The organism is Nonomuraea sp. NPDC059023 (assembly GCF_042740095.1).
In the GTDB taxonomy this organism is placed as follows: Bacteria; Actinomycetota; Actinomycetes; order Streptosporangiales; family Streptosporangiaceae; genus Nonomuraea.
The window spans coordinates 507,256-620,363 of sequence record NZ_JBHYIO010000001.1 but is presented as its reverse complement, the minus strand read 5'-3'; the positions used below and the strand labels follow the sequence as shown (position 1 = coordinate 620,363).

At 70.0% G+C, this 113,108-nt stretch carries 102 protein-coding genes, 1 pseudogene and 1 riboswitch (2 of these 104 only partly in view); of the genes and pseudogenes, 45 read left to right on the top strand and 58 right to left on the bottom strand.

Features of this window, described 5'->3' with window-relative positions:
• Together ACFWYW_RS02860 and ACFWYW_RS02855 are read right to left on the bottom strand one after the other, a co-directional pair.
• Positions 1–438 carry the 5' portion of an ABC transporter permease gene (locus ACFWYW_RS02860; protein WP_379620312.1) on the bottom strand. It extends 333 nt beyond the left edge of the window, so 438 of the gene's 771 nt are visible here — the first part of the coding sequence; its start codon is at positions 436–438; the stop codon falls past the left edge of the window.
• Positions 435–1,391: an ABC transporter substrate-binding protein gene (locus tag ACFWYW_RS02855; RefSeq protein ID WP_379620310.1), complete on the bottom strand. Its 957-nt coding sequence runs from the start codon at positions 1,389–1,391 to the stop codon at positions 435–437. The genes ACFWYW_RS02860 and ACFWYW_RS02855 overlap by 4 nt, the downstream gene beginning before the upstream one ends.
• Positions 1,392–1,602: 211 nt before the next feature.
• Between ACFWYW_RS02855 and ACFWYW_RS02850 the strand changes: the two genes are divergently transcribed.
• On the top strand, positions 1,603–2,379 hold the full coding sequence (locus tag ACFWYW_RS02850; protein ID WP_379620308.1) for an ABC transporter ATP-binding protein: 777 nt from the start codon (positions 1,603–1,605) through the stop codon (positions 2,377–2,379).
• 454 nt (positions 2,380–2,833) lie between these two features.
• Here the strand turns inward: ACFWYW_RS02850 and ACFWYW_RS02845 are convergent, their stop codons facing one another.
• The 6 genes from ACFWYW_RS02845 to ACFWYW_RS02820 form a co-directional block, all read right to left on the bottom strand.
• A complete protein-coding gene (locus ACFWYW_RS02845) occupies positions 2,834–3,409 on the bottom strand; it encodes an ATP/GTP-binding protein (protein WP_184965600.1) in 576 nt (191 codons plus the stop codon).
• A complete protein-coding gene (locus ACFWYW_RS02840) occupies positions 3,390–3,794 on the bottom strand; it encodes a DUF742 domain-containing protein (protein ID WP_214641576.1) in 405 nt (134 codons plus the stop codon). Before ACFWYW_RS02840 ends, ACFWYW_RS02845 begins: the two co-directional genes overlap by 20 nt.
• 20 nt (positions 3,795–3,814) lie before the next feature.
• Entirely contained in the window at positions 3,815–4,237 is a 423-nt protein-coding gene (locus tag ACFWYW_RS02835) for a roadblock/LC7 domain-containing protein (protein WP_157250067.1), read from the bottom strand.
• Positions 4,234–7,923 (bottom strand): nitrate- and nitrite sensing domain-containing protein, encoded by a 3,690-nt coding sequence (locus ACFWYW_RS02830; protein WP_379620304.1) that lies wholly within the window; start codon positions 7,921–7,923, stop codon positions 4,234–4,236. The genes ACFWYW_RS02835 and ACFWYW_RS02830 overlap by 4 nt, the downstream gene beginning before the upstream one ends.
• A gap of 261 nt (positions 7,924–8,184) precedes the next feature.
• Positions 8,185–9,600 carry an aminobutyraldehyde dehydrogenase gene (locus ACFWYW_RS02825; RefSeq protein ID WP_379620461.1) on the bottom strand — a complete coding sequence of 472 codons (1,416 nt, stop codon included), beginning with the start codon at positions 9,598–9,600 and terminating at the stop codon, positions 8,185–8,187.
• A 39-nt stretch (positions 9,601–9,639) separates the two neighbouring features.
• Positions 9,640–10,914: a glycosyltransferase gene (locus tag ACFWYW_RS02820; protein ID WP_379620302.1), complete on the bottom strand. Its 1,275-nt coding sequence runs from the start codon at positions 10,912–10,914 to the stop codon at positions 9,640–9,642.
• 120 nt (positions 10,915–11,034) lie between these two features.
• On the opposite strand from ACFWYW_RS02820, the gene ACFWYW_RS02815 reads away from it, so the two are divergent.
• The gene (locus tag ACFWYW_RS02815) at positions 11,035–11,640 is read left to right on the top strand and encodes a TetR/AcrR family transcriptional regulator (protein ID WP_379620300.1); all 606 of its coding nucleotides are present in this window, start codon (positions 11,035–11,037) and stop codon (positions 11,638–11,640) included.
• Here the strand turns inward: ACFWYW_RS02815 and ACFWYW_RS02810 are convergent.
• The 4 genes from ACFWYW_RS02810 to ACFWYW_RS02795 are packed head-to-tail and all read right to left on the bottom strand — an operon-like array spanning position 11,634 to position 15,421.
• A complete protein-coding gene (locus ACFWYW_RS02810; RefSeq protein WP_379620298.1) occupies positions 11,634–12,674 on the bottom strand; it encodes an ABC transporter ATP-binding protein in 1,041 nt (346 codons plus the stop codon). The genes ACFWYW_RS02815 and ACFWYW_RS02810 overlap by 7 nt on opposite strands.
• A complete protein-coding gene (locus ACFWYW_RS02805) occupies positions 12,661–13,440 on the bottom strand; it encodes an ABC transporter permease (RefSeq protein ID WP_379620296.1) in 780 nt (259 codons plus the stop codon). The genes ACFWYW_RS02810 and ACFWYW_RS02805 overlap by 14 nt, the downstream gene beginning before the upstream one ends.
• Positions 13,433–14,287, bottom strand: coding sequence for an ABC transporter permease (locus ACFWYW_RS02800; RefSeq protein ID WP_379620294.1), 855 nt, complete (start codon positions 14,285–14,287; stop codon positions 13,433–13,435). The genes ACFWYW_RS02805 and ACFWYW_RS02800 overlap by 8 nt, the downstream gene beginning before the upstream one ends.
• Before the next feature lie 6 nt (positions 14,288–14,293).
• The gene (locus ACFWYW_RS02795; protein WP_379620292.1) at positions 14,294–15,421 is read right to left on the bottom strand and encodes a spermidine/putrescine ABC transporter substrate-binding protein; all 1,128 of its coding nucleotides are present in this window, start codon (positions 15,419–15,421) and stop codon (positions 14,294–14,296) included.
• A 175-nt stretch (positions 15,422–15,596) separates the two neighbouring features.
• On the opposite strand from ACFWYW_RS02795, the gene ACFWYW_RS02790 reads away from it, so the two are divergent.
• The gene (locus ACFWYW_RS02790; RefSeq protein WP_379620290.1) at positions 15,597–16,676 is read left to right on the top strand and encodes a phosphotransferase; all 1,080 of its coding nucleotides are present in this window, start codon (positions 15,597–15,599) and stop codon (positions 16,674–16,676) included.
• The gene (locus ACFWYW_RS02785) at positions 16,673–17,626 is read left to right on the top strand and encodes an SIS domain-containing protein (RefSeq protein ID WP_379620288.1); all 954 of its coding nucleotides are present in this window, start codon (positions 16,673–16,675) and stop codon (positions 17,624–17,626) included. Before ACFWYW_RS02790 ends, ACFWYW_RS02785 begins: the two co-directional genes overlap by 4 nt.
• A 70-nt stretch (positions 17,627–17,696) precedes the next feature.
• Here ACFWYW_RS02785 and ACFWYW_RS02780 read toward each other — a convergent pair whose 3' ends face one another.
• The 6 genes from ACFWYW_RS02780 to ACFWYW_RS02755 all read right to left on the bottom strand — a co-directional run bounded on the left by ACFWYW_RS02780 (position 17,697) and on the right by ACFWYW_RS02755 (position 24,750).
• Positions 17,697–18,170, bottom strand: a complete 474-nt coding sequence (locus ACFWYW_RS02780) for a nucleoside deaminase (protein WP_379620286.1) — start codon at positions 18,168–18,170, stop codon at positions 17,697–17,699.
• Between the two features lie 24 nt (positions 18,171–18,194).
• Positions 18,195–19,823 carry a choline dehydrogenase gene (gene betA, locus ACFWYW_RS02775; RefSeq protein WP_379620284.1) on the bottom strand — a complete coding sequence of 543 codons (1,629 nt, stop codon included), beginning with the start codon at positions 19,821–19,823 and terminating at the stop codon, positions 18,195–18,197.
• Positions 19,820–20,755: an ABC transporter substrate-binding protein gene (locus ACFWYW_RS02770; protein ID WP_379620282.1), complete on the bottom strand. Its 936-nt coding sequence runs from the start codon at positions 20,753–20,755 to the stop codon at positions 19,820–19,822. Before ACFWYW_RS02770 ends, betA begins: the two co-directional genes overlap by 4 nt.
• A 49-nt stretch (positions 20,756–20,804) precedes the next feature.
• On the bottom strand, positions 20,805–21,716 hold the full coding sequence (locus ACFWYW_RS02765) for an ABC transporter substrate-binding protein (protein ID WP_379620280.1): 912 nt from the start codon (positions 21,714–21,716) through the stop codon (positions 20,805–20,807).
• 65 nt (positions 21,717–21,781) lie between these two features.
• Complete coding sequence (locus ACFWYW_RS02760) at positions 21,782–23,695, bottom strand: ABC transporter permease (protein ID WP_379620278.1); 1,914 nt, start codon at positions 23,693–23,695, stop codon at positions 21,782–21,784.
• On the bottom strand, positions 23,692–24,750 hold the full coding sequence (locus ACFWYW_RS02755; RefSeq protein ID WP_379620276.1) for a glycine betaine/L-proline ABC transporter ATP-binding protein: 1,059 nt from the start codon (positions 24,748–24,750) through the stop codon (positions 23,692–23,694). Before ACFWYW_RS02755 ends, ACFWYW_RS02760 begins: the two co-directional genes overlap by 4 nt.
• A gap of 437 nt (positions 24,751–25,187) precedes the next feature.
• Between ACFWYW_RS02755 and ACFWYW_RS02750 the strand changes: the two genes are divergently transcribed.
• The 5 genes from ACFWYW_RS02750 to ACFWYW_RS02730 all read left to right on the top strand — a co-directional run bounded on the left by ACFWYW_RS02750 (position 25,188) and on the right by ACFWYW_RS02730 (position 30,098).
• The gene (locus ACFWYW_RS02750) at positions 25,188–27,950 is read left to right on the top strand and encodes a nitrate- and nitrite sensing domain-containing protein (RefSeq protein WP_379620274.1); all 2,763 of its coding nucleotides are present in this window, start codon (positions 25,188–25,190) and stop codon (positions 27,948–27,950) included.
• Between the two features lie 5 nt (positions 27,951–27,955).
• Positions 27,956–28,369 carry a roadblock/LC7 domain-containing protein gene (locus ACFWYW_RS02745; RefSeq protein WP_379620459.1) on the top strand — a complete coding sequence of 138 codons (414 nt, stop codon included), beginning with the start codon at positions 27,956–27,958 and terminating at the stop codon, positions 28,367–28,369.
• A 66-nt stretch (positions 28,370–28,435) separates the two neighbouring features.
• Complete coding sequence (locus tag ACFWYW_RS02740) at positions 28,436–28,750, top strand: DUF742 domain-containing protein (RefSeq protein WP_221340875.1); 315 nt, start codon at positions 28,436–28,438, stop codon at positions 28,748–28,750.
• Positions 28,731–29,300, top strand: coding sequence for an ATP/GTP-binding protein (locus ACFWYW_RS02735; RefSeq protein WP_379620272.1), 570 nt, complete (start codon positions 28,731–28,733; stop codon positions 29,298–29,300). The genes ACFWYW_RS02740 and ACFWYW_RS02735 overlap by 20 nt, the downstream gene beginning before the upstream one ends.
• A 33-nt stretch (positions 29,301–29,333) precedes the next feature.
• On the top strand, positions 29,334–30,098 hold the full coding sequence (locus tag ACFWYW_RS02730) for a TetR/AcrR family transcriptional regulator C-terminal domain-containing protein (protein ID WP_379620270.1): 765 nt from the start codon (positions 29,334–29,336) through the stop codon (positions 30,096–30,098).
• A 92-nt stretch (positions 30,099–30,190) separates the two neighbouring features.
• On the opposite strand, the gene ACFWYW_RS02725 is transcribed toward ACFWYW_RS02730, so the two are convergent.
• The 7 genes from ACFWYW_RS02725 to ACFWYW_RS02695 all read right to left on the bottom strand — a co-directional run bounded on the left by ACFWYW_RS02725 (position 30,191) and on the right by ACFWYW_RS02695 (position 38,850).
• Entirely contained in the window at positions 30,191–30,721 is a 531-nt protein-coding gene (locus tag ACFWYW_RS02725; RefSeq protein ID WP_379620268.1) for an ATP/GTP-binding protein, read from the bottom strand.
• A gap of 43 nt (positions 30,722–30,764) precedes the next feature.
• Entirely contained in the window at positions 30,765–31,121 is a 357-nt protein-coding gene (locus ACFWYW_RS02720; protein ID WP_184965629.1) for a DUF742 domain-containing protein, read from the bottom strand.
• A gap of 26 nt (positions 31,122–31,147) precedes the next feature.
• The gene (locus ACFWYW_RS02715) at positions 31,148–31,570 is read right to left on the bottom strand and encodes a roadblock/LC7 domain-containing protein (protein WP_184965631.1); all 423 of its coding nucleotides are present in this window, start codon (positions 31,568–31,570) and stop codon (positions 31,148–31,150) included.
• A gap of 28 nt (positions 31,571–31,598) precedes the next feature.
• Positions 31,599–34,688: a nitrate- and nitrite sensing domain-containing protein gene (locus tag ACFWYW_RS02710; protein WP_379620265.1), complete on the bottom strand. Its 3,090-nt coding sequence runs from the start codon at positions 34,686–34,688 to the stop codon at positions 31,599–31,601.
• A 222-nt stretch (positions 34,689–34,910) separates the two neighbouring features.
• Entirely contained in the window at positions 34,911–37,136 is a 2,226-nt protein-coding gene (locus tag ACFWYW_RS02705) for a [protein-PII] uridylyltransferase (protein ID WP_379640888.1), read from the bottom strand.
• A 26-nt stretch (positions 37,137–37,162) separates the two neighbouring features.
• On the bottom strand, positions 37,163–37,501 hold the full coding sequence (locus ACFWYW_RS02700) for a P-II family nitrogen regulator (RefSeq protein ID WP_157250041.1): 339 nt from the start codon (positions 37,499–37,501) through the stop codon (positions 37,163–37,165).
• A complete protein-coding gene (locus ACFWYW_RS02695; RefSeq protein WP_379609297.1) occupies positions 37,498–38,850 on the bottom strand; it encodes an ammonium transporter in 1,353 nt (450 codons plus the stop codon). The genes ACFWYW_RS02700 and ACFWYW_RS02695 overlap by 4 nt, the downstream gene beginning before the upstream one ends.
• Positions 38,851–39,381: 531 nt before the next feature.
• Between ACFWYW_RS02695 and ACFWYW_RS02690 the strand changes: the two genes are divergently transcribed.
• Both ACFWYW_RS02690 and ACFWYW_RS02685 read left to right on the top strand, forming a co-directional pair.
• Positions 39,382–40,764 (top strand): glycosyltransferase family 2 protein, encoded by a 1,383-nt coding sequence (locus ACFWYW_RS02690; RefSeq protein WP_379609296.1) that lies wholly within the window; start codon positions 39,382–39,384, stop codon positions 40,762–40,764.
• Positions 40,765–40,864: 100 nt separating this feature from the next.
• Positions 40,865–42,766 (top strand): acyltransferase family protein, encoded by a 1,902-nt coding sequence (locus ACFWYW_RS02685; RefSeq protein WP_379609294.1) that lies wholly within the window; start codon positions 40,865–40,867, stop codon positions 42,764–42,766.
• Between the two features lie 34 nt (positions 42,767–42,800).
• Here the strand turns inward: ACFWYW_RS02685 and ACFWYW_RS02680 are convergent.
• A pseudogene (locus tag ACFWYW_RS02680) lies at positions 42,801–43,990 on the bottom strand (RNA-guided endonuclease InsQ/TnpB family protein); the annotation flags it as partial.
• A 107-nt stretch (positions 43,991–44,097) separates the two neighbouring features.
• On the opposite strand from ACFWYW_RS02680, the gene ACFWYW_RS02675 reads away from it, so the two are divergent.
• Together ACFWYW_RS02675 and ACFWYW_RS02670 are read left to right on the top strand one after the other, a co-directional pair.
• Complete coding sequence (locus ACFWYW_RS02675; protein ID WP_379609292.1) at positions 44,098–44,877, top strand: family 16 glycosylhydrolase; 780 nt, start codon at positions 44,098–44,100, stop codon at positions 44,875–44,877.
• A gap of 21 nt (positions 44,878–44,898) precedes the next feature.
• Positions 44,899–45,828, top strand: coding sequence for an ABC transporter substrate-binding protein (locus ACFWYW_RS02670; protein WP_379609290.1), 930 nt, complete (start codon positions 44,899–44,901; stop codon positions 45,826–45,828).
• On the opposite strand, the gene ACFWYW_RS02665 is transcribed toward ACFWYW_RS02670, so the two are convergent.
• Positions 45,812–46,591, bottom strand: coding sequence for an MOSC domain-containing protein (locus ACFWYW_RS02665; RefSeq protein WP_379609289.1), 780 nt, complete (start codon positions 46,589–46,591; stop codon positions 45,812–45,814). The two genes, ACFWYW_RS02670 and ACFWYW_RS02665, sit on opposite strands and share 17 nt — an antisense overlap.
• The gene (locus ACFWYW_RS02660) at positions 46,588–47,211 is read right to left on the bottom strand and encodes a CGNR zinc finger domain-containing protein (protein ID WP_379609288.1); all 624 of its coding nucleotides are present in this window, start codon (positions 47,209–47,211) and stop codon (positions 46,588–46,590) included. The genes ACFWYW_RS02665 and ACFWYW_RS02660 overlap by 4 nt, the downstream gene beginning before the upstream one ends.
• A gap of 55 nt (positions 47,212–47,266) precedes the next feature.
• On the opposite strand from ACFWYW_RS02660, the gene ACFWYW_RS02655 reads away from it, so the two are divergent.
• Positions 47,267–47,635, top strand: a complete 369-nt coding sequence (locus tag ACFWYW_RS02655; RefSeq protein ID WP_379609287.1) for a nuclear transport factor 2 family protein — start codon at positions 47,267–47,269, stop codon at positions 47,633–47,635.
• On the opposite strand, the gene ACFWYW_RS02650 is transcribed toward ACFWYW_RS02655, so the two are convergent.
• Both ACFWYW_RS02650 and ACFWYW_RS02645 read right to left on the bottom strand, forming a co-directional pair.
• Complete coding sequence (locus tag ACFWYW_RS02650; RefSeq protein WP_379609286.1) at positions 47,616–48,101, bottom strand: methyltransferase family protein; 486 nt, start codon at positions 48,099–48,101, stop codon at positions 47,616–47,618. The genes ACFWYW_RS02655 and ACFWYW_RS02650 overlap by 20 nt on opposite strands.
• Positions 48,102–48,106: 5 nt before the next feature.
• On the bottom strand, positions 48,107–48,898 hold the full coding sequence (locus ACFWYW_RS02645) for an alpha/beta fold hydrolase (protein ID WP_379609285.1): 792 nt from the start codon (positions 48,896–48,898) through the stop codon (positions 48,107–48,109).
• 73 nt (positions 48,899–48,971) lie between these two features.
• Between ACFWYW_RS02645 and ACFWYW_RS02640 the strand changes: the two genes are divergently transcribed.
• Positions 48,972–49,538, top strand: coding sequence for a TetR/AcrR family transcriptional regulator (locus ACFWYW_RS02640; RefSeq protein ID WP_379609284.1), 567 nt, complete (start codon positions 48,972–48,974; stop codon positions 49,536–49,538).
• Positions 49,539–49,766: 228 nt separating this feature from the next.
• Here ACFWYW_RS02640 and ACFWYW_RS02635 read toward each other — a convergent pair whose 3' ends face one another.
• Positions 49,767–50,393 (bottom strand): dihydrofolate reductase family protein, encoded by a 627-nt coding sequence (locus tag ACFWYW_RS02635; protein ID WP_379609283.1) that lies wholly within the window; start codon positions 50,391–50,393, stop codon positions 49,767–49,769.
• Positions 50,394–50,608: 215 nt separating this feature from the next.
• Here ACFWYW_RS02635 and ACFWYW_RS02630 point away from each other — a divergent pair, with 215 nt between their 5' ends.
• Both ACFWYW_RS02630 and ACFWYW_RS02625 read left to right on the top strand, forming a co-directional pair.
• Positions 50,609–51,241, top strand: a complete 633-nt coding sequence (locus ACFWYW_RS02630) for a TetR/AcrR family transcriptional regulator (protein ID WP_379609282.1) — start codon at positions 50,609–50,611, stop codon at positions 51,239–51,241.
• A complete protein-coding gene (locus ACFWYW_RS02625) occupies positions 51,238–51,678 on the top strand; it encodes a Dabb family protein (RefSeq protein WP_379609281.1) in 441 nt (146 codons plus the stop codon). Before ACFWYW_RS02630 ends, ACFWYW_RS02625 begins: the two co-directional genes overlap by 4 nt.
• Here the strand turns inward: ACFWYW_RS02625 and ACFWYW_RS02620 are convergent.
• The gene (locus ACFWYW_RS02620) at positions 51,668–52,291 is read right to left on the bottom strand and encodes a TetR/AcrR family transcriptional regulator (protein WP_379609280.1); all 624 of its coding nucleotides are present in this window, start codon (positions 52,289–52,291) and stop codon (positions 51,668–51,670) included. The two genes, ACFWYW_RS02625 and ACFWYW_RS02620, sit on opposite strands and share 11 nt — an antisense overlap.
• 150 nt (positions 52,292–52,441) lie before the next feature.
• Here ACFWYW_RS02620 and ACFWYW_RS02615 point away from each other — a divergent pair, with 150 nt between their 5' ends.
• Both ACFWYW_RS02615 and ACFWYW_RS02610 read left to right on the top strand, forming a co-directional pair.
• Positions 52,442–53,071 (top strand): MSMEG_1061 family FMN-dependent PPOX-type flavoprotein, encoded by a 630-nt coding sequence (locus ACFWYW_RS02615; protein WP_379609278.1) that lies wholly within the window; start codon positions 52,442–52,444, stop codon positions 53,069–53,071.
• Positions 53,072–53,095: 24 nt separating this feature from the next.
• Positions 53,096–54,004, top strand: coding sequence for a PDR/VanB family oxidoreductase (locus tag ACFWYW_RS02610; protein WP_379609277.1), 909 nt, complete (start codon positions 53,096–53,098; stop codon positions 54,002–54,004).
• Here ACFWYW_RS02610 and ACFWYW_RS02605 read toward each other — a convergent pair.
• The 4 genes from ACFWYW_RS02605 to ACFWYW_RS02590 all read right to left on the bottom strand — a co-directional run bounded on the left by ACFWYW_RS02605 (position 53,978) and on the right by ACFWYW_RS02590 (position 56,378).
• Positions 53,978–54,325, bottom strand: coding sequence for a hypothetical protein (locus ACFWYW_RS02605; protein ID WP_379609276.1), 348 nt, complete (start codon positions 54,323–54,325; stop codon positions 53,978–53,980). The two genes, ACFWYW_RS02610 and ACFWYW_RS02605, sit on opposite strands and share 27 nt — an antisense overlap.
• Before the next feature lie 40 nt (positions 54,326–54,365).
• Positions 54,366–55,202 (bottom strand): hypothetical protein, encoded by an 837-nt coding sequence (locus ACFWYW_RS02600; protein ID WP_379609275.1) that lies wholly within the window; start codon positions 55,200–55,202, stop codon positions 54,366–54,368.
• Between the two features lie 66 nt (positions 55,203–55,268).
• Positions 55,269–55,670, bottom strand: coding sequence for a hypothetical protein (locus ACFWYW_RS02595; protein ID WP_379609274.1), 402 nt, complete (start codon positions 55,668–55,670; stop codon positions 55,269–55,271).
• A gap of 135 nt (positions 55,671–55,805) precedes the next feature.
• Positions 55,806–56,378, bottom strand: a complete 573-nt coding sequence (locus tag ACFWYW_RS02590) for a TetR/AcrR family transcriptional regulator (protein ID WP_379609273.1) — start codon at positions 56,376–56,378, stop codon at positions 55,806–55,808.
• An 84-nt stretch (positions 56,379–56,462) separates the two neighbouring features.
• Between ACFWYW_RS02590 and ACFWYW_RS02585 the strand changes: the two genes are divergently transcribed.
• Together ACFWYW_RS02585 and ACFWYW_RS02580 are read left to right on the top strand one after the other, a co-directional pair.
• Entirely contained in the window at positions 56,463–57,416 is a 954-nt protein-coding gene (locus ACFWYW_RS02585) for an NADP-dependent oxidoreductase (RefSeq protein WP_379609272.1), read from the top strand.
• Positions 57,417–57,755: 339 nt separating this feature from the next.
• Positions 57,756–58,163 (top strand): PASTA domain-containing protein, encoded by a 408-nt coding sequence (locus tag ACFWYW_RS02580; protein WP_379609271.1) that lies wholly within the window; start codon positions 57,756–57,758, stop codon positions 58,161–58,163.
• A 607-nt stretch (positions 58,164–58,770) separates the two neighbouring features.
• On the opposite strand, the gene ACFWYW_RS02575 is transcribed toward ACFWYW_RS02580, so the two are convergent.
• Complete coding sequence (locus tag ACFWYW_RS02575) at positions 58,771–58,980, bottom strand: hypothetical protein (RefSeq protein WP_379609269.1); 210 nt, start codon at positions 58,978–58,980, stop codon at positions 58,771–58,773.
• Positions 58,981–59,371: 391 nt separating this feature from the next.
• Here ACFWYW_RS02575 and ACFWYW_RS02570 point away from each other — a divergent pair, with 391 nt between their 5' ends.
• The 4 genes from ACFWYW_RS02570 to ltrA all read left to right on the top strand — a co-directional run bounded on the left by ACFWYW_RS02570 (position 59,372) and on the right by ltrA (position 65,004).
• On the top strand, positions 59,372–60,790 hold the full coding sequence (locus ACFWYW_RS02570) for an alpha-L-fucosidase (RefSeq protein WP_379609268.1): 1,419 nt from the start codon (positions 59,372–59,374) through the stop codon (positions 60,788–60,790).
• The gene (locus tag ACFWYW_RS02565; RefSeq protein WP_379609267.1) at positions 60,787–62,187 is read left to right on the top strand and encodes an alpha-L-fucosidase; all 1,401 of its coding nucleotides are present in this window, start codon (positions 60,787–60,789) and stop codon (positions 62,185–62,187) included. The genes ACFWYW_RS02570 and ACFWYW_RS02565 overlap by 4 nt, the downstream gene beginning before the upstream one ends.
• 66 nt (positions 62,188–62,253) lie before the next feature.
• Positions 62,254–62,562 (top strand): hypothetical protein, encoded by a 309-nt coding sequence (locus ACFWYW_RS02560; protein WP_379609266.1) that lies wholly within the window; start codon positions 62,254–62,256, stop codon positions 62,560–62,562.
• Positions 62,563–63,249: 687 nt separating this feature from the next.
• On the top strand, positions 63,250–65,004 hold the full coding sequence (ltrA, locus tag ACFWYW_RS02555; RefSeq protein WP_379609265.1) for a group II intron reverse transcriptase/maturase: 1,755 nt from the start codon (positions 63,250–63,252) through the stop codon (positions 65,002–65,004).
• A gap of 502 nt (positions 65,005–65,506) precedes the next feature.
• Here the strand turns inward: ltrA and ACFWYW_RS02550 are convergent.
• The 5 genes from ACFWYW_RS02550 to ACFWYW_RS02530 all read right to left on the bottom strand — a co-directional run bounded on the left by ACFWYW_RS02550 (position 65,507) and on the right by ACFWYW_RS02530 (position 70,856).
• Positions 65,507–66,436: an RNA polymerase sigma factor RpoD/SigA gene (locus tag ACFWYW_RS02550; protein ID WP_379609264.1), complete on the bottom strand. Its 930-nt coding sequence runs from the start codon at positions 66,434–66,436 to the stop codon at positions 65,507–65,509.
• Between the two features lie 109 nt (positions 66,437–66,545).
• The gene (gene hutI / locus ACFWYW_RS02545) at positions 66,546–67,676 is read right to left on the bottom strand and encodes an imidazolonepropionase (protein WP_379609263.1); all 1,131 of its coding nucleotides are present in this window, start codon (positions 67,674–67,676) and stop codon (positions 66,546–66,548) included.
• Positions 67,673–68,998, bottom strand: a complete 1,326-nt coding sequence (locus tag ACFWYW_RS02540) for a formimidoylglutamate deiminase (RefSeq protein WP_379609262.1) — start codon at positions 68,996–68,998, stop codon at positions 67,673–67,675. Before ACFWYW_RS02540 ends, hutI begins: the two co-directional genes overlap by 4 nt.
• Positions 68,989–70,143, bottom strand: coding sequence for an allantoate amidohydrolase (locus ACFWYW_RS02535; protein WP_379609261.1), 1,155 nt, complete (start codon positions 70,141–70,143; stop codon positions 68,989–68,991). Before ACFWYW_RS02535 ends, ACFWYW_RS02540 begins: the two co-directional genes overlap by 10 nt.
• Positions 70,144–70,169: 26 nt before the next feature.
• Positions 70,170–70,856, bottom strand: a complete 687-nt coding sequence (locus tag ACFWYW_RS02530; RefSeq protein ID WP_379609260.1) for an SDR family oxidoreductase — start codon at positions 70,854–70,856, stop codon at positions 70,170–70,172.
• 55 nt (positions 70,857–70,911) lie between these two features.
• Between ACFWYW_RS02530 and ACFWYW_RS02525 the strand changes: the two genes are divergently transcribed.
• Genes ACFWYW_RS02525 through ACFWYW_RS02515 form a run of 3 tightly spaced genes read left to right on the top strand, consistent with a single transcriptional unit; the run spans position 70,912 to position 73,150 of the window.
• Positions 70,912–71,442: a PadR family transcriptional regulator gene (locus ACFWYW_RS02525; RefSeq protein WP_379609259.1), complete on the top strand. Its 531-nt coding sequence runs from the start codon at positions 70,912–70,914 to the stop codon at positions 71,440–71,442.
• 8 nt (positions 71,443–71,450) lie between these two features.
• Positions 71,451–72,404, top strand: coding sequence for an ATP-binding cassette domain-containing protein (locus ACFWYW_RS02520; protein ID WP_379609258.1), 954 nt, complete (start codon positions 71,451–71,453; stop codon positions 72,402–72,404).
• The gene (locus ACFWYW_RS02515) at positions 72,401–73,150 is read left to right on the top strand and encodes an ABC transporter permease (protein WP_379609257.1); all 750 of its coding nucleotides are present in this window, start codon (positions 72,401–72,403) and stop codon (positions 73,148–73,150) included. The genes ACFWYW_RS02520 and ACFWYW_RS02515 overlap by 4 nt, the downstream gene beginning before the upstream one ends.
• Here ACFWYW_RS02515 and ACFWYW_RS02510 read toward each other — a convergent pair whose 3' ends face one another.
• The 4 genes from ACFWYW_RS02510 to ACFWYW_RS02495 form a co-directional block, all read right to left on the bottom strand.
• Positions 73,151–73,966 (bottom strand): MurR/RpiR family transcriptional regulator, encoded by an 816-nt coding sequence (locus tag ACFWYW_RS02510; RefSeq protein WP_379609256.1) that lies wholly within the window; start codon positions 73,964–73,966, stop codon positions 73,151–73,153.
• A 244-nt stretch (positions 73,967–74,210) separates the two neighbouring features.
• Positions 74,211–75,860, bottom strand: a complete 1,650-nt coding sequence (gene hutU, locus ACFWYW_RS02505; RefSeq protein ID WP_379609255.1) for a urocanate hydratase — start codon at positions 75,858–75,860, stop codon at positions 74,211–74,213.
• 62 nt (positions 75,861–75,922) lie between these two features.
• A complete protein-coding gene (locus tag ACFWYW_RS02500; protein ID WP_379609254.1) occupies positions 75,923–76,348 on the bottom strand; it encodes a hypothetical protein in 426 nt (141 codons plus the stop codon).
• A 46-nt stretch (positions 76,349–76,394) separates the two neighbouring features.
• Complete coding sequence (locus ACFWYW_RS02495) at positions 76,395–78,128, bottom strand: ABC transporter ATP-binding protein (RefSeq protein ID WP_379609253.1); 1,734 nt, start codon at positions 78,126–78,128, stop codon at positions 76,395–76,397.
• 189 nt (positions 78,129–78,317) lie between these two features.
• On the opposite strand from ACFWYW_RS02495, the gene ACFWYW_RS02490 reads away from it, so the two are divergent.
• From ACFWYW_RS02490 to ACFWYW_RS02480, 3 genes are all read left to right on the top strand, one after another.
• Positions 78,318–79,691 (top strand): DUF4331 domain-containing protein, encoded by a 1,374-nt coding sequence (locus ACFWYW_RS02490; RefSeq protein ID WP_379609252.1) that lies wholly within the window; start codon positions 78,318–78,320, stop codon positions 79,689–79,691.
• 143 nt (positions 79,692–79,834) lie between these two features.
• Complete coding sequence (locus ACFWYW_RS02485; protein ID WP_379609251.1) at positions 79,835–81,043, top strand: tetratricopeptide repeat protein; 1,209 nt, start codon at positions 79,835–79,837, stop codon at positions 81,041–81,043.
• A gap of 2 nt (positions 81,044–81,045) precedes the next feature.
• The gene (locus ACFWYW_RS02480) at positions 81,046–82,578 is read left to right on the top strand and encodes a High-affinity nickel-transporter (RefSeq protein WP_379609356.1); all 1,533 of its coding nucleotides are present in this window, start codon (positions 81,046–81,048) and stop codon (positions 82,576–82,578) included.
• Between the two features lie 25 nt (positions 82,579–82,603).
• Here ACFWYW_RS02480 and ACFWYW_RS02475 read toward each other — a convergent pair whose 3' ends face one another.
• Positions 82,604–83,188, bottom strand: coding sequence for a TetR/AcrR family transcriptional regulator (locus tag ACFWYW_RS02475; RefSeq protein ID WP_379609250.1), 585 nt, complete (start codon positions 83,186–83,188; stop codon positions 82,604–82,606).
• 74 nt (positions 83,189–83,262) lie between these two features.
• Between ACFWYW_RS02475 and ACFWYW_RS02470 the strand changes: the two genes are divergently transcribed.
• Together ACFWYW_RS02470 and ACFWYW_RS02465 are read left to right on the top strand one after the other, a co-directional pair.
• Complete coding sequence (locus ACFWYW_RS02470; RefSeq protein ID WP_379609355.1) at positions 83,263–83,952, top strand: ATP-binding cassette domain-containing protein; 690 nt, start codon at positions 83,263–83,265, stop codon at positions 83,950–83,952.
• Positions 83,946–84,818: a virginiamycin B lyase gene (locus ACFWYW_RS02465; RefSeq protein ID WP_379609249.1), complete on the top strand. Its 873-nt coding sequence runs from the start codon at positions 83,946–83,948 to the stop codon at positions 84,816–84,818. The genes ACFWYW_RS02470 and ACFWYW_RS02465 overlap by 7 nt, the downstream gene beginning before the upstream one ends.
• Here ACFWYW_RS02465 and ACFWYW_RS02460 read toward each other — a convergent pair.
• Positions 84,815–87,100, bottom strand: a complete 2,286-nt coding sequence (locus ACFWYW_RS02460) for a hypothetical protein (RefSeq protein ID WP_379609248.1) — start codon at positions 87,098–87,100, stop codon at positions 84,815–84,817. The genes ACFWYW_RS02465 and ACFWYW_RS02460 overlap by 4 nt on opposite strands.
• Before the next feature lie 139 nt (positions 87,101–87,239).
• On the opposite strand from ACFWYW_RS02460, the gene ACFWYW_RS02455 reads away from it, so the two are divergent.
• Genes ACFWYW_RS02455 through ACFWYW_RS02425 form a run of 7 tightly spaced genes read left to right on the top strand, consistent with a single transcriptional unit; the run spans position 87,240 to position 95,079 of the window.
• Positions 87,240–88,607: an ABC transporter substrate-binding protein gene (locus tag ACFWYW_RS02455; RefSeq protein ID WP_379609247.1), complete on the top strand. Its 1,368-nt coding sequence runs from the start codon at positions 87,240–87,242 to the stop codon at positions 88,605–88,607.
• The gene (locus ACFWYW_RS02450) at positions 88,604–89,470 is read left to right on the top strand and encodes a carbohydrate ABC transporter permease (protein ID WP_379609246.1); all 867 of its coding nucleotides are present in this window, start codon (positions 88,604–88,606) and stop codon (positions 89,468–89,470) included. Before ACFWYW_RS02455 ends, ACFWYW_RS02450 begins: the two co-directional genes overlap by 4 nt.
• Positions 89,467–90,306, top strand: a complete 840-nt coding sequence (locus ACFWYW_RS02445) for a carbohydrate ABC transporter permease (RefSeq protein ID WP_379609245.1) — start codon at positions 89,467–89,469, stop codon at positions 90,304–90,306. Before ACFWYW_RS02450 ends, ACFWYW_RS02445 begins: the two co-directional genes overlap by 4 nt.
• Positions 90,303–91,130 carry an NAD-dependent epimerase/dehydratase family protein gene (locus ACFWYW_RS02440; RefSeq protein WP_379609244.1) on the top strand — a complete coding sequence of 276 codons (828 nt, stop codon included), beginning with the start codon at positions 90,303–90,305 and terminating at the stop codon, positions 91,128–91,130. The genes ACFWYW_RS02445 and ACFWYW_RS02440 overlap by 4 nt, the downstream gene beginning before the upstream one ends.
• Positions 91,127–92,383, top strand: a complete 1,257-nt coding sequence (locus ACFWYW_RS02435) for an enolase C-terminal domain-like protein (protein ID WP_379609243.1) — start codon at positions 91,127–91,129, stop codon at positions 92,381–92,383. The genes ACFWYW_RS02440 and ACFWYW_RS02435 overlap by 4 nt, the downstream gene beginning before the upstream one ends.
• A 25-nt stretch (positions 92,384–92,408) precedes the next feature.
• Positions 92,409–93,434, top strand: coding sequence for a LacI family DNA-binding transcriptional regulator (locus ACFWYW_RS02430; RefSeq protein ID WP_379609241.1), 1,026 nt, complete (start codon positions 92,409–92,411; stop codon positions 93,432–93,434).
• Between the two features lie 31 nt (positions 93,435–93,465).
• Positions 93,466–95,079: an FAD-dependent oxidoreductase gene (locus ACFWYW_RS02425; RefSeq protein ID WP_379609240.1), complete on the top strand. Its 1,614-nt coding sequence runs from the start codon at positions 93,466–93,468 to the stop codon at positions 95,077–95,079.
• Positions 95,080–95,085: 6 nt separating this feature from the next.
• Here ACFWYW_RS02425 and ACFWYW_RS02420 read toward each other — a convergent pair whose 3' ends face one another.
• From ACFWYW_RS02420 to ACFWYW_RS02385, 8 genes are all read right to left on the bottom strand, one after another.
• Positions 95,086–95,841 (bottom strand): hypothetical protein, encoded by a 756-nt coding sequence (locus tag ACFWYW_RS02420; protein WP_379609238.1) that lies wholly within the window; start codon positions 95,839–95,841, stop codon positions 95,086–95,088.
• 27 nt (positions 95,842–95,868) lie between these two features.
• Positions 95,869–96,465 carry a hypothetical protein gene (locus tag ACFWYW_RS02415; protein WP_379609237.1) on the bottom strand — a complete coding sequence of 199 codons (597 nt, stop codon included), beginning with the start codon at positions 96,463–96,465 and terminating at the stop codon, positions 95,869–95,871.
• Between the two features lie 142 nt (positions 96,466–96,607).
• Positions 96,608–98,686 carry a right-handed parallel beta-helix repeat-containing protein gene (locus tag ACFWYW_RS02410; protein ID WP_379609236.1) on the bottom strand — a complete coding sequence of 693 codons (2,079 nt, stop codon included), beginning with the start codon at positions 98,684–98,686 and terminating at the stop codon, positions 96,608–96,610.
• A gap of 24 nt (positions 98,687–98,710) precedes the next feature.
• On the bottom strand, positions 98,711–99,694 hold the full coding sequence (locus ACFWYW_RS02405; protein WP_379609235.1) for a hydroxyacid dehydrogenase: 984 nt from the start codon (positions 99,692–99,694) through the stop codon (positions 98,711–98,713).
• A gap of 20 nt (positions 99,695–99,714) precedes the next feature.
• On the bottom strand, positions 99,715–100,548 hold the full coding sequence (locus tag ACFWYW_RS02400; RefSeq protein WP_379609234.1) for a carbohydrate ABC transporter permease: 834 nt from the start codon (positions 100,546–100,548) through the stop codon (positions 99,715–99,717).
• Complete coding sequence (locus tag ACFWYW_RS02395) at positions 100,545–101,417, bottom strand: carbohydrate ABC transporter permease (RefSeq protein WP_379609233.1); 873 nt, start codon at positions 101,415–101,417, stop codon at positions 100,545–100,547. Before ACFWYW_RS02395 ends, ACFWYW_RS02400 begins: the two co-directional genes overlap by 4 nt.
• Before the next feature lie 377 nt (positions 101,418–101,794).
• Positions 101,795–103,108 carry an ABC transporter substrate-binding protein gene (locus tag ACFWYW_RS02390; protein ID WP_379609232.1) on the bottom strand — a complete coding sequence of 438 codons (1,314 nt, stop codon included), beginning with the start codon at positions 103,106–103,108 and terminating at the stop codon, positions 101,795–101,797.
• A 725-nt stretch (positions 103,109–103,833) separates the two neighbouring features.
• Positions 103,834–104,904, bottom strand: coding sequence for a substrate-binding domain-containing protein (locus tag ACFWYW_RS02385; RefSeq protein WP_379609231.1), 1,071 nt, complete (start codon positions 104,902–104,904; stop codon positions 103,834–103,836).
• Between the two features lie 95 nt (positions 104,905–104,999).
• Here ACFWYW_RS02385 and ACFWYW_RS02380 point away from each other — a divergent pair, with 95 nt between their 5' ends.
• Positions 105,000–106,799: a DUF2264 domain-containing protein gene (locus tag ACFWYW_RS02380; RefSeq protein WP_379609230.1), complete on the top strand. Its 1,800-nt coding sequence runs from the start codon at positions 105,000–105,002 to the stop codon at positions 106,797–106,799.
• Between the two features lie 59 nt (positions 106,800–106,858).
• Here ACFWYW_RS02380 and ACFWYW_RS02375 read toward each other — a convergent pair whose 3' ends face one another.
• The gene (locus ACFWYW_RS02375; RefSeq protein WP_379609229.1) at positions 106,859–107,722 is read right to left on the bottom strand and encodes a bifunctional 5,10-methylenetetrahydrofolate dehydrogenase/5,10-methenyltetrahydrofolate cyclohydrolase; all 864 of its coding nucleotides are present in this window, start codon (positions 107,720–107,722) and stop codon (positions 106,859–106,861) included.
• Between the two features lie 14 nt (positions 107,723–107,736).
• Positions 107,737–107,820, bottom strand: a riboswitch (ZMP/ZTP riboswitch).
• Between the two features lie 14 nt (positions 107,821–107,834).
• Positions 107,835–108,539, bottom strand: a complete 705-nt coding sequence (locus ACFWYW_RS02370; RefSeq protein ID WP_379609354.1) for a FadR/GntR family transcriptional regulator — start codon at positions 108,537–108,539, stop codon at positions 107,835–107,837.
• Positions 108,540–108,664: 125 nt separating this feature from the next.
• On the opposite strand from ACFWYW_RS02370, the gene ACFWYW_RS02365 reads away from it, so the two are divergent.
• The 4 genes from ACFWYW_RS02365 to ACFWYW_RS02350 all read left to right on the top strand — a co-directional run.
• A complete protein-coding gene (locus ACFWYW_RS02365; protein ID WP_379609228.1) occupies positions 108,665–110,023 on the top strand; it encodes a glutamine synthetase family protein in 1,359 nt (452 codons plus the stop codon).
• Between the two features lie 9 nt (positions 110,024–110,032).
• Positions 110,033–111,376 (top strand): aldehyde dehydrogenase family protein, encoded by a 1,344-nt coding sequence (locus ACFWYW_RS02360; protein ID WP_379609227.1) that lies wholly within the window; start codon positions 110,033–110,035, stop codon positions 111,374–111,376.
• Positions 111,377–111,378: 2 nt separating this feature from the next.
• The gene (locus tag ACFWYW_RS02355) at positions 111,379–112,143 is read left to right on the top strand and encodes a 3-oxoacyl-ACP reductase (RefSeq protein ID WP_379609353.1); all 765 of its coding nucleotides are present in this window, start codon (positions 111,379–111,381) and stop codon (positions 112,141–112,143) included.
• A gap of 574 nt (positions 112,144–112,717) precedes the next feature.
• Positions 112,718–113,108, top strand: partial view of a gamma-glutamyl-gamma-aminobutyrate hydrolase family protein gene (locus tag ACFWYW_RS02350; protein WP_379609226.1) — the 5' portion only. It continues 317 nt past the right edge of the window; the window shows 391 of its 708 coding nt (coding positions 1–391); the start codon lies at positions 112,718–112,720; the stop codon falls past the right edge of the window.

The following is a 113,108-nucleotide window of genomic DNA, read 5'->3' as shown; positions in this document are numbered from 1 at the left end:
GGGGTCGACCTCGCGCATGCCGTACAGCGTGTTGATGAGGATGGGCCACACGGCGGCGTACACGATCACCGAGGCCTTCATCGCGACGTCCACGGGGATGAGCAGGATCGCCAGCGGGATGATCGCCACCGACGGGATGGGACGCATGAACTCCAGCAGCGGGCGGGTCGCCCGCTCGGCGGCGGGCAGCGCGCCGAGCGCCACGCCCGCGGGCACCGCGACGGCCACGGCGGCCAGCAGGCCGAGCGCCCAGTTGAGCAGGGTGGCGGCGACGCCCGCCAGGAACGCGGGGTCGGCCAGGAGCAGCGCGGCCTCGATCAGCACGGCCGAGGGCGGCGGGAACACCACGCCCTCGGCCAGCCAGAAGCGCACGACCAGCTCGGCCACGAGCAGGAACGCGGCGACGCCCGCCGCGCCCCGCACGGCACGCACGCTCATCCGGTGGGGCTGACCAGGAGCGTCTTGACGTCCAGAGGCTGCTTGAGATAGCCGAACTCCAGCATCAGGTCGGCCACCCGCTGCAACCTGGCCGCGTCGAGGTCGGTCGGGAAACTGCCCAGCGTGATCTTCGTGACCGCGGTCTTGTCGATCTTCGAGTACGAGGGGATGACCGCCTCGACGACCTTGCGGTCACCGGCGGCCAGCTTCTGCGCCTTGCCGATCGCGCGCTGGAAGGCGGCGAGCGTCTTGGGGTTCTTCGCGACCCACTCGCCGGTGGCCATCCAGGCGGCGATCGGCAGGTCGGCCGTCGGCCCCGTCATGGTGTCGGCGAGGACGCGCAGGCCCGGCTGGACCTGCGTGGCGGTGATGAACGGCTCGGTCAGCCATGCCGCGTCGGCCTGCCCGGCGGCCAGCGCGTTGCCCATGTCGGGGAAGGGCTTCTCGATGAACTTCACCTCGCCCGGCGCCACGCCCGCGCTCTTCAGCGTCGAGGTGACGGCCAGCGTGCCGATGTTGTTGAGGGTGTTGACCAGGATGGTCTTGCCCTTGAGGTCGGCGACCGCCTGGATCGGGGAGTCCTTGGCCACCATGAGGTCGAAGGTGTTCGGGGCGGCGCCGTAGAGGTCGCCGACCACCTTCACCTTCTCGCCCCTGCTCGCGGCCAGGAACGTGGAGACGTAGTTGGTGTGGGAGACGTCGAGGGCGCCGCTCTTGATCTGCGGCAGCGCGACGGCGCCGCCCTGGATCGTGATCGGCTCGACGGTGAGGCCCTCTTCCTTGAAGAAGCCCTTGGACTGGGCGATGTAGAGGGCGGCCGCGTCGGGGATGGGCAGCGCGCCCACCTTGATGACGGGCTTCTCCAGCCCGCCGGTGGACGCCTGCTCGGCACCGCCGCACGCGGTCAGCGCCAGGGTGGTGGCGAGCAGGAGGGCGGGGATCGTACGTCTCATGGTGCGCGCTCCGGGGGGTGGGGAGGGCCTGCCGCAAGAGACGATATTTCATGACGCGCGGCTTTTCTGACACCTTTTCGACGAGTGAAATCCCCAATCCGGACTCAAAGGCACAAAGCAACGTGAATTCTGGTCAATGCCAGCTATGGCCTCACAATTCGGGCCTCCGCTAGAGTCAGGGGGTCACTCGCGCCCCTCAAGGAACCCAGCCTTGCTCGAGATATCCAACCTCAGCCACACCTACGGCAGCGGCCCCAGCGCCCACCACGCCATCGAAGGCCTCTCCCTGAGCGTCGCCGACGGCGAACTGCTGTGCATCGTCGGCCCCTCCGGCGCCGGCAAGTCCACACTGCTGCGCAGCATCGCCGGCCTCCTCACGCCCACCGGCGGCGAGATCAAGGTCGACGGGCAGGTGGTCACCCACACACCCGACAACCTGGCCGTCGTCTTCCAGGACTACAGCCGCTCGTTGTTCCCGTGGATGTCCGTGGCCGACAACGTCGCCCTGCCACTGCGCCGCAAGAACATGGACAAGAAGGCGCGCAGAGACGCCGCGCAGGAGGCGCTGGAGTCAGTCGGACTGGGGGACGCGGGCAAGAAATACCCGTTCCAGCTGTCCGGCGGCATGCAACAGCGGGTGGCCATCGCCCGCGCCCTCGCCTACCGTCCGACGCTCATGCTCATGGACGAGCCCTTCGGCTCCGTCGACGCCCAGACCCGCGAGGACCTCGAAGACCTCGTCCTCCAGGTACGCGGCCACCACCAGATGACCATCGTGCTCATCACCCACGACATCGACGAGAGCGTGTACGTCGGGGACCGCGTGGTCGTCCTGTCCAAGGCGCCGGCCAACGTGGTCGGCGACCTGCCGGTGGAGCTGCCGTCCCCTCGCGACCAGATCACCACCCGCGAACACCCCGACTTCGTCCACCTCCGCGCCGAGGTGGGCCGCCTGGTCCGCGGCCTGGACTCCAAAACTCCTGCCTGAACTGTCTCCACACGTTTTATGGGTTACGGCAAGCCGCCCCACCCCCACCCGCCGCACGTGGCCGGTGACCTTCCAGGGGAACGCTCCTCCGCCTCCCCGGCCGGCCACCGCGACGTGCGCGCGTAGACCCCCTGAGCGGGAAAACCACCGCACACCCAGGGGCTCACCTCGTGGACCCCAGGCAGCACGCTGCGAGACGTCACCCGGCCACGCCTGGGGGTTCACGCCGGCAAGGGAGCGGTTCCCAACCACAGCCCCCGGTGGGTTTCGGGCCCTTGCTCCCGGTGGGTTTTCGGGCCCGTGTTCCCGGGGTGGGTTCTCGGACTCGTGAGCCCCTGTGGGTTCCCGGGTCCGTGCCCCGGTGGGTTCTGGGGCGGTGTCCTGGGGTGGGTTCTGGGCCGGGGCTGCGGGGGGTTGTTGGCCGGGCTTGGTTGGCTCGGCCAACGTTCTGCGGCTATGCCGGGGCGATCTGGCGGGTCAGGGCGTGTTCGACCAGCGTGATCAGGGTGGACTTGACCGACTCCCTGTTGCGGGCGTCGAGGCGGACGATCGGGGTGCCGTCGCCGACCGTCAGTGCCTCGCGCAGTTCCCGCTCATCGTGCAAGAAGGCCCCGTCCCAGCCGTTCACACCGACCACGAACGGCAGCTTGGCCTCTTCGAAGTAGTCGATGGCCGGGAAGCTGTCGGCCAGGCGGCGCGTGTCCACGAGGACCACCGCGCCGATGGCGCCGCGTACCAGGTCGTCCCACATGAACCAGAACCGGTGCTGACCCGGCGTCCCGAACAGGTACAGGATCAGGTCGCGGTCCAGCGACACCCGGCCGAAGTCCATCGCCACCGTGGTCGTGGTCTTGTTGGGAGTGAGCGACACGTCGTCGACGCCGGCCGACGCGTCGGTCATGACGGCCTCCGTGGTGAGCGGCAGGATCTCAGAGACCGCTCCCACGAACGTCGTCTTGCCCACGCCGAAGCCTCCAGCCACGACGATCTTCGTCGAGGTGAGGCCGGCGCTAGAGCCTGCGAAGTCCACTGAGTACCCTTTCGAGCAAGTTGAGGTCCGGCTTCCCCGCGTCCAGCGCAGGCTGGTGCACGCGGATCAGGCCTTCCGACGCCATGTCGGCGATCAGCACCCGGACCACCCCGAGAGGTTGCCGTAAAAGGGCGGAGATCTCCGCAACCGACCGAACATTTCGTGTCAGCTGGATGATCGCCTGATACTCCGGACTCAAGAGGGAAATATCTTGGTATTCCGACGTCACGGAGGAAACCAGCGCCTCCATGGCAAACTTCATCCGCGGAGCGGTCCGCCCCCCGGTCACGGCATAGGGCCGTACCAGAGAGCTCGGCTTCTGCGGACGGGGCGCCGACGGATGCGGCGGAGTGCTATCACCAGCCCAACCCTGACCTGACACCATGATCTCCTGTCACCGCCCGGCTAGCGGGGGCGGGCCGCCTGCAGCTCCGCCCGTACGGCGGGCGTCAGCACCTGACCGGCCCGCTCCACGAGGAGCGTCATCTGGTAGGCCACCAGGCCCATGTCGCAGTCGGGCGAGGCGAGCACCGCCAGACACGATCCATCACTGATCGACATGATCATCAAAAGGCCGCGTTGCATCTCGATCACCGTCTGGGTGACCATGCCGCCCTCGAAGACGCGGGCCGCGCCCTGGGTCAAGCTGATCACACCGGAGGCGACCGCGGCGAGCTGGTCGGCCCGGTCCTTGGGGAACCCCTCGGAGAAGGCCAGCGGCAGACCGTCCGACGACACGACAACGGTGTGCGCCACACCGGGCACGTTGTTGACGAAATCGGTGATCAGCCAGCTGATGCCACGCGCTCCCTGGCTCAGTTCTCTCATTCCTTCTCCTTCAGATCCTCACGGCCCTGCCGTACACCCTGCTGGAAGCTGGAGAGCCTGCTGCGCAGGCGCTCGGGTGAGATCGGCGGTGCCGGTGACGTCAATGGGGGCTCGGCGGAGCCCGCCGTGCCCGGCACCAGGTTGGCCTTGGGCACGCGCCGCGGCAGGCCCGAGGCGGTGGTACCGCCCCTGGCGGGCTCGGCGGCGGCCTGCGCGGCCTGGAAACCGCTGTCGGCCGGGGAGGTCCAGGAAGCGCCGGCGCCGGACTGTCCCGGCCTGCGCTGCGGCAGCCCGGACTTGCCGACGCCACCCGCCTGCCCGGACGCGGCAGCACCCGCACCGCCGGCACCCGCACCGGGCCCACCGGCACCCGGACCACCGGCGCCGGGACCACCCGCGCCAGGACCCGCATGACCGGAACCCGCACCCGCGTAGCCGGAACCCGCGTGACCGGAACCCGCGTTGCCGGGGCCTCCATAGCCGGAACCGGCGTTGCCGGAGCCCGGCTGACCGGGGCCGCCGTGGCCGGAGCCGCCATAGCCTGCGCCACCGTGGCCGGAGCCGCCGTGGCCGGAGCCAGGGGCGCCCGCGCCCGCGTAGTCCTGGCCAGGGGCTCCTGAACCCGCGTAGTCCTGGCCGGGTCCGCCGGGGTAGTCGGAGGAGCCGCCGGGGCCCGGGTAGCCGGGCTGGCCGCCTGAGTCCCCGTGGCCGCCCTGACCGGCTCCCGCGTAACCGCCCTGGGAGTCCGCGTGGCCGCCGGGGCCTGCGCCCTGGCCGTAGCCCTGGCTCTGGCCGTAACCGGAGACCGGCGGGGGGCCGTCGGCCGAGATGACCGGGTGGGGCATGGTCGGGGGCGAGTCGGCCTCGAAGGAGTCGTAGGCGGGGCTGTTGCCGACCGCGCCGAACGCGCCCGTCCCCGGACCGTTGAAGCCGTCGGAGGAGGAACCCTGAGCGCCGGCGTACCCGCCCTGTCCCACCGGTCCGAACGCGCCGGTCGAAGGACCGGGCAGCTCGGGATCGGCGGGCGGCTCCTGGGCCTTCAGCGGGTCGGGCTCGGGCCGACGGAACCAGTCGGAGCCCACCGACGAGAAGATCGGCAGGAAGTCCTCGCCCTCGGACTCCATGGGCGAGCTGTCGACCACGGGCAGCGGACCGGTGAGGTCCTGCGAGGCGTAGTCGGTGTTGTAGGGCGTGAACAGCCCGTTGCCCGAGCCGTTGCCGTTGGGGGCCGAGGAGGCGACCGACGGCCAGTTCGACTCTTCGCCGAAGGACGGCCACCGCTGGTCGACCTCAAGCGGCGGCGGCTCCTCCGCGAAGGAGGGCCAGCGCTGGTCGGCCGGGAGCGGCGGCGGCTGCTCGGCGAACGACGGCCAGCTCGCCTCGGGCGACTGCTCGGCGAAAGGCGACTCACCGGCGAAGGGGGACTGGCCGTCAAAGGGCTGGCCGTCGAAGGACTGACCGGCGAACGGCTGGCCGGCCGAAGGCTGCTGGTCGGCGAAGGGCTGTTGCTCACCGAAGCGGGGCTGGTCGGCGAAGGGCGGCTGTTCACCGAAGGCGGCGGGCGCCTGGTCGCCGGGCGCGTCCGCGTAAGGCGGCTGACCGGGCTGGGACGACTCCTCGCCGTACGGGTTCCAGCCGCCCGTGTCCGGCACCGGCATCGAACCCGGCCACTGGGTGTCGGCCAGCGACTCGTGGGCGCGTACCTCGGGAGTGTCGGGGTTGGCGTACGGCGGCGAGCCCAGCATGGCCGGGTCGAAGGTGGTGAAGCTGTCGTACTGCCCGCGCTGCTGCGGCACCATGCCGTTGGCGGCGGCGACCAGCATGTCGGGCAGCATGACCAGCGCGCTGAGCCCGCCGGTCTCCCGCATGCGTAGCTGGACCCGGATGCCGTGGCGCAGGGCCAGGCGGCCGACCACGAACAGGCCCATGCGCCGGGACACGGACACGTCCACGACGGGCGGGTTGGCCAGGCGCCAGTTGGCCTCGGCCAGTTCGTCGCCGCTCATGCCGATGCCCAGGTCGCTGATGGTGACGACGAAGCCGCCGTCGGCGGCCGCGCTGGTGACGCTGACCCGGCTCTCGCGCGGCGAGAAGGAGATCGCGTTCTCGATCAGCTCGGCGAGCAGGTGGACGGCGTCGGTGACGGCCGGGCCGACGATCTGGATGTCGGACGGGATCTGGATCTGGACCCGCTCGTAGTTCTCGACCTCCGACAGCGAGGCGCGGGCGATGTCGACCAGCGGGACGGGCTCGCTCCACTTGCGCGCGGCCTCCTGGCCGGCGAGGACCAGGAGGTTCTCGCTGTTGCGGCGCATGCGGGTGGCCAGGTGGTCGAGGCGGAAGAGGTTGGCGAGCCGGTTCTCGTCCTCCTCGCCCTGCTCCAGGCCTTCGATGAGCTGCAGCTGGCGTTCGACGAGCGTCTGCGAGCGGCGCGAGAGGTTGACGAACATGGAGTTGACGTTGGCGCGCAGCTTGGCCTCGTCGCCGGCCAGCCGGATCGCCTCGCGGTGGACCTCGTCGAAGGCCCGTGCCACTTCCCCGATCTCGTCCCGGGTGTTGACGCCGACGGAGGGGACCTCCGGCGTGGCGGCGCCGTCTCCGGACTCGCGCAGCACGCGGACGGTCTCCGGCAGCCTGGTCGTGGCCACCTGGAGCGCCTCGGCGCGCAGCCGGCGCAGCGGGCGTACCAGCGAACCGGCCACGCGGGTGGTGATCACCAGGACGAGGAGCAGCAGCACGAGGATGAGCGCGCCGGAGATGATGGCGTTGCGCTGCTCGGCGTCGCTCAGCTCGCGGGTCTTGGTCACGACGGCCGTGGCGAGCGAGTCTTCCACCTTGCGCATGGCGTTGACGGTCAGCGTGGTGCTGTCGTACCAGAAGAGCAGCTCACGGCGCGGGGTGGCGGTGATGTCGAGGTCGCGGATCTCCTTGTACTCACGCAGCTGGGCCAGGGCGCGCTGGCGCATGGCGTCGGCGCGGTCGATGGCCGGGCCCTTGAGCGTGTCGGTGTACAGGGAGGTGTACTTGGCCTGGGCCTCCTGCTCGAAGGTGGCCAGTTCTGCCTGCTGGGCGTTCCAGGAGCCGAGGAAGTCCGACAGGTCGTCGTAGTCCAGCTTCCGCTCGACCAGCGCGACGGTCAGGATGCCCTGCTGGCGGGCGACCTGCTCCTTGCCGCGCTGGAGAGCGCCGAGGGCGGCCACGTCCTTGATCAGGCTGTCGTCGTCGCCCACCTGGCCGAGCTCGTCCTGGAGGTTCTCCAGGACGTCGATCATCGTCGAGTAGGTGCGGATCGCGGCTCGGGGCGGGACGCTCTCGCCCAGGATCGACTCGCGCAGGCCGTCGAGGCCGATGAGCCAGCGGCGCATGCTCTCGACTTCCTGCCGCACGCGCGGCGCGTGCGCGTCGTCGATGGCGGCCGTGCTGTCGAGCACCTTGGTCTTGGCGCCGTCCACGACGGCGCGCTGCGTGCGCAGTTGCGCCATCCGGCTGGGCCGCCGCTGGTCGGCGATGTACCAGGCGGTGAGCGTGCGCTCCTTGGCCATCTCGTGGGAGAGCGCGCCGATGCGCTGGACCAGCTCGGCGACCTGGGTGAGCCGCCGGTACTCGGCGCTGGTGCCGATCGCGTTGGCAAGCTGAATACCGGCCAGGAGCACACCGACGATGGTGGGGATGAGGATCAGGGCCACCAACCTAGAGCGCACACGCCAGTTAGCCAGCCGGAACCGTCCGCCTGTGTACTCCCCTGGCGTCGCGTGCCTGGGGTTTTCCGTCCTCACTGACTCTCGCTACCTCTCGCGCTACGTGCTCGAAAAATCTGACACGCGTGCGGCGCATGGGATTCCGCGGGCGTGGGTAATTGGAACACAACCCGTACCAGATCGGCCAACCGTGCATTTCCCATCAAACGCGACCAAACGTGTCATTTCGGTCGGTTTCGCCTTCAGCTTTCAGGCCGGCCGGAAAGAGTCCCGCTCGGCCGGGGCAGCGTGTTTGATCATCAGGTGACGGGTCACCGAGTACTCCTGAACGGCCTCCTGGCTCATGTCCTTGCCGAATCCGCTGCCCTTGACGCCGCCGTGCGGGGCCTCGCTGGCGATCGGAAGATGGTCGTTTACCCAGGTCACACCCACGTCCAGGCGATGCGACACCCTCATGGCCCGCGCCACGTCCCGCGACCAGACCGATGAGGCCAGGCCGTAGCGGGTGTCGTTGGCCAGCCGTACCGCATCGTCCTCGTGATCGAACGGAAGCACCACAAGGACCGGACCGAAAAGTTCACCTTGCACGATTTCACTGTCCTGCGCCACGCCGGTGACGAGCGTCGGCGGGTAGTAGAACCCGGGGCCGTCGATCGGCGTCCCGCCGTGCACCACCCGGGCGCCCGCCCGCTCGACGAAGCCGTGCACCCGCTCGCGATGGGCCGCCGAGACCAGCGGGCCGATGTCCGTGGCCGCGTCCCAGGGGTCGCCTACGGTGATCTTGGCGAGGGTCGCCCGAAGAGCCTCGACCGTGTCGTCGAAGACCGTCCTGGCGACGTAGACGCGCGTGGCGGCGGTGCAGTCCTGGCCGGTGTTGTAGGTGGCGCCCATGGCCACGCCGCGCGCCGCCTCCTCCAGGTCGGCGTCCTCGAACACCAGAGCCGGGGCCTTGCCGCCGAGCTCCAGGTGGACCCGCTTGAGCGTGCGGGCCGCGCCGGTCATGACCGCGCGGCCGGTCTCGGTGGAGCCCGTCACGCTGACCATGTCCACGCCGGGGTCGGTCACCAGCGCCTCGCCCACGGCCCCGTCGCCGAGCACCACCTGCACGAGCCCCTCGGGCGCGCCGGCCCGCGCGAACAGCTCCGCCAGCCGCAGCGTGGAACGAGGGGTCTGCGGCGCGGGCTTGATGACGACCGCGTTTCCAGCCGCGACCGCAGGCCCCACCTTCCATACGGCCATGATGAACGGAAAGTTCCACGGCGCGATCGACCCGACCACCCCGACGGGGCGGCGCAGCAGCACCGAGGTGTACCCGGCGCTGAGCACACCGGCTCCGGTGCCGTCCAGCGAGCGCGCGGCCCCGGCGAAGAAACGCAGGTTGTCGACGGCGAACGGCAGCTCGCCGTCGCGGAAGACCGCGGCCGGCTTGCCCGTCTCCTCGACCTCCAGCCTGGTCAGCTCCTCGGCGTCGGCCTCCACGAGGTCGGCCAGGCGCAGCAGCAGCCGCGCCCGCTCGGCCGGAGTGGTCTGCGACCACTCCTCGAAAGCCCGCCGGGCCTTGCGTACGGCTACCGCCACCTCCCCCACCGGAGTGTCGGGAAGATCGGCGAAGGGCTGCCCGGTGGCCGGGTTGATCAGTTGGCGCATGGGGTTCTTTCCTTGGATGACCCGGTACGGCCCGGCGGTGCGGGCCGTACCGGCGGATTACTTCAGGCCGAGCTGCTCGATGAGGTCGGCGGCCTTGCGCAGGCCGTCGCGCTCGCGGATCTCCTCGCCGGTGGCGGCCAGCTCGGCACGCAGTTCGGCGTCGCCGAGCAGGCGCTCCAGGGCGCCCTTCAGCTCCTCGTCGGTGAAGGTGTAGGTCGACAGCCGCACGCCGTAGCCGAGCTCGTCCACGCGCTGGGCGTTGTCGTACTGGTCCCAGAACAGCGGCAGCAGGATCATCGGCTTGCCGAAGTGCAGGGCCTCGACGGTGGTGTTGTTGCCGCCGTGGGTGATCACCAGGTCGCAGAGCGGGATGATCTTCGTCTGGGGCAGGAACTCCGCACCGTACATGTTGTCGGCCAGCTTGATCTCCTCGTGCAGCGGGCCCTTGGAGACGATGAACTGGTGCGGGGTGGTGGCCAGCACGTCGATCACCCGCTGCATGAGCTCCACGTCGGAGGAGCCGAGCGAGCCCAGCGAGAAGTAGACCAGCGCGCCGTCCCCCCTCTCGAAGGGCAGCTCGAAGGCCTCCTCGGTCTCGCGCACGGAGGAGTCGAGCCGGTGCCACGACGGGCCCAGCGGGCGGGCGTTGGTGTAGTCGAGCACCTCGGGGTACACGTAGAGGTTCAGGTCGCCCTCGTGGATGAAGTCGAGGTCGGGCAGCGGGCTCGTGCCCTGCTCGACGCACCAGGCGTTGAAGGCGGTCCAGATCTCGCGGTGGGTGCGCTCGTACTCGGCGCGGAAGGCGTCCCAGCCGGCGCGGTCGTCGGCGGGCAGGCCGGAGAAGACCGGCGCGATGTTCTCGCCGCGCACCTCCAGCGGGTTGCACGACACGATGCGCGCGAACTTCTTGCCCGCGGTCAGCAGCGCCGGGAAGGTGATCACGTTGTCCTCGACGATGACATCGGGGTTCACGCGCTCGATGATGGCCTTGAGCTGCGGCTCGCAGTACTTGGCACCCTCGATGAGGGAGTCCCAGATCGGCTTGGTGACGGTCGCGAGCTGCTCCAGGGTGGTCTTGCGGTACTCCGGCGCGGTCTCGCGGATGAAGTCCTTCCAGAACTGGCCGGGGTCCTGCTCCTCGGCGTCCTCTGCCGGGGGAGCCAGGTCGACCAGGTCCTCCTCGAAGCCGAGCGCTTCGAGCTTGCCCTTCCAGGACGCCTCGGCCGCGAAGACGACCCGGTGTCCGCGGCGGCGCAGGATGTCGCCGATGCCGATGCTGTTGTTCGTCGGCCCGTACGCGCTCTCGGGCATGAACAGGATGGTGAGAGCCATGTGGTCACTCCGGGGGGAACGTCAATCTGAACGGGAATTCAAATGCTGATCTAGCGTAAAGGTCAACTTCGCGGCACTATGGTGACGGATTTGCTGAACTGTGGTGCATCGGGGGTGGGCGTGGCCCAGCGCAAGAGTCGCACGGATCGCCGTATCGATCTGATCGAGGCGGCGCGACGAGCCATCATCCGGCATGGCGTCGACGGAGTGCAGCTCTCGCACGTGGCCGAGGAGGCCGGTCTGACCTCCGGTGCCGTGCTCTATCACTACCCCGACCTCAACGAGCTGCTCGTCGAGGCCCAGCACGCGGGCATGGAGCGCTTCTACGAGCAGCGCCTGCGGCAGATCGCCGCCGTCATGGACCCGGTGGAGAAGCTGGTCATGACGATCCGCTCCGGGCTGCCCACCGGGCCGCTCGACCCGGACGTGCGCCTGCTCAACGAGCTCGGCGGGGCCGCGGGCCGCAACCGGATGTACGGCGTGCTGCTCACCTCGCTCTACGACCGCCAGGTGTCGATGTACCAGTCGATCCTGGACACCGGGGCCGCGCTCGGCGTGTTCACGCTGAGCGCGGACGCGCTGACGATCTCGCGCAACCTGGTGGCTCTGGAGGACGCCTACGGCTACCGCATCACCGCCAGGCACCCGGTGATCGGCCCGGCGGAGGCGGTGGAGCTGATCCTCTCCTACGCGCGCGCGGCGACCGGCAACGACCTCGCTCATTGAACCGCCGGGAGCAGGACCGCGTCCCGCTCCCCCCACTGCAGCCCGACCTCGGCGCCGGGCTTCACCGCGCTGGCGCCCTGCACGGCCACGAGCACGGGCTTGACCTGGCCGGGCACCTCGACGGAGATGTGCGAGACGCCGCCGTAGAAGCTGACGTCGAGGACGCTGCCCTTCAGCGGGCCGTCCTCGGTCAGTTCCAGCTTCTCCGGCCGTACGGCCAGCAGCGCCGCCGCCCCTTCCGGCACCTGGTCGACGGCCGTGCCGCGCAGGGTGCCGAAGTTCTCGGTGCGCAGGGTGCCGTCGGCGCCGGCCGTACCGGCGAAGAGGTTGTTGGCGCCGACGAAGTCGGCCACGAAGCGGGAGCGGGGCCGCTCGTAGAGCTCGACGGGGCGGTCCACCTGGCGCACGCGGCCGGTGTCGAAGACCGCGATGCGGTCGGCCAGTGACATGGCCTCCTCCTGGTCGTGGGTGACGACCACGAAGGTGATGCCGACCTCGTGCTGCAGCCGCTTGAGCTCCAGCTGCATGTCCGCGCGGACCTTCTTGTCCAGGGCCGACAGGGGCTCGTCGAGCAGGAGCAGCCGGGGGCGCTTGACGATGGCCCTGGCCAGGGCGACGCGCTGGCGCTGGCCACCGGACAGCTGCTGCGGCTTCCTGTTCGCCTGGGCGGACAGGCCGACGGTCTCCAGCACCTCGCCGACGCGCTTCTTGACCTCGCCGCGGGGCAGTTTCTCGCGCTCCAGGCCGTAGGCGACGTTCTTGGCGACGCTCATGTGCGGGAACAGCGCGTAGGACTGGAACATGAGGTTGATCGGCCGCTTGTTGGGCGCCAGCGTGAGCAGGTCGGCGCCGTCGAGCGAGACCGAGCCGCCGTCGGGCGTCTCGAAGCCGGCCAGGATGCGCAGGAGCGTCGTCTTGCCGCAGCCCGAGGGGCCGAGCAGCGCGAAGAACTCGCCCTGGCCGATCTCCAGCGAGACCCCGTCGAGCGCGGTGACCTCGCCGAACCGGCGCGTGATGCCGTCAATCTTGAGCACGGGACTCCCCGATCTTCGTCAGCCGCTGCCCCGCGATCACCGCGGTGAAGCTCACCAGCAGGAGGATCGAGGCCAGGGCGTTGATCTCCGGGGTCACCCCGAATCGGATCATTGAGTAGATGATGATCGGCAGCGTCGGGTCGGCGTTGCCGATCGTGAAGAAGGCGATGACGAACTCGTCGAGCGAGAGCGTGAACGCCAGCAGCGCCCCTGCGATGATGCCGGGCGTGAGCTGCGGCAGCGTGACCTTCACGAAGGTGGTCACCGGGCCCGCGCCCAGGTCGCGGCTGGCCTCTTCCAGCGAGGTGTCGGCGCCCGTGAGCCTGGTGCGCACGACCGCCGCCACGAACGCCGTCGAGAACACCGCGTGCGCCAGGATCACCGAGTGGTGGCCGAGCGTCTGGTTGAGCGTGATGAACAACATCAGCAGCCCGATCCCGAGCACCAGGTCAGGCAGAACGGCCGGCATCAGGGCCACCGCGTCCAAGATCTTGGAGCGCGTGTAGCGGGCCAGGCCGACGGCCAGCAGGGTACCGAGGACCGTGGCGATCGCGGTCGAGCTCACCGCCACGATCAGCGTGTTGACCAGGCCCGAGATGACCCGTTCGTCGGCGAGCAACTCGCCGTACCACTTCAGGCTGAAGCCCTCGTAGGTGTAGGCCGACTCACCGGAGTTGAACGACATCGCGACCAGGACCGCGATCGGCAGGTAGAGGAAGACGATCGTCGCCCAGAACGGGACGGAGAGGAGCTTCGGCCTACGCACGGCGGGCCGCCCAGGACTGCACCATGAGCAGCACGATCAGAACGGCGATCAGCGCGAGTGTCAGCGTGGCGCCGAAGGGCTCGTCGCGCGCCTGCAGGAACTGCGTCCTGATCAGGTTGCCGACCATGATGGACTTGCCGCCGCCGAGCAGGTCGGGGATGACGAAGTTGCCGAAGCTCGGCACGAACACGAACAGGCACCCGGTCAGCACACCCGGGATCGTCAGCGGCAGGGTCACCTTGCGGAAGGTGGTGAAGGCGGAGGCGCCCAGGTTGGCCGAGGCCTCGCGCAGCTGCGGGTCGAGCCTCTCGATCGCCGCGTACAGCGGCAGCACCATCAGCGGAATGTAGGAGTAGAGCAGGCCGACGACGATCGCGCCGTCCTTGTAGAGCAGCTCCAGCTTGGTGCCGAGCACCGAGTTCACGATGCCGGGACCGCTCAGCAAGATGATCCACGCGTAGATGCGGATGATGAAGTTCGTCCAGAACGGCAGCACGATGGCCACCAGCGCGATGGTCTTCCAGTTGCGGGGCAGCTGCGCGATGAAGTACGCCGTGGGGTAGCCGATCAGCAGCGCGAGCAGCGTGGTGATCCCGGCGATCTTCAGCGAGTTGCCGAGCACGCTCAGGTACAGCGGGTCGATCAGCCGGGTGAAGTTCTCGGTGGTGAACTCGTAGACGATGCCGCCGAACCGGCCCCGCCGGAAGAACGCGGCGCTCAGCACCAGCGCCAGCGGCACCAGCAGCAGCACGATCAGGTAGGTCAGTCCCGGCGACAGGAAAGCGAACGCCGCGAAACGGCGCCCCCGTGCAGGGGACGCCGGCCGGGTCTTGGTCTGGCTCGTCACGTCGGCTTACTGCGCCTGGACCTCGGTCGACAGGCGGGTGTACTTCGTCGACGCCTCGCCCAGGTCACGAATGGACTCGCCGTTGAGCAGCTCGGCGGGCTTGATGCCCAGCAGCGAGCCCTCGGGCACCTTGACGGCGTCCATGGCGGCCTTGTTCGGGACCTTGTAGTTGATGTTCTCGGCGGCCCAGCCGTGGATCTTCGGGTCCAGGATGTAGTTGATCAGGGCGTGCGCGGCCTCCTTGTTCTTGGAGGACTTCATGATCACCATGGTGTCCACCCAGAGGTCGCTGCCCTCCTTCGGGACCACGAACTTGATGTTCTTCTTCGGGTCGGTGGTCGGGCACCAGCCGTCCCACGCCTCGACCATCACGGCCGCGCCGGACTTGAGCTTGTCGCCGAACGTGGTGTCGTCGTACTGGAGCAGGTTCGGCTTGGCGGCGACGAGCAGTTCCTTGGCCTTGGCGATCTCGTCGTCCTTGTCGGTGTTGACCGAGTAGCCGAGCGCCTTGAGGGCGGGCAGGGCCAGCCAGCGCTCGGTGGTCATCATCGTGACCTTCTTCTGCGCCCAGGCCGGCGGCTTGAGGATGTCGTTCCAGCTGGTGGGCTCGGCCTTCACCAGGTCGGAGCGGTAGCAGATGCCCGTGGTGCCCCAGGTGTAGGGCACGGAGTACTTGTTGCCCTTGTCGTAGGACAGCTGGGTGGCCTCGGGGTAGAGGTTGCTCAGGTTCGGGATCAGCTCGGGGTGGATCGGCTCCAGAAGCCCCTGCTCCCACAGTGCCTGCGCGTACTGGCCCGACACGAACGCCACGTCGATGCCGCTGTCACCGGGGACGGTCAGCTTCTTCATGGCCGTCTCGTTGGTGTCGTGCAGGTTGATCTTGACGTTGGAGACCTTGAGGTCCTGCTTGACCTTGTCGGGTAGCTCCTTGGGCGTGTAACCGTCCCAGACCGTGACCTCGAGCGACTGCTTGGACAGGTCGGCGTTGGCGTTGAGCTGGGCCGCACTGGCGCTGGGCGCGGCCTGTGCGCCGGTGCTGGTCGACTCACCACCGCCGCACGCTGCAGCGGCGAGCGCGAGGCCGGCAACCGCGACGGCGGCCGGAAGACGACGGGTGAACCGGGTACGGAACACGGTCGCTACTCCTTCAGGAATTCGGGGAAGAGGTCGCGCAACCATCCAGGCACGCCAGACCAGGAGAGGAGTGTTGCAGTAGAAATCAACATGAGCAAGACTTTTCCGGACATTGCCACCTGGAAGTTTGGTCTGCCTGTTGAACTCGGATTCAATATGGGAGCGGTTGCTCTCTGTGGGTGAGAATCCCCTTACCGAACGGGATCACGGCCTCACCGCCGCGCTCCTCGCCGCGCTGGCGTCGCAGCCGCCGGCGCCGTTCGCCGTGCGCCGCTTCCAGCCGCTGCCCACTCTGTCGTACGGCGAAGCTGATCAGGGCACCGGGGTGGCGCTTGAACGCGGCTTCGGCGAGCACGTGGACATGACCAACCACTCGGTCGTCGTGGCCGAATCGGTGGTCGTCAAATGGCTCACGCCGCCCGTTCCGCTCCCCCACCCGACGCCCGAGATCTTCGCCCACCTCGTTGACGCCGGCTTCAACGAAACAGCTCCTCCTTACGCGGCTCTGACACGCTCCGACGGGAAGTCGGAGCTCCTGCTCGCCCTGGTCACGGGCTACCTTCCGGACGCCACGGACGGGTGGGAGTGGTGCGTGGACGCCTGCCGTTCAGCCGACATCTCCTTCGCGACGCCGCTCGGCCACCTGGCCGCCAACCTTCACACCGCGCTGTCCACCCTTCCCCCGCCCGCAGACCCGGATCCCGGGCTGCTGACGCGGGCGCTGGACGCCCTGGAAGAGGCGCTGGCCGTGACCGGCGGGACGGACGGCGCGTGGCTGGCCGCCCGAGCCGGCAGGATGCGCGCGGAACTGGCCCCGCTCGGCGCCCCGGCTGCCGGGCCGAGGATCAGGATCCACGGCGACCTGCACGTGGGCCAGATCCTGCGCTGGCGCGACGGCTACGCGGTCATCGACTTCGACGGCAACCCCACGGTGGCGGACGCGGCGCCGTACCAGCCGCCGGCCAGGGACCTCGCGCAACTGACCACGAGCCTGGAGCACGTCGCCCAGGTGGCGATCAGACGCCGCGGCACCGCGCCCGCCGAGGCCGCCGAGTGGGTACGGCGAGCGAAGCGCGAGATGCTGGCCGCCTACACCGGCGCCTGCGACCTGCTCGACCCCGCCCTGATCCGGCCGTTCGAGGTCGAGCAGGAGTGCCGCGAGCTGATCTACGCCGCCCGCCACCTGCCCCGCTGGCGCTACGCCCCGATGGGCGTGCTGCGCACCTGGTACGACGAGAAAGAGGACCCCGCGTGAACCCCGAGCTGTTCCTGGCCGACCTGGAGGCCAAGCCCGAGGCCCTGGCCAAGCTGGCTGAGTCGCTGTCGGATGACCCGTTCGCGGCGATCCCCGGCGACGTCGATCGCGTGGTGTTCCTGGGCATGGGCAGCTCCCGCTACGCCGCGGGCGTGGCGGCGCTGCGGCTGCGGGCGGCCGGGGTGAACGCGGTGGCCGAGTACGCCTCCGCGCGGGCCTCGTTCCCGGCGGCGCGCGGCACGCTCGTGGTGCCGATCTCGGCGACCGGAGGCAGCAGGGAGACCCTGGACGCCGTCGCCCGTTACCGGGGCGGGCAGGCGTTCGTCGCCGCGCTCACCAACGACCCCGGCTCGGCGGTGGCCGAGGGCGCCGACGCGGTCGTGGACATGCTGGCGGGCGAGGAGCGGGGCGGGGTGGCCTGCCGTACCTTCCAGCACACGCTCGCGCTCCTGCTCGCCCTGGAGGCGCGGCTGAGCCGCGGCCACCGCGGCGTGGCCGGGACGGTGTGGCAGGCGGCCGAGGCCACCGCGGACCTGCTGGACCGGCGCGAGGAGTGGCTGCCGCGCGCCATCGAGCTCCTGGACGGCCCGCACGGCGTCTACACGATCGCCCCCGCCGAGCACCTGTCGTCGGCGGAGCAGTCGGCGCTGATGTTCCGCGAGGGGCCGCGCCGCGCGGCCGACGCGTGCGAGACCGGCGACTGGTCGCACGTGGACGTGTACCTGACCAAGACCCTCGACTACCGCGCCATCCTCTTCCCCGGCTCCGCCTACGACGCGCAGGCGATGGAGTGGGTGGAGCAGCGCGGCTCGACGGTGCTCGCCGTCGGCGCCGGGCTGCCGGGCGCGGCGGCGTCCGTCCGCTACACGCACGACACCGACCCGGACGTCGCGCTGCTGACGGAGACGCTGGTCGCCGAGCTGATCGCCGCCCACTGGTGGTCAATCTGACCGCCCTCCGGTCCTGACCGCTCTGCGGGCGTGCTTTTCTCCGGTACTGCGGCGCGGGCCGTACCGGAGATCAGCTCGTGTGGAAGCGGCGGTGCAGCGCGCGGATCTCGGCGGTCAGCGCGGGGGCGGGGCCGTCGACCACGGCGCCCGGCACCACGGCGCCGATGGGCAGCGTGGCGACCGGCGGCGCGGGCACCCCCAGCTCCCCGAGCCACTCGCCGAGCTGCTCCGACGAGGCGGCGTACACGATGCGGCCGAGCCCGACCCAGCCGTGGGCGGCCGCGCACATCGGGCAGTGCTCCCCCGAGGTGTACACGGTCGCCGCCGCCCGCTCCCGCGGCGTCAGGTTGGCCGCCGCCCAGCGGGCGATCTCGAACTCCGGGTGCCGGGTGTGGTCGCCGCCCGCCACGTGGTTGTGGTCCTCGAACAGCACCGCGCCCTCGCCGGACACCAGCACGGAGCCGAACGGCTGGTCGCCCTTGTCCAGCGCCAGCGCCGCCAGCTCCACGCAGCGCCGCAGGTGCAGCAGGTCCCTGTCGTCCATGTCGCCTCCCCCGATCACGGCAACCTATCCCTGGTGCCGGTAGAAGGGCGTGGGGATCGGGTCGAGCGGCGTGTTGCCGAGGATCAGGTCGGCGGACTTCTCGGCGAGCATCATGACGGGCGCGTAGATGTTGCCGTTCGTCACGTACGGCATGGCCGAGGCGTCGACCACCCTCAGCCCCTCCAGCCCGTGCACGCGCATCGTCTCCGGGTCCAGGACCGACATCTCGTCCACGCCCATCCTGGCGGTGCACGAGGGGTGCAGGGCGGTCTCGCCGTCCTTGCGCACCCAGTCGAGGATCTGCTCGTCGGTCTCGACCTCGGGCCCGGGGGAGATCTCACCGCCGTTCAGCCCCTCCCAGGCGGGCTGGGCCAGGATGGCGCGGGCGTGGCGGATCGCCTCCACCCACTCCCTGCGGTCCTGGTCGGTGGACAGGTAGTTGAAGCGCAGCTGGGGCTTGACCCGTACGTCCGGCGAGGTGACGCGGACCGAGCCGCGGGCGTCGGAGTACATGGGGCCGATGTGCACCTGGTAGCCGTGCCCGCCGGCCGGGGCCGAGCCGTCGTAGCGGACCGCGATCGGCAGGAAGTGGAACATCAGGTTGGGGTAGGCGACCTCGTCGTTGGAGCGGATGAAGCCGCCGGCCTCGAAGTGGTTGGTGGCGCCCGGCCCGCGGCGCAGGAACAGCCAGTTCGCGCCGATGAACGGCCGGCGCCACATGGCCAGCGACGGCTGCATCGAGACCGGCTTCAGGCAGGCGTGCTGGACGTAGACCTCCAGGTGGTCCTGCAGGTGCTCGCCGACGCCCGGCAGGTCGTGCACGACGGGCACGCCGGCCCGCTCCAGCACCGCCTTGGGGCCGACGCCGGAGACCTGGAGCAGTTGCGGGGTGTTGATCGCGCCGCCGCAGAGGATGATCTCCTTGGCCGCGATCCGCTCGCCGTCGCAGATGACGCCGGCCGCCCTGGTGCCCTCGAAGACGACCTTCTCGACGAAGGCCCGGGTGCGGACGGTCAGGTTGGGGCGGCGCCGTACCGGATGGAGGTAGGCGCGGGCGGCGCTCAGACGGCGGCCGCGGTGGAGGTTGCGGTCGAAGGCGGCGAAACCCTCCTGCCGGAAGCCGTTCACGTCGTCGGTGAGCGGGTGACCCGCCTCCTGGACCGCCTTGAAGAACGCCTCGAACAGCGGCCCTTCGGCGCGGCCCCGCTCCAGCTTGAGCGGGCCGTCGCCGCCGCGCCACTGGCCGCCGGGGTCGGCCAGGCAGTTCTCCATCTTCTTGAAGTACGGCAGGCAGTGGGCGTAGTCCCAGGACTTCATGCCCGGGTCGGCCGCCCAGCGCTCGTAGTCCAGCGGGTTGCCGCGCTGGAAGATCATGCCGTTGATGCTGCTGGAGCCGCCGAGCACCTTGCCGCGGGCGTGGTAGACGCGGCGGTCGTTCATGTGCGGCTCGGGCTCCGACTCGTACTTCCAGTCGTAGAAGCGGCTGCCGATGGGGAACATGAGCGCCGCCGGCATGTGGATGAACACGTCCCACGGGTAGTCGGGCCGGCCCGCCTCCAGCACCAGCACGCTGACCGAGGGGTCGGCGCTGAGCCGGTTGGCGAGCGCGCAGCCCGCCGACCCCCCTCCCACGATGACGAAATCGTAGCTCACCTGGGGATCCAGTCCTTCCACACGATCTTGTTCTCGTCGACCCACTTCTTGGCGGCCTGCTCGGCGGTCATCTTCTCGTTGACCATGTCACTGGCGACCTTGTTCTGGTGGTCGTTGGTCCAGTTGAAGTTGCGGACCAGCTCGTAGGCCTTGCCGCCGGTGCGGGCGAAGTCCGCGCTGACGATCTTGTCCAGGAGGTAGGGCGGGTAGTCGCAGGCCACCGTCTCGGTGTCGGCGTCGCACCCGATCGCGTACGCGGGCAGGTTGATCTTGACGAGTTTGATCTTGGTGAACAGCCACTGGGGTTCGTAGAAATACATCAGCAGCGGCTTCTTCTTGGCGGTCGCCTGCTGGGCCGCCTTGATGAGCGCGTCCTCGCTGCCGGAGTAGACGACCTTGAAATTGAGGCCGAGGTTGCGGATGATCGCCTCGTCGTTCGTGACGAAGGTCGGATCGCCCGCCAAGAACTGCCCGGCATTTCCCGACTTGGTGGTCTTGAAGAGCGCGGCGTACTTGTTCAAATTTCTATAATTGGTGATGTCTGGATATCTCCCGACCATCCACTCAGGGACATACCATCCGATCACCCCTTTGTTCCCCGTCAAACCGGCGGGGACTGCCGCCTTCTTCTCCTCGATCCACTCCTTCTTCTCCGCGGGGTGGCCCCAATTCTCGACGATCACGTCCACCTTGCCGGCGGCGAAATCGGGCCACGACTTGTCCTCTGTGATCTTTCGCGTCTCCACCTTGTAGCCGAGCTCGTGCTCCAGCAGATAGGCGAGCACGCCCGCGGTCGCCTCGTACCCGACCCAGGCGTGCATGTCGATCTTCACGGTGCCCTGCGTGCCGGGGGCGGCCTTGGGCTCCTCACCGGTGCAGGCGGACAGCAGCAGGACCGCGACCAGCAGCCCCGCGAGCGGTTTGGTTGGCATCACAGGTCCTCGTGGCCGCGGCCCGCGAGGGGCCGCGGCCTGCCGGGGGTCACTTGGGAATCCAGGCCTGCCACTTGGCGGTGTTGGCCTCGACCCACTTCTTGGCCGCGTCCTCGCCCGACATGCCGTTGTTGGTCATGTCGTCGGCCACGGCGTTCTGGTCCTCGTTGGTCCACGTGAAGTTCTTGACCAGGTCATAGGCCTTGCCGCCGGACGTGGCGAACTTCGTGCTGACGATCTTGTCGAGGTCCATCTCGGCGTAGTCGCAGGCCACCTTCTTGGGGTCGGCGTCGCAGCCGTCCGCGTACGGCGGCAGGTTCACCCTGGCCAGCTCCGTCTTGCTGAAGAGCCAGTGCGGGTCCCAGAAGTAGAACAGCAGCGGCTTCTTCTGCTCCTGCGCCTGCTGGGCGCCCTTGATCAGAGCCGCCTCCGAGCCGCCGGTGACGACCTTGAGGTTGAGCTTGAGGTTCTTGATCAGGGCGTCCTCGTTGGACACGTACGACGGGTCGCCGAACAGCAGCTGGCCCTTGTCACCCGACTCGGAGGTCTTGAACAGGTCGGCGTACTTGTTCAGGTTCTTGTAGTCGGTGATGCCGGGGTACTTGTCGACCATCCACTTGGGGATGTACCAGCCGATGACGCCCTTGTTGCCGGTCGAGCCGGCGACCTGGGCCACCTTCTTCTCGTCGATGTACTGCTTCTTGAGGTCCGGGTGGCCCCAGTTCTCGATGATGACGTCGACGTCGCCGGTCTCGAAGCCCTCCCAGGCGAGCTGCTCCTTGATCTCCGGCAGTTCGACCGTGTATCCGAGCTCTTTCTTCAGCAGGTAGGCCACCACGTTGGCGCTCGCCTCGTAGCCCACCCACGGGTTGATCGCGATCTTCACGGTGCCGCCGGCCGAGGACGGCGCCGCGCTCTGCGAGCCCGACGGCGCGGCGGCCGAGCTGGGCTTGTCTTCCACCTTGGCTCCGCCGCATCCCGCGACGGCCAGTCCAAGCGTCAGAAGGCCTGCAAGCAGGCGAATCTTCATATCGGCTTCCTCTTTTGGGGGGACGGACGCCTGTCGGCGCCCTGCGTGATCCGGTCGAGCATGATGCCCAGCAGCACGATGGCGATTCCGGCGGCGAAGCCCATGCCGAAGTCCGTGCGCTGGGAGAACCCCGAGACGACGTCGTAGCCGAGCGCGCCACCCCCGACCATGGCACCGAGCACCACCATGGCCAGCGTCATCACGATGCCCTGGTTGACCGCGAGCAGGATGGACTTGCGCGCCATCGGCAGCTGCACCTTGCGCAGCAGCTGGCCGGGGGTCGACCCGGCCGACAGCGCCGCCTCCACCACGGTCGGCGGCACCCCGCGCAGCCCTTCCTCCACCAGCCGGACCACCGGCGGCACCGCGTAGATCACCGAGGCGAAGATGGCGGTGAACCGGGTCGCGCCGAACAACGCCAGCGCCGGCAGCAGGTAGACGAACGAGGGCATCGTCTGGGCGGCGTCCAGCAGCGGGCGCTGGACGGCCGAGAAGCGGGGCGAGCGGGCCGCGGCGATGCCGAGCAGAAGCCCGATGGCCAGCGTGACCGTCACCGCCACGAAGACCATGGTCAGCGTCTGCATGCTGTGCTCCCACAGTCCGAGCAGGGCGATCGCCAGCAGGCAGCCGAGCGCCGTCAGCGCCGGGCGCACCCCGGCGGCCCAGAAGGCGAAGGCGAGCACGGCGGCGGCGACCAGCCACCAGGGGGCGGTGGTGAGCACCCCGTCGAGCGGGTTCAGCAGCAGCCGGGTGGTGAACTCCTTGAGCGCGTCGGTGACCGGGTACCAGGTGCGCTCGGCCCAGCGCACCGCCTCGTTCACCGGGCCGCCCATCTGCAGCTCAAGCGCGCTGGGGAACTCCGGCGGCAGCGCGTACGCCAGCCCGATGCCCACGGCGGCGATCGCGGCGGCGACGGCCAGCTTGACCCGCGACAGGCCCGCCTGGGCCCGCTGCCGGGCCGCCGCCATGGTGGTGCGGTCGAGCACCACGGCCATCACCACGATGGCGAGGCCGGCCGGGAGCATGATGCCGACGTTCTCCCTGGACAGGCCCTTGATGATGTCGGAGCCGAGCCCGGGGGCGGCGATCAAATTGGCGATGACCACCATGGACAGGGCCATCATGATCGTCTGGTTGATCGCGAGGGTCATGGTGGAGCGGGCCAGCGGCAGCCGTACCTTGAACAGGGTCTGCCAGCGGGTGGCGCCGAGCGAGGCGGAGGCCTCGACGGCAGTGGGCGAGACCTGCTCGATCGCGAGCGCGGTGATGCGGATCGCGGGCGGGATCGCGTAGATGATCGTGGCCGCGACGCCCGCGGGCGCGCCGATCTGGAAGAACAACACCATCGGCGCGAGGTACGCGAACGTCGGCATGATCTGCATGTAGTCGAGCACCGGCGTGATCGCCCGGCGCAACCGCGGCGAGCGGCCCACCCAGACGCCCAGGGGCAGCCCGGCCAGCAGCGACAGCAGAACGGCCGTGGCGACCAGGGCGAGGGTGTCGACGCTGTGCTCCCACACGCCCAGCACGCCGAACGAGGCGAACCCGGCCACGCCCAGCAGCGCGATCCGCCAGCCGCCGGCCAGCCAGCCGATGCCGCCCATCACGCCGAGCAGGCCGGGCCAGCCGAGCGCGTGCAGCACGGTCTCGAAGGCCTGGAACAGGCCGTCGATGAACAGCCGGATGTAGTTGATGAAGTAGAGGAAGACCGGGTTGGCGTTCTTGTTGTCGTCCACCCACTCGCGCGCGTCGGTGAGCGCGACGAACGTGCCCGCCTCGTCATCGTGTGGGAGCGTTCCCACCCCACGGAAGACGACATAGCCCACCGCGAACGCGACCGCCACCGCTGCCGGCACGGCCCACCTGGGCATCTTCACGCGGGGCTGAGCGCCGACCGCGGTCGCGCTCATGCCCCGGCCCGTACGGCAGGCGTCTCGTGCCCGGCCAGGAAGGAGAGCATGTCCACCCGGTCCACGACGCCCACCAGCTCGTCGCCGTCCATGACCCGGATCGGGTGGCCGGAGCCGGAGGAGACCTCGATGGCGTCCTTGACCACGGTCGTTGCGGGCAGGGCGGGCCCGTCAAGTGCCTCACCGGGCTCGGGCGGACGGGCGATCCAGCGCAGCGTCAGCACGTGGCTGCGCGGCACGTCGCGGACGAAGTCGGCCACGTAGTCGTCGGCCGGCGCGCCGACCAGGTCCTCGGGGGTGCCGAGCTGCACGATCGAGCCGGAACGCATGATGGCGATGCGCTCGCCGAGCTTGAGCGCCTCGGACAGGTCGTGGGTGATGAAGACCATGGTCTTGCCGACCTCGCGGTGGAGCCTGATCACCTCGGCCTGCATGTCGCGGCGGATGAGCGGGTCCAGGGCGCTGAAGGGCTCGTCGAAGAGCATGACCTCGGGGTCCACGGCGAGGGCGCGGGCCAGGCCGACGCGCTGCTGCATGCCGCCGGAGAGCTGGTCGGGGTAGGCGTCGCCGTGCCCGTCGAGGCCGACCAGGGAGAGGATCTCGCGGGCCCGCTCGTGCCTGGCGGCCTTGGTGGCGCCCTGGACCTCCAGGCCGTAGGCGACGTTGTCGATGACGCGGCGGTGGGGCAGCAACCCGAAGTGCTGGAAGACCATGCTGACGCGGTGACGGCGGATCTCGCGCAGGCGCGCGGGGCTCGCGCGGCCGATGTCCTCGCCGCCGATGGAAATCTCGCCGGCGCTCGGTTCGATCAATCGGGTCAGGCAGCGGACCAGTGTGGATTTGCCGCTTCCGGACAGGCCCATAACGACGAAGACCTCGCCGGGCCGTACCGTGAAGCTCACGTCCCGCACGGCGGCCGTGCAGCCGGTCTTCTCGCGGAGGGGGGCGGCTTCGAGGTGCTTGTCTTCACTGTTCAGCACCTTTTCGGCGGCGGACCCGAAGATCTTCCAGAGACCCTTGACCTCGATGGCCGCGCTCTCGGGAGCAAGCCCCATTTTGCCTCCCGTAGGTAGCTAGGACGGGGGCCAACATATGTGGTGAATAGCGCAAATCACAACGTCGTGACCGTCCAGATACCGGGGCGCTTCCCATGCGTTACTGCCTTGGAACGGGACAATCGCCTATAGGCGGACAGTCGCCACCTTCCGTGGTTATTTCCGGCCGAAAGATGGAGCCCCAGCTTCTCGCCTCATGCGACCCATCTCTCGAATTCTGGCGCGTAATGTTCGATTGGCCGCAACAGTCGGCATGTGTTCCAATTACCCCCACTTGCTGGATTTCCCAAGGGCCCGCACGGCCTTCCATATACGCCGATATGGGCGGCGAGAGGTTGCGTTCGGTGAGCACACAGTTAGGCGAAAGGCAGGCAAGAGCCGCCGACGAGGGAGGCTGGCGGCTACGCAATTGGCGTGTCCGGGCGCGGCTTGTCTCGTTGATCCTCATTCCCACCGCCGCCGCCGTCCTGCTCGGCGGCGTGCAGATGTTCGCCTCCACCGGCGCCGCCTCCGACTACGAACGCACCAACCAGCTCGCCCGCCTGTCCGACCAGATCAGTGAACTCACCCACCAGGTGGCCCGCGAGCGCGCCGTCGCCGCCTGGTTCATCGCCAGAGGCCGCCCGGACAACGGCGTCGAGACGCTCACCCAGCAGGTCCGCGAGACCGGCGGCGCCGCCGCCACCGTCAAGTCCAGCGCCGAGAACCTGTCCGGCGAGGTCGCCGGCCGTACCGCCGACGAGCTGGACGCCACCCTCGCCAGGCTCGACGACCTGACCGGTCTACGCGAGCAGACCAGCAAGGGCGACCTGCTGCCCGGCCCTTCCATCGAGCTCTACACGACCGTCATCAGCGACCTGATCTCCGTGCACGACGAGCTCAGCAAGGGCACCGACGACGACGAGCTGTTCCGCCAGTCGCAGCTGCTCGTCGCGCTGGCCAGGGCCAAGGAGGCCGTCTCCCGGCAGCAGGCGTGGATCACCATCGCGCTGCAGGCGGGCCGCTTCGAACAGGAGCAGCTCAAGGCCGTCTTCGGCGAGCAGGCCCGCGAGACCAACGAGCGCCGGGCCTTCACCGCCGAGGCCACCGCCGACGAGCGGCGCGTCTTCGACGAGAACGTCAACGCGGCCGGCACCGAGCGCATGCTGTTCCTGCGCGAACTCGTGCTCAGCCGGGCCGCCAACAACCAGCCGCTCAAGGGCCTCGACCTGGCCAAGCGCGACGACGCCCGCGAGTGGTACGAGGCGGCCAGCGTGATGGTCGACTCCATGCGCGCCGTGGAGCGCCGCCAGTCCGCCGGCATCGTGACCCGCAGCGAGCAGCTCACCTCCGCCGAGCGCCAGCGCGCCTACCTCATCGCCGGCGCCGTGCTCGCGCTGCTCATCGCGGTCCTGCTGATCACCACGGGCGTGGCCCGCTCTCTGGTACGGCCCCTGCGCAGGCTGCGCGGCGAGGCCCTGGAGATCGCCGGCCGGCGGCTGCCGGAGTTCGTCCAGCGGCTGCGCGAGTCGCGCGACGGCGGCGCCGACGTCGAGATCCCGCCCATCGGCATCTTCTCCAAGGACGAGGTCGGCGAGGTCGCGCGGGCCTTCGACGAGGTGCACCGCGAAGCCGTACGGCTGGCCGGAGACGAGGCGCGGCTGCGCTCCAACGTCAACGCCATGTTCGTCAACCTCTCCCGCAGGTCGCAGACGCTCGTCGAACGGCAGCTCACCCTCATCGAACGGCTGGAGCGCGGCGAACGCGACGACACCAGGCTCGGCGACCTCTTCAAGCTCGACCACCTCGCCACCCGCATGCGGCGCAACTCCGAGAACCTCCTGGTCCTGGCCGGGCAGGAGGCGGCGCGCAAGTGGAGTGAGGCGGTCGAGCTCCTGGACATCGTCCGGGCCGCGCTCGGCGAGGTGGAGAGCTACGACCGGGTCAGCATCCAGGTGCAGTCGGCGGCGGCGATCGCCGGGCAGGCGGTCAGCGACGTGGTGCACCTGCTGGCCGAGCTGGTGGAGAACGCGGTCTCCTTCTCCTCGCGCGACACCAAGGTGATCATCAGCAGCAGCCGGATCGACGGCGGCGGGCTCATGGTGTCGGTTACCGACCAGGGCATCGGCATGACCCCGGAAGAGCTAGCCCAGGCCAACTGGCGGCTGGCCAACCCGCCCGTCGTGGACGTGTCGGTGTCGCGGCGGATGGGCCTGTTCGTGGTCGGGCGGCTGGCGCTGCGGCACAACATCCGGGTCCAACTGCGCCGCCAGGACATCGGCGGGCTGACCGCGATGGTGCTGATACCGGAGGCGCTGCTGTCGGCGGTGACCGAGCACATGCCGGAGCCGGGCGGGCAGGCCTTCGACTCCTTCGACGTGGCACCCGCCGGATCGGGAGCGCCGTTCGACTCCTTCGACGCTCCGGCGGCGCCGCCGTTCGACACGGGCCCTTCGCCCTTCGACACCGGATCTCCCTTCGACACGGGCTCCTCGCCCTTCGAGCCGGCTGCCTCGCCGTTCGCCGGAGGACCACCGGGCGGACCCGCGCACGGCGTGCCCGCGGGGAACCCGCCCATGGGTGGCCCGCCCGTCAGCTCGCTCCTTCCCCGATCACACGGCGCGGGACCGCACGGCGCGGCGCCGCACGGCGCGGGACCGCACGCGGAAGGCCCGCCGGGGGGACCGCCCGGAGGCCCGCCCGCCGGGGGCTCACCCTCCTTCGACGCCACGCCCTCGCACACGCCCTCCTACGACTCCGGGCCGCCCTCCTACGACGCCAGGCCGCAGCACCCGTCGCTCGACGTGCCGCTGCCCGAGGCCGAGCCGCGCTCCTGGTTCTCCGCGGCCACGCCGTCGATCGAGATGACCAGCCCCATCCCCAAGGTCGACGAGTACCTGCCGATCTTCGCGGCGGTCGAGAACGAGTCGAGCTGGTTCACCAAGTCCTCCCCCACCCCCGACCAGCGCACCGACTGGCAGTCGCCCGCCGACACCGCGTGGCAGGCCGCCCGCTCGACCGGGGAGCCGGAACACGGTGGTACGACCTCTTCGGGATTGCCGAAACGCACGCCAAGAGCGAACCTTGTTCCGGGCTCTGCCACGCCGGCGGCCCCACCGCCACCCCCGCCGCCGGTCGAGCCAGACAGGCTGCGAAGCAGGCTCTCCAGCTACCAGCAGGGCGTCCGTAAAGGGCGCTCAGAGCTTGAGGAGAACCCATGAGAAATCTGAGCCAGGCGGCCAGGGACGTGAACTGGCTGGTCACCGGCTTCGTCGAACAGGTGCCCGGCGTGGCCCACGCGGTGGTCGTCTCCGCCGACGGCCTGCCGATGGCGTTCTCGCGAGGCTTCCCGCAGGACCGCGCCGACCAGCTGGCCGCCATCACGGCGGGCCTGATCAGCCTCACCACGGGCGCGGCCCGCGTGTTCGAAGGCGGCGGCGTCAACCAGACACTGGTCGAGATGGAGCACGGGCTCCTGCTCGCGATGTCGATCAGCGACGGGTCCAGCCTGGCCGTACTGGCCGCACCCGACTGCGACATGGGCCTTGTCGCCTACCAAATGACCATCCTCGTGGAGCGCGCGGGGCAGGTGCTGACGCCCGCCGTACGCGCCGAGCTCTCCGCAGCGCGCCCCTGGTGATCGGAGTCGACTGTGGCATCGTGGCATGACGGCCCGCCGGAGGCGGAGCGCAGCTCGCTGGTACGCATGTATGCGGTCACCGGCGGGCGTACCGCTCCGCGCAGCGGCCTGGCGATGGAGGCGCTCGTCTCCTCGGCGACCTCGGCGCAGCTGGGCATGGCCTACACACGGGAGTACCGTGCCATCAGCGAGCTGTGCCGCCAGGTCAGGTCGGTGGCGGAGGTCTCTGCATTGCTGAGCATCCCCCTCGGCGTGGCCCGCGTACTGATCGCGGACATGGAGGCGGAAGGGCTGGTACGGATCTACCAGCCGCAGTTGGACGCAGGCCTGCCGGACAGGAGCCTGCTGGAAAGGGTGCTCAGTGGACTACGCAGGCTCTAACTCGGGCCTCACCTCGACCAAGATCGTGGTCGCCGGTGGTTTCGGTGTCGGGAAGACCACGTTCGTCGGGTCGGTATCGGAAATCATGCCTTTGACGACGGAAGCGGTGATGACGGATGCCTCCGCGGGGATCGACGACCTGGGGCTGATCCCCGGCAAGTCGACCACCACGGTGGCCATGGACTTCGGGCGGCTCTCCTTAGACCGGGAGCTGATCCTCTACTTGTTCGGCACGCCGGGCCAGCACCGCTTCTGGTTCATGTGGGACGACCTGGTGAAGGGCGCGATCGGCGCCGTCGTGCTGGTGGACAGCCGCCGCCTGGCCGACAGCTTCCCCGCCGTCGACTACTTCGAGAACGCCGACATCCCCTTCGTGATCGGGCTCAACGGATGGCACGGGCAGTTCCCCCACGTCGAGCACGAGGTGCGCGAAGCCCTCACGCTCTCGCCGCACGTCCCGATCGTCCGCACGGACGCCCGGCACCGCGACGCGGTCAAGTCCACGCTCATCGCGCTGGTCGAGCATGCGCTCTCCACCACCGCGGCGTGATCTTTCCCGGCCGTACGGTGTACCGTACAGATCGTGACCATCGAGTACACCGGAAAGGGCGACCCGGCGCGCAGCCTCGCGCTGCTCTGGCGGACCAGCGACCGCGTCAGCCGTAAGGGCAAGCCGGACCTCAGCGTCGAGCGGATCGTCCGCGCGGCGATCGAGGTGGCCGACTCCGACGGGCTGCAGGCGCTGTCCATGCGGCGGGTCGCCGAGAAGCTGGGCGTGGGAACGATGTCGCTCTACACCTACGTGCCCGGCAAGCCGGAACTGCTCGACGTCATGCTCGACACCGTCTACGGGGAGGTCGAGCGGCCCGAGGACCCTCAGGGCGGCTGGCGCGAACGGCTGTCGCGCATCGCCAGGGAGAACTGGCAGCTCTACCTGCGCCATCCCTGGCTGCTCCAGGTCGCCACCTCCCGGCCGGTGCTGGGCCCCAACGTCACCGCCAAGTACGACTTCGAACTGCGGGCGCTGGACGGCATCGGGCTCACCGACGTCGAGATGGACGCGGTGCTCACGCTCGTCAACGGGTTCGTCCACGGCACCGCCAGAGGGGCGGTGGAGGCCGCGCAGGCCGAGTCGCAGACCGGGATGAGCGACGAGCAGTGGTGGGCCGCCCACGCGCCCTTCCTGGCCCGCATCGGCGACGCCGCCCGCTTCCCCACAGCCGCGCGGGTGGGACAGGCGGCGGGTGAGGCGCTGGGCGGCGCCTACAGCGCGGAGCACGCCTTCGAGTTCGGGCTGGAGCGCGTGCTGGACGGCGTGGAGGCGCTGATCGGACGCCGCACGACCTGAGAAAAGAGCCGGAAACGGTCGCGGAAAGCCTGAGAAACCGGAAGCGGCCCCGCTCCGCGTGGAGAGGGGCCGCCGGCCGTACCCGATGAGGGTCAGACGTGCGCGGCGCGGATGCGGACCACGTGCTCCACCAGCGCGATGAGCGTCGCCTTGACCGAGTCGCGGTGCCGGGCGTCCGTGCGGACGATCGGCACGTGCGAGGGCAGCGCCAGGGCCTCCCGCACCTCCTCCTCGCCGTGCGGGAACTGCCCGTCCCACCCGTTGACGCCCACGACGAAGGGCAGCTTGGCCTCTTCGAAGTAGTCGATCGCGGGGAAGCTGTCGGCCAGGCGCCGCGTGTCGAGCAGGACGACGGCGCCGATGGCCCCGCGTACGAGGTCGTCCCACATGAACCAGAAGCGGTGCTGACCGGGCGTGCCGAACAGGTAGAGGATGAGGTCACGGTCGAGCGAGAGCCGGCCGAAGTCCATCGCCACCGTGGTGGTCTGCTTGTTCGGTGTCATGCCGAGGTCGTCGATGCCCGCGGACGCGTCCGTCATGACCGCTTCCGTGGTGAGGGGGAGGATCTCGGACACCGCCCCCACGAACGTCGTCTTGCCCACGCCGAAGCCGCCCGCGACCACAATCTTGGTGGATGTGAGGCCTGCGTTAGAGCCTGCACTGTGTTCATAGGCGTCGTAGGCCACTGAGCACCCTTTCGAGCATGTTGAGGTCTGGCTGTCCCTGGGCGAGACGTGGCTGGTGGAGGCGGACGAGTCCTTCGTCGGACATGTCCGCCACCAGCACGCGCGCCACACCGAGCGGAACCCGGAGCAGGGCCGAGATCTCGGCGACCGACCGGAAGGTGCGGCAGAGTTGCATGATCGCATCCTGCTCGGGCGTGAGCAGGGACAACTCGTCATCAGGGATCGACATGGAGGACACCAGGGTCTCCATGGCCAGGTGGTAGCGCGGTTCGGAGCGACCGCCGGTTACCGCGTAAGGGCGGAACAGGGGCTCGTCGTCCCCGTCACTGCCATACACGGGCCTGTCCCATCGATTTCATCGCATCACCGCGTCCTGGCTGCCTGGAGTTCCGCGCGCAGGGACGGCGTGAGTGCCTGGCCGGCGCGGTCGACGAGCAGCGTCATCTGGTAGGCCACCAACCCCATGTCGCAGTCGGGGGCGGCCAGCACGGTGAGCACGGAACCGTCGCTGATCGCCATGACCAGCAGAAGTCCGCGCTGCATCTCCACGACCGTCTGGGTGACGGCGCCGCCCTCGAAGACCCGGGAGGCGCCCACCGTCAGGCTGAGCAGCCCGGCGGACACGGCGGCGAGCTGATCGGCGCGGTCCGGCGGGAAGCCTTCTGAGCTGGCCAGGCACAGCCCATCGGCGGAGACGACGACGGCGTGCGCGACCCCGGGAGTGTTCCTCACGAAGTCGGTGATCAGCCAGTCGAACCGGTGCGCCTCGTGGCTAAGGGTAGTCACGCTACCTCCCTAGCGGCAGGACGCTCGCTCACTCTTGTTCCTCCTGTTCACGTACTTCCGCACGACCGCGGCGCACACCCTGCTGGTAGCTGGCCATCCGGCTGCGGATACGATCCGCGGACACCGGCGGCATCGGGGACAGCGGCTGGGCCTGCTGGCCCGCCGTGCCCGGCACCAGGTTGGCCTTGGGCGTGCGCTTGGGCAGACCGGCGGAGGTGAGTCCGCCGAGACTGGGGTCGCTGGCGGCCGCCGCCGCACGCCATCCGGCGTCGGCGGGGGTTCGCCACGTTTCCTCCCCAGAGGGTACGGCCTGCGGGGGTGCGGCCTCATCCCTCCTGGGCAACTCCTGAGCCTCCGGCGCCCGCTCACCCTGCGCCTGAGTCCCCTGCGCCTGGCTCCCCGGCGTCTGGGTACCCGGTGCCTGCTCCCTCGGCGCCTGCTCTCCCTGCGGCCGGCGGAACCAGGCCGACTCGACGGAGGCGAAGATCGGCAGGAACTCCTCCTGCTCGGGCTCCATCGGGGAGACGTCCACCGACGGCACGTCCCTGCGCCAGTGCTCGCGGACCGGCTCCGGCGTCGCGAACTGCTGCCGCATCGGTGGCCGGCTGGCCGGCGGCGTCGGGTATCCGCCACCGGCCGGCGGCACCGGCGTCTGTGACGGGAAGGCGCCGGTGGAGGGCGGGTAGGCGGGCCGTACCTCGGCGGTGGGCTGGGAGACGGGGAAGGCCCCCGTGTTCTCCCTGGCCGGGGCGGGCTGGTCGACGGGACCCCGCGTCGGCAGCGGCCCGGAGTCCGCGCTGGGGTAGGACGGCTGCTCGACGCTGGGATACGCGGGCTGCTCGGCGCTCGGGTAGGAGGGCTTTTCGGCGCTCGGGTAGGAGGGCTGCTCCACACTCGGGTACGCGGGCTGCTCGACGCTGGGGAACGCCGGTTGCTCCACGCTCGGGAAGGCGTGCTCCGCGCTGGGATAGGCGGGCTGCTCCACGCTCGGGAACGACGGGTGCTCCTGGCGGCGCTGCGGCGGCTGGGGCTGCTGCGGGCCGCTCGGGAACGACGGGAAGGTCCCGCTGTCCTGCCGGAAGGCGCCGCCGTCGGTGTCGGCGGTGAAGCCGGTCAGCCGTCCGCGCGAGGCCGTAAGGTCCTGCGACTCGTAGCTGCCGAAGGAGTTGAAGCTCTGCGCGGGCGCGCCGAAGGCGGGCGTGGCCGCGGTGCCGCCGCCGAAGGCGGGCCGCTGGGCGTTGGGCTGCGGCTGCGAGCCGTCGGGGATCAGCGTGGGCGGCAGCAGCACCATGGCGATCAGGCCGGCGCCCTCGCCCTTGCGCAACTGCACGCGGATGCCGTGGCGCAGCGCCAGGCGGCCGACCACGAACAGGCCCATCCGCCGCGAGACCGACACGTCCACGACCGGCGGCTCGGCCAGGCGCCGGTTGGCCTCGCCCATCTCGTCCTCGGTCATGCTGATGCCGGCGTCGCTCACCGAAAGCAGCGCGCCGCCGCCCTCGATGACGCTGCTGGAGACGATCACGTGGCTGTTCTTCGGCGAGAACTGGATCGCGTTCTCGACCAGCTCGGCGACGAGGTGGACGAGGTCGTTGGCGGCGCTGCCCACCACGGAGGTGGAACGGTGCACCTTGACCTGCACCCGCTCGTAGTCCTCGACCTCCGACAGCGCGGCGCGCACGACGTCGACGAGCTTGGCGGGCTGGCTGCGCCGGCGGGTGGGCTCGTGGCCGGCGAGGACCAGGAGGTTCTCGGAGTTGCGGCGCATGCGGGTGGCCAGGTGGTCGAGCTTGAACAGGTCGGCCAGGCGGCCGCCGTCCTGCTCGCCCTTCTCCAGGCCGTCGATCAGCGAGATCTGCCGCTCGACCAGCGTCTGGGTGCGGCGCGAGAGGTTGACGAACATCGCGCTGATGTTGCTGCGGAGCTCGGCTTCCTCGCCGGCCAGCCGTACGGCCTGGCGGTGGACCTCGTCGAAGGCCTTGGCGACCTCGCCGATCTCGTCCTGGCCCTCGATGTCGATGGGCCGCACCGCGCCCGCGGAGGTGTCACCGGTGATACGCAGCTTGCGCACCACGTCGGGCAGGCGGAAGCCGGCGATGTCGAGCGCCTCGGTGCGCAGCCGCCGCAGCGGCGAGACCATCGAGCGGGCGATGACGACGGTGAACAGCAGCACGGCCACGAGCAGCAGCAGGATGGCGACGCCGGCGACGACCGCGCTGCGCACCTCGGCGTTCTTCAGCTCCAGCACGCGGGCCGCGAGCCGCTGGGCGACCTCGTTCTCGACGCCGCCCATGGCGTCGATGACCTTGCTGTTGTCGTCGAACCAGACGTTGGGGTCCTCGATGAGGTGGTTGCTGAAGACCGCTCCGGCTTCCTTGTTTCCCGCGAGCACGATCGCGCGAGCCTTGGTCAGCTCGGTGCCGTAGTACTCGGTGGGCGGAAGCGCGTTGCGCAGCTTCATGCCGAACTCGACGCCGGCCTCTGCGCCGAAGTCGGCCTGGGCCTCAAGCTGGCGGGAGTGGGAGGCGATGAAGCGCTGGGCTTCCTGCGCGTCGACCGAGCGGTAGCGGTAGTAGCCGATGAGCAGCTGGTAGCGCTGCTGGGAGATCTCCTCCTTGGCCCGCGCGAGCGCGCTGAGGCCGCGGTGGTAGCCGATCGTCGCGGCGTCCTGCGTCAGCAGGCTCAGCTCGTCGTGCAGGCTCAGCAGGGAGTCGGTGAGGCCGCGGTAGGCGGTCGGGACCTTGTCCGCGCGGATCTTGGTCAGGTTGAGCGAGGTCCGCACCATCATGACGGCGTGCTCGACGCGGGGACCGAAGTCGGCCATGGCGGTCAGGTCGTCCTGCAGGGCCTTGACCTGGTCGTTGACTTCTTTCTGGCGGGCGGTGAAGGCGCCCTTGAGCTCTCTGCCCGCGGCCCCCGCGGTGTACATCCACGTCCCGGTGTCACGCTCCAGACCGACAGTCTGCACGAGGTCGCGGATGCGCCCGCTCTGCTCGGCGGCCGCGGCGGCGCGGTCGTAGACGTTGACACTTTCGACGGAGGTGACGACCCGGGCGCCCGCGAGAACCACGCCGGCCACCGTGGGCACGAGGATGAGCGCCGTCAGACGCCATCTCACACGCCAGTTGCGCAGGCTGAACTTAGGCAGCGACCGCCTCGCGCGGTCCCGCCTCGCGGCGAGGCCGCTCTCGGAACTCCCCGTAGTCACTGCTTTCGTTACCCCTCAATCATCCCGTCTTCAACGGGTCGTAAACCGTCCACAAAGTATCCGCAGCAACTCACGTACCAGGCAAAACGGACACAATCGTTACAAATGTGACCGCAGAATGTGTGTTGTTGGTTACCGCAGTGCTGCAAGCACGAGATCGCGGACTTGCGTCCTCTGCGCACCGTCGCTGAGGGGGCGCCCGGCACGGTCTACCACATAGAAGACGTCCACCGCCTCCGCGCCGAGAGTCTCCACTCGGGCGGCGCGTACGTCAAGCCCACATTCCCCGAAAGCCCTGCCAATCCGCCACAGAAGCCCTGGCCTGTCATGGGCTCTGACTTCCACGACGGTGGCCGTCGCCGAGGCGTCGTCCACCAACGTCACGCGGGGTGGAGCGACCGGTACGCGAGCGGGTCTCACCGACCGGGTACGGCGGGCCAGACGTTGCTCAATGTCAAGACGCCCAGCAAGGACGAGACGGAGATCGGCTTCGAGCGTCGCGGGATCCGGCGGCGAGCCGTACTCGGGAATGACCGCGAACTCGATCACGGCCGTGGCGCCCGCGGCCGCTGAGGAGGCCGAACGCACCACGAGCCGGTGCGCGGCGAGCACGCCCGCGGCGCTCCACAGCAGTCCTGGCCGGTCGGGGGCGACGACGGTGACCGCTCCCCCGTGCACGCGTACGGCCCCGCCACCGTGCCGGGCCAGCGCCACCTGCGCCTCCGACAGGCTCGGCGGCTGGGGCGGCGGCGAGCCGGAAAGCGCGGAACGCACCCTGCGCACGAGGTCGGCGACCAGCCCGGCCTTCCAGGAGTTCCACGCGGCGGGCCCGGTGGCGTGGCCGTCCGCGCCGGCCAGCGCGGCCAGCAGGTCCAGCACCTCGCGCGAGCCCACGGTCCCGGCGACCTTCTCGATCGTGACCGGGTCGTCCAGGTCGCGGCGGGTGGCGGTCTCGGGCAGCAGCAGGTGGTGGCGTACGACGGTGGCGAGGATCTCCACGTCGCGCGCGGGCAGCCCGATCCTGGCGCCGATGTCGCGGACCACGACCTCGCCCGTGGCGGAGTGGTCGCCCGGCCAGCCCTTGCCGATGTCGTGCAGCAGCGCGGAGATCAGCAGGAGGTCGGGGCGGGAGACCTCCCGGGTGTGCGCGGCGGCGTTGGCCGCCGTCTCGACCAGGTGGCGGTCGACGGTGAAGCGATGGATGGGGTTGCGCTGCGGGCGATGCCGCACGCGTTCCCAGTCGGGCAGCAGCTTGACCAGGACGCCCGCCTGGTCAAGCTCCTCCCACACCGGCACCGCGGCCCGTCCGGCGCCGAGCACCGCGACCAGCGCGTCGCGCGCCTCCTCCGGCCACGGGACCGGCATCGGCGCCGACTGCGCCGCCAGCACGCTGACCGTCGCGGGCGCCAGCGGCAGCCCCGACTCGGCCGCGGCCGCGGCCGCGCGCAGCACCAGCACCGGGTCCTTGCGCGGATCGGCGCCGCGCGCCAGCACGACCTCACCCCCGTGCTCGACCACGCCGTCGGCCAGCGGGCGGCGTCCTCGCGGGCTCGGCCCCGACACCAGCCGGTCGACCGCCCGCCAGGTCACGTCGAAGGCGTGCGCGATCGTACGGCCCGCCTCCGCGAGCCGGCGCATCAGCGCCTCCGCGTCCAGCAGGCCCAGCAGCCCCGCCACCGCGTCCTGCTCCTGAAGGACCAGCCGGTCGGCGCCGCGCCCCGTGACGACGTGCAGCGCGTGGCGCACGTCCAGGATGAACTCGTAGGCCTCGCGCGCCCTCGGCCCCGGCGCGGAGGCGACCCAGGCCGCCGCGACCGCCTGCATCGCCTGCAGGTCGCGCAGCCCGCCGCGGCCGTCCTTGAGATCGGGTTCGAGCAGGAAGGCGACCTCGCCGCTGCTCTCGGCCCGCCGGTCGACCGCCACGCGCAGTTCGGCCAGGCGGCGGCGCGAGTCGGCGCGCCACTCGGCCAGCACCGCCTCCCTGGCCTTCTTGGTCAGCTCGGGGTCGCCCGCCACGTGCCTGGCCTGGATCAGCCCGAGCACGGCCTTGAGGTCGTCGCGGGCCACGCGCACGGCCTCGTCGACGGTACGCACGGAGTGGTCGAGCCCGACGCCCGAGTCCCACACCGGGTACCAGACACGGTCGGCGATCGCGGCGATGTCGTCGCGGCCCTCGTGCAGCAGGACCAGGTCCAGGTCGCTGCCCGGGGCCAGCTCGCGCCGCCCCAGGCTGCCGACCGCCATCAGCGCCGTGCCCGCGCCGTCGCCGGCCGTACGGAAGAGATCCTTGAGCCAGCGGTCGGTGTCGGCGGCCCGCGAACCGCGGGCCGCGGCGAAGGAGCGCGCCTGTCCCCTCACGACACCTCCATGGTTTCCCGGCGAGCTCACAGCGCCTCGGGGCCCCGCTCTCCCGTGCGTACCCGGATGACCGTGTCCACCGGGACGGACCAGACCTTGCCGTCGCCGATCTTGCCGGTCTGGGCGGCCTTGACGATGACGTCGATCACGTCCTCGGCGTCGTCCTCCTCGGCCAGCACCTCCACGCGGACCTTCGGGACCAGGTCCACCTGGTACTCGGCGCCCCGGTAGACCTCGGTGTGGCCGCGCTGCCTGCCGTACCCGCTGGCCTCGCTGACCGTCATGCCCTTGATGCCGAACTGCTCGAGCGCGGCCTTCACGTCGTCGAGCTTGAACGGCTTGATGACGGCGGTGATGAGCCTCATGCGTCCACCTTCTTCGTGGCAGGGACCGGGCCGTTGGAGGAGACCACGCCGGAGGCGTGCACGCTGCCGAGGTCGTAGCCGGTCTCGGCGTGCGTGGTGACGTCGACGCCGGCGACCTCGGCCTCCTGGGAGATCCGGAAGCCCATGGTCTTGTCGATGATCTTTCCGATCACCCATGAGAGCACGAACGAGTAGAGACCCACCACGACCGGGCCGAGCACCTGCAGCCCGAGCTGGCTGAGCTGCCCGCCCTCGATCAGGATGCCCTTGTTCTGGCCGGGCAGGAACGGGTAGGCGGCCACGAAGCCCAGCGCGACCGCGCCGATCACGCCGCCGACCAGGTGCACGCCGACGACGTCGAGCGAGTCGTCGAAGCCCGCCTTGTACTTCAGGCCCACCGCGTAGCAGCAGCCGACACCGGCAAGCAGGCCGATGACCACGGCCGCCCAGGGGTCCACGAACCCGCAGGCCGGGGTGATGGCGACCAGACCGGCGACCGCGCCGGAGGCGGCGCCCAGCGTGGTGGCGTGGCCGTCGCGCAGCTTCTCCACGATGAGCCAGGCACCCGCCGCGACGGCGGTGGCGACCTGCGTGTTCATGAAGGCGAGGCCGGCGGTCTGGTCGGGGGCCAGCTCCGAGCCGGCGTTGAACCCGAACCAGCCGAACCACAGCAGGCCGGTGCCGAGCAGCACGAGCGTCAGGTTGTGCGGCCGCATCGGCTCCTTACGCCAGCCGGAGCGCTTGCCCAGCACCAGGGCCAGCGCGAGGGCCGCGGCGCCCGCGTTGATGTGGACCACGGTGCCGCCGGCGAAGTCCTCGATGCCGAGCTGGCCCAGCCAGCCGCCGCCCCACACCCAGTGCGCGACGGGGAAGTACACGACCGTGGCCCACACCAGGGAGAAGAGCACCCAGGCGCCGAACTTGGCCCGGTCGGCGATGGCCCCGCTGATCAGCGCGACGGTGATGATGGCGAAGGTGAGCTGGAAGGCGGAGAAGACCATCAGCGGGAAGTTGTCGGCCGCCGCGGCCTCGGGCGTGACGTTGCCTCCCGCCACGATGAGGTTCTCGTAGACCGCGTTGTAGACGCCGCTGAGCCCGATGTAGTCGAGGCCGCCGACGATCTTGTTGATGAACCCGGTGCCGTCTCCGGCGGTGTCGAAGGCGAGCGAGTAGCCGTAGAGCACCCAGGCGACGGTCACCACGATGATGCTGACGAACGACATCATCATCATGTTGAGGACGCTCTTGGCCCTGGTCATGCCCCCGTAGAAGAACGCGAGGCCCGGAGTCATCAGCAGCACCAGAGCGGTGCACACCAGCATCCAGGCGGTAGTGCCGCTATCGATCATCGACGCGACCTCCTTACACATTGGCGACTGACCGGAACTGTCGCCCTGCGGGGTTTCGCGGCTCGACCAGGTGTGTTTCACGTGCGTGAATCTCCACGCCGTGGTGTTTCGCCCTTGTTTCGGTCTCCGCACAGCCCGCGTTTGGGGCCGGAGGGGCGTACGCCCAAGCGGGCGCTAGGCCAAAACCTACTTTAATTATGGACAATCTCCCGTGAGGTCCATCACATTAAATTCGGACACCACGCGACTTTCCCTGCTTCGACGGCCCATCCGCCCCTGACGCTTAAGGCGGCGTTCACCGCTGTTTAGATAGGTTTGTTTACAGTAGAAGGCAAGATGCCTGATGAACGGGGGGTGTTCGCCATGTCCGCGACCTTGCTCGCGCCTACGGCCCGGCCACAGCACGATTTTCTTCCCGTCCCGCCAACGGACACCGAAATTTCACTCTATTTTGGCCCGCAGCGCCGGTGGGTTCTGCTGGCCGTACCTTTGAGTCTGACCTTTACCGCCGGAACATTATTCCTCTTCTCCTTGCGCCACCCGATCCTGCTGCCCTTCCTGGCCGCGCTCGTGGTCAACCTGGCGGGCTGGCTGCTCTCCTACGTCGACGGCCAGCGCCAGCGCACCACCACCTGGGAGTCGCACCTGCTCCTGACCAAGGGCTGGCGCCCGGCCCGGCCGCCCGGCGTGGACGTGCTGCTGCCGACCATGGACGAACCGCTGGAGGTGCTGGACAACACCTTCGCCCACGTGGCCCGCCTTGACTGGAACGCTCCACTCACCGTCACGGTCCTGGACGACGCCGACCGTCCCGAGGTGGCCGACCTGGCCCGCTCGTACGGCTTCGCCCACACCGTCCGCCCCGACCGCGGCCACCTGAAGAAGGCCGGAAACCTCAACCACGGCCTGTCCCTGACCGGCAACGAGGTCGTGGCGGTCTTCGACGCCGACTTCGTCCCGCGCCCCGACTTCCTGCACCACCTGGTCCCCTACCTGGAGGACCCGCAGATCGCCATCGCCCAGTCGCCGCAGTTCTTCGACACCGACCAGGGCATGCCGTGGATCCAGCGGACCGCCGCCGCCTCCCAGGAGATGTTCTACCGGTGGCTGCAGCCGAGCCGCGACGCCGACGGCGGCGCCATCTGCGTGGGCACCAACGTCGTCTACCGCCGCACCGCCCTCGACCGCATCGGCGGCTTCCCCAGGATCGACCACAGCGAGGACATCTACACCAGCGTCGCGCTCATGAAGCACGGCCTGCGCACCAAGTACGTGCCGGTCCTGCTGGCCAAGGGCCTGTCGCCGGACAACGTCGGCTCGTACGTGGCGCAGCAGTACCGCTGGGCCATGGGCTGCCTGAGCCTGCTGTTCAGCCGCGGCTTCCACCGCACGCCGATGGGCTGGCGGGTGCGCCTCTCCTACTGGAGCGGCTTCCTGTCCTACTTCGTCTCGGCGCTCAACATCGCCGCCATCCCGCTGCCCGGCCTGATCATGCTCTACGCCTACCCGCAGGACGTGCGCGCCTGGCACATGATCCCGTTCGTCGGCCCGCTGTGGGTGGCGCTGGTGCTGCTGCCCGCGACCTCGGTCGGCCGCTACCGCTTCGAGGTCATCCGCGCCCAGACGCTCTACTCCTACTGCCACCTGTTCGCCATCGGCCACGCCCTGCGCAACCGGGTGTCGGCCTGGGTGCCCAGCGGCGGCGGCGGAGCCAGGCGCTCGCGCCTGGTGGTCACCATCACCCGCCTGGCCCTCGTCTGGCTGAGCGGAACCACGCTCGCGGTCTGGGCGGGCATCGCCTGGCGCGCCCCCGCCTACGGCTGGCACCACTACTGGGCGCTGACTTTGTTCGCCGCCGCGAGCACCTACATCGCCCTGCCGCTGATCCGCGACCTGTGGAGGTTCTCCCGATGAACCACCGTCAGCGCTGGCCGGAGACACTGGCCATCACCACCCTGCTGGTCCTGGCCATCGTGCTGGCCACGGGCTGGGCCGTCCTGCCTCCCGTGATCCCGTGACCGGGCACCGCAAGGACGTCGACGGCCTGCGCGCGGTCGCCGTCCTGTTCGTCCTGGCCTTCCACGCCTCCGTACCCGGCCTGGGCGGCGGGTTCGTCGGCGTCGACGTCTTCTTCGTCATCTCCGGCTTCCTGATCACCGGCCTGATCGTGCGCGACCTGGCCGCGGGGACCTTCTCCCTCGCCGACTTCTACGCCCGCCGGGCCCGCCGCATCCTTCCGGCCGCGGGCACGGTCCTGGTGGCGAGCGCGCTGGCGGCCTGGCTGCTGCTGCCACCGCTGCGCGCCGCCGACGTGGCCGCCGACGTCTTCACCGCCGCCCTCTACGTGGCCAACTGGCGCTTCATCGCCCAGGAGACCGACTACCTGGCCGCCGACCGCGACCCGAGCCCGCTGCTGCACTTCTGGTCACTCGCGGTGGAGGAACAGTTCTACCTGGTGTGGGCGCCCTTGCTGCTGGCCGCGTTCTGGCTGGCCGGACGCCGGGCCGTGGCCGCCGCCGCGGTGCTGGTCACGGCCGGGTCGTTCGCGCTGTCGCTGTCCTGGGACGGGCCCGCCGCCTATCTGGCCTCGCCGGCGCGGGCCTGGCAGTTCGGGGTGGGGGCGCTGGCCGCGCTGGCTCTGCCGTACCTCTCCCGTACGCCCCGTCTCCTGGCCGCACTCCTGGGTACGGCGGGAGCCGCGGCGCTGGCCTGGTCCCTGACGCTCGACGAGAGCGGCTATCCAGGACTGCAGGCCCTCGTTCCCACGCTGGGGACGGCGGCGCTGATCCTTTTCCGCTCGCCGGTCTCGGCGCTGCTGAGCCACGGCTGGATGGGGGCGGTGGGGCGGCTGTCGTTCGCCTGGTACCTGTGGCACTGGCCGGTCGTCGTGTTGTTCGGCGACGGGCGGTCGTGGCCGGTCAAGCTCGCTCTGGTGATCGGCGCCGCGCTGCCCGCCTGGCTGACGATGCGGCTGGTGGAGCGGCCGGTGCGCTTCTCCAAGGTCGTGGCCGAGCTGCCGCGGCGCGGGCTGGCGGTGGGCACGGCGGCGATGACGGTCCCGGTGACGGCCGCGCTGCTGCTGGGCGGGGCGAGCGTGCCGCGTGCCGAGGTGGCCACCGCGGTGGTCGAGACGGCGCCGACCCTCGACGCGGCGGCGGCGCGTACCGACTATCCGCCCTCGGAGGGGTGTGAGGTGGCGCTGACGGCGACCACGAGCCCGCCGTGCCTGTTCACGCCCAGCGGGTCCGGGCGCGCGGGGGCGGTGCCCGGCAACGACCGCGTCGTGCTGCTCGGCGACTCGCACGCCGGGCAGTGGTTCACGATGGCGCGGCGGGTGGCGCACCGGCGCGGCTGGACGCTGGAGGTACTGACCAAGCCGGGGTGCCCGCCGGCCGCGCTGAAGATCGTGGATCCGCGCCTGGGCAGGGAGTACCGCGAGTGCGACCAGTGGCGCGAGAACACCCTGACCAGGCTGGAGGGCGAGACGCCGCCGCGGCTCATCCTGCTGGCCTCGCTGTCGGCCTACGCCGACGCGAAGGCCACGCTGAAGGGCTGGCGGCCCACGCTGGAGCGGTTGTCGCGGCTGGGGGCGCCGCTGGTGTACCTGCGTGACACGCCGCTGCCCGGCATCGACGTGCCGGCGTGCCTGTCCGGCAAGCCCGCCGCGTCCTGCGCCTTCCCCCGCTCTCGCGGGCTCGCGCCGGACCCCCTCGCGGCGGGCAAGAGGCCGGGCCTGTGGACGCTGGACGTCAGCGACCTGCTCTGCCCCGGCAGCGGCCCCACGTGCCCGGCGGCGCTCGACGGCGTCGTGCTCTACCGCGACGACTCCCACCTGACCAACACGCTCGTCCAGCGGCTCGCTCCACGCCTGGAGCAGCAACTGGAGGAGCTCGACCTGATCCCGACGGTCCTTTGACATCCTTCCCCCTCGCAACGAGGGGGATTCCCACGGTCACCCGCGGGCCTTCCTGCTTCGCCGCCGGTCGCCCGTCCGAGAGGATTCTCGTTGAGGTCTTACACCAGCTCCACAGGCGTTTCAGCTCTCCGCCAGCCCGGCGGCGAGCACGTTCTTGGCCGCGTTCACATCCCGGTCATGGACCGCACCACAGGCGCACTCCCAGGCCCGGACGCTCAGCGGCATCGCCTCTTGCCGGGTGCCGCACGCCGAGCACAGCTTGGAGGAGGGAAACCAGCGATCCACCACCATCAGCGTGCGCCCATACCACTGCGCCTTGTACTCCAGCATCGAGCGCAGTTCCCGCCACGAGGCGTCACTGATGGCACGCGCCAGCTTGCCGTTCTTGACCAGGTTGCGCACCGTCAGGTCCTCCACCGTGACCGCTTGATTCTCGCGAACCAGCCGTGTCGTGACCTTGTGCAGATAGTCCCTTCTCCGGTCGGCGATCCGGGCATACACCCTGGCCAAGCGCAGCCGTGCCTTGCCCCGATTCGCCGAACCCTTGGCTTTGCGGGCCAGCGCGCGCTGCGCCCCGGCCAGCCTGCGCCGCTCCCGCCGCTCGTGACCCGGGTTGACGATCTTCTCACCGGTGGACAGAGTGGCCAGCGCCGCGATCCCGGCGTCAACCCCTACAGCCGCCGCGACCGGCTGCAGCGCGCTGATCTCCTCCTCAACCAGGATCGACACGAACCAACGTCCCGCCGCGTCCCTGCTCACCGTCACCGTGGACGGCTCCGCACCCTCCGGCAAAGGACGCGACCACACAATCGCCAGTGGCGCGTCCATCTTCGCCAACGTCAACCGGCCCGCACGCCAGCGGAACGCCGACCGGGTGTATTCAGCCGATGCCCGCACCTTCTTCTTGCTCTTGAACACCGGATGCTTAGCGCGTTTGGCGAAGAAGTTCGCGAACGCCGCCTGCAAGTGGCGCAGCGCCTGCTGCAGCGGAACCGACGACACCTCCGACAGGAAACCGAACGCATCACTACGTTTCCACTCGGTCAGCAGGGCGGACGACTCCCCATAGGAGACGCGACGCCCCTCCGCATAGGCACGGGTCCGCTCTTCCAGAGCCTTGTTATAGACCAGACGCACACAACCGAACGTCCGAGCCAGCTCGTCGGCCTGTCCGGACGTCGGGTAGAAGCGGTACTTGTAAGCCCGCTTCACGATCCGCGCCACACCGCACAGACTATCGTGCAGACAGGCGACTATCGAGTATGTGTTCCCGTGCCACGGCCTGGTGAGGACATTACACGTCCCCGGCTCCGCCTCCTCGGAGGTTCTCGATGAGAATCCTCATCTCCCTCCTGCTGGTCTGTGTCCTCGCCGCGTGCGGTGGCGGCACGGACCGGCGGGAGGTCTTCCGCGACGACTTCGACGGCGCCACGCTCGACGCCGGGCGCTGGCGGCACGAGACCGGCCCGCCGGAACGCTGGGGCACCGGCGAGATCGAGACGATGACCGCCTCCCCCGCCAACGTCGCCCTCGACGGCAAGGGCCACCTGGCCATCACCCCTCGGCTGGAGGGCGGCCGGTGGACCTCCGGCCGGGTCAGGACCCAGCGTGCCGACTTCGCCGTCCCGCCCGGCGGCACGCTGCGGGTGGAGGCCCGCCTCGCGCTGCCCGCCGTCTCGCCCGCCGACGGCGCGGGGTACTGGCCGGCGTTCTGGATGCTGGGCGGGGAGACCGGCTGGCCGGCCGTGGGCGAGATCGACATCATGGAGGCGGTGAACGGCCGGCCTTCTGTCACCGGCGCCATGCACTGCGGCACCATGCCGGGCGGCCCGTGCCAGGAGCCGAAGGGCCTGGTCACGCCCGAGCAGCCCTGTCCCGGCTGCCACGGCTCCTTCCACACCTACGCGGTCGAGGTGACCGAGAAGTCCACGACCTGGCTGCTGGACGGCCGGCCGTACTTCACCTTGGACAGGAGCCTGCCGCGGGCCTTCTTCGTGATACTCAACGTGGCGGTCGGCGGCGGACTGCCCGGCCCGCCCAACGCGGCGACCGTCCCCGGCAGGCCGATGCTGGTGGACTATGTCAGCGTCACTACACTTAGGGTCGCCTAACCTAATTGACCAAGGAATCCCATGCGCCTGCCCGTGGCGATCGCCGCACTGCTGCCCGTCCTCGCCCTCGCCGCCTGCGGAAGCTCCGCGGACCCGGCCCAGGGCACCGGCTCCACCCGTACGGTCAAGCACGCCATGGGCGAGACCAAGGTCCCCGAGACGCCCAAGCGCGTCGTGGTCCTCGACACGGACAAGCTCGACACCATGGTCTCCCTGGGCCTCGCCCCCGTCGGCGCGGCCCAGGCGGCCGAGAACCAGAAGTGGCCCGCCTACCTCGGCGACGCGCTCAAGGACACCAAGTCCGTCGGCACCCTCCAGCAGCCCAATCTGGAGGCGATCATCGCGCTGAAGCCGGACCTCATCCTCGGCACCAAGTTCCGCCAGGCCGCCTTCTACGACAAGCTCAGCAAGATCGCCCCGACGGTCTTCACCGAGAAGGTCGGCGTGACCTGGAAGGAGAACTTCACGCTCGACGCCGAGGCGCTCGGCAAGCCCGCCGAGGCGGCCAAGCTCCTGTCGGACTACGAGACGCGCGCCAAGACGGTCGGACGGAAGTTCGCCGAGCTCAAGCTGAGCATCGTGCGCTTCATGCCCACCGAGATCCGCATGTACGGCCCCGAGTCCTTCAGCGGCATCGTCGTCGGCGACGCCGGAGTCGGCCGCCCCGAGGTCCAGATGCTCGCCGGCCAGGAGGACAAGCGGTTCGGCAAGCTGAGCCAGGAGAACATCGCCCAGGCCGACGCCGACGCCCTCTTCTACAGCGCCTACGGCGAGGCCGCCGCCGCGTCGCAGGCCGAGGTCACCGGCGGGCCGCTGTGGAAGAAGCTCAAGGCGGTCACCTCCGGCCACGCCCACGCGGTGGACGACGAGGTCTGGATGCTCGGCATCGGGGTCAGGGCGGCCAACGGCATCCTGGACGACCTGGACAAGTACCTCACCGCGCCGGCGTGAGCCGTACCTCGTCTCCCACCCGCACGTCGCCGGGCCGCAGGACCCGGGCGTAGACCCCGGCGCACGGCTGCGCGCCCATGTCGAAGACCTCGACGCGGTTGTGGCGGGCCACCGTGCGCAGCGCGTCGGTGTCGCGCGGCAGCCCGCCGTGCGCGAGCGTGGGTACGGCGCAGCGCGGGCTGGCCACGATGACCTCCAGCTCCGCCGCCCCGAGGCGCAGCCGGGCGCCCGCCCACGCGTTCTCGGGGAAGCCGTCGCCGGGCGTGTCGATCACGACGTTGGGGCGGTAGCGGACCGCCTCCATGTGCCCGCGCGCGCTCAGCTCGCCGATGCGCCGCACGGTCGAGGTGGTGATGAGGTGGAGCGGGGCGAAGTCGAAGAACGTCCCGGGCGCGGCGGCGGCCAGGTAGGTGATGGTGTGGCCGACCTCCTGCTCGATGCCCCGTTCGAGCACCTCTTCCGGGATCGAGCGCTCCAGTTCGGCCGCCGGGGGCGGGGTGTCGGCGAGCCGTACCTCGCGGCCGAACAGCCTGGACAGCTCGGCGTCGCCGGGCGGCGCGACGCCGTCGAGCGTGAGCAGGTCCCGCCACAGCCTGGGGTTCTTGGCACTGGCGACCTTGCCCGTGGAAACGTCGACGACGGCGCGCACCCGGTCTCCGGAGAGCCCTCGCTCAGTGATCTCGCCGGTGTCGAGGTCTTCCCCGAGCATCGACTTGACCGGATAGCGGCGCAATGCCCCCACAACACCGACAAGATCACTCATTTCATGATCTTACGGCGTGTGCGGAGCTTTTGCCGGTTTCCACAGCGATCCATCGAGCACCAGCGGCGCGCGCCGGGCCGTGAGGTGTCGAGAAACAGCAGGTAGCAGCGCTCGCCGCCGCACATACGCACGCGTTCGACACGATCGCCGGAAAACAACTCGATCGCGTCTCGCGCCACCGCCGACAGGAACTGCGACCCGGTCACCGGGTACGCCCACTCCCTGACCCGGCCGGCCCCCATGACGGGCACCGGCGGCGGCGCGGCGGCCAGCTCGTTCAGGATCGTGTGCGGCCGCGGTGGGTCCGCGTCGATCCTGACCTCCGCCACACCGGCGACCTTGAAGCCGGGGGCGTCGTCCTTCACCGCCTCCATGGCGAGCGACAGGATCGCGCCGCGCAGCCGTTTGGCGTCGGCCAGCTCGTCCGCGTCCGCCCGCGCGGGCCCGTCCAAGCCGAGCCTCGACACGGCGATCCACTCGGCCAGATCGGCGGGCGCGTGCAGCCGTTCCCAGGGGTTCACCGCCCCGCTGAGCAGGAATTCCAGGCACAGCGTGCCCGCGTCGAACCTGAACCGCTGACCGTCGCCTCCGGTCAGCACCATCGCGCTTGCGCTCTCCACAGGAGCAGTGTAACACTGGACACCAGTTAAACCGGTGTAATCGGAGGAGACGAGAATGAACGAGATCATCGAGCTGACCGAACGTTCGTGGGAAGCCAACAGGAACGGCGACGCCGCCTTCTTCGACCGTTTCCTCACCGCCGAACCGGTGAGCGTCTCCCCCTGGGGCGTCATCACCGACCGGGAGGCGATCCTCAAGGGCTTCGCCGAGAACCGCAACCCCTACACCCGCACCGAGCAGTCCGGCCACCGCGTCGTCCGGCTGACCGAGGACAGCCTCGTCCACATCAGCCTGGTCGAGATCGACGTACTCCTGAACGGCACCGAGAAGCAGACCGTGCTCTATCACGCCGCGACGACCCTGGTCCGCCAGGACGGGGAGTGGAAGGCCGCCGTCTTCCAGGTCACCCCCGCCGGAGCCTAGGGATCCAGCCGGGCACCGCCCGCCGGTAGTCCTCGTACTCCTGCCCGAAGGTACGGCGCAGCGTCGGCTCCTCGTAGAAGCGCACGAACAACCACGTGACGATCCCGACGAGCGCCGCGTACCAGAGCAGGCTCAGCCGTCCGAGCAGCAGGGCCTGCCCGGCGATGGCCAGTTCGACGGCCACGTACATGGGATTGCGGACGTAGCGATAGAAGCCCCCCACCACGAGGCGGCTCGGCGCGGCCACCGGCATCGGCGTGCCCAGCCCCTCGACCACGAAGCGGACGAACGCCGGCACGATCACCACCGCCCCCGCCACGACCATGAGACCGCCGAGCCCTCGCAGCGGCGGCCACATCGGCCCGAAGTGCCAGCCGGTGATCAGCCACGGCGCCACCCCGGCCACCAGCCCCGGCCCGAGGACGAAGAACAACGACGTCACCGTCGCCGCCACCGGCTTCCGCATCCGTGTCACCCCCAGAAGCGCCGAAGATGAGGTACGAGCTCGGCGGCCCGCTCGTCGGGGAAGAAGAGCCGGCCACCGTCGATCTCGACGACCTCCCGCACGCCCGGGATGGTGTCGCGCAGCCAGCGCGCCCATTCCACGCCGAAGAAGACGTCACCCGTACCCCACACCACAAGCGTTGGCACGGCAAGCACCGTCAATTGCGGCTCGATGGCCACCATCTCCTTGGCGTCGATCCCGGCCAGGAGACGCTCGAAGGCCCGCCCGCCGCCGGGCTTGGCGAACATCGGCCGCAGGTACGCGTCCACGAGGGCCTCGGGGTCGTCGATCCGCTCGTAGCCGTCGCCGTACACGCTCTGGCCGATCAGGCCGGGGTGCTGGATCAGCGCCTCGACCAGGGGGACGAGTTCGCCCTTGGCGGCCAGTTCGACGGTGGGACGGAAGGCCTCGGGCGGGGTGTTGTCGTGGACGTCGCAGTTGGTGAGGGTGAGGGAACGGAGCCTGTCCGGATGGCGCACCGCGAAGATCTGCGCGATCGCGCCGCCGGTGTCGTTGGCGACCATGTCGACCCGGTCGAGACCCAGATCGTCGCAGAACCCGGCCAGCGCTTCCGCCAGTCCGGGCAGCGTGAGGTCGTCGGTGATCGGGCTGCCGCCGTGGACGGGCAGATCGGGTGCGACACAGCGTCGTTCGCCGCGTAGCCCGGCGATGACGTTGCGCCAGAGGTAGGAACTTGTGCCCACGCCATGCACGAACAGCGTGGCCGGCCCCTGGCCCTCGTCGATGTGGTTGAGCATGAACGCCTCCAAACAAACCGACTGTCGGTCTGGAAAATACCCGACTGCCGGTCGGTATGTCTAGAGTTGGTTCATGAACCTCAAGGCAGAGCGGGGCGCGGCCACCCGCGACCGGGTCCTCACGGTCGCGCGACGCCTGTTCGCCGAGCAGGGCTACGAGGGCACCTCGATCGAAACCGTCCTGCAGGAGACGGGACTGAGCCGGGGCGCGCTGTACCACCACTACTCAGGCAAGGACGCCCTGTTCGAGGCGGTACTCGAGCAGGTGGAGACATCGGTGGGAGTGCGCCTGATGGAGTCGGTGAAGGGAATCGCCGACCCCGCCGAGGCTCTCGTGGCGGGATGTCTGGCATGGGTAAGAATGGCCCGCGACCCGGCCACCCGCCGCATCGTGCTGATCGACGCACCTGCCGTACTGGGATGGGAGAGATGGCGAGCCCTGGAGGAACGGCACGCGTTCGGCATGCTGAAAGCGGCCCTGAGGGCGACGGGAAGAGTGCCGAAAGAGGCCCTGGACGTGTACGCGCACATGTTGCTGGCCGCGATCAACGAGAGCGTGTTGCTGGTGGCGAGGGGCAATGAACTGGAAGGCGCGGAGAGAGCGGTAGAAGACTTCCTTCACCGCCTCCTACGCCCCTGAAGGCAAGGTCATCGCACTGTTGGCGCTCAGGCGTTTCTCCAGCCGCCTACCACCCCGGCGGCAAGTACTTCACTGACTCATGGATCATCGTGCGCTAGATGCACCCGGGGGAGGGGCGCGTGAAGCGCTCCTCCCCCTTGCCATGCCGACGCCGGTTCCCCAGGCTCGCCGCCCGGGCGGGCGGACGGGAAGATCCACAATGCTCGGCGGTCCGCCCAACCGCGCCTCCTAGGTCGTGGTGTCGGTTGCGTACTCCGGGCGACCGCTGGGCCGGTAGACCTGGATCGTTATGCCATCTGAGGTGGCTTGGGAGTCGATCAGTTCCAGCGCCGTGTCCGGGCCGGCATCGGGGAACAGCCGCCTGCCCTGGCCGACGACCACGGGATACGTGATCAGGGTGATCTCGTCGACAAGCTGGTTGGCGAACAGCCAGCGGACCAGTTCGCCGCTGCCGTGTACCTGCAACTCGCCTCCGGGTTTGGCCTTCAGCTCGCGGATGGCGGCCGCCACGTCTTCGGACAGGACGGTTGTATTCGCCCATTGCGGGTCGCTGAGCGTGGTCGAGACCACGTACTTGGGCCGCGAGTTCAGGGCCACCGAGATGGGGTTGTCGCCCTGTTCTGCTCCCCAGGAGCCGGTTCCCCACGAGCGGGCGAAGATCTCGTAGGTCCGCCGGCCGAACAGGAACGCGTCGGCGCGCTGGTAGACCGCGCCGACGAACGCCTCGGCCTCGTCACCGAAGAGCGGCAGCGCCCATCCGCCACGCTCGAATCCGCCCCTGCGGTCCTCATCCGATCCGCCGAGGCCTTGCATCACGCCGTCGACCGAGACGTTCATGATGGTCGTCAGTTTCATAGTCGCAATTTCCTTCTCGTTGGATTGGGCGTCGACTGTTCTGACCCGGCGAGCGCACCGAACTCATCGATCGGCCCCCGTGCGATCTGCGCGGCCACTTTGGCTCCCGTCCTGTGAGCCGCCGGGATCTCGCCTGACCAGGCCGGGTTGACAGGTTCGGGAACATGTGGAAATACTAACGACGTTAGATGATCTAACGTCGTTAGGAGTTCGTGGTGGGGAAGCGGGAAGAGGTACGTCAGCGGACGTTCGCCGAGATCCTGGAGACGGCCGGCCGGATGGCGGAGGCAGAAGGCTGGCGGGCGGTGACCATCCGGCGGATCGCCGCCGAGATCGGCTACAGCGCGCCGGTGATCTACCAGCACTTCCCCAGCAAAGACGCCGTCCTGCACACGCTGCTGCACCGGGTCAACGGTGAGCTGGCGGAGCGGATGCGGGCCGCGGTAGCCGGTGAACCGGCGGCACGGGGCCCACACCTGGCGGCAGCCGCGTACCTGGAATTCGCCCGGTCGCGGCCCGGCCTCTACCAGCTCATGTCGGGCGCGCCCGGCACGGACGTCGACGCCTCCACCCGCCGCGCAGCCGCCGCCGACGTGATCACCTTCACCCGGCAGCTCATCGGCGCGTGGGCGGCCGACACCGCAGCCGAGCCCATCGACATCGACGACGCCTGCGACCTGCTGTGGGGCACACTGCACGGCCTCGCCTCCATCGGCTCGATCCAGGACATCGGCTTCGACCGCGCCCTGAACCTGGCCGACCAGGCGGTGACCGCGCTGCTCGGCTACTGGTCAGCCCCGGCCGCGAACCCCGAAAGCCACTCGCACACCATCAGGAGAGAGAAATGATCTACCACCACAACCGCTTCACCTTCAAGCAGACCGCCACCGCCCAGCAGCGGGAGGAAGCCCTCGCCAGCCTGCGCAACCAGGGCGAGTCGATCGACGCGGTCTCGCGGTACGTCGTCGGCCAAGACATCGGCGGCGAGTTCGAGTACGGCGCCGTCTTCGTCATCGACGACCTCGACGGATACTGGGAGTACCTGATGGCGCCCTCACACGCCCACACCGACCGGATCGGCCTGCCACTGCTGGAGTCCTTCGTCTCCTACGACACCACCGACAGCGACGACCCCGGCATCGCCCAGAAGATCGCCGACCTCCACGCGCGACGCTACGCCGGCAACCCGGCCCTCACCAAGCTGGTGGCCGACCTCCCCTCCTACACCGGCAGCAGCGCGCCGACCCCCACCAACCAGCCCGCCGCCGGCCCTGTCACCCGGTAGCCGTGAGGTAGCGGGTGAGCATGGCCACCAGTTCGTTCTCGAAGCGGGGGATGTCGATGGGGTCGGGTGCGGCGATGAGCTGGTGCACGACCAGTTCGACGGTGCTGACGGCGAGCCGGGCGGCGGTTTCGGTGTCGCCGACCCGGACCTGCGGGTGGCGGTCGAACAGCTCTCGCAGGTAGGCGACGCGCTCCTGCTCATACCGGGAGATCTTCTCCAGCAGTGTGTGGGAGCGGGGCGCCTGTTCCATCATGACGCGCAGGAGCTGCGGGTCGTCGTGGTGGTTCTCGATCGCGGTCCGTACGTAGAGGCGGATGACCTCCTCCAGTGAGCCGGGCGGCCCGGTCTCCTCCCCGCGGGTGAGGCCGGACACGCCGGCGTCGAGGTGCCGGACGAGCAGCTCGACGAGGATCGCGTCCTTGTTCGGATAGTACTGATACAGCGAGCCGATCGAGATCCGTGCCCGCTCGGCGATCCGGTTGGTGGTGCCGGCGGCGTAGCCGTACTCGGTGAAAACGTGAGCAGCGGCCGTGAGGATGCGTTGCCGGGTGAGCTCGGCGCGCACCTGGCGCGGCTGTTTACGTGGCTGAAGCCGGCGCTTGTCCGATGTCATGGCACCCCTGGGGACGGCAGCGTGAAAGCGAGTAGCGCACGAACTGAATAATTGCTCATAATTGTGGCATGACCTGCGCCGATGTGGCGAACGCCGACCGCGCGGGCGCGCTTGATGCGGAGGCAGAACCCCCGGGAGAAGGAGTCTTTGATGACGTATGCCCCAACGCGGCCACGGCGGGTGCCACAGGAGGAGGTTCTCGCCCTGCTCGGGGAGCCCGAGCCCATGACCAAGGCCAAGATCTTCGACCGCGTCGACCAGCACTCCCGGCGCTTCATCGCCCACTCCCCCTTCCTGACGATGGCCACGGCGGACGCGGCCGGACGCGCCGACTGCTCGCCGCGCGGCGACTACCCGGGGTTCGTGAAGGTCCTCGACGACCGTACGCTCGCGATACCCGACCGGCCCGGCAACAAGCTCGCCGACTCCTTCCGCAATCTCGCGGAGAACGACGGGGTCGGACTGCTGTTCCTCATCCCCGGAGTGCGCGAGACGCTGCGGGTCAACGGCCGCGCCTACCCCACCGACGAACCCGATGTGCTCGCACGGATGCAGACCGAGGCCAGGCAACCGGTGCTCGCGCTCATCGTCGACGTGGCCGCGGTCTACCTGCACTGCGGCCGCGCGCTCATCCGCTCGCGGCTATGGGACCCCGCCAGCCAGGCCCTCGCCGCGGAGATTCCCTCGGCCGGTGAGGTCGCCATCGGCCAGCTCGGGCTCGACCTCGACCCGGAACTCGTCGACCGCAAGCTCGAAGCCGGCTACCGCGAACTGTTCTGACCCCGATCCCAAGGTGACCTTCCGATGCAACTGACGATTCTCGATCGTATGGACCGGGTCGCCGACGGCGTCCTGTCCCTGACCCTGCGGAGCGCCGCCGGCCCGCTGGCGCCCTGGGAGCCGGGCGCCCACGTCGATCTGGCGCTGCCGAACTGGCTGACCCGCCAGTACTCGCTGTGCGGGGACCCGGCCGAGCGGGACCGCTACCGCATCGCCGTACGACATGAGCCGCTGAGCCGGGGAGGCTCGGAGTACGTCCACCTGTTCCTGCGCCCGGGCCGCACCCTGGAGGTCTCCTCACCGCGCAACACCTTCCCCCTGCTGGCCGCGCCGGACTACCTCTTCCTCGCCGGCGGCATCGGCATCACCCCCATCCTCCCGATGCTGCGCGCCGCCATCCGGGCGGGCGCCACGGCCAGGCTCGTGTACGCCGGGAGGTCGGCCGCGACCATGCCCTTCGCCGACGACCTGCGCTCCTCCTACGGCGAGCGGGTCCAGGTCCTCGCCCAGGACGAACAGGGCATGCCCGACCTCACCGCCCTGGCGGCCGAGCTGAACCCCCACACGCTGGTGTACTGCTGCGGCCCCGCACCGATGCTCGCCGCGGCCGAGGCCGCCTTCCCCGCCGAACGCCTGCACCTCGAACGTTTCCGCCCGACCACCAGGACGTTCCCGCCCAACACCGCCTTCGAAGTGGTGTGCGCCCGATCGGGCCAGACGGTTTCCGTCTCCCCCGAGGAATCGATGCTGGACGCCCTGACCTACGCCGGGCACCCCGTGCCCTCCGGCTGCCGCGAAGGCGTGTGCGGAAGCTGCGAACTCACCGTCATCGACGGGGAACCCGAGCACCGCGACGACATCGGCGCTCCGGCGGGCCGCATGTACGCCTGCGTGTCGCGGGCGCGCTCACCCCGCCTCGTCGTTGACCTCTGACGTGCTCATCCCTCGTCGAGGGTTCATCTGGATGTTGGTGGCGCCGTCGCCCGTGGAGATGATCCCGCTGTTGTCACCACTGACGACGACCGACCGCGCCCCGCCACCGGCCGGAGGATCCGGTTCAGCGGCGGAAGGCCGGGTCAGCCAGAACGCGACCAGCGCGCCGGCCGCGGCCAGCGCCACAGCGACACCGGTCCACCCCCAGCTCCATCCGGCATCGGTGAGCACCTGGTTGCCGGCCACCGCCGTACCCACCCCGAGCGGTACCGACAACACAAGCAAGATCCGCCTGCCCCACACCCGTGCACGTCCGCGCATACCGGCATCTTCGACCCCCGGCCAAAGCCGCGCAACGCGTTCACGTCTCACCCATCATCCTCAAGCCGGAGCCATTCGAGCGATCCGCCGTTACGGCTGCGTGGCGTGGGTCGGCGAGGTCGTGGGCGGAGCGGGTCAGCCAGATCAGGCTCAGCGCACCGGCGAGCGCCGTGACCGTGCCGGGGACGTTGCCGACACCTTCCAGCAGCCGGTCCAGGAGCGAGGAGGTCAACATCAGGACCAGGGCGGCGATGCCGTACACCACAGTGGAGGTTTGCCAGCGGCGGTCATTTCGCTGCGCCCGCAGGAGCAGCATCGTCCAGAGCAGTCCCGCCAGCCCGCCTATCGTGATCAGGAAGTCGCCCACGGGCATGCCGAGCAGGTCGAGCACCTCGGAGACCGCGACGCTTCCGTACGCCACGATGCCGAAAGACCGCATATGGTCGCCATATTTCAGGCCACGCGTCAGCACCGGGTGGTACAGCCACACCACCGCCAGCATCACCGCGGCGTCGAGCAGGCTCATCCACCACGACCAGGACGTCACGAGGGGATAGACGAGCCAGGACGCCGCCGCGACGTACAGGGCGATCCGTAGTCGCGTCGTGTCCCGATCCATCTGGTACGGCGGGCCCACCAGCGGCCCACGCAGACTCTGCCACAGCGCCCACGCCCACATCGCGCCGACCAGCCCCACGATGAGCACGCCGCGCCCTGTCACCGCGAGGCTTTCATCCAGTTCGGGCACCAACGTCAGCCGCAACATCGCGCTCAGATCGCCCGAGATCAGGGCGAGCGCTCCGACGATCGCCAGTGCGATGACGTAGCCGCCCGCGACGAGAAGGGCGAGAAGGCTTAATCGGTAACGACGCGACACGTGGCACTTCCTGGGGGTGAATGCGATCGAACGCCCTACCTTAGCGAGCCTCCAACCCTCAGTCGATCAAGCATGTCCCTGGAACCATGCGGAGGTGGCCGGCTTGTACAGCAGGACGAGCGCCGTGACCGGCAGCGTGACCATGACGGCGATCACCACGACGCCGAGGACGTCGCCGGTGACGAACAGGCCGACCAGGCTCAGGAGGAAGCTGAGCGCGTACACGACCGCCAGCACCCACTGCGTCACCACGGCGAGGGTGCGCCCTCTGCGGTGGCCCAGCACCCTCAGGAAGAAGTTCACGGCGCCGGCGGTGAAGATGAGCGTCTGCAGCCAGAGGATGATGAGCGTCGCCCGAGCGGTTGCGGGCAAGGCCGTGTCCATGGGCGCCTCCAGGATGTTGGGCTGGCATGAGGTGTTGATCAGACCGCGTACCGGCTGGGGCCCCACTCCGGCACTGCGCGCCATCCGGCTATCGCAAGCTAGCCCCGCCTGCGCGCTGTCAGCGGCATGAGAGGGCGTTGGGCAGTGCATACGCCCGGTCCCGGCTGCGACGTTCCGACTGGGCCTGATTGCCGATGAGGGGAGCCCAGCCGATCCTGCTCAGCGGACCGTCGGGGCTCGCGGCGTGACCGCATCGCGCAGCTCGGCGGCGGCCTGGGCGATGAGCTCGGACAAGGTCGCGTCCGGATCGGCCAGCCAGCGGGACGTGGCACGCCGGGAGATCGCGATCGCCACGTCGATGATGAAGCGTGCCTCGCCGGACTCGACGCCGCGGCGCTCCAGCGCCCCCACCAGTGCGCCGGCGATGTCGGCGAGCTTGATCAGGTCGCGTTCGGCCAGTGCCGGGCTGGCGGCGATCACCCCGACGCGGCGCAGCAGGAACTCGCGCGAGCGAAAGACCTCGTCGGCGGTCCCCAGCGCGACCAGCAGCGCCTCGAACGGCATGAGGCCCGGGGCGGCCGCCTCGATCTGGGCGACGAGGTGGGCCTCGAGCTCGTTGCCGGCGAAAAGGACTTCCCGCTTGTCGGGGAAGTAGCGGTAGAAGGAGCGCTCGGTCAGACCGGCGGCACGCGCGATCTGCGCGACCGTGGTGCGCTCGAACCCCTGCGTCTCGAACAGCTCGAGCGCCGCGCGCTCGAGCCGGCCCTGTGCGTCGGACTCCCATCTCGGCATACCGGCCAGGATACGACAACAGATGCTGTCATCACCGTGCTACGGTCGATGACAACAGATGCTGTCATCACAGAGGAGATTGTCATGAAGGCTCTGCAGTTCGACCGGTTCGGTTCCCCGGACGTGATCGTGCTCCGTGACGTTCCGAAGCCGGAGCCGGGACCCGGCCAGATCCGGATCGCCGTGCGGGCGTGCGGCCTGAACCCGGCCGACTGGGCGGTGGTCGACGGCCTCCTCGCCGACCGGTTGCCGCCGCTGCCGCGCGGGCTCGGCTTCGAGGTCGCGGGCACCGTCGACGCGTTCGGTGAGGGCGTCACCGGCGTCGAGGTCGGCGACCGCGTGTTCGGCCCGGCGACCTTCGACGGCCCGACGGCCGGGGCCGCCGAGTACGCGCTGATGCCAGCTTGGGCGCGCATTCCCGAGAGCGTCACCGCCGAGCAGGCTGCCGCGCTGCCGATGGCGGCCGAGACGGCGTGGCACGCGCTCGACGACCTCGGCGTCCAGCCGGGTGAGTTGCTGCTCGTCCACGGCGCGGGCTCCACGGTCGGCGAGGCCGCGGTGCGCTTCGCGCTGCACCGGGGTACCCGGGTGATCGCCACCGCCGGGCCCGCACGGGCCGCCGCCCTGGAAAAGATCGGCGCCCAGGTGACCGGCTACGGCGACGGCATGACCGAACGCGTCGCCGCCCTGGCCGGCGGCCGCGTCGACCGTGCCCTGGACACGGCCCCGACCGGCGGCCGGATCGACCGCCCCGACCAGACCAGCCCGGCCGGCGGCTCACTGCCCACCCTCATCAAGCTGACCGGCGACCCCGACCGCGTCCTCACCGTCTCCGACTTCGCCGCCGCGGCCGAACTGGGCACCCGGGTCACCCACATCGAAATGCGCTACGACCGGCTGGACGAGTTCGCCCGGCTGGCCGGCGAAGGTGTCCTGGCCGTATCGGTCGCCCGCACCTACACCCTCGACCAGATCCACGAGGCCGCCAAGCTCAGCCAGTCCCGTCGTCCCGGCGGCAAACTCACGCTCGTCCTGTGATCGCCTCACCGCCTGCGCAGGCGATCCCGCAACCGAACAAGCACTGAGCTACCCAATATCCACAACAACACGAGCAGCGGCGATGATGATCAACTCCCGCTTCCCGGCATTACAGACCCTGCGCGGTGCCGGACCGAGATCTTGGCGATATCGCGCGGTACGCGAAGAGCTCACCAGAGTGCTTCGAGGACTGCTGATAGGTCAGGGCCGTACACCTCGGGGGGAGAATGTGGCCTTCCCAGATCCATGTCCGGGTTGTCCGCTCAGAAAGGCGGTGTCAACCGGCTCGCATCCGTCGCGGGACACACTGCGGGCCTACCCCAGGCAAGGAGTGCGTTCATGCGAATGCCCCTGATCTCGATCGCCATGCTCACCCTCGCGTGCGCCGCCTGCTCATCCCCCGGTACGGCAGGCCTCCCGGCACCGGCGCCCGCCACGACCATCACCTCACCGTCCAGCCCTGCCCCGGCTCCCCCGGCGCCGTCCCCGACCCCCTCACCAGAACCCCCGGAACCGCCGGCCGCGAGAGCGAAGATCCCCGACGTCGTCGGCATGAACCTGCAAGCCGCCCAGGACACCATGCAGGCCGCCGGCTTCTACTTCCTCGACGACCAGGACGCCACCGGGCAGGACCGGCTGCAGATCTACGACCGCAACTGGGTCGTCACCAGGCAGACACCTGCCGCGGGCCGCAAGGCAGACCCGGCGACCCGCATCACCCTGTGGGCCAAGAAACACGGCGAATAGGCTCACTGATGCCACCGAAAACGATAACTCTCCGTAATCAAGCTTAGGGTGATCGGCGCAGTTCAGCGCCTTTGCGGCAGGCGGCCGGGTCGGCTTCGGTGGCCAGACGGGCGGAGGTCTCCTCGCCGAGGCGGACGTAGCGGCCGAGGCTGGCCAGGTGCTGGTGGCGGGATTTGGCCTGGAACTCGGGCGCACTATGCCCGGCCTCGGCGAGGTGCAGCAGGGCGGCTGTGGCGCAGTTGGTGGAGCGTCCAGTCTTTCTGGTGCGTGTCGAGTTCGGCGCTGGCCTGTCTGAACGGGTATTCGGCGCGCGGGCAGGACAAGCGGCCCCGTCCTGTTGCCGGGCAGATGTCGGTGACCGCGAGCATCCGGGAGCCGGCGGAGGGGCCAGTGCGCGTACTCGATCGCGCCGCCCTTGGACACCACGTGGGCGCGGCGGAACTCCAGGTCCAGATCCTCGATGTTCAAGATGAGGATCTCCTCGGCGCGAGCCGCCGTCTCAAACAGCATCCGCCACAGCAGGCGCTCACGCAGGGCGTGGGAGGAGTCGGTGAACAGGGTCTCCAGCGCGGACAGGTGACGGCCGCCGCAGTGTTCCATTGCGCCATCACCGGGCGTAGTCCTCGGCCGCCAGCTCCCTGGTGGGCCGCGGGTCGGCCAGCGCGGTCAGGCTGGTGAGGGTGGCGGCGTAGTCGGCGCGAGTGGCGGCGGCCTGCACCTGGTCGAGGAAGGACAGGAAGCCCTCGTGCTGCTCGTCGCTGTCGGCGCAGGCGCTGACGATGCGCGGGTTGAGCAACACGATCGGCTCGGCATCCACACCGGGCCAAGCCCGTGCCCTTACCGACTACATGGTGCTCGTGTACCCGCTGCAGCGCGGCGAACAGGGCGTCGATCACCTCCCCGAGCGGCGAGCACCGGTCACGATCATGGGCCCACCGAGGTCGCCATCCGCCTTTCTCGTGTGCCACTCACTTTTCGGGAGCACCGCAGGGCGACGATATCAAGCGACATATTCTCCGCTATATAACACCTATATACCTGGATGCTGGCAACGTTGAGGCGAGGTGCGTATGTGCAGGTGGTAGCCGAGTTTATATAAAGCTTCGTATGGAGTTATTTGCGTATGGAGCTTTTTGGACGCTAGCCTCGAAGGGTCGGTTCGCGAAATCTGCGAACCATTCTCCGCTCGCCAATGAAAGGGCACACATATGTCTGCTTCCCATTCCGAGACGGCCGGCCGCGCCGTACCCGGATGGTTCGACGAGGCAAAGCTAGGCGTCATGATCGTGTGGACCCCGGCGGCGGTCCCGGCGTTCGCACCGCTGTTCCCCGCGGCCGAAGCCTGGGAGCAGATGACCGAGGACGAGGCCGCCGTCCTGCTGCGCGACGGCCTGCCGTTCGCGGAGATGTACCTGAACCAGATGCACGTCCCGACCAGCGCCGTGGCCGCCCATCACGCCGAGCGCCACGCGGGCGTCTCCTACGACGACTTCGCCGCCGAGTTCAGGGCCGGGATGCACCGGTGGGACCCGCGCTCGTGGGTGGAACTCTTCGCCGCCGCCGGCATCCGGTACGTGGTGCTGACGGTCAAGCACCAGGACGGCTTCCTGCTGTGGCCCAGCGCCACCCCGAACCCGCACAAGAAGGACTGGCAGGCCGAGCGGGACCTCGTCGGCGAACTGGCCGAGGCGGTGCGCGCGGCCGGGATGAAGTTCGGGGTGCTCTACAGCGGCGGCCTCGACTTCACCTTCACCCCGCCGCCGGCTGCCGAGGACTACGAGAACCTGCCCGCCGCCATCGCCGACAACCCCGGCTACGCCGCCTACGCCGACGCGCACTGGCGGGAGCTCATCGAGCGCTACCGGCCGTCGGTGCTGTGGAACGACGCCGGCTACCCGGCCGCCGCCCGCATGGACGAGATGGTGTCCTGGTACCGCGAGCAGGTGCCCGGCGGGGTGATCAACGACCGCTTCGGCCCCACGCCGGCCGGCTCGGAGGAGGAACTCGCCGACTTCGCCACCCTGGAGTACCAGCGGGACTACGCCACCGACGCACCCGAGGGCCGCAAGTGGGAATCCTGCCGCGGGCTCGGCTCCTCCTTCGGCTACAACCGGCAGGAAACCGACGCCAGCATGCCCGACGCTGCCGAGCTGATCCACGAGTTCGTCGACTGCGTCGCGCACGGCGGCAACTTCCTGCCCGCCGTCGGCCCGACCGCCGCCGGGCAGGTGCCGTGGATCCAGGCCCAGCGACTGCTCGCACTGGGCTGGTGGCTCAAGACCAACGGACCCGCCGTGTACGGCACGCGTCCCTGGACCCGCGTCACCGGCACCACCGGCGACGGCCTCGACATCCGCTACACCCAATCACCGGACGCGGTGCACGCCATCGTGCTGGGCGTCACCAACCGGCCGGAAGTGGAGTTGGACGTGCGCGCCGAACCCGGCGCCGAGATCACCCTGCTGGGCGGCGGCTCGGACCCGCTCACCTGGGAAACGGCCGCGCACGGCATCCGGGTCCGCCTGCCCGAGACACCCGACGCCCAGCCCGCTCTGACCTTGCGCATCAGCCCCGCCACCTCCGTTCAGCCTGCCTCTGTCCAGCCCGCCGTTCAGGAGGCCGAATGAACAGCCACCACACCGCCGCCCGCACCACCCCAGCCTGGTTCGACGAGGCCAAACTCGGCATCTTCATCCACTGGAACCCCGCCGTCGTACCCGCCTACGCGCCGGTCCCGTCGGTGCACCCGGTCGATGAGATGATGGCCTACGACGAGTCCGGCGTGCAGGCCATGCGCCGCAACCCGTACGCGGACATGTACTGGAACAGCATGAACATCCCGGGCAGCCCCACCGCCCGTCACCACGCCGAGCACTACCCCGGCCTCGACTACGACGACTTCGTCCGCGTCTTCCGCGAGCAGGTCCTGAGCGCCTTCGACCCCCGGCCGTGGGCCGAGCTGTTCGCCCGCGCCGGCGCCCGCTACGTGGTGCTCACCACCAAGATGGACGACGGTTTCCTGCTGTGGCCCAGCGCCACCCCCAACCCGCACAGGAAGGACTGGCAGTCCACCCGCGACGTCGTCGGCGACCTCGCCGAGGCGGTACGCGAGCGCGGCCTGCGCTTCGCCACCTACTACTGCGGCGGCCAGGACTGGACCTTCACCGGCCTGCCCCTGGCCGACATCGAGGCGTTCATGAACGGCTGCCCACCCGGCCCCGCCTACGCCGCCTACGCCGACGCCCACATCCGCGAACTCACCGACCGCTACCAGCCCTCGGTGCTGTGGAACGACTACAGCTACCCCGCCGACTCCGACGTACCCGCCCTGTTCCGGCACTACTGGGACACCGTGCCCGACGGCCTGGTCAACAACCGCTTCGCCCCACCCGGCACCGACCCCGGCAACGACACCTCCGGCATCCACTACGACTTCCTCACCCCCGAACAGACCACCGCAGGCCACTTCCCCGGCAAATGGGAGGCGTGCATGACGCTCGGCACCGCATGGGGCTACAACCGGATGGAACCCGCCTCCACCCACCTAAGCGGTGAGCAACTCATCCGCACCTTCATCGACGTCGTCGCCCGCGGCGGCAACCTGCTCATCAACGTCGGCCCCACCGCCGCCGCGACCATCCCCTGGATGCAGGCCGAACCCCTCCTGGCCCTCGGCTGGTGGCTGGAAACCAACGGCGAGGCCATCTACGCCACCCGCCCCTGGACCAAGACCAAGGGCTTGACCGGCGAAGCCCTCGACATCCGCTACACCCAATCCAACCACCCGTCCGGCGGCGCCGTACACGCCATCGTGCTCGGCACACCCACGCGACGCGACGTCGAACTCGACGTCCGCCTGGACGGCGGCGCCCGCGTCAGCCTGACCGGCCACGGCGCCGCCCTGCCCTGGGAAGAGACCCCGATGGGCGTGCGCATCCAGCTACCCGACCAACTCGACCCAAGGCCCGCCCACAGCCTGCGCCTCGAACCAGCCAACCACGTCCACCCCCACACCGAAACCTGACCCGGCCCCAACCTTGCTGTCGCGCCAAGCCGCGTCACCGACGGCCTCACCCACACCAGCCCCGCCGTGTTGCCGCTTGAGATCAACCGTGCGCTGCCGGACGCGGTGATCACCGTCTCCGGTACGGCGATCATCGAGGCGATGGCGGCCTGCTTCACCTATCCGAAGACCGTGGTCGAGCCGAGCGGCGCGTGCCGCACTTGCAGCCTGCACGCCGGAGCGGCTCGCCGCGATCGTCTAACAGGGGGCCGTCCCCGCCGGCGATCCGCTCCGGCGCGCTTCCGGCGCTCCCGTGAACAACCCTTCCGGCAGTCCGATCGCCTTGACCCGTTCCAGCTTGACGATCTCGGCCAGCAGCGCGTTTTCCTCCGGTGACATCTACCCTTGCGACATGAGGTCGCACGTGGCGAGTGACTACGTTGAAGGAGGATCGATCATGTCGGGAACGTAGTCCAGGTCAGTGTTCGAGACCTGTCCTCACCCTGACGTGCGTCGCGGGTAACTGCGGGGTGCGGAGCTCAGGGGAAAGCCCAAGGGCCGCTGCCCGTCCGGTGGCCACAGGCGAGAGGAAGGCTGGGAGGGGCGAATGATCCTGAATTCTCGCTGATGCCTCGTCATGTCAACGCTCCGGGACGGAAGGCTAGACCGGAGTGCCAGGGACCAGCCGTTGAGAGACGGCAGGCGGCGGTCGGAGAGGGTTTTCGGCCGTGAGAACACCGCCGTCCCCGGGGTACAGAGGACGCCCGGCCCCAGCCGTGTCTCGCGCGTGCGGAACATGGAAACCCCGTCGGGGTCCGCGCCTGGATGGTCAGGCGTGGTAGGCCGACCGTGAGGAGAGCTGAACTCCCCGGCGGGAACAGGATGCCCAAGAAGCGAATGCCGGTGGCCGAAAGGCAGCGGGAAACCGAGACGGACAAGGCCGCTCCTCCAGCGGATGGTCTCGGATAACCGGCCGGATACCGGGCCTGGTGCCCGGCCCCGAAAGGGAGCTGACGTGGGCAGGTGAGCCTTTGACGATCACGCGCCGGATCCGCCGGCACCGAGGGACAAGTTGGACGCCGTATGGTGAACGGACCCGAGGGCCCGCCCCTGGACATGGATGCCGATCGGTGGGAACGCATCGATTGGCGCAGCCAGGAGGAGCAGGTAAGGCGGCTGCGGAGCCGAATCTTCAAGGCGGTTCAGGAAGGGGACTGGCCCGAGGCCAGAAACCTGCAGAAGCTGATGCTGCGCAGCCGGGCCAACACGCTCATCAGCGTGCGCCAGGTGACGCAGCGCAATGCTGGCCGCAAGACCGCGGGCATCGACGGGGAGGTCGCGCTGACCTCCGAGGCCAGGGCCGATACGGCGATGCGCGTGCACGCCACGATCGGGTCCTGGAACCCGCGCGCGGTCAGGCGGGTGCACATTCCGAAAGCCGGTAACGCGGCGAAGCTGCGCCCGCTCGGCATCCCAGTGATCATGGATCGGTGTCACCAGGCACGGGTCCGCAACGCGCTGGAACCCGAGTGGGAAGCCCGGTTCGAGCCCCGATCCTATGGGTTCAGGCCGGGCCGGAGCTGCCAGGACGCGATCGAATCCATCTTCCAGGCCACCAGCCGGAAACTGGCGAAACGGCTCTGGGTGCTGGACGCGGACCTGGCGGCGGCCTTCGATCACATCGACCACTCCCGGCTGCTGGAGGCCATCGGATCCTTCCCCGCCAGGGACCTGATCCGAGATTGGCTGAAGGCCGGGGTGTTCGAGGCAGGCAAGGAATTCTCACCCACCGACGAGGGCACACCCCAAGGTGGCGTGATCTCCCCGTGCCTGTTAAACATCGCGTTACACGGACTGGAGGAGGCCGCCGGGGTCCGCTACCACACCGGCTCACGGGCCGGTGAAACGGTGGCGGGCTGCCCGATCGTGGTCAGATACGCCGACGACATGATCGCGCTCTGCCACAGCCAGCAGCAGGCGCACCAGGTCAAGGCACGACTTGCCAAGTGGCTGGGGCCCAGGGGTCTGGTCTTCAACGAGGACAAGACCCGCATCGTCCACCTCCGCGAAGGGGTGGAGTTCCTGGGCTTCCACATCCGCCGCTACCCCAACGGCAAGACACTGACCAGGCCGAGCAGCACGGCGGTTAAGCGGCTGAAGCTGCGGCTGGCGACCGAGACGCGCAGCCTGCGCGGCTCGAACGCCAAGGCGGTCATCGCCCGGCTCGACTCTATCGTGCGGGGTTGGTCCGCCTACTACCGCAGCGTGGTGTCGTCCAGGACGTTCGCCGCCCTGGACCACTACGTCTGGCAGCTCACCTTCAAGTGGGCCACCTACAACCACCCGAACAAGCCGACGCGCTGGATCGTCGACCGGTACTTCGGCACGTTCAACAAGTTCAGGAACGATCGATGGGTATTCGGCGACCCGGACACGGGTGCCTACCTGCCCAAGTTCGCCTGGACCAACATCGTCCGGCATCCCCTCGTCCTGGGCAGGGCATCTCCCGATGACCCCGCCCTGGCTGAGTATTGGGCCCGGCGGCGCACGCGGGTCAAGCCTCCGCTGGATCGGTATACGTTGCACCTGCTCACCAGGCAAGACGCGCGCTGCCCGCTCTGCGGAGACCACCTGCTGACCGCCGACCAGCCACCCGAGTCCCCCGACCAATGGACACGCTGGTGGCAGCATGTCGCCCGGCGCGCGATAGCAGCCGACTATCTCGTGCACCACGGGCGGCCCGGGTCACCGGACGGTGACCAGACCCGCCTTGTTCACGCCTCCTGCCACCGGAGCTATCTCGCCCGGCGTCGCAGGAGCCCAGCACAGCGAACCTGAACCGGCCCTTCGGGGCTTGCTTGAGCCGTGTGCCGCGAGGAGTGGCCCGCACGGTTCTGAGGGGGCCCCGGTGCAGCAATGCACCGGGGCTACCCGGCGAGCGGTGCGCCGAATAGCTTGGGCGATGGCAGCACGGGCCCGATGCGGCCCATGGCATCGGAGATCCGGAAGTTCAATGGGCGGTACTCAATCCGCCCGGAGACAACCAGGTTGAGATGTGAGCACCCAAACGGCTCCAGATCTTGCTCAACCTCCGGGCATCGAGAGGCCGGGCGCCGCCCCAGAGCAACGAAAACCCCTTGCCCGGGGACACCCAACCGGCCCACACCCCAAGCAGTGCGGGTGGCAGGAGCTGGGAGGCCACCTAGCCGGGCAAGGGGTGGGGCCCAGAAAGCAGGGCGCCCGGAGCGAAGTGGAGGCCCGACAGGGGTCGAGCTTCAGCTCGACTGGAGAAAGCCTGAGCCCCAAAGCGCGAAGCGCGCCAAAGGCGATGACCTTGCCTTTAGGCGGCAGCCATCTTGCGGAGCCGGGCCAGCGCGTCCCGCTCGATCCGCCGGGCCCGGTCTCGTCCGATTCCGTAGCGCTCGCCGACCTCGGTCAGCGTGTGCTCGCGCCCGTCCACCAGCCCGTATCGCCACCGCAGCATCTCGGAGGTGTCGCCCTCAAGGTCGGTCAGCCACTGGTCCAGCCGCTCACGCTCAAGGATCTCGATCGCCTGCTGCTCCGGGTCCGCCCACGTCTCGTCCGCGATCATGTCGCCGAGCTCGGTCTCGTCCTCGTCACCGACGCCAAGCTGCAGGGAAACGGGGTCGGACGCCCACCGGCGCAGTTCGCGAACCCGCTCGATGGGCAGTTCAAGCACCTGAGCGAGGTCGTCATCAGTGGGCTCGGTGTCGAACTCGGCCAGCATGTCGCGCCGTACCCGCATCAGCCGGGTCATCTGCTCCCCGGCATGCGTGGGCAGCCGTACGGGGCGAGCCTGTTCGTGAATGGCCCGTCCCACCGACTGCCTGATCCACCACGTGGCATACGTCGAGAACTTGTACCCCCGCTGGTAGTCGAACTTCTCCACCGCTCGCACCAGTCCCAGGTTCCCCTCCTGGACCAGGTCGATCAGCGGCATCCCCCGCCCGGAGTACTTCCGGGCAACCGCCACGACCAGCCGGAGGTTGGCCTGGATGAACTCGTCCTTCGCCCGCTGTCCCGATATCGCCAGCCGTTCGAGCTCCTCGTCGGCGACGTCCCCGATGCGGGGCTCCGAGCCTCCGCTGTCGAGGAGTTGCTCGGCGAAAAGCCCCGCTTCGATCCGCTTGGCGAGCTCGACCTCCTCCTCGGCGGTGAGCAGCGGGACCCGGCCTATCTCCGCCAGATAGGTTCCGAGCAGGTCGCGTTCGGCGACCTCCTGCGTGCGACTCCCCGTAGGCCTTGCCATCCCCAGGCACCTCGTTCCCGCAGCTGCGTTCTATACCCGGCCAACGTGTGGTCCGAAGCAAAGATTCCCTAAACAGGTACGCCGCTGGGATGGTTCTGGTTGTCCTCCTTCAGGAGGAGACGGCCGCTACCAAGGGTACGCCCGGGCGGTATGCGAGGTGCACATACGAGGGTGCGTCGAGGGTCACGTAGTCCGCGCGCGACCCCGGACGCAGCACGCCGACGTCCTCTCGCCGGAGCGCGCGGGCGCCGCCGTACGTGGCCGCCCTGATGGCTTCCAGTGGCGTCATCCTCATCTCCCGTACGGCCAGCGCGACGCAGAACGGCATCGACGAGGTGAACGACGAGCCGGGGTTGCAGTCGGTCGCGATGGCCACGGTGGCCCCGGCGTCGATGAGCCGCCGCGCGTCCGGGTACGGCGAGCGCGTCGAGAAGTCCGCCCCCGGCAGCAGCGTGGCCACGGTCCCGGACGAGGCCAGCGCGTCCACGTCCGCGTCCGACAGATGCGTGCAGTGGTCGGCGGAGGCCGCCCCGAGCTCGACGGCGATCCGCACGCCGGGCCCCTCGGTGAGCTGGTTGGCGTGGACTCTGGGCAGCAGCCCGGCCTTGATGCCCGCGGTGAGGATCTCCCGCGTCTGGTCGCCGTCGAACGCGCCGCGCTCGCAGAAGACGTCCACCCATTTCGCGTACGGCGCGCAGGCCGCCAGCATCTCCCCCGCCACGAGCCGCACGTAGTCGTCGGCGTCCACCCCGGCGGGCACCACGTGCGCGCCCAGGTAGGTGGTCTCGTCGACGAGCCCGGAGGCGATCTCCAGCGAGCGCCGCTCGTCCTCGACGCTGAGCCCGTAGCCGCTCTTGATCTCGACGGTCGTGGTGCCCTGACGGCGCATCTCGGCGAGGAGCGCGGCGGCGTGCGTGGCCAGTTCGGCGTCACTGGCGGCGCGCGTGGCGGCGACGGTGGTGCGGATGCCCCCGGCCGTGTACGGCTGGCCGGACATGCGCGCGTCGAACTCGGCGGTACGGTCACCGGCGAAGACCAGGTGGGCGTGGCTGTCCACGAAGCCGGGGATGACGCAGCGCCCGGCGGCGTCCTCGCGCTCGTCGGCCACCGGCGCCTCGGCCGCGGGCCCGGTCCAGACGACGCGGCCGTCCTCGACGACCATGGCGGCGTCCGCGATCTCCTCGCGGGCGGGGTCGCCCGTGTAGAGGAGGCCGATGCCGTCGATCAGTTTCGCGCTCACCGCAGGGCTCCTATCGCCTCGGCCAACATCTGACCGACATTTCCGGAAATGTGGTGGCCGTCGGCCACGATCTGGCGGCCCGAGGAGACCACCGAGAGCACGTCCGCGGCCGTCGCGGCGAAGACCACCGCTTCGGCTCCCGTGGCGCCGGCCGTACGGACGGAATCGAGGCGGACCGTGACGAGGTCGGCCCACGCGCCCTCGGCCAGCACCCCCGCGTCCGGGAAGCCCAGCGAGGCGTGGCCGGCGGCCGTCGCGGCCGTCAGCAGTTCTGCGGCGCGCCAGTGGCCGCGCTTCTCGCTGGCCAGGCGCTCGTCGAGTTCGACCGCCCGCGCCTCCTCGAACAGGTCGATCACCGCGTGGCTGTCGGAGCCGAGGGTGATCGGCGCGCCCTTGTCGAAGAGCGTCCTGGCCGGGCCGATGCCGTCGGCCAGGTCGCGTTCGGTGGTCGGGCACATGCAGACGTGCGTGCGCGAGCCGCCGAGCAGTTCGACGTCGGCGCCGGTGAGGTGGGTGGCGTGCACGGCGGTCGAGCGCGGGCCCAGCGCGCCGTGTTCGTGCAGGACCTGCACCGGCGTGGCCGCGTACCTCTCGACGCAGGCGGCGTTCTCGGCCCGCTGCTCGGAGACGTGGGCGTGCAGCGGCGCGGCGTGCCGGTGGGCGAACTCCGCGACCAGCGGCATCTGCTCGGGCGGCACCGCGCGTACCGAGTGGATCGCGGCCCCGGCCACCACGTCGGGCTGACCGGCGTAGTGCGCGGCCAGGTCCTCGGCCCGCCGGGCCCACCGCTCGGCGTCGCCGTCGCCGAAGCGGACCTGCGCGCCGGCCAGCGGCGTGCCGATGCCGCCGGTCAGGTAGCAGGTGTCGAGCAGCGTGATGCGCAGCCCGGCCTCGCGAGCGGCCCGCACGAGCGCGTGTCCCATCGCGTTGGGGTCGGCGTACGGGCGCCCGCCGGGGGCGTGGTGCAGGTAGTGGAACTCGCCGACGCAGGTGATCCCGGCCATCGCCATCTCGGAGTAGACGGCGCGCGCGAGGGTCAGGTAGGAGTCGGGGTCGAGCCGGGCGGCGATCTCGTACATCTGGTCGCGCCAGGTCCAGAAGTCGCCCCTGCCGGTCTGGGTGGCGGCGCGCAGCGCCCGGTGGAAGGCGTGGGAGTGGGCGTTGGCCAGCCCCGGCACCGTGATCCCCGGCAGCCGCCGCGCGCCGGGCGGCGGCGGGCCCTGGGTGACGGCGGCGATGCGCTCGCCGGAAACCTCGACGATCACGCTCTCGGCCGCGCCGGTGGGCAGCCACGCCTGCTCGCACCAGTAGGTCAGCGGCACAGGTCCTCCAGGACATGGGCGAGCGCCTCGACGCCGGCCGCGCAGTCGGCCTCCTCGGCGTGCTCGGCGGGCGAGTGGGAGATGCCGGTCGGGTTGCGCACGAACAGCATCGCCGACGGCACCCCGGCCGAGGCGAGGATGCCCGCGTCGTGCCCGGCCCCGGTCGCCAGGACCGGTACGTCTCCGGCCGCGGCGGCGACGCGCGCACGCAGGGTCTCGTCGAAGTCGACCACCGGCGTCCAGGACTCCTCGCTGACCTGCTCGCCCGCGCTCAGTTCCGCCACCAGCGCCCGTACCGCGCGCTCCCAGGCGCCCCTGGCGTCCAGCCACGCCGAGACCTGCCCCGGGATGGCGTTGGCGTTGTTGGGCGAGACGCGCACCTTCCCGAACGTCGCGACCACGCCGTAGCGGCGCGCCGCCTCACGGGCGGCCAGCACCTTGGCGGCGTAGGCGAGCATCGGGTCGTCGCGATCCTCCAGGCGCGTGGTGCCCGCGTGGTTGGCCTGGCCGCGGAAGTCGAAGCGCCAGCGTCCGTGCGGCCAGATCGCGCTGGCCACACCGACCGCCCGGCCGCGGTCGACCAGCCCTCTGCCCTGCTCGACGTGCAGCTCGACGAAGACGCCGACGTGCCCGAGCGTCTCCTCGTCCTTCCCCAGCCCGTACGGCTTGCGCCCCGCCGCGGCCAGCACCTCGGCCAGTGTGCGCCCGTCGTCGTCGGCCAGCCCCCTGGCCCGGTCGGGATCGAGGACGCCGGTCAGCAGGCGCGAGCCCATGCACGGCACCCCGAACCTGGCGCCCTCCTCGTCGGTGAAGCAGGCGATGCCAAGTGGCCGGCCCGGCTGGAATCCCCGCTCCTTGACCAGGTCGAGCGCCTGGAAGGCCGACACGACTCCGAGGGGGCCGTCGTAGGCGCCGCCCTGCCGTACCGAGTCGAGGTGGCTGCCCGTGACCACGCCCGGCGTCACCGACGGGTCGCCCCACCACGCCCAGAGGTTGCCGTTGCGGTCCTCGCGCAGATCGAGGCCGCGCCGGCCCGCCTCCCCGGCGAACCATTCCCGCAGCTCCAGGTCCGCGGCCGACCAGGCGTCCCGGACATAGCCGTTGGTCGCGGGATCCCGCCCGATGTGCGCAAGTTCTCCAAGCATGGGGTCACTCTAGTGAATGAATCCATTCATAGGACAGGGCCGCTCCGGGGACGGAGAATGAGATCGGTCAGGTGGGCGTCGGCGCCCGCGGCGACGGCGCCGAGAACCGCCCCGGCCACGGTCTCCGCGGCCAGGTACTTGTCCGGCTCGAACGCGCCGCCCTCCTGCTCGCGGACCGAGCGCTGCATGTCGGTGGCCACCCGGCCGGGATAGAGGCTGGTGACGCGGAGCGCGGGCTCCTCCTGGCGCAGGGCGTCGGCGAAGGCGCGCAGCGCGAACTTGCTGGCGGCGTAGGAGGCCCAGCCGGGGTTGGCCCGCTGACCGGCGCCGGAGTTGACGCACACGACGTGGCCTTCGGCGGCGCGCAGGGCGGGCAGCAACAGGCGGGTCAGCTCGGCGACGGCCACCACGTTGATCTCATAGGTGTCGCGCCAGACGCTCGCCGGGGTCTCGGCGATGCGGGACAGCTCCGCCACGCCCGCGCTGTGCACGAGCACGTCCAGGCGCTCGACGTCCGGCAGGTCCGCGGCCCGCAGGCCGGTCAGTTCCACCGGCCACACCCGGGCGCCGGGAAGGTCCGCGGCCACCTCGGCCAGGGCCTTCTCGTCGCGTCCGCCGAGGATCAGTCGGTGGGTCGGCGCCAAGGCCCGCGCGACGGCCGCGCCCACCCCGCGAGAAGCCCCCGTCACCAGCGCGATCGGTCGTTCACTCATGCCCGTCACCCTAGCCACCCTTGACACGCACTCAAATTTGAACTCAAACTTGAGCATGTCTTCGACGCGTGTACTCATCCTCGGCACCCTGCTCGACGGCCCGCTCAACGGCTACCAGGTCAGAAGGCAGCTGGAGATGATGGGCGCCGACTTCTGGGCCAACGTGGCCTACGGGTCGATCTACCACGGGCTGTCGAAGATGGCCGACGAGGGCCTGCTGGACGTCGTCGAGAGCGGCAAGGGCGGCAAGACCGTCTACGCGCTCAGCGACGACGGCCGCTACCAGTTCTTCCATCTGCTCATGTCGTTCTGGAGCGAGATCAAGCCCATCGTGGACCCGTTCCAGGTCGCGATGACGTTCATGGACCGGCTCAGCAAGCCCGAGCTGCTCGGCGCCCTGCGCGGCAGGAAAGAGCAGCTCACGATGGCGATCGCGATGACCGAGCGGGCCCTGGGCACCAAGCGGGGCGCGGGCGCGCCCCGGCACATCGACGAGAACCTCAAGCTCAACATCGGCATGCTCAAGGCCCAGCTCGCCTGGTGCGAGGAAGCCGTGAAAAAGGTGGAAGCCGACGAGCTTCCCTGAGGAGAACAATGATCATTCAAGCTACGGACTTAAGGAAGACCTTCACCACGAAGAGCAGAAAGGGCGTCCAGACGGTCGAGGCCGTCAAGGGCGTGGACCTCGCGGTGAAGAAGGGCGAGATCTTCGGCGTGCTCGGCCCCAACGGGGCGGGGAAGACGACCACGATCAGAATGCTCGCCACGTTGATCGTCCCCGACGCCGGCCAGGCCGTCGTCGCCGGTCACGACCTGCTCAAGGACCCCGCGGGGGTACGGCGCAACCTCGGCTACGTCTCCCAGGCCGGCGGCGTGGAGGAGGGCAACAGCCCGCGCGCGCAGATCGTCTTCGCGGCCAAGATCTACGGCGTGGCCGACCCCGGCCGGGCGGCCGAGGACGTGCTGCGCCGGTTCGACCTGCTGGAACTGGCCGACCGGCCGGGCCGTACCCTGTCGGGAGGCCAGAAGCGGCGGGTGGCGATCGCGCTCGGGCTGGTGCACGCGCCCCCGCTGCTCTTCCTCGACGAGCCCACCACCGGCCTGGACCCGCAGAACCGCGCCAACCTCTGGGACCGCATCCGCGAGCTACGCGAGATGGGCACCAGCGTGCTGCTCAGCACCCACTACCTCGACGAGGCCGACGCCCTGTGCGACCGGCTGGCGATCGTGGACCACGGCGTGGTCGTGGCCGAGGGCACCCCGTCCGATCTCAAGCGCGAGGTCTCCGGCGACGTGGTCACCCTGCGCCTGGACGAGCTCGACCGCGCGGCCGAGGCCCTGGGCCCGCTGGCCCGCGCCGCCCGCGTGGACGAGGACGTGCTGCGCGTCTACCTCGACGACGGCGAGCACATGCTGCCCGCCCTGCTCAGGCGGCTCGAAGAGGAGCGGCTGGAGCTGCGCTCGATCGCGCTGGACCGCTCGACGCTCGACGACGTCTTCCTCGCCAAGACCGGACGCTCGCTCAGGGACACGGGAGCCGCCGTATGATCCGCGACACCTCGCTCTTCTTCGCCTACGAGGTCAAGAACACGCTGCGCAACCCGATCTGGCCGTTGTTCGGCATCATGCAGCCGGTCATGTACCTGCTGCTCTTCGCCCCGCTGTTCGCCGGCATGGGGTTCGCCGGTGATCTCGGGCAGGCACTGACCAGCTTCGCCCCCGGCATGCTGGTGATCACCGCGCTGTTCGGCTCGATGGGCGTCGCGTACGGCACGATCTACGAGATGCGCAGCGGCGTCCTGGAGCGCATCGCGGTCAGCCCGACCCGGCGTCCGGCGATCGTCCTGGGCCGGATGCTGCGCGACGTGGTCGTGCTGGTGATCCAGTCGGTCATCGTCATGGTGGTGGCCGTGATCATGGGCATGCGGGTCGGCCCCACCGGTCTGCTGCTCATGGTGCTGCTGCTGGCGCTCACCGGGCTGTTCTCCTCCGGCGTGGCCTACGGCCTTGCCCTGAGCCTGCGCGACGAGAACGCCATGGGACAGATCATGCAGTTCTTCGCGCTGCCGCTGATGCTGCTGTCGGGCGCGCTGCTGCCGATGGCCTTCGGGCCGGGCTGGCTGGAGAAGGTCGCCTGGTTCACGCCCTTCTACCATCCGGTCGAGGCGGGCCGCGCGCTGTTCGCCGGGAACTTCGGCGACGTCAACGTGCCGCTGGCCTTCGCCATCATGCTCGGTCTCGCGCTGCTGACCGTGACCTGGTCAGTCCGCTCGCTCAGGCGCATAGCCGGCTAGTCACGACTCGGCGAATGTCCCGGTCTCCTCGGTCATCTTCTCGTACTCCTCCAGCCGTGCCTGGGTGCGCAGCGGCGCCGCGTCGGCCATGGCCTCGACCAGGGCCATGGCCAGCGCGAGCGGCGCGGCGTGGGAGTCGAAGACGAGCCGGTCGCCGACCGGGGCGTCGAGCACGACCTCGGCGGGAAAGTCCGGCCGGTCGGTGATGACCGCCGTCCGCAGCCCCGCCTTCTCGGCATATTCCAGAGCCTGTACGGCTTCCGCCGGATACCTGGGCAGCACGACCGCCAGCACCCACCCCGCGCCCGCGCGGCGCGCCGCGTGCAGCCCGTCGATCAACTCGGAACCGCCGTGGACCAGCAGCCGCACGTCGGGATGGATGCGGCGGGCGTAGTAGCCGAACGTGGTGGCGAGGCCCGACGACACCCGCAGCCCCAGCACCGGCAGCGGCTCGGTCGCGGCCAGCGCCTCGCCCAGCTCCTTGATCGGCAGAGCGCTCAGCCGCTCGCGCACGGCCGACAGGTTGCGGATCTCGTCGTCGAGGGCGGTGCGGATCAGCGTGTCCTCGGCGGGGCGCGGCGGCCCGCCCAGCACGAGCGGCCGCAGGGCCTGCTTGAGCTCGGGGTATCCGGCGAAACCCAGAACCATCGCGAACCTGGTGACCGACGGCTGGCTGACCCCGGACCGCTCGGCCAGTTCGACGCTGGACAGGAAGATCGCGTCATCGAGGTGCTCGGACAGGTAATGCGCGATCCGGCGCTGCACAGGCGACAGGCGCCGCCCGTCGAGCAGCGCCTCAAGCCCGGAATGCGTCACGCCACCTCCAACGCCGTCACTCATGCGATCCCATCCCGCGTATCCCGAAATGTGGGCACCACTTGGCCGGTCAGGCGGGCCTTGTGGCGGCGGGCGCCACGTCCGGCGTGAGAAGCGCCCGACGATCGGGCGCGACCCACGGCGGCGGGAGGCGGTGGTGCGGCGGAGCCGTAACGGATAAGAGACCCGCACATCAAGCGACGAGACCCCCGCACCAAGAGACGAGACTCTCGCATGGGGAGATTTACGACTCGCGCATCGGGATGCGGACGCCGCGCTCGTCGGCGACCGCGGCCGCCTCCTCGTAGCCCGCGTCGACGTGCCGCATCACGCCGGTGCCCGGGTCGTTGGTGAGCACGCGGCTGACCTTCTCCCTGGCCAGCGCGGTGCCGTCGGCCACGGTCACCTGGCCGGAGTGGATGGAGCGGCCGATGCCGACGCCGCCGCCGTGGTGGATCGAGACCCACGCGGCGCCGGAGGCGGTGTTGAGCATGGCGTTGAGCAGCGGCCAGTCGGCGATGGCGTCCGAGCCGTCGGCCATGGCCTCGGTCTCCCGGTACGGCGAGGCCACCGAACCGCTGTCGAGGTGGTCGCGCCCGATGACGATGGGCGCCTGGAGCTCCCCGCTGGCCACCATGTCGTTGAAGCGTTCGCCGGCCAGGTTCCGCTCGCCGTACCCGAGCCAGCAGATGCGCGCGGGCAGGCCCTGGAAGTGGACCTTCTCCCCGGCCTTGCGGATCCAGCGGGCGAGCTGCTCGTTCTCGGGGAAGAGTTCCAGGATGGCCTGGTCGGTCTTGTGGATGTCCTCGGGCGAGCCGGACAGCGCCGCCCAGCGGAACGGGCCCTTGCCCTCGCAGAACAGCGGCCGGATGTAGGCGGGCACGAAGCCGGGGAAGTCGAAGGCGCGGGAGTAGCCGGCGAGCTGGGCCTCGCCGCGGATGGAGTTGCCGTAGTCGAAGACCTCGGCGCCGGCGTCCTTGAAGCCGACCATGGCCTCGACGTGCTTGGCCATGGACTCGCGGGCCTTCTGCGTGAACCCCGCGGGGTCCTTCTCGCGGGCCGCCGACATGTCCTCGAAGGCGATCCCCTGCGGCAGGTACATCAGCGGGTCGTGCGCCGAGGTCTGGTCGGTGACGATGTCGATCTCGGCGCCGCGGGCCAGCAGGTCGGGCAGGGCGTCGGCGGCGTTGGCGACGACGCCGATGGACAGCGGGCGGCGCTCGTCGCGGGCCTGGTAGGCCAGGCGCAGCGCCTCGTCCAGGGAGGACGCCTCGACGTCGAGGTAGCGGTGCTCGATGCGCCGGGAGACGCTGCGCGGGTCGCAGTCGACGCAGATGGCCACGCCGCCGTTCATGGTGACCGCGAGGGGCTGGGCGCCGCCCATGCCGCCGAGCCCGGCGGTGAGCGTGATCGTCCCGGCGAGCGTGCCGCCGAAACGCTTGGCGGCCACGGCGGCGAACGTCTCGTAGGTGCCCTGGAGGATGCCCTGGGTGCCGATGTAGATCCAGGATCCGGCGGTCATCTGGCCGTACATGGTGAGGCCGGCGGCCTCCAGCCTGCGGAACTCCTCCCAGTTGGCCCAGTCGGGCACCAGGTTGGAGTTGGCGATGAGGACGCGGGGCGCCCACTCGTGCGTGCGGAACACGCCGACCGGGCGGCCCGACTGCACCAGCAGCGTCTCGTCGCCCTCAAGCGTGGTCAGCGTGCGGACCATCGCGTCGAACGAGGGCCAGTCGCGTGCGGCCTTCCCGGAACCGCCGTAGACGACCAGTTGCTCGGGGTGTTCGGCGACCTCCGGGTCCAGGTTGTTCTGGAGCATCCGGAGCGCCGCCTCTTGCGGCCATCCTTTGGCGGTCAGCGTGGTACCTCTGGGCGCGCGCACGACCCGGCTCATGAAGCTCTCCTCTGAGTGACACTGAATGAACATATTCACCTATGTCACTCGAAGAGTACAGGTCAGCAGTGATAGCTGGGAGTCACCTTGACGGCCTCGTTCCGCCCGGCGTCGATCACCGCGGAGGCGGCGATGCAGCGGCCCTTGCCGTACACCTTCACCGGACCGGCGTACTTGGCGTAATGGCCGTCGTCGTTGGCGATCTGGATGGACTTGCAGGAGAAGTAGTCGGAGGTCTTGTTCTTGCAGGTGTGCAGGGTGACCGACATCTGCTTGGTACGGCCCCAGTGGCTGCCGTAGGAGTCCAGGCGGGCGCAGTTGTAGCCGCTGGAGGGGTTGTAATAGATGTTCAGGTGGCCCTTGGTCGTGCCGCCTGAGGTCTTGACCGCGAGGTGCTCGATGCGGTTGCCCGCGCACTGACCGGTCGCGGCCTGAGCCGGGGCGGACCCGAGGACGGCGGCCGAACCGGCCAGCAGCAGGGCGGTCATTGCCAATCTCTTTACTCGCATAACGGACAAACGTACCAATAACGGACTAGCTCACCAGGAACTGGGTCGCGGCCAGCTCGCGGTAGAGCTCGTCGGCGCCCACCAGCTCGTCGTGCGTGCCCATGGCCCGCACCGTGCCCGCCTCCATGACCACGATGCGGTCGGCGTTGGTGACGGTCGACAGCCGGTGGGCGATGACCAGCACGGTCGTCTCCCTGGCCACCTCGGCGATGACCTCGCGCAGGCGCAGCTCGTTGACCGCGTCCAGTTGTGAGGTGGCCTCGTCGAGCAGCAGCAGCCGGGGCTTGCGCAGCAGCGCGCGGGCGATGGCCACCCGCTGCCGCTCACCGCCCGACAGCAGGACGCCCCGGTGCCCGACCGGCGTCTCCAGCCCCTCCGGCAGCCGGGAGACCAGGTCGTCGAGGCGCGTACGCCGCACCGCCCGCCACAGGTCGTCGTCGGTGGCGTCCTCGGCGGCGAACAGCAGGTTCTCCCGCAGCGTCCCGGCCAGCACGGGCGCGTCCTGCTCCACGTAGCCGAGCGTGGCGCGCAGGTCGCCGAGCGGCCAGTCGCGGATCTCCCTGCCGCCGACGGTGATCGTCCCGCCCTGGTGGTCGTAGAAGCGCTCCAGCAGCGCGAAGACCGTCGACTTGCCCGCTCCCGACGGGCCCACGAGCGCGGTCAGGCCGCCGGGCGGCACTTCGAAGGTGACGCCGTGGTGCACCTGTTCGCGGTCCTCGCCGTACTGGAAGGTGACGTCCTCGAAGGTCACGCCGACCGGCGCGCCCTCGCGGACCGTGGGGGCCGAGGCGGGCTCGGCCGGCAGGTCCTCGATCTCGCGGATGCGCTTCAGCGCGGCCAGGCCGTTCTGCAGTTGCACCGCGCCCTCGACGAGCTGGCCGATCGGCGCCACCAGGTAGAAGAGGTAGAGCAGGAACGCGATCAGCGCCGAGACCTCCAGCGTGCCCGAGGCCACCCGGGCACCGCCGACCGCCAGCACGCACAGGAACGCGATCTGGACCGCCATCCAGGTGGCGACTCCGGCCAGCGAGGTCCAGCCCGCCACTTGCAGGCCGCGGTCGCGGGCGCGTACCGCCGCCTCGCCGACGACCTCGACCTCGCGCTCCTCCGCGCCGCTCGCCTTGACCGTGCGGTACGCCTGCAGTGCCCGGTCGAGCACCGCGCCCATCTCACCCACGGCCTCCTGCGCCTGGTGCTGGGCCTTCTGGATCTTCGGCATGACCAGCGCCACAAGCCCGCCGATGACGACGATGACCAGCAGCGTCACCAGCAGCAGGATGCCGTCCATCGCGGCCATCATGACGATCGCGCCGACGAGCATGAAGACGGAGCCGATGGAGTCGACGATGCCGTTGGTCAGCACCGAGCGCAGCAGCGTCGTGTCGCCGGTCACCCGCGACAGCAGGTCGCCGGGCTTGAGCCGGTCCACGTCGGCCACGCGCAGCCTGAGCAGGCGGTCGACGAGCTTGCGCCGTGCCCCGAGGACGATGCCCTCACCGGTGCGCTCCATCAGGTAGCTGCCCCCGGCCGAGACGACCGCGCCTACCAGCACCGCGATCGTGAGCCCGATCAGCGGCGCGGCCATGGACTGCTTGGCGCCGAACGCGTCGACCACGTACTTGGCCAGCAGCGGCATGGCCAGGCCCGCGATCGAGCCGATCAGGCTGAGTACGCCGCCCAGCACCAGGATCCCCCGATGCGGCCTGAGGTACCCGATCAGCACCTTGAACGGCGCCTTGCCCCCTGCGTCCTCGTCCATAGTTCCCCTTTCCGGTATTTCCGATAGCTCCAACGAACGAACGGCGCAATCCGTACCCGTCAACCTAAATTGACGACCTAAGTATGTCAACTTTGATTGACTTCTCATCCCCGAGGAGGAGTCGCGCGAATAGGGCGTCGAGGAACCCGGCCGGAACCTCAGCCAGGACCATGACTGAAAGGACCGAACATGGAGCTCCGGATCAACCGGCGCGCCCTTGTCGGACTGGGCGTTGCGGCGGCGCTGACCGCCTCCTCGTTCGCCCTGCTCCGTACCGACACCGGCACGGCTTCCTCGCACCGCGAGGCACCGGCGATCTCGGGCGACCCGCGTAACGACAACACCGACGTCTACGCGTTCGTCAGCCCCGACAAGCCCGACACCGTCACCCTGCTCGCCAACTGGATCCCGTTCGAGGAGCCCCAGGGCGGCCCCAACTTCTACTTCTTCGACACCAAGTCCCGTTACAACATCAAGATCGACAACGACGGCGACGCCAAGCCCGACATCACCTACCAGTGGACCTTCCGCGACGAGGACAAGCGCGGAAACACCACGTTCCTGTACAACAACGGGCCCGTCACCTCGCTGAACGACCAGAACCTGCTCTTCCGCCAGCGCTACACGCTCAAGCGGATCACCGAGAGCGGCACCAGCACCCTCGTCGCCAACGGCGTCGTCGCCCCCAGCAACGTCGGGCCCGCCTCGATGCCCGACTACGGCACGCTGCGCTCGCAGGCGATCACCAACATCCCCGGCGGCAAGACCTTCGCCGGGCAGTCCGACGAGGCCTTCTTCCTCGACCTGCGCGTCTTCGACCTGCTGTACGGCGGCAACCTGTCCGAGGTCGGCCAGGACACGCTCAAGGGCTACAACGTCCACACACTGGGCCTGCAGGTCGCGGCCAAGGACCTGGCGCTCAAGGCCGACGCCAAGCGCAACCCGGTCATCGGCGTGTGGTCCACCACCGACAAGTGGGGCCCCAACGGCTACAAGCAGGTCTCGCGCCTGGGCGAGCCGCTGGTCAACGAGCTCGTGGTGCCCGCCGGGCTGAAGGACGCGTTCAACGCCCTGCCCCCGGAGAAGGACGCCGACGTCCCGGCCGTGGTCAAGCGGGTCACCGACCCCGAACTGGCCAGGCTCCTCGAGTCCATCTACGGCATCAAGGCCCCGGCCACGCCGCGCAACGACCTGGTCCAGATCTTCCTGACCGGCATCGCCAAGGGCAACGGCCCGATCATGGCCGACCTGAACTCGCAGTCGCTCAACAAGGACGCTGGCAAGCTGCGTCCCGCCGAGATGATGCGGCTCAACATGTCGATCCCGCCCACGAAGGACCCGAACCGGCTCGGCGTGCTCGCCGGTGACCTCCAGGGCTTCCCGAACGGCCGGCGGCTCAGCGACGACGTCGTCGACATCGAACTCCAGGCCGTGGCCGGCGCGGCGGTGACGGGCAAGCTCATCCCGGCGCTGACCGACAAGGTCGACCAGAACGACAAGACGTTCGGCGCCACGTTCCCGTACATCCCGCTGCCCAGCAATGTCGCGGTGAACCAGCGATAAGCCACCACCCGGCCGCTCCTCCTCTCCGGGAGCGACCGGTCCCCCCGGCGGGCGACACTCCCGAACGCCCGCCGTCCGACCGGCCGGCCGCACCCCCTCGCGGCCGGCCGGTCATCTCCACCCCTTGAACGGAGCCATACGCCATGCGCTGGATCGTCGCGCTCGCCCTGGCCGGAGCCCTGGCGCTGACCGCTTACGCGGTGCTCGCGCCGCCGGCGCCCTCGGCCGAACAGCCCGCCGTGTTCACCGAGACGCTGCAGGCGCGCCTGGCCCGGCTGCCCGGCGACTACCGCTCCTGGGCCCAGCTCGGCATGGAGCAGATCGAACAGGCCAGGATCACCGGCGACCCCGCCCATTACCCCAGGGCCGAGGGCGCGCTGGCCAAGGCCGCCGCGCTCGCGCCGCGCGACGACGCCGTCCTGACCGGCCGCGCGGCCCTCGCCGCCGGCCGCCACGAGTTCAAGCAGGCGGTACGGCTGGCCGAGCAGGCCATCTCCGTCAACGCCTACAGCTCGACCGCCCACGGCATCCTGGCCGACGCCCGCACCCAGCTCGGCGACCTGCCCGGCGCCCAGCGCGCCGTCGACAGGATGCTCGCCCTGCGCCCCGGGGTGCCGTCGTTCACCCGCGCCTCGTATGCGGCCGAGTTGCGCGGTGACACCGCCGCGGCGACCGCGTTGATGCGGCTCGCGCACGAGGACGCGTACCTGCCGGCTGACCTCGCCTTCACCCGCTACTACCTGGGCGAGCTGTCACTGCGTTCCGGCGCGCTGCGGGAGGCCGAGCGCTGGTACACGCGGGCGCAGGAGGCCATGCCCGCCTACGTGCCCGCGATGGCCGGGCGCGCCCGGGTCGCCGCGCTCTCCGGCCGCCTCCCCGAGGCGCTGGATCTCTACCAGACGGTCGTGAACCGGCTGCCCCTGCCCCAATACCTGCTCGAACAGGGCGAGACGCGCATCAAGGCCGGGCTGCCCGCCGACTGGACGCTCCTGAAGGCCCAGCGGCGCCTCTACGAGGATGCCGGCGTGCGCGACGCCCTGACCTGGGCGGAGTTCGAGGCCTACCACGGCTCGCCCGCCGCCGCCGTCCGCCTCGCCCGCGCCGAGTACGCCGACAACCGCAACCCGGTCGCCGCCGACGCGCTGGCCTGGGCGCTGCACCGGGCGGGGCGGTCGCGGGAGGCGCTGCCGTACGCGGAGAAGGCGACGGCGGGCGGGTGGCGCAACGCGATCCTGTACCACCACCGCGCCGAGATCGAACGCGCCCTCGGCCGCCGCCCCTCCTCCATCCCGGCCAAGCGCCTGAACCCGGCCTTCGACCCGTCCCTGCCCGCCCTTGCGAGGTTCTCGTGAGCATGATCGCGTCGCTGGTGCTGTCCGGCGCCCTCCTGGCCCATCCGCTGGGCAACTTCACCGTCAACCACCACAACGGGCTGCGGGTTCTTCCCGATCGGGTCGAGAACACCGCCGTGGTGGACCTGGCCGAACTGCCCACGCTGCAGGCGGGCGACGGGGTGTCGGCCGCCGCGGAGTGTGCCGCGCTGGCTCGGGCACAACGCCTGGTCATCGACGGTACGGCGGTGCCGTGGCGGGTCACCTCCGCGGCCTTCGCGTTCACTCCCGGGCAGGGTGGGTTGCGAACCAGCCGGTTGACGTGTGAGCTGACGGCCAACCCTGGCGACATTTCCGGCGGCGTCACCTTTGAGGACCTTTATCAGCAGGAAAGGATCGGCTGGCGGGAGATCACCGCCGTGGGGGACGGCGTCCGGCTCTCCGGCTCGACCGTCGGCACGGCCAGCGTGAGCGACGAACTCCGCCGTTACCCGGACGACCTCCTGTCCAACCCCCTGAACCAGACCACCGCCACCTTCACCGCCACCCCCGGCTCCTCCCCCACGATCGGCAAGCCGAGCCCCGGTGGGCCGGGTACCAGCGGCGGGCTCGCGGCGCCCGCGATCGGCGGGCCCATCGGGGAGGCGCTCGCCTTCGTGGACCGGACCTTCACCGATCTGATCGGCGCCGACGGCCTCACCCTGCCGCTCGGGCTGCTCGCGGTGTTACTGGCGGTACTGCTCGGCGCTGGGCACGCGCTGATCCCCGGGCACGGCAAGACCATCATGGCCGCCTACCTGGCCGGTCGCAGGGGCCGCCCGCGCGACGCGCTCGTGGTGGGCGCCACGGTGACGGCCACCCACACGGCAGCCGTCCTGGTGGTGGGGTTGTTGCTGAGCGTGTTCACCGCTTTGGCCGGGGAGTCGGTGCTGTCGTGGCTCGGCGTGGCCAGCGGGGTGCTCATCGCCGCCATCGGCATCAAACTCCTCACCTCCCGAAACCCCACCCACGGCCACGGTCACGGCCACGGACACGGGCATGGTCACGGCCATGGACATGGTCACGGCCATGGGCACACGGGCGCATCGGGGCAGGAACACGAGGGTGAGCCTGGCCAGAGGCACAGCGTCGGCACTCTCGTGGCCACGCGCGGCGAGCATGGCGACGCCGATGTGGCCAGGCACGGTGGCGAGCATTCCGGCCCCGATGGGGGCGGGCACGGGCGGGGGTATCGGAGGCGGGGGTTGGTGGGGCTGGGGGTGGCCGGTGGGCTGGTGCCGAGTCCGTCGGCGCTGATCGTGCTGCTGGGGGCGATCGGGCTGGGCCGTACCTGGTTCGGCATCGCGCTCGTCGCCGCCTACGGCCTGGGCATGGCGGCCACCCTCACCGTCACCGGCCTGCTCCTGGTCAAGCTGGCCGACCGCCTCGAACGCCGCGCCGCGACCGGTCATCGCATCGCAGCCCGCCTGTCCGGCCTGGCCCCGGTGGGCACCGCCGCGATGGTCGTCCTCCTGGGCGCCGGCCTGGCCATCCGCTCAGCGACCGGCGTCCTCTGACGGCGGCCCGCCCCTGGAGACGCGGCTAGATGACGCCCTCGCGGGCGGCCGTGGCGGCGGCGTCGGCCGCGCGTTCGGCGTCGCGTTCGGTGACCGGCTCGTGGGTGACGAACAGCCGGTAGTAGATGGGGGCGACGGCCATCCTGACCACGTCGGCGGCGTCGGTGCCCGGTGGCAGCTCGCCGCGCTCGACGGCTCGTTCGACCACCTTGGCCGCCTGTTCGTGGCGGGCCACGAAAAAGTCGTGCAGCGACCGCGCGGCGCCGCCGCTCTGCACGGCCGCCGCCACGAACGCGGCGGCGATCGGCCCGGCCACCGGGTCGGCGAACCCGCTGCGCACCAGCCGGGCGATCTCCCGCAGATCCTCCCGGAGCGAGCCGGTGTCGGGCACCGGCCACGGCTCCCCCCGCGCGAGCTCCAGCGCGTCCGCGATCAGCCCTTCGGCGTTTCCCCACCGGCGGTACACGGTCGTCTTGTGAACGCCCGACCGCAGCGCCACGTTCTCCACCGTCAGCCCGGTATAGCCGTGTTCTGCCAGTTCGGTGAGCGTGGCCTGCCGTACGGCATCGCGTACGCGAGCACTGCGACCCCCGGGACGTGTCGTCGTCAAAGTCTACTCCAGTTGCATTAGCCGACCGAGCCATGCTATCTTAACGCTACACAAGTTGCGATTGGAGTGCCACTCTGACCACACAGCTCACCCTCAAGGGAGTCTCGAAGGCGTACGGCGAACGCCGCGTCCTCCACCAGATCACCTTCAGCGTCCGCCCCGGCGAGCGGATGGGGATCGTGGGCGAGAACGGTTCCGGCAAGTCCACGCTGCTCCGGCTGATCGCCGGGGTGGAGACGCCGGACGACGGCGAGGTGACGGTGTCGGCGGCCGGTGGCGTCGGTTACCTGGGCCAGACCCTCGACCTGCCGGGCCACCACACCGTCCAGCAGGCCATCGACGCCGCCCTCGCCGAGCTGCGCGCCCTGGAACACGGCATGCAGGAGGCCGCGCAGACGCAGGAGATGGACAGGTACGGCGACCTACTCACCGCCTTCGAGGCCAGAGGCGGCTACGAGGCCGACGCCCGCGTCGACAAGGCGATCCACGGGCTCGGCCTGGCGCGGATCGAGCGTTCACGCGTGCTGTCGAGCCTGTCCGGCGGCGAGCAGGCGCGGCTGGGGCTGGCCTGCGCGCTGGCGGCCGCGCCGGAGATCCTGCTGCTCGACGAGCCCACCAACCACCTTTCCCTCACCCTCGTCGAGGAGCTCGAACAGGCGCTCGACGGCTACGGCGGAGCGCTCGTGGTGGTCACCCACGACCGGGCACTGCGACGCCGCTTCACCGGCACCGAGATCTCCCTTCAGGAAGGCCACCCATGTTGATCGACGGTTCTCCCTACGGCGTCACCACCGGCCCCGATGACGCCCTGTGGTTCACGCTGGTCCATGAGGGCCGGATCGGCCGGGTCACGCCGGGCGAGGACCCCGCGATCTTCCGGCTGGACCCCGCCGACGGCCGCCCCACGGTGATCACCACGGGCGTCGACGGCGCGCTGTGGTTCACCGAGTTCACCGGCGACCGGATCGGGCGGATCACCGTGGACGGCACGATCACCGCCTTCGAGACGGCCTCGCCGTACGGCATCACCGCGGGCCCCGACGGGGCCATGTGGTTCACGCAGCTGCAGGGCGACCAGATCGGCCGCATCACCCCGACCGGCGAGATCACCCGCTACCCGCTCGCGACCGAAGGCGCGATGCCGTCGATGATCGTGACCGGGCCGGACGGCGCGCTCTGGTTCACCCTCAACCAGGGCAACGCGATCGGCCGCATCACCGTGGACGGCGAGGCGACCCGGTACGCGCTGCCCACGGCGGACGCCGCCCCGGTGGGCATCTGCGCCGGTCCGGACGGGGCGTTGTGGTTCGTGGAGATCGGCGCCGGCCAGGTGGGCCGGATCGGCACCTCCGGCACGATCACCGAGTTCCCGCTCCCCGACCGCGCCGCCCGGCCGCACGCCATCGTGACCGGCCGGGACGGTGCGCTCTGGTTCACGCAGTGGGGATCCGGCACGCTGGGCCGTATCACGACCGAGGGCGAGATCGAGGAGTATCCCCTGGAGGGCGCCGAACCCCACGGCCTCACGGCCGGGCCCGACGGCCTGATCTGGGTCGCGATGGAATCCGGCGCTCTGGTGCGTCACCCACCCGGGCGCTTCCCGGGGTCCCAGGGGCCAGGCGTGTTCTAACGAGCATCGATGTGTTCGGTCAGGCCGTAGTAGACGCGGGGCGCGCCGTCCAGCCGGATCTTGACCTTGCCGTCGCACGGGGTGAGCCGTCGTTCCCTGCCGATGCAGTCCAGCACCCGGACGGGGCCGCCGGCCGCGGTCACGTGCACGTCGGTCTTGGTCGGCCACCCGTCGACCCACGGTTCCGGCGCGGCGAACCACCCCGAACCGGGCTCGTGGTCGGTGTTGAGCAGGTAGCCGTCCTTGCGGCTCCACAGGATCGAGACCGGCCCCTCCGGGGTGGCGAACAGGAGCCCCTTGAGGTCGGGGTCGGCGAAGGTCAGCCGGCGGGTGAACGTCGCCTGGTCCAGGACCTTGGCCGCGGTGGCGTAGGCGAGCATCGAGGGCTTGGCGCTGGTGTCGCGGTTCATGAGCCCGTAGTGGTACTCGGGGTTGGCCGGGTCGGCCATCTGCGGCTTGCCGAGGACGCTGTCGTGTAGCTGGTACCAGTTCACGCAGCTCACCCCCTCGGCCATGGCCAGCGCGAGGCTGAGCAGGATGTTCTCGGCGGCCTGCCGGTAGGTGTCGTGCCACCAGCTGTTCGGCTTGGTGCAGGCGTAGGCCTCGGTCAGCCACAGCTCCTTGTCGCCGTAGTCGGTGATCACTTCACGGGCCTTGCGCAGGCTTCCGAGGAAGTTCCAGTACGAGCCGTTGTTCCCCTGCGTCCACTCCTCCGGCGGCGGCGCGTAGTCGGGGGTGAAGTTGCCCCGGCCGGGGTGGAAGGCGAAGCCGTCGATGAGGTCCCAGCCGCCGGCGTCGCGGAAGTTCTTGGTCCAGACGTAGTCCATGCCGGCCAGGCCCGCGTTGAGCACCTTGGTCGGAGCTCCGGCGGCGGTCAGGCGCTCGCGGACCGGGCGTAAGCCGTCCCGCACGTACGCGGCGGCGGTCTCCCCGCTCATCCACGGCTTGTTCACCTCGTTGGCGACCTCGAAGTAGTCGGCCCGCGAGCCGATCGCCTTCTGGGTGTTGGTGTCGGCCCAGGCGGCGACCTGGGCGGGGGTGCCGCCGAGCGGGATGCCCGCGAGCTCGATGTTGTGCTCGATCCCCGCGGCGTCCAGGGTGGCGGGCGGCAGGCCGGGTCCGCCGTCGTAGGAGATGCGCACCCGCTTGATGCCGATCCGCCGCATCAGGCCCACGACCGCGGCGGCGTCGGGCTTGAGCAGCCAGGGGTAGTTGGCGATGCCGAACATGCTGTCGGCGCCCGCCCGGTAGGTGTGCGGCGGCAGGACGGTGAGGTTGGTGCGGGCGAACGCGCTGTCGGCGCCGGCGGTGGCCTTCACCTCGGTGAACACGATCCCGTGCGACGGGGAGGTGACGGTGAACGTCTGCTGCCACGCCGATCCGGCCGCGACGGTGCCGGTCACGCTGCCCGAGCCGAGCGTCCGGCCGTCGAAGTCACGGGCCCACCACGACAACTTCACGGTACGCGCGGCGCCGCCCCCGTTGGCCACCTCCGCGTGCAAGGCCATGGGCCGGCCGCCGCCGTCCCAGAGGCTGAAGGGCTGGTCGGTCCAGACCTCCACGCCCAGCGGCAGTCCCGCGCCCATGGTGCCGCCCGCCGCCGGCCGGATCGAACCGAGCACCAGATCGGCCTCCGTCACCGCCCCGCCGGCCGCCGCGGTGCCCGGCGCGTGGATCCAGGTGGCGTTGGTCCAGGCCGGGGTGGTGCCGCCGAGCCGGAAGTAGCCGCGGGTGCCGGCCCAGGTCTCCTGGTAGACGACCCCGGCGTTGGTCTCGTAGGGCACGCCGCCCCCGGCGTCGCGGTTCCATCGGGTGAGCGCCGTGAAGGACTCGGCCTCGGTGGGGGCGATGACCGTACGGCCGAGCATGAAGCCGGCCGGGATGAGCGTGGCCGGGCCCGCGACCTCCCAGCGCAACCGCGCCCGGTTCGGCGCGACGCGGAAGACGCCGCGGACGGTGATCCCCTGCGCCGCGGCGGGAAGGGTGTAGTCGACCTGGATGGCCTGGGCGCCGTCCGGGAGCGTGACGAGCGACGGGGTCCCGCCGGTGGTTCGCTGGATGCCGGTGACGGAGTCCTTCGCCATGAATCCGGTGAGCCGGATCCGTTCGACGCCGGCGCCGTCCTTGACGGTGATCGTGCCGTCGGCAGCGGCGGCGAGCGTGATGCCGTCTGCGGCGATCGAGGGGGTGCCGGCCTCGGCCGCGGTCGCGGGAAGCAGGGCTCCGGCGAGCCCTGCGGCAACGGCTCCGCCGAGGAATCGGCGTCGGGGGATGTCGGCCATGAGGATCCCTTCCAGTCACCTAATGCGGATTAGGTGAGAGGTGTACTCCTGCCGCAACCGGAGTGTCAAGCGTTTGACATCAGCCCGCGATACCGGCTTAGATGCCGCCTAATACGCATTAGGCGAAGGGAAGTTGCCGATGGATGTCTCCACGAGGTGGCGTCTGGGGATGGCCGGAGCGCTCGTGCTCGCCGCCGCGACGTCAGGCTGCTCGTCCGGCACCACGGAAGGCGACCCCGGCAAGACCACGATCACCGTGGCGGGCATGCCGCCCACGACCGCGGCGAAGACCCGCAAGCAGTTCCTGGACGCGGTCGCCGCGTTCGAGAAGGCCAACCCCGACATCAAGCTCAAGCCGACCGACACGCAATGGGACGCCAGGACGTTCGCGACCAGGCTGGCCGGAGGCAACGCCGAGACGGTGCTGACCGTACCGCTGACCGAGCCGCCCGGACTCATCGCGCGGCGGCAGATCGCCGACCTCAGCGCCGAGATCAAGACCCTGCCGCACGCGATCGACTTCGACCCTCGGGCGCTGGCCCCCGCGACCGGCGCCGACGGAAAGATCTACGGCCTGCCCGTCACCGAGTACGCGCTGGGCCTGGTCTACAACCGCGCCCTGTTCACCAAGGCCGGGCTCGACCCGGACAAGCCGCCCGCCACGTGGGACGAGGTCAGGACGGCGGCGAAGAAGCTCGCCGGTTCCGGTGTCGCGGGCTACACCCAGATGACGGTCAAGAACACCGGCGGCTGGATCCTCACCGCGATGACCTACTCCTTCGGCGGCCAGATGGAGAAGAAACAGGGCGAGAAGTACGTCCCGTCACTCCTGGACGGCCCGGCCGAGCAGGCGCTGCGCCACCTGGCCGCGATGCGCTGGCAGGACGACTCCATGGGCGCCAACCAGCTGCGTACCCAGCAGGACGCCGAGCGCGACTTCGCGGCGGGCAAGATCGGCATGATGATCGGCACCGTCAACAGCTACAACCGCTACACCACCCTGTACTCCGGCAAGCCGGACGACTTCGGCATCACGGCACTGCCGCAGCAGGCCGGAGCGAAGGCGACGCTGCTGGGCGGCCTGGTGGCGGCGGTCAACGCCAAGGCGACCCCAGAACAGCGCGCCGCCGCGGTGAAGTGGATCGACTTCTACTACCTGAAGCCCAACTACGACCCGGCGGCGGCCGAGCAGCTGGCCATCGCCAACGCGGCGGACAAGCTGGCGGTCGGCCTGCCCACGCTGCCGTTCTACGGCACCACGGTGTCCGGTCCCGTGAACGCCGCGATCGCCAAGCACTCCAACATCCCGGTGTCCAACTTCACCCCGTACGTGAAGGACACCGACAAGCTGGAGTACCTGGTCGAGCCCCCGATCGCCGCCCAGGACCTGTACGGCGCGCTCGACACCGCCGTGCAGGCCGTGCTGACCCGCAGGGACGCCGACCCCCGTGACGAGCTGACCAAGGCGGCGGCGCGGGTCGCGCCCCTGCTCGAGAAAGCACAGTGACCCGGCGTCCCGGCCTCGCGGCGGCGCTGTTCCTCATCCCGACGGTGCTGGTGTTCGGCCTCTTCTCCTGGTGGCCGATCGTGCGCAGCGTGGTGCTCGGATTCCAGCGGACCAACCTGGTCGAGGCGGCGGTGTTCGCCGGTCTGGACAACTTCCGCACCCTGCTGGCCGACCCGCTGCTGGGCACGGCGGCGGGCAACACGCTGCTGTTCACCGGGCTGGCCCTGGTGATCGGCTTCCCGGCGCCGATCGTCCTCGCGGTGCTGATGTCGGAGCTGCGCCGCGGCTCCGGCCTGATGCGGGTGCTGGTCTACCTGCCGGTGGTGGTGCCGCCGGTGGTGGCCGTCCTGATGTGGAAGTGGTTCTACGACCCGGACTCCGGGCTGTTCAACCAGTTGCTCGGGCTGGTCGGGCTGGGGCCGTACCCGTGGCTGCAGTCCACGGGCATGGCGATGCCGAGCCTCGTCCTGGAGGCGACCTGGGCGGGCGCGGGCGGCGCGGTGCTCATCTATCTGGCCGCGCTGTCGAGCGTGCCGGTCGAGCTGTACGAGGCCGCCCAGCTGGACGGGGCCTCGATCGCGCGCAGGATTTGGCACGTGACGCTGCCGCAGCTCCGGCCCGTCCTGCTGATCATGCTGCTCCTGCAGGTGATCAACACCTTCCAGGTGTTCACCGAGCCGTTCGTGCTGACCGACGGCGGGCCGGAGGACTCGACGGTCACGGTGCTGCTGCTGATCTACAGATACGCGTTCGTCAACGGCGACTACGGGGCCGCCGCGGCGCTGAGCGTGAGCCTGGCCGTGGTGCTGGCCCTGCTGTCCGCCGTGTACCTGCGGCTGACCAGAACCTGGGGGACCAAGTGATCTCGGAGGCGGAACGGCGCAGCCTGCGCGGGCGGCTATCCACCGTCCAGGTGCTGCTGATCGTCGTCCTTCTGCTCGAAGGCGCGGGCCCGATCTACTGGATCTTCAAGGGCGCGATCTCCTCCACGCAGGAGTCGCTGCGCGATCCGCTGGCCCTGTGGCCCGCCGAAGCGCGCTGGTCGAACCTGGCGGAGGCGTGGACGACGCTGGAGGTCGGCCACTACCTGACCAACACCGTCGTGCTCGTCGCCGGCTCCTGGTTCACACAGCTTTTCGTCGCGGCGACCGGGGCGTACGCGCTGTCGATCCTGCGGCCCTCCTACGGCAGGTACGTCTACGGCGCGGTCCTGGCCACCCTGTTCCTGCCCGCGACGGTCTCGATGGTCTCGCTCTACCTGACCGTCCTCGACCTGGGCATCGCCAACACCCCCCTGTCGGTGTGGCTGCCCGCCGGCGCGCACGCCTTCAACGTCCTGCTGGTCAAGCAGTTCTTCGACGGCATCCCCCGCGAGCTGTTCGAGGCCGCCCGCCTCGACGGCGCCGGGCCATGGCGGATCTTCACCAGCGTGGTGCTGCCCATGTCCCGGCCGATCCTGGCCGTGGTCTCCCTGCTGGCCGTCATGAACGCGTGGAAGGACTTTCTCTGGCCCATGATCGCCATCACCGACACCGAGAGCCAGCCGCTGGCCGTGGCGCTGCCCCGCCTGGCCGACACCTCGGACCAGGCCCTGCTGATCGCCGGGATGCTGATCGCCATCATCCCGCCCGTCGCGGTGTTCCTGGTCTTCCAGCGGCAGATCATCCGCGGCATCGCCTTCACCGGGCTGAAGGGATGAGGGTCCTGGTCACCGGCGCGGCCGGCCGGCTCGGCTCCGCCGTACTCGCGGAGCTGGCGGAACATCACGTGACCGCGCTCGTCGAGCGGGACTCCGGCCCGATCGCGGCCGAGCGGGTGGTCGTGGGTGACGCGCGCGACCCCGCCGCCGTGCGCGCGGCGCTGGAGGGGGCCGACGCCGTCGTGCACACCGCGGCGCTCGCCTCTCCCGAGGTCGCCGCGCCCGAGGTGGTGTTCGCCGCCAACACTCAGGCCACGTTCGTGGTGCTGAACGAGGCGGGCGAGCAAGGGGTACGGCGGGCGGTCATCGCCAGTAGCCTGTCGATCACCGGGCTGCCGTTCGCCCGATCGCGCCGGAGCCCGGCGTACCTGCCGCTCGACGTGCGCGTGCCGCCGCTGATCGAGGACCCGTACGCGCTGTCCAAGCAGGTGGACGAGGCCACCGCGGCGATGATGGGCCGGCGGCACGGCATGACCGTCGCCGCGCTGCGCTTCCCCTTCCTCGGCGACCGGGCCAGACTGGCCGCGCGCGCCGCCATGCTGGCCGGGAACCCGGCGGCGGGGGCGGCGGACCTGTGGAGCTATCTGGACCTGCGCGACGCCGCCCGCGCCTGCCTGCTCGGGCTGACCGCCCCGCTGGAGGGCACGCCCGCCTTCTACCTCGCCGCCCCGGAGACGCTCATGTCCACTCCCACGCGGGAGCTGATCGCGACCTACCACCCCGGCGTCCCGTGCCGGGCGGAACTGCCCGGCAGAACCGTGGCCATCGACCTGGAACCCGCCGGACGGGTGCTTGGATTCACCGCCGAGGAGCTCCTTCCATGATCATGCCGGAGACACAGGCGCCGTGGCCGGCCAGGGACGGGCTGCGCGTCACCGGTGTACGCACGATCGTCACCGCGCCCGGCGGCGTACCTCTCGTCGTCGTCCGCGTCGACACCTCAGAGCCCGGACTGTACGGCCTGGGCTGCGCCACCTTCACCCAGCGCTTCCACGCCGTGGTGGCCGCGATCGAGCAGCACGTGGCGCCCATGGTCATCGGGCGGCATCCGGCCGACATCGAGGACATCTGGCGCATGCTGCACTACTCGTCGTACTGGCGGGGCGGGCCGGTGCACAACAACGCGCTGTCCGGCATCGACCAGGCGCTCTGGGACATCGCCGGCAAACGGTTCGGCGTCCCGGTCTACGAACTCCTGGGCGGCCGGGTCCGTACGGCTGCCGCCGCCTACACCGGCGCCAGGGGCGGCGAGGTGGAGGAGTCGATCGAGCGGGCCGCGGCGCTCGCCGAGCAGGGCTACCGGTACGTGCGGCTGCAGTTCGGCGGGCCCGGAATCGGTACCTACGGAGCCACCGGCACGCCCGGCGGATACCCGGGCAGCCCCCATCCGGACGGCTGGGACGTCGGCCGGTACCTTCGCGACACGCCCCGCTTCTTCGAGCGTGCCCGTTCGGTCCTGGGCGAGGAACTCGGCCTGCTGCACGACGCGCACAACCGGCTGACGCCGAAGGAGGCCGTGGTGCTCGCCCGGTCGCTGGAGCCGTACCGGCTGTTCTTCCTGGAGGACCCGCTCGCGCCCGAGCACTTCGACCGGCTGCCCGAGGTGCGCGCGGCCGCGCCGATGCCGATCGCGTCGGGGGAACTCGTCTCCTCGGTGACCGGCGCGGCGCGCCTCGTCACCTCCGGCGGCGTCGACTATCTGCGCGCGCACGTCTCGACCGTCGGCGGGCTGACCCCGGCGCGCAAGCTCGCGGCGCTGTGCGAGCTGAGCGGGGTGCGCACCGCCTGGCACGGACCGCCGGACGTGTCGCCCGTGGGCGCGGCGGCCAACGTCACCCTGGACGTGACCAGCCCGGCGTTCGGAATCCAGGAGGCGCACGTGTACCCGGAGGCGGTGCACGAGGTGTTCCCGGGAACGCTCAGGACGGTCCACGGATACCTGACGCCGTCGGACCGGCCCGGCTGGGGCATCGACCTCGACGAGCGAGCCGCCCTGCGCCATCCGCCGCGGACCCATCTGCACGAGCGCTGGGCCGCGCGGGTCCGGCGACCCGACGGCGGGATCGAGGCTCCGTGATCTACTATTTCGTGGGGGGTATGTCATGAGATCGAGCGGTCGCCCTCGTCAGGCGGACATCGCTCGGCTGGCCGGCGTCTCACAGCCGACCGTGTCGCTGATCCTGAACGGCGGCGCCGCCGCCGTCGGCATCGCCGAGGAGACCCAGCGCAAGGTCATGGAGGCCGCCGAGCGGCTCGGTTACGTGCCCGACCCGATCGCCACCCGCCTGGCCGCCGGGCAGAACAACCTCCTCGGCCTCTACACCTTCACCTCGACCTTCCCCACCGAGATGTCCCACGCCTACTACCCGTTCCTGGTGGGCATCGAGGAGGAGTCGGCGGTCCAGGGCTACGACCTGCTGATGTTCATCGCCTCCAGCGTCACCGGCGAGCGCCCGCACGCCCAGGTGCTCAACCGGGTACGCCTGGCCGACGGCTGCCTGTTCCTCGGCCGGCACCTGCCCGTGCCGGAGATGGACCGCCTGCTGGCCACCAACCTGCCGATCGTCTACATAGGGCGGCACGACGACTTCGGCGACCGCCTGCCCTACGTCGGCGCCGACTACGTGCCGGCGAGCGCGGCCGTGGTGCGGCACCTGGCCGGGCTCGGCCACGAGCGCATCCTGTACGTACGCGAACCCGACGAGGCGATCACCTCGATCGACAGGGAGGCGGGTTTCCGCGCCGGCATGGACGCGTGCGGACTGCCCGCCACGGTGGTGCGCACGGACGGCGCCGACCTGACCGCCGACCGGCTGCGGACCTGGCACGACCAGGGCATCACCGCGATCGTCACCGAGGCCACCGACACCGACGCCGCCCACCTCGCGCTGCTGGCTTCAGCGGGCGAAGCGGGGTACCGGTTCCCCGACGACTTCTCTCTGGCCACGCTCGGCGACCCCGCCGCCGGTCCCGGCGGGCTCACCGGCTTCGCCGTACCGCGTCGTGAGATGGGCGCGGCGGCCGTCCGGCTGCTCGCCCAGCTCATCGCGGGAGACCGGGCCGTCTCCCGGCACCAGCTCCTGACCTGCGAGCTTGAGCCCGGCCAGACCGCGACGTCCCCGCGCTGACACCCCTTTTACCCCTTTGAAAGGCCGCACCATGCCCGAAATCAGAACGGACATCCTTGTCGTCGGCGGCGGGCTCGGCGGCGTCGCCGCGGCCCTGGCCGCCTGCCGCGCCGGGCAGAACGTCGTTCTCACCGAGGAGAGCGACTGGATCGGCGGGCAGCTCACCGCACAGGCCGTGCCACCGGACGAACACCCCTGGATCGAGAGTTACGGCGCCACCGCCACCTACCGCGACCTGCGCGCCTCCATCCGCGACCACTACCGCCAGTGGTACCCGATGACCGGCGGCGCGCGGAGCTGGCGCCACCTCAACCCGGGCGCCGGTTATGTCAGCAAGTTGTGCCACGAGCCGGGCGTCTCGCTGGCCGTCCTGCGGGCCATGCTCGCCCCGCACCAGTCCGCCGGGCGGCTGCGCGTCCTGCTCGAACACCGTCCGCTCGGCGTGGACGTGGACGGCGACCGCGTCACGGCCGTCACGCTCCAGGACACCCGCTCGGGCGACTCGCTCACCGTCACCGCCGCGTACGTCCTCGACGCGACCGAGACCGGCGAACTGCTGCCGCTGGCCAAGACCGAATACGTCACGGGCGCCGAGGCCGGGAGCGAGCACGACGAGCCGCACGCGCCGGACGAGCACCAGCCGCTGAACATGCAGGGCATCACGTACTGCTTCGCCGTGTCCCACCACGACGGCGAGAACCATGTCATCGACCGCCCGGCGGACTACGCGTTCTGGCGTGACTACCGGCCGGACTTCTGGCCCGGCCCGCTGCTGGGTTTCAGCGCGCCCGACCCGCGTACCCTGGAGGCGGAGGATCGCTGGTTCGACCCCAACCCGGCGGGCGACCCGCGCGAGGTGCTCGCCGACCAGAGTGCCCAGTCGGGGGACAAGGACCTGTGGATGTTCCGCCGGATCCTCGCCCGCGACCTGTTCGAGCCCGGTTTCGCCGCCTCCGACATCACGCTGGTCAACTGGCCGCTCAACGACTACTGGCTCAAGCCGATCATCGAGGTCGACCCCGGCACGGCCGCGCGCGCCCACGCCGAGGCGAAGCAGTTGTCGTTGTCCCTGCTCTACTGGTTGCAGACCGAGGCGCCACGGCTCGACGGCGGCACCGGCTTCCCCGGGCTCCGGCTCCGCCACGACGTCGTCGGCACCGCGGACGGCCTGGCCAAGTCCGCCTATGTCCGGGAGTCGCGGCGTATCCGCGCCCGCACCACCGTGACCGAGCACCACGTCTCGCGCGCCATCGTCGGCGAACGGGGCGCGCTACGCCACCACGACTCCGTCGGCGTCGGCGCCTACCGCATCGACCTGCACCCCTCGACCGGAGGCGACAACTACATCGACATCGCCAGCGTGCCCTTCGAGATCCCGCTGGGCGCGCTGCTGCCGGTCAGGATGCGCAACCTGCTGCCCGCCGCCAAGAACCTCGGCACGACCCACATCTCCAACGGCTGCTTCCGGCTGCATCCCGTGGAGTGGAACATCGGCGAGGTCGCCGGGCATCTCGCCGCGTACTGCCTGCGCCGGGGCACCGAACCCCACGAGGTCGGGGAAAACCCGACACACCTGAGCGACTTCACCGCCGACCTGGACGCCGCCGGAGTCGAACGCCACTGGCCCGCCCCCACCGGGTACTAGCCGGGATCACACCTGTCCGCGGCGCTTCCTGGTGGAGGGCAGGTCGTGCCGTCCCGAGACGAACTCCTGGAACGCGATCTTCGCGCGGATCACCGGGCGGCGCCAGCGGTCCTCGCGGTGGATGGCCCTGGCGAGCTTGCGCGGGTTGCGCCCGGCGAAGAACCAGTGCGCCCAGGGGGAGCCGGGACGCGCCAGCCGTACCGCGCTGACGACCAGGACGAGCGGCACGAACAGGCCCACGAGACCCGTCCAGATCTTGCCCTTGAGCAGGGTCACCACCGCGAGCACGAGATTGCAGACGATCACCAGCGTGGTGTCGGCGAGGCCCCAGAGGTCCACGACCAGGGGCCGTAGCCCGATCAGCAGCAGTCCGGTCACGGCGATGGCGATGAAGACGGCGTCGACGGAGGTTCGTCCCTCTTCCTCCCAGTACACGTCGTGCAGGTGCAGGATCAGCGCGAACTCGTCCAGCACCAGCGCCGAACCCACCCCGAAGATCGAGGCCGCCACCGCGAACCACAGCTGCGACGCCGCCGCCACGACCAGCCCGGTGACGCCGCCGATCAGCATCAGCACGACCCCGAACACCACGTGGTGGATGTGCATCTCGCCGACGCTGACGTTGCGGAACCATCCGATCTTGGCTCGAATCAGCCTGACGTTGATGCGCACGAAAACGAAGGCGCCGATGAGCGCGACGAAGAAACAGAACAGCGGTAGCCGCCCCGTCGCAATGATGCTGTGCTCGAACCAATACCCCATAGCCCTGAAACCGATGGTACGAGCAGTTCATTGCACCTTGCGCGACGGCTGGGTCACTTGGGCGGTTTGTAGGCGTTTGGCGAGCTCTTTGGTGACTTCGCGGTCGGCGAGCGAGAGCCGTACCCGCTGCTCGGACTCCGCGAACGTGGGCGGCTCGCCCGTGAGGTCCTTCACCAGCTCGTCGTAGTGGGCGCGGACCCGCTCGCGCGGCAGGTCCAGGCGGTCGGCCAGCGCCTTCCTGAGCTCGGCCGCCCGCAGGCCGGCGAAGGTGTACTCGTCGTAGGACGGCACACCGGGCAGCGGGCGGCCGGACGCGCGGGCCTGCTCGCGGCGGCGGTTCTCCGCCGCCAGCGCCGCCGCGAACCCCGCCTCGCTGACGTCGGCGAGCAGCCCTTCCTCGCGCGCCCACAACCTCAGCACCTTGTCCTGTACGGCCAGCGCCAGCCCCTCGGCCCGCAGCCGGTCGGGCGGGACGGCGCCTCCGTTGGCCGCGGCGACGCCGGCCCGGGCGGTGTTCATGCCCCGCTCCAGCTCCGCCCGCACCACCGGCTCCCCATCGACCAGCGCTACCACTTCGTCCTTCGGTGGTGGTGCCTGGGTGAGGGAGCAGGCGGTGACGAGCATGGCGGCGACGGCCAGGACAAGAACCCACCACCAGGAGCGACCGGCCTGCCCTGGCCGCTCAAGGTTCTGCCCTTGGTGCCCGGCTCGCTCATGGTGCCGTGTCTCGCCGCGGGATGGCGCTCTGGTGGTGGGTGTCATGGGATCAGCCGGTGACCTTCATGTCGAAGACGTGCAGACCGGCGTCGGCGAGCGGGCTCCCCTCGGGCAGCGTGACCGAGGCGACCGTCTTGCCCGGGTCCAACGGGACCGAGTAGCCGAAGACCGCGACGCCCGATTCGCGGGTCTGCCCGGTGGCCGGGTTCTTGTGGCTGGTCTGGGTGATGTTGTGATAGTCCGTGCGAGCGACCACGACTCCCCCGGAAGGTGCCGCGGAATCCCAGAAGTCCCCGAACCGCACCATCTTCGACTCGGCACTGCCATCGGTGTAGGTAACGGTGAACTCGCCCTCCCGCACCTTGAACACCCCGGTCCCCAGCAACACGAGGTTCGCCCCCTTCCCGGACACCCGGATGGTCTGACCGGCCGCCTTCACGTTGTCGGCCCAGCCGTACGGACGCGGATGCCACACGAACGACGCGCCGAGCACGCTCACCGGCCGCCCGGGAACGAGCCCGGCCTTCTCCAGCCCCTGCCCCGGATAGCTGCGTCCGCTGGTGGACAGCCCGCCGGTGTTCGGGTTGAGGTCGGAGCTGACGCCGACGTTGTTGTAGGCGTCCTCGATCCTCCGGTACGGCTCCGCCGCAACAGGGGCCCCCGAGTAGGCGCCCCTGCTGAGCGTCGTCAGCGGGTTGCCGAAGTAGTCGCGGGCGCCCAGCCCGTCCACGGCCACCCCGGTGCCCAGGGCGGGCGATCCGGCGAGCAGCTTGTAGCCGTTCACGTCACCGGCGCCCGTGGCGGTGCCGGGCGCGGCCAGGCCGGGGTCGGCGGTGATGCCGCGGGCGTCACCGGCGGGCGGGGTGATGCCGCCGTGGTAGACGTTGGCGTCGTAGGTGATGCCGGTGCCGGTCGGGAAGGCGCCGTGGGCGGCGTAGAAGATGTTGTTGACCAGGCGCGTGTCCTGGTTGAGCCGCATGTCCACCTTCTGGCTGGAGCAGAAGAAGGTGTTGTTGTAGACGCGGAAGGGCGCATTGTCGGTGTTGGCGATGCGGCAGTCGTCCTGGGCGATGTTGAAGCGCAGGACGGCGGTCGCCTTGTAGTTGGGGAACTCGGTGCAGCCCTGACAGCCGAGGAAGAAGCCTCCGGCGTTGTCGTGCGAGTAGTTGTACTGGTAGAGGCAGGTGCCCTTGATGCCGCCGTCGCAGTCCCAGGCGGTGGAGTCGTAGATGGTGGGCCGCTGGCGGGTCACCTCGTTGTACTGAAATACCGGGTCAACCGAGTTGATGGGCCACATGCCCGCGAAATTTCCGTCGACGTACGGGTATTTCCCGGCTCCGCCCTCGTCGAACAGGTTGTGCTCCACCAGCGGCCGGTCCGAGGCGTGCACCACGATGCCGTCGCCGCCGACCGCCCTGATCGTGTTCCGGGCGATGAGCACGTTGCGGTGGTAGTCGTTGCCCTTCCGGCTGATCTTGATCCCGCCACCGCCGGTGTCGTGGATGTAGTTGCCGGTGATCGTGATGCCGTCGATCGGGCCCGGCACGCCGTCGGGCAGCGCCTGGATGCTGATGCCAGCGGAGTAGGAGAACCAGGAGCTGTTCGCGCCGGTCTTGTTGCCCCATCCGGCGACGTCGGAGATCTCCAGGTCGCGCAGCACCAGCCCGGCCTTGGGCGCGGCCGTCGTGGAGTTGTACTGGACGCCGGTCCGCTTGCCCGTCGTCGGCGCCGGGTTGGTGATGTGCAGCTTCTCGATGGTGACGTGGCTGTTGTCGACCAGGTGAACGGCCCACTCGCCGCCGTCGCCCTGGATGATCGGCTTCGGGCCGGTGCCGTGGGAGGTGAAGGTGACGGGGCGGCCCGCCGTACCGGATCCGAGTGGTTCGAGGCGGCCGGTGCAGACGGTGCCCGCGCGGAACTTGACCGTGTCCTTCGCGCGGAACACGATCGCGTTGACCTGCGCCAGCGCGGTGAGTGGCCGGGCGGCGTCACGGCCGGAGCCGCCGGGGGCGGCCTGGCAGTCGACGAAGAAGTTACGTGCGGCGGCGGCCTGGGCCGGGGCGGCGGTCAGCCCGGCGCAGGCCGCGACGAGCGCGGTCAGGAGCGCCAGGCGGGGGGTTAAGCGCATCGGTTGCTCTCCAGAAGGTCGGGATCAGGCGGAGCGGGACAGGCTCGCGGGCTCCACTCCGTGCGCGAAGGGCAGGCCGCGGGCGTAGCGGACCAGCTCGTCCACGGCGAGATCGGCCATGCGGGCCAGCTCGCCGCCGAGCGAACCGGCGATGTGCGGGGTGACCAGCACGTTCGGCAGGTCGTAGAGGACGGAACCGGACGGCAGGATCTCCGGGGCGGTGTGGTCGAGCACGGCGTGCAGGCGGCCCGAGGCCAGTTCGGCGGTGAGCGCGTCCTGGTCGACCAGGGCCGCGCGGGCGGTGTTGATCAGCGTGGCGCCGTCGCGCATGGCCGCGAGTCGCTCCTTGTCGATCATGTGACGGGTCTCCGGAAGGTCCGGGGCGTGGACGCTGACGACGTCGCTCCGGGAGACCAGCTCGTCAAGACTCACCCGCTCGGCGCCCAGGTCCTCGCGCAGGTACGGGTCGCTGACCAGAACGTCCAGGTCGAACGGCTTCAGCAGTTCGATCACCCGCCGCCCGATCCTGGAGGCGCCCACGACGCCGACCGTGCGGCGGTAGTTGCCGAAGCCGGGATAGCGGGCGTCCCAGTCGCCGTCGGCCCGGTTCGCGCGGTAGTCGCGGGCGATGTCGAACACCCGCTTGTTCGCGAACAGGATCGCGGCCAGCGTGAACTCCGCCACCGGCTCCGCGTTGGCCGCCGCGGCGGTGGAGACCTTGATGCCGCGCTGCCAGCAGGCCTCGCTCACGTGGTGCTTGACCGAACCCGCCGCGTGCACGATCGCGCGCAGCCTCGGCGCCCTGGCCAGCACCTCGGCGGTGACCATCGGGCAGCCCCACGAGGTGTAGAGCACCTCCACCTCGGCCAGGTCGGCGTCGGCGAAGTCGGTCACCACCAGATCCGGGTCCACGTCGGCGACCAGCGCCAGGCGGCTTCTGACCGGTTCGCGCAGCAGCCGCCGCGCGACCTGTGCGCCCATGGCGACCAGCGTCCTGGGCCTCTTCATGACATCCCCCGAGAAATCGCTCACTTGACGCTGCCCGCCGTCATCCCGGCCTTCCAGAACCGCTGCAGCGACATGAACACGATCAACAGCGGCACCACCGACAGCAGCGAGCCCGTGATCACCAGCGTGTGGAACTCGGGAAAGGCGTTGCCCTGCTTCTCCCACGTGAACAACCCCAGGCTGAGCGGGTAGAGATGCTGATCGTTGAGCATGACCAGCGGCAGGAAGAAGTTGTTCCAGATCGCCGTGAACTGGAACAGGAAGATCGTCACGAACGCGGGCAGCAGCATCGGCAGCGCCACCTTCACGAACGCCCGCACCTCCCCCGCACCGTCCGAACGCGCCGCTTCAAGCACCTCATTGGGTACGTAACCGGCCGACAGCACGCGGGACAGATAGACCCCGAACGGATGCACCAGCGCCGGGACGAACACCGCCCAGAACGTGTTGACCACACCCACCTTCGAGGCCAGCAGATACAGCGGCAGCGCCGTCGCCGTGGTCGGCACCAGCACGCCGAGCAGCACCAGGCCGAACATCTTCTCCTTGCCGAACCAGGCGTACTTGTCGAAGGCGAAGCCGCACATCACCGAGATCAGCGCGCTCACCGCCGCTCCGGCCCCCGCGTACAGGACGCTGTTGAGGTACCAGCGGAAGAAGATGCCGCCGTTCTCGCTGCTCACGGCCCGGATGTTGTCGATCAGGCTGAAGTCGGCGAAGGCGAAGCCCGGCGTGCCGTACAGGTCGTCGAGGGTCTTCGTCGAGGCGAACAGCAGCCACGTCAGCGGCAGCAGCGTGTAGAGAGCGGCGATCACCAGGAAGAGGTTGACCGTCGCCCGGGACATCCACTTCATCGGCGGTTGCTCCACTTGGTGACGACGTACGACATCACGGCGGCCAGCAGCGCCAGCAGGATCGAGGCGGCGCCCGCCTGGCCGTAGTCGTTGTTGCCGAACGCCTCGTTGTAGGCGTACATGTTCGGGGTCCAGGTGCTGACCACGCCGTCGCTGGAGTTGTCGAACACCATGGGCTCGGTGAACAACTGCAGCGAGCCGATGATCGTGAACAGCAGCGTCGTGACGACCGCGCCGCGAATGAGCGGCAGCTTCACGCGGAAGGCGGTCCGCAACCGCCCTGCGCCGTCCATCCGCGCCGCCTCCAGCACCTCGGCCGGGATGGCCTGCAGCGCCGCGAAGTAGATGATCATGTTGTAGCCGATCCACTCCCAGAGCGCGACGTTGACGATGGACCCGAGCACCGTCCCGCCCCCGAGAAAGTCGACCCCGCCCAGAAGATCCACGATCGGGCTGATCCCCGGCAGGTAGAGGTAGAGCCAGATCAGCCCCGCGATCACGCCCGGGACGACGTGCGGCATGAACAACGCCAGCTGAAAGAACCTCCGCAGCCGCGCCAGCCCCGAATCGAGCAGCAGCGCCAGCCCGAGCGCCCCGCCGATCATCAGCGGGATGTAGAGCAGGCAGTACCCGGCGATCACCAGGAACCCGTCCGTGAAGGCCTTGTCCTTGAGTGTGTCCAGGTAGTTCCCAAGCCCGACGAACACCGTCTCGGTACCACCGAACCCCAGCCCCGAGGACTTCTCACTGAACAAGCTCAGGTAGACCGCGTAGGCCAGCGGCGCCACGATCACCGCGGCGAAGAGCACGAAGAACGGCCCCACGAAGAGCACAACCGCTCCCCGCCGCCGCGCCGCCTCACTGCGCATGCTGCTCCTTTGTCATCGATCATTTCCGATACGTCGCGGCCCCGTCCGGGGTCGGTCGCGAACCCCTTCCGGGGAGATCGCGGCCCCTTCCGGGGAGGTCGCGGCCCCTTCCGGGGAGGTCGCGGACCCTTCCGGGGAGGTCGCGGACCCTTCCGGGGAGGTCGCGGACTTTCCGGACGGGTCACGGACCCTTTCGGGGTGGGTCGCAGACCCTTCTGGCGCGGCGAGATCCTCTTTGTCCGGCGGGATCCTTTCGACGCGGCGGGATCCTCATGGTCCGGCGCGGATCTTTCCGACGTAGCGCGGATTTTTCCGGCCCGGCGCGATCTTTTGGTCCGGCGCGATCTTTTGATACGACGCGGCGCGCCGTACCAGCGTCACTGCTGGGCGGCGACGTTCAGCCCGCGGGCCTTGATCTCGTTGACCGTCGCGGTCTGCACGGTGTCCAGGACCGACGGGATCGTGGTCTCACCGGTGCTCACCTTGCCGAGCGAGTCCTTGAAGGCGGTGAGGGTCTGCACCATGCTCGGCCCCCACGTCCAGCCCGGCTGAATGGTCTTGTACGACTCCGAGAACAGCGCGTAGATGTCCTGACCGCCGTAGAACGAGGCGTCGAAGCTCTTGGCCGCGACCGGCACCAGGTCGGCGATGGCAGGAAAGCCACTGGAGGTCCCGGAGGCCAGACGGGCCGTCCAAGCCTGCTCAGAACCGGTCAGCCACTTAATGACCTCGATCGCTTGCTTACTGTTCTTACTGTTCTTGGAGACACCGAAAGTGGTGCCGCCGAGCATGCCACTGGACGGGGTCCCCCAGTGCGGCACCGGCGCGATCGCCCACTTGCCGGACTGGCCCGCGTGGCCGCTCTTCATGACGCCCGCGCCCCAGTTGGCGCCGACGTAGCCCCAGAGGGTGTCGTCCTCGAAGGCGGCGTTCCACGGCTGCGAGAACGAGGCCTGCACGTGCACGAGGTCGTCCTTGACCAGGTCCTGCCAGTAGCCGGCGACCTTCTTGGTGGCCTCGTCCGCGATCGACACCTTCCAAGCGTCGCCCTCGGTCCCGAACCACTTACCCCCCGCCTGCCAGGCCAGCGCGGCCAGCACACTGGGATCATCAGGGAAGAACGTGGCGATCCGCGCCTTGCCGTCCGCCTTCTTCACCTTGGCCGCGGCAGCCTTGAAGTCGTCCCAGGTCGCAGGAACTTCGATCTTGTTCTTCTCGAACAGATCCTTGCGATAGAAGAACACCTGCGGAGCCGCGTCCATAGGCACCCCCCAGGTCTTCCCTCCCAGCTCGACCAGACTGAAGACCGAGCCCGGATACTTCCCCTTGACGTCCGCGGTAGCAGCGGTGATGTCCTGCAAAGCGCCCTGATTAACAAAGTCGGGCAGCTGTGGATACTCGATCGACATGACATCAGGCGCGTTACCGGCCTTGACGGCGTTGGCGAACTTCGCATAGCCGCCCGCGTTGCCCGAGGGGATCTCCTCGAACTTGATCTGAACGTCCTTGTGCGACTTGTTGAAGGCGTCCACGACCTGCTGAGTGCCCTTGGCCCAGCCCCAGAACGTGACGGTAACCGGCTGCCCACCCGCCCCGGCCCCGCCACCCTCCTGACCCCCACCGCAGGCCGCGAGCATAGTGATCCCGGCCAGCAGCCCAGCAAGACCGGCGGCGGCGCGCTTACGCTCCATCGATGCTCCTTCTCGCAATCGATCGAAATCCGATCGTTCTGGAGCATCATTCGCTCATAACCGAACACATGTCCACCATTCGATCATAACAACTCCATCTCGAAACCCCCGACAGCCCCGTGGACCAAGGCCCTCGACACCACGACAACCGGGTGGGGACACGCCGATCGGGACGCGGTCGGTGGCCGATTGGGAAGCCGGACGCGCAGGTCGGGACGCGCAGGTCGGGACGCGCAGGTCGGGACGCGGTCGGTAGCCGGCCGGGACACACAGGCCGGGACGCGGTCGGTGGCGGGCCACCTGCGCTTTTCGGCGCCGGGCGGTGGGAGGGTGGTCGGTGGCGTTCGGCGCCGTTGTGCGGCGCGGACGTGGGGCACGGCGGCCGGGCAAGAGCGGAGTTGTTGCGGCGAGCGACCCCGTGAGCCCTCACGACCAGCGCTCGACAGGCGGCAACCCACGACGGCGGGGCGGGCAGGGTGGCTTGCCGTAACGGAAAGGGCGCAGTACGAAGGCGCGCGACACGCGCGGGAGCGGCACCACAAAGGGGGCAGCGCAAAGGCGTAACGCAAAGGCGAAACGCAAGGGGGCAAGCGCAGGGACAGCGCAAGAGCAGCGCAGCAGGCGCAGCGCTGTGGAGAGGGAAAGCACAAGGTGCGGAAAGAGAAGGTGCGGACAGAGAAGGAGGAGCGGACAGTAAGCGAAAAGCCAAAGAAGACGACAGGGGATCAGCGCGGGCGGGTGGAGGCGCGGGGGCGGAGTTCGGGGAGGAGGGCGATGTGTTGGCGGGGGGTCTCGGGGCCGGTCAGGCGGCGGAGCAGGAGGTCTACGGCGTGGGCGCCCACTGCGCTCTTCGGTGGGGCCACGGCGGTCAGCGGTGGGTCGCTCAGGGCGGCCACCTCGTCGTCGTAGGCGACGATGGAGACCTCGTCCGGGATCGTGACGCCCGCTGAGCGCAGGTGCTGGACCAGGAGCAACGCGTCCTCGTCGTTGTGGACGAGCAACGCCGTCACGCCCTCGGCGCGGACCGCGCGCACGACGTCGCCCACCTGGTGGTGGGACGGGCCCTCCTGGTCTATGCCGAGGTCGGCGTAGCCGGACAGGTCGAGGTCGCGCAGTGCCGCCTCGAAGCCCTGGCGTACGCGCGGGGCCGTGGGGCTTTCGCGGGTGACCATGGCGACGCGTCTGTGGCCCAGGTCGGCGAGGTGGCGGACGCCGAGGAAGGCGCCGTGGGCGTGGTGGGAGGCGACGGCGTCCAGCAGGGAGGCGGGGCCGCCCAAACCCGCTCGGCGCTCTACCAGGACCGTGGGCACCTTCAGACCGGCGAGCCAGTTTCCGTGGGACTCGTCGGGCTGGCGGGTCGTGGTGAGCAGCAGGCCCTCCACCCCGCCTCCGGCGACGAGCTGGGCGACCTGGAGGCGTTCCTCGGCCTCGTCGTAGCGGGAGACGCCGAGCACCAGCCTTGCCCCGAGTTTGGCGGCCTGTTCGCGGGCGCCTTTGATGACGGCCGGGTAGTAGTAGGTGGCCGAGGGTACGAGCATGCCGATGGTCAGGCCTGTGTCGCCGGTGGCGGGGGCCGTGGGGGTGTCGGCGGTGGCGGGTGAGCCCGGCAGGTCGGTGCGGACCCTGGTCACGCCGCCGTGGACCCGCTTGAGCAACCCCTGCGCGGCCAGGTTCTCCACGTCCCTGCGCAGGGTGACCATGGAGACGCCGACGCGCTCGACCAGGTCGGTGAGCCGCACGGATCCGCGCTCGCTCACCTCGCGCAGGATGAGTTCATGGCGTTGCTCGACGAACACGGTGGCCCCTTCGACTCGGTCGTTGCTGATCCTAGCGTGCGGATGTGAACGTATGCTTTCGTTCGATCACAGTCGGAGATTCCTTGGAGTGGTGCATGTTTCCCCTTCCGCCGGAGGACCGTTCGCTCAGCCCGCTCACGGGGTGGACCCGTGCCCACTGGGAGGCGGTGGCCGACGGACTGCTGGGCGCGGTGGAACCGTATCGCTCCGCGGACGGTGCTGTGATCACCTTGCCCGGACGGGAGAGCGCGTCGCGATGCGATGCTCTGGAGGGGTATGCGAGGACGTTCCTGCTCGCCGCCTTCCGGGTGGCCGGTGGGGGGCCGGTCGAGCTGCTCGAACCTTATGGGCGCGGGCTGCTGGCCGGGCCTGATGTCTGGGAGCCTGTCGGGGACCGTACTCAGCCCATGGTCGAGGCGGCGTCGATCGCCATCGGGCTGTGGCTCACCCGCGAACAGCTCTGGGACCGCCTGCCCGGCGACGTCCAGGAACGTGTGGCCGGATACCTCGCCGGTGCGCTCCGGCATAAGCCGGTGGACAACAACTGGTGGCTGTTTCCCGTCATGGCGGGCGGTTTCCTGGCGGCCGCCGGGTTCCACACCGAGGAGGCCGAGGCGGCCGTGCGGCGCGGCCTGGAGCGCATCGAGCCCTGGTACACCGGCGACGGCTGGTACTCCGACGGCGCCAACCGCTCCTTCGACCACTACAACGGCTGGGCGATACACCTGTATCCGGTCCTGCTCGCGCTGCTGTCCAAAACCCCCGTCGGGAGGTACGGCGAGCGGCTCAAGGAGTTCCTGACCGGTTATGCGCTGATGTTCGACAGCGAAGGCGGCATGCTCTATCACGGCCGATCGCTCACCTACCGTTTCGCTTCGGCCGCCTCGCTCTTCGCCGGTGCGCTGGCCGAGTCCACCCCGCTGACACCCGGCCAGACCAGAGGCATCGCCTCGGCGACGCTCCGCCGTTTCCTGGCGCACGACGCCCTGTCACCGGAGGGCATCCTCACACTCGGCTGGCACGGGCCGCACGAGCCTTCGCTGCAGCGGTATTCGGGGTTCGCCTCGCCGTATTGGGCAGCGAAGGCGTTCACCGGCCTCCTCCTGCCCGCCGACCACCCCGTCTGGACGGCCACCGAGGAGCCGGGGCCGCGGGGAGTCCGGGCGCTGGCCGGTCCCGGCCTCATCGTCCAGAACACCGGCAGCCTGGCCCGAGTCGTCAACCACGGCAGCCAGCACCACCCCGGCGACCCGCTCTACGACCGCTACGCCTACTCCACCCGCACCGGCCCCACCACCGCCACCGACATCCCGGACAACCACGCGGGCTCCGGCCCCCGCGGGCGCATCGTCCCCCGGGGTGCCGGTTCGCTGGGTGATGGAGCCTGGGCGGCCTCGTTCAGCGAGGGAAGCGGAGTGGCCAGTGTGAGCGTGGTTCGCGGGGAGGTGGAGGTGCGGCTGCACTATGGCGAGGTGGGCAGGGAGACGGGCTGGGCACTGGCCCACGCCACACCAGAGGGCCGCACGGTGGGGACGGCGGGCGAAACCGCCGCAACAGCCACGGACACAGCGGGCGAAGCGGGTCGCTCCGACGGGAGGGCCGTGGGTGGGGCTGTTGTTCGGGCGGTGGACGGGCTGGGGTCCTGGTTGATTCCGTTGGCCGGGGCGGTGACGGCTTCGGTGCTGGAGGCGCCCGAGGGCACCGCGTTCGGCAGGCCGGCCCTGGTTCCGGCGCTCACCGGCGCCGACGCCACCGGCTGGCGGGTGAGCGCCGCCGTCCTGGCCCACGAACTGCCCGACCTCCCCTCGGCCGAGGTGAACGGGCTGGAGGTCACGCTCACCTGGCCGGACGGGGTCGTCCACGTGATCACCCCGGAAGGCCCACGCCTCCTGTGATCACACCGGAAGGTCGATGACCGACTGGCGTCACTCCGGAAGCTCCACCGCACCCCGGGTCACCCCGGAAGGCCCACGGCCCTCTCCGCGGCCATGATCGCGTTGCGGAACAGCATCGCTACCGTCGTCGGTCCCACGCCGCCCACCCGAGGCGTGATCGCCCCCGCCACCGCCTCAACCGACTCGTCCACGTCGGGCAGCAACCGCCGCCCCTCGTACCGAACGCCCCCGCCGACGACGACAGCCCCGGGCTTCACGTGCTCGGGCTGGATGATCCCCGGCACCCCGGCGGCGGCGATGAGGATGTCGGCCCGTTGCGTGTAGCGGGCCCAGTCGGGTACGCCGGTGTGGACCACGGTCACCGCCGCGTTGGCCGTGGGCCGCTTCTGGCTGAGCAGCGTGGCCAGCGGCCGGCCGAGGGTGGCGCCACGGCCGAGGATCACGACCTCCCGCCCCGCCACCGGGATCTCGTAGAAGGCGAGCAATGCCTCGATCCCGGCGGGCGTGCAGGGCAGCGGCCCGGGCATGCCGAGGGACAGCCGGCCCATGTTGAGGGGGTGCATGCCGTCCACGTCCTTGTCGGGGTCCATGGACTGCAGCGCCGCGTCGTAGTCGAGGTGGCCGGGCACCGGGTACTGCACCAGCAGCCCGTGCACCGCCGGGTCGTCGTTGTAGGCGGCGATGGCGGCGTGGAGGTCGGCCTGGGTGGCGTCGGACGGCAGGTGGGTGTGCGGTGAGTCGAAGCCGAGCTCGGCCGCCTGCCGCTGCTTGATCCTGATATATCCGGCACTGGCGTCGTCGTCACCGACCAGGATCGTGGCCAGCGACGGCGTCACACCCTTGGCAGTCAGTACGGCGGCGCGCGCGGCGACGTCCTCCAGGACACTCTGCGCCACCGGACCGCCGGGAAGCATGCGGGTCATGGCTCTCCTCGCAACGTGGTCGCCCAGGCGGTCGGCTTCCACGACGAGCTCCCCGATGGTCGATTCCATCCTCTGTGCCGCCAGTCGCGCTCCTTCTAGGATGCCAGAAGGCTCAGGACAGGAAGCCGCGCAGGAGTGCCGCGGTGCCCTCCAGATGCTCTGACACGGCACGCCGCGCCGCCTCCGGATCTCCGGACAGGATCGCCGCCACAATGGCCTCGTGCTGGGTGGCCGCGTGATCGATGTTGACCTGGAGCATCGGGATGGCGTTGAGCAGGTCGCTGACCCGCAGCCGGGCGTCGGCGCAGGCGGCGGCCAGCAGCGGGGAGCCGGTCAGCTCGGCGATCGCCAGGTGGAAGGCGGTGTCGAGGCGGCGGTACTCCCCGGGCCTGGCGGCGTTGAGGTCGTCCAGGCGGGCGCGCAGGATCCGGCGGCGGTCCTCGTCGAGCGAGGTCGTGGCCAATACCTGCGCGGCGCCGCACTCCACGGCCATGCGGAAGGTGAGGGCGTCGGAGAGGTCGTCGTTGCCCATGTCGGCGACGACCTTGCGCAGGGCTCCGGTGCCGGGTTGCGGCGGGACATAGGTGACGAAGGCGCCGCCGTAACGGCCGCGCCGTACATCGAGAAAACCGGAGTCCTGAAGCGCTCGGATGGCCTCACGCAGCGTCACCCGGCTGATGCCGAGCTGGACGGCGAGCTCGCGTTCCGGCGGGAGCTTCTCGCCGGGCGCGACGACGCCCAGCTTGATGGCCTGGAGCAACCGCTCCACGGTCTCCTCGAACGCATTGCCAGCGCGCACGGGGCGCAGCACCGTCAACGGGTTCACGCTTCGCTCCCCCCACCGCCACAGGGCCTTGACAATCGATCCCGCCATGGACCTCAATGGTCTAACACTAGCCCAATCAACGGGAAACCGCCGTGGCCAGATCGGAGCATCCTCACGTGAGCACCGGATTGTTGTCCGTTTCCGACCTGCGGGACGAAGTTGCTGCTGGGCGCATAGACACCGTATTGCTCGCCGTCGCCGACATGCAGGGCAGATTGCAGGGAAAGCGGCTGTCGGCGCGGTTCTTCCTGGAGGAGGTGCTGCGGCACGGCTCCGAGGGCTGCAACTACCTGCTCGCGGTGGACGTGGACATGAACACCGTCGAGGGCTACGCGATGTCGTCGTGGGAACGCGGGTATGGCGACTTCGTCATGAAACCGGACCTCTCGACACTCAGACGGATCCCCTGGCAGGAGGGCACCGCCCTGCTCATGGCCGATCTGACCTGGGAGGACGACACCGATGTGACCGCCTCCCCCCGGCAGATCCTGCGCAGGCAGCTCGCCCGCCTGGACGAGCGCGGCCTGCGCGCGTTCGTCGGCACCGAGCTGGAGTTCTGCGTCTATGAGGACTCCTATGAGCAGGCGTGGAAGCGCGGATATCGCGACATGTCCCCCGCGAACCTCTATAACGTCGACTACTCCCTGCTCGGCACCGCCCGCATCGAGCCGCTCCTGCGCCGGATCCGGCGCGAGATGGAGGGCGCGGGGCTGTATGTGGAGTCGGCCAAGGGCGAGTGCAACCTCGGCCAGCACGAGATCGCGTTCCGCTTCGACGAGGCGCTGAAGACCTGCGACAACCACTCGATCTACAAGACCGGCTCCAAGGAGATCGCCGCCCAGGAGGGCCGCTCGATCACCTTCATGGCCAAGCCGAACCAGCGCGAGGGCAACTCCTGCCACATCCACATCAGCCTGCGCGGCAGCGCCGACGAGCCGGTGATGGCCGGAGACGGACCCCATGGCATGTCCGAGCTGGGCGCCCGCTTCATCGCCGGCCAGCTCGCCTTCATGCGCGAGCTCACGCTCTTCTACGCGCCGAACATCAACTCCTACAAACGGTACGTGCCCGGCAGCTTCGCCCCGACCGCCGTCAAGTGGGGCGTGGACAACCGCACCTGCTCGTTGCGCCTGGTCGGCCACGGCCACTCGCTGCGCGTGGAGAACCGGGTGCCCGGCGGCGACGTCAACCCCTACCTGGCCGTCTCCGCGCTGATCGCGGCTGGCCTGCACGGCATCGACCACGAGCTCGAACTCGAGGACGCCTTCACCGGCAACGCCTACACCTCCGGCGCCGAGACCGTGCCGCACACGCTGCGCGACGCGCTCGCCCTGTTCGAGGGCTCGAAGCTGGCCAGGGAGTCCTTCGGCGAGGACGTCGTGGCCCACTACGCCAACAACGCGCGCGTCGAGCTGGCCGCCTTCGACGCGGCGGTCACCGACTGGGAAATGTTCCGCGGCTTCGAACGTTTGTAAGGGACCAGCATGAAGATCATCAATCCGGCCACCGAAGCCGTGGTGGCCGAGGTCGACCTCGCCGACGCGGCCGAGATCGACCGGGCCGTGGAGCGTGCCAAGCGGGCGTACGCGAGCTGGCGCGAGGTGGCGCCGGGCGACCGGGCCAGGCTGCTGCGCCGGTTCGCCGGCCTGGTGGACCGCCATGGCGAGGAACTGGCCCAGCTGGAGGTCGCCAACGCCGGCCACACGATCGGCAACGCCCGCTGGGAGGCCGGCAACGTCCGCGACGTGCTGCACTTCTACGCGGGCGCCCCGGAACGCCACCACGGCCTGCAGATCCCCGTGCCGGGCGGCGTGGACGTCACCTTCCACGAGCCGCTGGGCGTCGTGGGCGTGATCGTGCCGTGGAACTTCCCCATGGTCGTCATGACCTGGGGCGTCGCGCCCGCGCTCGCGGCCGGGAACACCGTGATCGTGAAGCCGGCCGAGTGGACGCCGATGACGGCGCTGCGGCTGGCCGAGCTGGCTCTGGAGGCGGGCCTGCCGGAGGGCGTGCTGCAGGTGCTGCCCGGGGCCGGGGAGGTCGCCGGCGCCCGGCTGGTCGAGCATCCGGGCGTCGCCAAAATCGTTTTTACCGGCTCGACCGAGGTGGGCAAGGAGATCGCCGCCAAGGCGGCGGGCCAGGTGAAGCGGCTGACGCTGGAGCTGGGCGGCAAGTCCGCAAATATCGTCTTCCAGGACTCCGATCTCGAAAAAGCGGCGAAAACCGCGCCGTATGCCGTCTTCGATAACTCCGGGCAGGACTGCTGCGCCCGATCGCGCATCCTGGTCGAGCACACCGTGTACGAGGAGTTCCTGGAGAGGCTGGGCGCCGCCGTACTGGATGTGAAGGTCGGCGACCCCCTCGACGAGAGCACCGAGATGGGCCCGCTGATCAGCGCAGAGCATCTGGAGCGGGTACGCGGGTTCGTCGCCGAGCCGCACTTGCAGGGCGCCTGTCCGGACGGGCCCGGCTACTGGTTCCCGCCCACCGTGCTCACCTCGCGGGTCACCGACCGCGCGTTCACCGAGGAGATCTTCGGGCCCGTGGTGTCGGTGGTGGCCTTCCGGGACGAGGCGGACGCCGTACGTATCGCCAATGACACCCCCTACGGCCTGAGCGGGTCCATCTGGACCCGCGACGTCGGCCGCGCGCTGCGGGTGGCGCGCGCGGTCGAGGCGGGCAACCTGTCGGTCAACTCGCACTCGTCGGTGCGCTACTGGACCCCGTTCGGCGGCTTCAAGCAGTCGGGCCTGGGCCGCGAACTCGGCCCCGACGCCCTCAGCGCCTTCACCGAGACCAAAAACGTTTTCATCTCCTGGGAGTCATGAACATGCAGCGTTTGCAGGACCGCGTCGCCGTCATCACCGGTGCGGGCAGCGGGATCGGGCTGGCCACGGCGCGCAGGTTCGCCGAGGAGGGCGCCCGGGTGGTCTGCGTCGACATCGACGAGGAGGCCGGCAAGAAGGCCGCGGAGGAGGTCGGAGGGATCTTCGTCAAGGCCGACGTGACCAGCGACGAGGACGTCGCCCGCATGTACCGGACCGCCTTCGACACCTACGGCAGCGTGGACATCGCCTTCAACAACGCCGGCATCTCCCCGCCGGACGACGACTCCATCCTGGAGACCGGCATCGACGCCTGGCGGCGCGTGCAGGAGGTCAACCTCACCAGCGTGTACCTCTGCTGCAAGCACGTCATCCCCTACATGCGGCGGCAGGGCAAGGGCTCCATCGTCAACACTGCCTCGTTCGTGGCCGTGATGGGCTCGGCGACCTCGCAGATCTCCTATACCGCCTCCAAGGGCGGCGTGCTGGCGATGTCGCGCGAACTCGGGGTGCAGTTCGCCCGCGAGGGCATCCGCGTCAACGCCCTGTGCCCCGGGCCGGTCAACACCCCACTGCTGCAGGAACTGTTCGCGAAGGACCCCGAGCGCGCGCAGCGCCGCCTGGTCCACATCCCGGTCGGCCGCTTCGCCGAGGCCACCGAGATCGCCGCCGCGGTCGCCTTCCTGGCCAGCGACGACGCCAGCTTCATCACGGGCTCGGAGTTCCTCGTCGACGGCGGCATCTCCGGCGCTTATGTTACCCCGTTCTGATCTCTTTCGTTGATGTCTCGATCCGTTACGGACCTCTCGATCGCTTAAGGGCTTTTGATCTCTCAAGGGCCTTTGATCTCTTAGGAGTCTTTGGTCCGTTACGGCAAGCCACCGCCCCCGCCGCCCGCCGCACGGGGCGGGCGGCACTCCAGGGCCACGGCAGGCGGCCGCGCGGGGCGGGCCGCCGCGACGACCCACGCCGACCCACTCCCACGGCCAGCCGGCCACACGCGCGACACGCCGCGCCCCGACCCCGTGGCCCGCTGACCACACACGACCCGCCCGGCCCGGGGGTGTCGCACCACACGCGCTACACAAATCACCCGCCCCGGGGTCGGCGGGCCACACACGACACACCTCGCCCACCGACCACCGGGGGCGAGGGGCCACACGCGCGACCGGCCTCGCTCGCCTCGGGGGCGAGAGGCCACGCGTGTGACCTGCCTAGCCCGCCGTGGGGTTGGCAGGCCACACGCGTGACACACACCTCGCCCCGCTCCCGGAGCGAGATGCCGCTCGCGCGGTGTGTTGACCGGCTTCCCGGGTGGGCAGGCGGATGGATGAGGATGGAGGTATGAGCATGCGGCCCGTCATCGGGATCACCTGTTACGTGGAGCCCGCGCGGTTCACCGTGTGGGAGATGGACACGGCGCTGCTGCCGTACATGTACGTGGAGCAGGTGGCGGCGGCCGGTGGTCAGCCTGTCATCCTGCCCCCGGCCGGCGACCCCGCCGAGCTCGTCACCCGCCTGGACGGCCTCATCGTGGCCGGAGGCGGCGACATCGACCCCGCCCGGTACGACGAGCCCGCCCACGACCGCGTCGGCTACATCCGGAAATTTCGTGATGAAGCGGAGTTCGCCCTGATGTCCACAGCTCTGGAGGCCGGGCTGCCCTTCCTGGGCATCTGCCGGGGGCTCCAGGTTCTCAACGTCAGCCTCGGCGGTTCCCTCCACCAGCACCTGC

What these genes read in the sequence shown, in the direction of transcription:
- ACFWYW_RS02625 (WP_379609281.1), top strand. Translation starts at nt 51,238, where the DNA reads ATGATCTACCACCACAACCGCTTCACCTTCAAGCAGACCGCCACCGCC.
- ACFWYW_RS02485 (WP_379609251.1), top strand. Translation starts at nt 79,835, where the DNA reads ATGCGCTGGATCGTCGCGCTCGCCCTGGCCGGAGCCCTGGCGCTGACC.
- ACFWYW_RS02465 (WP_379609249.1), top strand. Translation starts at nt 83,946, where the DNA reads ATGTTGATCGACGGTTCTCCCTACGGCGTCACCACCGGCCCCGATGAC.
- ACFWYW_RS02760 (WP_379620278.1), bottom strand. Translation starts at nt 23,695, where the DNA reads ATGAGCGCGACCGCGGTCGGCGCTCAGCCCCGCGTGAAGATGCCCAGG.
- ACFWYW_RS02565 (WP_379609267.1), top strand. Translation starts at nt 60,787, where the DNA reads ATGAACAGCCACCACACCGCCGCCCGCACCACCCCAGCCTGGTTCGAC.
- ACFWYW_RS02755 (WP_379620276.1), bottom strand. Translation starts at nt 24,750, where the DNA reads ATGGGGCTTGCTCCCGAGAGCGCGGCCATCGAGGTCAAGGGTCTCTGG.
- ACFWYW_RS02580 (WP_379609271.1), top strand. Translation starts at nt 57,756, where the DNA reads ATGCGAATGCCCCTGATCTCGATCGCCATGCTCACCCTCGCGTGCGCC.
- ACFWYW_RS02515 (WP_379609257.1), top strand. Translation starts at nt 72,401, where the DNA reads ATGATCCGCGACACCTCGCTCTTCTTCGCCTACGAGGTCAAGAACACG.
- ACFWYW_RS02355 (WP_379609353.1), top strand. Translation starts at nt 111,379, where the DNA reads ATGCAGCGTTTGCAGGACCGCGTCGCCGTCATCACCGGTGCGGGCAGC.
- ACFWYW_RS02665 (WP_379609289.1), bottom strand. Translation starts at nt 46,591, where the DNA reads ATGAGTGATCTTGTCGGTGTTGTGGGGGCATTGCGCCGCTATCCGGTC.
- ACFWYW_RS02460 (WP_379609248.1), bottom strand. Translation starts at nt 87,100, where the DNA reads ATGGCCGACATCCCCCGACGCCGATTCCTCGGCGGAGCCGTTGCCGCA.
- ACFWYW_RS02390 (WP_379609232.1), bottom strand. Translation starts at nt 103,108, where the DNA reads ATGGAGCGTAAGCGCGCCGCCGCCGGTCTTGCTGGGCTGCTGGCCGGG.
- ACFWYW_RS02640 (WP_379609284.1), top strand. Translation starts at nt 48,972, where the DNA reads ATGAACCTCAAGGCAGAGCGGGGCGCGGCCACCCGCGACCGGGTCCTC.
- ACFWYW_RS02590 (WP_379609273.1), bottom strand. Translation starts at nt 56,378, where the DNA reads ATGCCGAGATGGGAGTCCGACGCACAGGGCCGGCTCGAGCGCGCGGCG.
- ACFWYW_RS02585 (WP_379609272.1), top strand. Translation starts at nt 56,463, where the DNA reads ATGAAGGCTCTGCAGTTCGACCGGTTCGGTTCCCCGGACGTGATCGTG.
- ACFWYW_RS02615 (WP_379609278.1), top strand. Translation starts at nt 52,442, where the DNA reads ATGACGTATGCCCCAACGCGGCCACGGCGGGTGCCACAGGAGGAGGTT.
- ACFWYW_RS02645 (WP_379609285.1), bottom strand. Translation starts at nt 48,898, where the DNA reads ATGCTCAACCACATCGACGAGGGCCAGGGGCCGGCCACGCTGTTCGTG.
- ACFWYW_RS02550 (WP_379609264.1), bottom strand. Translation starts at nt 66,436, where the DNA reads ATGGCAAGGCCTACGGGGAGTCGCACGCAGGAGGTCGCCGAACGCGAC.
- ACFWYW_RS02675 (WP_379609292.1), top strand. Translation starts at nt 44,098, where the DNA reads ATGAGAATCCTCATCTCCCTCCTGCTGGTCTGTGTCCTCGCCGCGTGC.
- ACFWYW_RS02740 (WP_221340875.1), top strand. Translation starts at nt 28,436, where the DNA reads ATGTATGCGGTCACCGGCGGGCGTACCGCTCCGCGCAGCGGCCTGGCG.
- ACFWYW_RS02375 (WP_379609229.1), bottom strand. Translation starts at nt 107,722, where the DNA reads ATGACCCGCATGCTTCCCGGCGGTCCGGTGGCGCAGAGTGTCCTGGAG.
- ACFWYW_RS02415 (WP_379609237.1), bottom strand. Translation starts at nt 96,465, where the DNA reads ATGCTCGTCACCGCCTGCTCCCTCACCCAGGCACCACCACCGAAGGAC.
- ACFWYW_RS02610 (WP_379609277.1), top strand. Translation starts at nt 53,096, where the DNA reads ATGCAACTGACGATTCTCGATCGTATGGACCGGGTCGCCGACGGCGTC.
- ltrA (WP_379609265.1), top strand. Translation starts at nt 63,250, where the DNA reads ATGGTGAACGGACCCGAGGGCCCGCCCCTGGACATGGATGCCGATCGG.
- ACFWYW_RS02820 (WP_379620302.1), bottom strand. Translation starts at nt 10,914, where the DNA reads ATGGCTCTCACCATCCTGTTCATGCCCGAGAGCGCGTACGGGCCGACG.
- ACFWYW_RS02835 (WP_157250067.1), bottom strand. Translation starts at nt 4,237, where the DNA reads ATGAGAGAACTGAGCCAGGGAGCGCGTGGCATCAGCTGGCTGATCACC.
- ACFWYW_RS02855 (WP_379620310.1), bottom strand. Translation starts at nt 1,391, where the DNA reads ATGAGACGTACGATCCCCGCCCTCCTGCTCGCCACCACCCTGGCGCTG.
- ACFWYW_RS02595 (WP_379609274.1), bottom strand. Translation starts at nt 55,670, where the DNA reads ATGGCGCGCAGTGCCGGAGTGGGGCCCCAGCCGGTACGCGGTCTGATC.
- ACFWYW_RS02410 (WP_379609236.1), bottom strand. Translation starts at nt 98,686, where the DNA reads ATGCGCTTAACCCCCCGCCTGGCGCTCCTGACCGCGCTCGTCGCGGCC.
- ACFWYW_RS02525 (WP_379609259.1), top strand. Translation starts at nt 70,912, where the DNA reads ATGTCTTCGACGCGTGTACTCATCCTCGGCACCCTGCTCGACGGCCCG.
- ACFWYW_RS02395 (WP_379609233.1), bottom strand. Translation starts at nt 101,417, where the DNA reads ATGCGCAGTGAGGCGGCGCGGCGGCGGGGAGCGGTTGTGCTCTTCGTG.
- ACFWYW_RS02670 (WP_379609290.1), top strand. Translation starts at nt 44,899, where the DNA reads ATGCGCCTGCCCGTGGCGATCGCCGCACTGCTGCCCGTCCTCGCCCTC.
- ACFWYW_RS02430 (WP_379609241.1), top strand. Translation starts at nt 92,409, where the DNA reads ATGAGATCGAGCGGTCGCCCTCGTCAGGCGGACATCGCTCGGCTGGCC.
- ACFWYW_RS02700 (WP_157250041.1), bottom strand. Translation starts at nt 37,501, where the DNA reads ATGAGGCTCATCACCGCCGTCATCAAGCCGTTCAAGCTCGACGACGTG.
- ACFWYW_RS02495 (WP_379609253.1), bottom strand. Translation starts at nt 78,128, where the DNA reads ATGGACGAGGACGCAGGGGGCAAGGCGCCGTTCAAGGTGCTGATCGGG.
- ACFWYW_RS02620 (WP_379609280.1), bottom strand. Translation starts at nt 52,291, where the DNA reads ATGACATCGGACAAGCGCCGGCTTCAGCCACGTAAACAGCCGCGCCAG.
- ACFWYW_RS02490 (WP_379609252.1), top strand. Translation starts at nt 78,318, where the DNA reads ATGGAGCTCCGGATCAACCGGCGCGCCCTTGTCGGACTGGGCGTTGCG.
- ACFWYW_RS02520 (WP_379609258.1), top strand. Translation starts at nt 71,451, where the DNA reads ATGATCATTCAAGCTACGGACTTAAGGAAGACCTTCACCACGAAGAGC.
- ACFWYW_RS02480 (WP_379609356.1), top strand. Translation starts at nt 81,046, where the DNA reads ATGATCGCGTCGCTGGTGCTGTCCGGCGCCCTCCTGGCCCATCCGCTG.
- ACFWYW_RS02655 (WP_379609287.1), top strand. Translation starts at nt 47,267, where the DNA reads ATGAACGAGATCATCGAGCTGACCGAACGTTCGTGGGAAGCCAACAGG.
- ACFWYW_RS02425 (WP_379609240.1), top strand. Translation starts at nt 93,466, where the DNA reads ATGCCCGAAATCAGAACGGACATCCTTGTCGTCGGCGGCGGGCTCGGC.
- ACFWYW_RS02695 (WP_379609297.1), bottom strand. Translation starts at nt 38,850, where the DNA reads ATGATCGATAGCGGCACTACCGCCTGGATGCTGGTGTGCACCGCTCTG.
- ACFWYW_RS02405 (WP_379609235.1), bottom strand. Translation starts at nt 99,694, where the DNA reads ATGAAGAGGCCCAGGACGCTGGTCGCCATGGGCGCACAGGTCGCGCGG.
- ACFWYW_RS02650 (WP_379609286.1), bottom strand. Translation starts at nt 48,101, where the DNA reads ATGCGGAAGCCGGTGGCGGCGACGGTGACGTCGTTGTTCTTCGTCCTC.
- ACFWYW_RS02420 (WP_379609238.1), bottom strand. Translation starts at nt 95,841, where the DNA reads ATGGGGTATTGGTTCGAGCACAGCATCATTGCGACGGGGCGGCTACCG.
- ACFWYW_RS02780 (WP_379620286.1), bottom strand. Translation starts at nt 18,170, where the DNA reads ATGGACGACAGGGACCTGCTGCACCTGCGGCGCTGCGTGGAGCTGGCG.
- ACFWYW_RS02635 (WP_379609283.1), bottom strand. Translation starts at nt 50,393, where the DNA reads ATGAAACTGACGACCATCATGAACGTCTCGGTCGACGGCGTGATGCAA.
- ACFWYW_RS02500 (WP_379609254.1), bottom strand. Translation starts at nt 76,348, where the DNA reads ATGACCGCCCTGCTGCTGGCCGGTTCGGCCGCCGTCCTCGGGTCCGCC.
- ACFWYW_RS02570 (WP_379609268.1), top strand. Translation starts at nt 59,372, where the DNA reads ATGTCTGCTTCCCATTCCGAGACGGCCGGCCGCGCCGTACCCGGATGG.
- ACFWYW_RS02535 (WP_379609261.1), bottom strand. Translation starts at nt 70,143, where the DNA reads ATGCTTGGAGAACTTGCGCACATCGGGCGGGATCCCGCGACCAACGGC.
- ACFWYW_RS02455 (WP_379609247.1), top strand. Translation starts at nt 87,240, where the DNA reads ATGGATGTCTCCACGAGGTGGCGTCTGGGGATGGCCGGAGCGCTCGTG.
- ACFWYW_RS02360 (WP_379609227.1), top strand. Translation starts at nt 110,033, where the DNA reads ATGAAGATCATCAATCCGGCCACCGAAGCCGTGGTGGCCGAGGTCGAC.
- ACFWYW_RS02440 (WP_379609244.1), top strand. Translation starts at nt 90,303, where the DNA reads ATGAGGGTCCTGGTCACCGGCGCGGCCGGCCGGCTCGGCTCCGCCGTA.
- hutU (WP_379609255.1), bottom strand. Translation starts at nt 75,860, where the DNA reads ATGAGCCGGGTCGTGCGCGCGCCCAGAGGTACCACGCTGACCGCCAAA.
- ACFWYW_RS02435 (WP_379609243.1), top strand. Translation starts at nt 91,127, where the DNA reads ATGATCATGCCGGAGACACAGGCGCCGTGGCCGGCCAGGGACGGGCTG.
- ACFWYW_RS02770 (WP_379620282.1), bottom strand. Translation starts at nt 20,755, where the DNA reads ATGCCAACCAAACCGCTCGCGGGGCTGCTGGTCGCGGTCCTGCTGCTG.
- ACFWYW_RS02605 (WP_379609276.1), bottom strand. Translation starts at nt 54,325, where the DNA reads ATGCGCGGACGTGCACGGGTGTGGGGCAGGCGGATCTTGCTTGTGTTG.
- ACFWYW_RS02380 (WP_379609230.1), top strand. Translation starts at nt 105,000, where the DNA reads ATGTTTCCCCTTCCGCCGGAGGACCGTTCGCTCAGCCCGCTCACGGGG.
- ACFWYW_RS02400 (WP_379609234.1), bottom strand. Translation starts at nt 100,548, where the DNA reads ATGAAGTGGATGTCCCGGGCGACGGTCAACCTCTTCCTGGTGATCGCC.
- ACFWYW_RS02840 (WP_214641576.1), bottom strand. Translation starts at nt 3,794, where the DNA reads ATGGTGTCAGGTCAGGGTTGGGCTGGTGATAGCACTCCGCCGCATCCG.
- ACFWYW_RS02530 (WP_379609260.1), bottom strand. Translation starts at nt 70,856, where the DNA reads ATGAGTGAACGACCGATCGCGCTGGTGACGGGGGCTTCTCGCGGGGTG.